This window comes from Microbacterium marinum, from assembly GCF_014204835.1.
Classification (GTDB): Bacteria; Actinomycetota; Actinomycetes; order Actinomycetales; family Microbacteriaceae; genus Microbacterium; species Microbacterium marinum.
In genome coordinates this window covers 1,245,933-1,357,414 of record NZ_JACHMD010000001.1, presented here as the reverse complement: position 1 = coordinate 1,357,414, position 111,482 = coordinate 1,245,933, and the positions used below count along the sequence as shown (strand labels likewise).

At 68.4% G+C, this 111,482-nt stretch carries 111 protein-coding genes, 1 tRNA gene and 3 pseudogenes (2 of these 115 cut by a window edge); 39 read left to right on the top strand and 76 right to left on the bottom strand.

Annotated features, from left to right (window positions below):
• From BKA24_RS06545 to BKA24_RS06530, 4 genes are all read right to left on the bottom strand, one after another.
• Positions 1 to 766: the 5' portion of an NAD(P)/FAD-dependent oxidoreductase gene (locus BKA24_RS06545; RefSeq protein ID WP_184216308.1), read on the bottom strand. 365 nt of this gene lie to the left of the window's left edge; only the first 766 of its 1,131 coding nucleotides appear in the window; it begins with the start codon at positions 764 to 766; its stop codon lies off the left edge, out of view.
• Between the two features lie 140 nt (positions 767 to 906).
• Entirely contained in the window at positions 907 to 1,209 is a 303-nt protein-coding gene (locus tag BKA24_RS06540) for a putative quinol monooxygenase (RefSeq protein ID WP_184216306.1), read from the bottom strand.
• Positions 1,206 to 1,775, bottom strand: a complete 570-nt coding sequence (locus BKA24_RS06535) for a type 1 glutamine amidotransferase domain-containing protein (protein ID WP_184216304.1) — start codon at positions 1,773 to 1,775, stop codon at positions 1,206 to 1,208. The genes BKA24_RS06540 and BKA24_RS06535 overlap by 4 nt, the downstream gene beginning before the upstream one ends.
• Before the next feature lies 1 nt (position 1,776).
• Complete coding sequence (locus BKA24_RS06530) at positions 1,777 to 2,943, bottom strand: glutathione-independent formaldehyde dehydrogenase (protein ID WP_184216302.1); 1,167 nt, start codon at positions 2,941 to 2,943, stop codon at positions 1,777 to 1,779.
• Positions 2,944 to 3,275: 332 nt separating this feature from the next.
• Here BKA24_RS06530 and BKA24_RS06525 point away from each other — a divergent pair.
• Positions 3,276 to 3,590: pseudogene (locus tag BKA24_RS06525) on the top strand (transposase); the annotation flags it as partial.
• A gap of 4 nt (positions 3,591 to 3,594) precedes the next feature.
• Here the strand turns inward: BKA24_RS06525 and hxlA are convergent.
• Together hxlA and hxlB are read right to left on the bottom strand one after the other, a co-directional pair.
• Positions 3,595 to 4,218, bottom strand: a complete 624-nt coding sequence (gene hxlA, locus BKA24_RS06520) for a 3-hexulose-6-phosphate synthase (protein ID WP_184220514.1) — start codon at positions 4,216 to 4,218, stop codon at positions 3,595 to 3,597.
• Between the two features lie 28 nt (positions 4,219 to 4,246).
• A complete protein-coding gene (gene hxlB, locus BKA24_RS06515) occupies positions 4,247 to 4,825 on the bottom strand; it encodes a 6-phospho-3-hexuloisomerase (protein WP_184216299.1) in 579 nt (192 codons plus the stop codon).
• A gap of 256 nt (positions 4,826 to 5,081) precedes the next feature.
• Between hxlB and BKA24_RS15580 the strand changes: the two genes are divergently transcribed.
• Complete coding sequence (locus BKA24_RS15580) at positions 5,082 to 5,750, top strand: helix-turn-helix transcriptional regulator (protein WP_246367046.1); 669 nt, start codon at positions 5,082 to 5,084, stop codon at positions 5,748 to 5,750.
• Between the two features lie 760 nt (positions 5,751 to 6,510).
• Here BKA24_RS15580 and BKA24_RS06505 read toward each other — a convergent pair.
• Positions 6,511 to 7,452 carry a GlxA family transcriptional regulator gene (locus BKA24_RS06505; protein ID WP_053548963.1) on the bottom strand — a complete coding sequence of 314 codons (942 nt, stop codon included), beginning with the start codon at positions 7,450 to 7,452 and terminating at the stop codon, positions 6,511 to 6,513.
• A gap of 107 nt (positions 7,453 to 7,559) precedes the next feature.
• On the opposite strand from BKA24_RS06505, the gene BKA24_RS06500 reads away from it, so the two are divergent.
• The gene (locus BKA24_RS06500; protein WP_033107114.1) at positions 7,560 to 7,871 is read left to right on the top strand and encodes a putative quinol monooxygenase; all 312 of its coding nucleotides are present in this window, start codon (positions 7,560 to 7,562) and stop codon (positions 7,869 to 7,871) included.
• 363 nt (positions 7,872 to 8,234) lie between these two features.
• Here BKA24_RS06500 and BKA24_RS06495 read toward each other — a convergent pair.
• The 4 genes and pseudogenes from BKA24_RS06495 to BKA24_RS06480 form a co-directional block, all read right to left on the bottom strand.
• A pseudogene (locus tag BKA24_RS06495) lies at positions 8,235 to 8,569 on the bottom strand (transposase); the annotation flags it as partial.
• A gap of 78 nt (positions 8,570 to 8,647) precedes the next feature.
• Positions 8,648 to 9,406 carry a glucose 1-dehydrogenase gene (locus tag BKA24_RS06490; protein WP_184216297.1) on the bottom strand — a complete coding sequence of 253 codons (759 nt, stop codon included), beginning with the start codon at positions 9,404 to 9,406 and terminating at the stop codon, positions 8,648 to 8,650.
• 554 nt (positions 9,407 to 9,960) lie between these two features.
• The gene (locus BKA24_RS06485) at positions 9,961 to 11,127 is read right to left on the bottom strand and encodes a glutathione-independent formaldehyde dehydrogenase (RefSeq protein ID WP_184216295.1); all 1,167 of its coding nucleotides are present in this window, start codon (positions 11,125 to 11,127) and stop codon (positions 9,961 to 9,963) included.
• 202 nt (positions 11,128 to 11,329) lie between these two features.
• Positions 11,330 to 12,730: a TrkH family potassium uptake protein gene (locus tag BKA24_RS06480; RefSeq protein ID WP_184220508.1), complete on the bottom strand. Its 1,401-nt coding sequence runs from the start codon at positions 12,728 to 12,730 to the stop codon at positions 11,330 to 11,332.
• Between the two features lie 192 nt (positions 12,731 to 12,922).
• Here BKA24_RS06480 and nhaA point away from each other — a divergent pair, with 192 nt between their 5' ends.
• Both nhaA and BKA24_RS06470 read left to right on the top strand, forming a co-directional pair.
• Positions 12,923 to 14,281 carry a Na+/H+ antiporter NhaA gene (nhaA, locus tag BKA24_RS06475; RefSeq protein WP_184216293.1) on the top strand — a complete coding sequence of 453 codons (1,359 nt, stop codon included), beginning with the start codon at positions 12,923 to 12,925 and terminating at the stop codon, positions 14,279 to 14,281.
• Positions 14,282 to 14,360: 79 nt separating this feature from the next.
• Positions 14,361 to 14,867 carry a hypothetical protein gene (locus BKA24_RS06470; RefSeq protein WP_221417288.1) on the top strand — a complete coding sequence of 169 codons (507 nt, stop codon included), beginning with the start codon at positions 14,361 to 14,363 and terminating at the stop codon, positions 14,865 to 14,867.
• Positions 14,868 to 15,262: 395 nt separating this feature from the next.
• Here BKA24_RS06470 and BKA24_RS06465 read toward each other — a convergent pair whose 3' ends face one another.
• Positions 15,263 to 15,631: a MerR family transcriptional regulator gene (locus tag BKA24_RS06465; protein WP_184216291.1), complete on the bottom strand. Its 369-nt coding sequence runs from the start codon at positions 15,629 to 15,631 to the stop codon at positions 15,263 to 15,265.
• Between the two features lie 191 nt (positions 15,632 to 15,822).
• Between BKA24_RS06465 and BKA24_RS06460 the strand changes: the two genes are divergently transcribed.
• Complete coding sequence (locus BKA24_RS06460) at positions 15,823 to 17,355, top strand: SulP family inorganic anion transporter (RefSeq protein ID WP_184216289.1); 1,533 nt, start codon at positions 15,823 to 15,825, stop codon at positions 17,353 to 17,355.
• A gap of 405 nt (positions 17,356 to 17,760) precedes the next feature.
• Here BKA24_RS06460 and BKA24_RS06455 read toward each other — a convergent pair whose 3' ends face one another.
• The 4 genes from BKA24_RS06455 to BKA24_RS06440 all read right to left on the bottom strand — a co-directional run bounded on the left by BKA24_RS06455 (position 17,761) and on the right by BKA24_RS06440 (position 20,805).
• Positions 17,761 to 18,999 carry a Dyp-type peroxidase gene (locus BKA24_RS06455; protein ID WP_184216287.1) on the bottom strand — a complete coding sequence of 413 codons (1,239 nt, stop codon included), beginning with the start codon at positions 18,997 to 18,999 and terminating at the stop codon, positions 17,761 to 17,763.
• On the bottom strand, positions 18,999 to 19,556 hold the full coding sequence (locus BKA24_RS06450) for a copper chaperone PCu(A)C domain-containing protein (RefSeq protein WP_184216285.1): 558 nt from the start codon (positions 19,554 to 19,556) through the stop codon (positions 18,999 to 19,001). Before BKA24_RS06450 ends, BKA24_RS06455 begins: the two co-directional genes overlap by 1 nt.
• Before the next feature lie 35 nt (positions 19,557 to 19,591).
• Positions 19,592 to 20,182: a copper resistance CopC family protein gene (locus tag BKA24_RS06445; RefSeq protein ID WP_184216283.1), complete on the bottom strand. Its 591-nt coding sequence runs from the start codon at positions 20,180 to 20,182 to the stop codon at positions 19,592 to 19,594.
• 116 nt (positions 20,183 to 20,298) lie between these two features.
• Positions 20,299 to 20,805 (bottom strand): hypothetical protein, encoded by a 507-nt coding sequence (locus BKA24_RS06440; RefSeq protein WP_184216281.1) that lies wholly within the window; start codon positions 20,803 to 20,805, stop codon positions 20,299 to 20,301.
• Between the two features lie 290 nt (positions 20,806 to 21,095).
• On the opposite strand from BKA24_RS06440, the gene BKA24_RS06435 reads away from it, so the two are divergent.
• Together BKA24_RS06435 and BKA24_RS06430 are read left to right on the top strand one after the other, a co-directional pair.
• Positions 21,096 to 21,479, top strand: a complete 384-nt coding sequence (locus BKA24_RS06435) for an ArsR/SmtB family transcription factor (protein WP_343065978.1) — start codon at positions 21,096 to 21,098, stop codon at positions 21,477 to 21,479.
• Positions 21,479 to 22,417, top strand: coding sequence for a cation diffusion facilitator family transporter (locus tag BKA24_RS06430; RefSeq protein WP_184216279.1), 939 nt, complete (start codon positions 21,479 to 21,481; stop codon positions 22,415 to 22,417). Before BKA24_RS06435 ends, BKA24_RS06430 begins: the two co-directional genes overlap by 1 nt.
• 454 nt (positions 22,418 to 22,871) lie before the next feature.
• Here the strand turns inward: BKA24_RS06430 and BKA24_RS06425 are convergent, their stop codons facing one another.
• The 11 genes from BKA24_RS06425 to BKA24_RS06375 all read right to left on the bottom strand — a co-directional run bounded on the left by BKA24_RS06425 (position 22,872) and on the right by BKA24_RS06375 (position 33,009).
• Positions 22,872 to 23,804 (bottom strand): cytochrome c oxidase assembly protein, encoded by a 933-nt coding sequence (locus tag BKA24_RS06425; protein WP_343065977.1) that lies wholly within the window; start codon positions 23,802 to 23,804, stop codon positions 22,872 to 22,874.
• Positions 23,805 to 23,865: 61 nt separating this feature from the next.
• A complete protein-coding gene (locus tag BKA24_RS06420) occupies positions 23,866 to 24,201 on the bottom strand; it encodes a DUF6804 family protein (RefSeq protein ID WP_425488708.1) in 336 nt (111 codons plus the stop codon).
• Positions 24,198 to 24,740, bottom strand: a complete 543-nt coding sequence (locus BKA24_RS06415) for a signal peptidase II (protein WP_184216273.1) — start codon at positions 24,738 to 24,740, stop codon at positions 24,198 to 24,200. The genes BKA24_RS06420 and BKA24_RS06415 overlap by 4 nt, the downstream gene beginning before the upstream one ends.
• On the bottom strand, positions 24,733 to 25,392 hold the full coding sequence (locus tag BKA24_RS06410) for a copper resistance protein CopC (protein ID WP_184216271.1): 660 nt from the start codon (positions 25,390 to 25,392) through the stop codon (positions 24,733 to 24,735). Before BKA24_RS06410 ends, BKA24_RS06415 begins: the two co-directional genes overlap by 8 nt.
• Before the next feature lie 198 nt (positions 25,393 to 25,590).
• Positions 25,591 to 26,820 carry a peptidoglycan DD-metalloendopeptidase family protein gene (locus tag BKA24_RS06405; protein WP_343065975.1) on the bottom strand — a complete coding sequence of 410 codons (1,230 nt, stop codon included), beginning with the start codon at positions 26,818 to 26,820 and terminating at the stop codon, positions 25,591 to 25,593.
• Between the two features lie 182 nt (positions 26,821 to 27,002).
• A complete protein-coding gene (locus tag BKA24_RS06400; protein WP_184216267.1) occupies positions 27,003 to 27,572 on the bottom strand; it encodes a signal peptidase II in 570 nt (189 codons plus the stop codon).
• A gap of 3 nt (positions 27,573 to 27,575) precedes the next feature.
• Entirely contained in the window at positions 27,576 to 28,622 is a 1,047-nt protein-coding gene (gene ccsB, locus BKA24_RS06395) for a c-type cytochrome biogenesis protein CcsB (RefSeq protein ID WP_184216265.1), read from the bottom strand.
• Positions 28,623 to 28,667: 45 nt separating this feature from the next.
• A complete protein-coding gene (locus BKA24_RS06390) occupies positions 28,668 to 29,366 on the bottom strand; it encodes a DsbA family protein (RefSeq protein ID WP_343065974.1) in 699 nt (232 codons plus the stop codon).
• A gap of 938 nt (positions 29,367 to 30,304) precedes the next feature.
• A complete protein-coding gene (locus BKA24_RS06385) occupies positions 30,305 to 32,224 on the bottom strand; it encodes a heavy metal translocating P-type ATPase (protein WP_184216263.1) in 1,920 nt (639 codons plus the stop codon).
• Positions 32,225 to 32,418: 194 nt separating this feature from the next.
• Complete coding sequence (gene cmtR / locus BKA24_RS06380) at positions 32,419 to 32,781, bottom strand: Cd(II)/Pb(II)-sensing metalloregulatory transcriptional regulator CmtR (RefSeq protein ID WP_064002516.1); 363 nt, start codon at positions 32,779 to 32,781, stop codon at positions 32,419 to 32,421.
• A gap of 87 nt (positions 32,782 to 32,868) precedes the next feature.
• Positions 32,869 to 33,009: a hypothetical protein gene (locus BKA24_RS06375; RefSeq protein WP_157532579.1), complete on the bottom strand. Its 141-nt coding sequence runs from the start codon at positions 33,007 to 33,009 to the stop codon at positions 32,869 to 32,871.
• Between the two features lie 294 nt (positions 33,010 to 33,303).
• Between BKA24_RS06375 and BKA24_RS06370 the strand changes: the two genes are divergently transcribed.
• Complete coding sequence (locus tag BKA24_RS06370; protein WP_046746337.1) at positions 33,304 to 34,539, top strand: IS256 family transposase; 1,236 nt, start codon at positions 33,304 to 33,306, stop codon at positions 34,537 to 34,539.
• Positions 34,540 to 35,675: 1,136 nt separating this feature from the next.
• Here BKA24_RS06370 and BKA24_RS06365 read toward each other — a convergent pair.
• From BKA24_RS06365 to BKA24_RS06340, 7 genes are all read right to left on the bottom strand, one after another.
• Entirely contained in the window at positions 35,676 to 36,662 is a 987-nt protein-coding gene (locus BKA24_RS06365) for an NAD(P)-dependent alcohol dehydrogenase (RefSeq protein WP_184216261.1), read from the bottom strand.
• A gap of 3 nt (positions 36,663 to 36,665) precedes the next feature.
• Positions 36,666 to 36,881: a helix-turn-helix transcriptional regulator gene (locus BKA24_RS06360; RefSeq protein ID WP_184216259.1), complete on the bottom strand. Its 216-nt coding sequence runs from the start codon at positions 36,879 to 36,881 to the stop codon at positions 36,666 to 36,668.
• Positions 36,881 to 37,315, bottom strand: a complete 435-nt coding sequence (locus tag BKA24_RS06355; RefSeq protein ID WP_184216257.1) for a hypothetical protein — start codon at positions 37,313 to 37,315, stop codon at positions 36,881 to 36,883. The genes BKA24_RS06360 and BKA24_RS06355 overlap by 1 nt, the downstream gene beginning before the upstream one ends.
• Before the next feature lie 73 nt (positions 37,316 to 37,388).
• On the bottom strand, positions 37,389 to 37,523 hold the full coding sequence (locus BKA24_RS15750; protein WP_281385738.1) for a hypothetical protein: 135 nt from the start codon (positions 37,521 to 37,523) through the stop codon (positions 37,389 to 37,391).
• A complete protein-coding gene (locus tag BKA24_RS15915; RefSeq protein WP_184216255.1) occupies positions 37,520 to 38,167 on the bottom strand; it encodes a VOC family protein in 648 nt (215 codons plus the stop codon). Before BKA24_RS15915 ends, BKA24_RS15750 begins: the two co-directional genes overlap by 4 nt.
• A 39-nt stretch (positions 38,168 to 38,206) precedes the next feature.
• A complete protein-coding gene (locus tag BKA24_RS06345) occupies positions 38,207 to 39,076 on the bottom strand; it encodes an aldo/keto reductase (RefSeq protein WP_184216253.1) in 870 nt (289 codons plus the stop codon).
• Positions 39,077 to 39,111: 35 nt separating this feature from the next.
• Positions 39,112 to 39,999, bottom strand: coding sequence for a hypothetical protein (locus BKA24_RS06340; protein ID WP_184216251.1), 888 nt, complete (start codon positions 39,997 to 39,999; stop codon positions 39,112 to 39,114).
• Between the two features lie 107 nt (positions 40,000 to 40,106).
• Between BKA24_RS06340 and BKA24_RS06335 the strand changes: the two genes are divergently transcribed.
• The 3 genes from BKA24_RS06335 to BKA24_RS06325 are packed head-to-tail and all read left to right on the top strand — an operon-like array spanning position 40,107 to position 42,795.
• Positions 40,107 to 41,243 (top strand): 3-oxoacyl-[acyl-carrier-protein] synthase III C-terminal domain-containing protein, encoded by a 1,137-nt coding sequence (locus tag BKA24_RS06335; RefSeq protein WP_184216249.1) that lies wholly within the window; start codon positions 40,107 to 40,109, stop codon positions 41,241 to 41,243.
• Positions 41,240 to 41,917, top strand: a complete 678-nt coding sequence (locus tag BKA24_RS06330) for an iron-containing redox enzyme family protein (protein ID WP_184216247.1) — start codon at positions 41,240 to 41,242, stop codon at positions 41,915 to 41,917. Before BKA24_RS06335 ends, BKA24_RS06330 begins: the two co-directional genes overlap by 4 nt.
• Positions 41,917 to 42,795, top strand: coding sequence for a DUF6999 family protein (locus BKA24_RS06325; protein ID WP_221417286.1), 879 nt, complete (start codon positions 41,917 to 41,919; stop codon positions 42,793 to 42,795). Before BKA24_RS06330 ends, BKA24_RS06325 begins: the two co-directional genes overlap by 1 nt.
• A 13-nt stretch (positions 42,796 to 42,808) precedes the next feature.
• Here BKA24_RS06325 and BKA24_RS06320 read toward each other — a convergent pair whose 3' ends face one another.
• Positions 42,809 to 44,197 (bottom strand): glycoside hydrolase family 30 protein, encoded by a 1,389-nt coding sequence (locus tag BKA24_RS06320; protein WP_184216246.1) that lies wholly within the window; start codon positions 44,195 to 44,197, stop codon positions 42,809 to 42,811.
• A gap of 78 nt (positions 44,198 to 44,275) precedes the next feature.
• Between BKA24_RS06320 and BKA24_RS06315 the strand changes: the two genes are divergently transcribed.
• Positions 44,276 to 44,890: a TetR/AcrR family transcriptional regulator gene (locus BKA24_RS06315; RefSeq protein ID WP_184216244.1), complete on the top strand. Its 615-nt coding sequence runs from the start codon at positions 44,276 to 44,278 to the stop codon at positions 44,888 to 44,890.
• Between the two features lie 140 nt (positions 44,891 to 45,030).
• Positions 45,031 to 45,813 carry an SDR family NAD(P)-dependent oxidoreductase gene (locus tag BKA24_RS06310; protein ID WP_184220493.1) on the top strand — a complete coding sequence of 261 codons (783 nt, stop codon included), beginning with the start codon at positions 45,031 to 45,033 and terminating at the stop codon, positions 45,811 to 45,813.
• A 12-nt stretch (positions 45,814 to 45,825) separates the two neighbouring features.
• Here BKA24_RS06310 and BKA24_RS15570 read toward each other — a convergent pair.
• The 4 genes and pseudogenes from BKA24_RS15570 to BKA24_RS06295 all read right to left on the bottom strand — a co-directional run.
• A pseudogene (locus tag BKA24_RS15570) lies at positions 45,826 to 45,987 on the bottom strand (HNH endonuclease); the annotation flags it as partial.
• 80 nt (positions 45,988 to 46,067) lie between these two features.
• Entirely contained in the window at positions 46,068 to 46,475 is a 408-nt protein-coding gene (locus BKA24_RS06305) for a hypothetical protein (RefSeq protein ID WP_184216242.1), read from the bottom strand.
• A 34-nt stretch (positions 46,476 to 46,509) separates the two neighbouring features.
• Positions 46,510 to 47,415 (bottom strand): oxygenase MpaB family protein, encoded by a 906-nt coding sequence (locus BKA24_RS06300; protein WP_184216240.1) that lies wholly within the window; start codon positions 47,413 to 47,415, stop codon positions 46,510 to 46,512.
• An 85-nt stretch (positions 47,416 to 47,500) separates the two neighbouring features.
• The gene (locus tag BKA24_RS06295) at positions 47,501 to 49,861 is read right to left on the bottom strand and encodes a glycoside hydrolase family 65 protein (protein WP_221417285.1); all 2,361 of its coding nucleotides are present in this window, start codon (positions 49,859 to 49,861) and stop codon (positions 47,501 to 47,503) included.
• Between the two features lie 126 nt (positions 49,862 to 49,987).
• Here BKA24_RS06295 and BKA24_RS06290 point away from each other — a divergent pair, with 126 nt between their 5' ends.
• The gene (locus BKA24_RS06290; protein WP_184216236.1) at positions 49,988 to 50,611 is read left to right on the top strand and encodes a cyclodeaminase/cyclohydrolase family protein; all 624 of its coding nucleotides are present in this window, start codon (positions 49,988 to 49,990) and stop codon (positions 50,609 to 50,611) included.
• A gap of 44 nt (positions 50,612 to 50,655) precedes the next feature.
• Here BKA24_RS06290 and BKA24_RS06285 read toward each other — a convergent pair whose 3' ends face one another.
• The 3 genes from BKA24_RS06285 to BKA24_RS06275 all read right to left on the bottom strand — a co-directional run bounded on the left by BKA24_RS06285 (position 50,656) and on the right by BKA24_RS06275 (position 51,916).
• Positions 50,656 to 51,369: a membrane protein insertase YidC gene (locus BKA24_RS06285; RefSeq protein WP_184216234.1), complete on the bottom strand. Its 714-nt coding sequence runs from the start codon at positions 51,367 to 51,369 to the stop codon at positions 50,656 to 50,658.
• An 84-nt stretch (positions 51,370 to 51,453) separates the two neighbouring features.
• Entirely contained in the window at positions 51,454 to 51,726 is a 273-nt protein-coding gene (locus tag BKA24_RS06280) for a DUF6412 domain-containing protein (RefSeq protein WP_184216232.1), read from the bottom strand.
• Between the two features lie 118 nt (positions 51,727 to 51,844).
• A tRNA-Arg gene (locus tag BKA24_RS06275) sits at positions 51,845 to 51,916 on the bottom strand.
• Positions 51,917 to 51,962: 46 nt separating this feature from the next.
• Here BKA24_RS06275 and BKA24_RS06270 point away from each other — a divergent pair.
• The 3 genes from BKA24_RS06270 to BKA24_RS06260 are packed head-to-tail and all read left to right on the top strand — an operon-like array spanning position 51,963 to position 54,498.
• Positions 51,963 to 52,769 (top strand): endo alpha-1,4 polygalactosaminidase, encoded by an 807-nt coding sequence (locus BKA24_RS06270; protein ID WP_184216230.1) that lies wholly within the window; start codon positions 51,963 to 51,965, stop codon positions 52,767 to 52,769.
• Positions 52,770 to 52,813: 44 nt separating this feature from the next.
• Entirely contained in the window at positions 52,814 to 53,371 is a 558-nt protein-coding gene (locus BKA24_RS15740) for a WHG domain-containing protein (RefSeq protein ID WP_184216228.1), read from the top strand.
• Positions 53,368 to 54,498, top strand: coding sequence for a GDSL-type esterase/lipase family protein (locus BKA24_RS06260; RefSeq protein WP_184216226.1), 1,131 nt, complete (start codon positions 53,368 to 53,370; stop codon positions 54,496 to 54,498). The genes BKA24_RS15740 and BKA24_RS06260 overlap by 4 nt, the downstream gene beginning before the upstream one ends.
• Before the next feature lie 15 nt (positions 54,499 to 54,513).
• Here BKA24_RS06260 and BKA24_RS06255 read toward each other — a convergent pair whose 3' ends face one another.
• A complete protein-coding gene (locus tag BKA24_RS06255) occupies positions 54,514 to 55,410 on the bottom strand; it encodes a TolB family protein (RefSeq protein ID WP_184216224.1) in 897 nt (298 codons plus the stop codon).
• Between the two features lie 31 nt (positions 55,411 to 55,441).
• Complete coding sequence (locus tag BKA24_RS06250; protein ID WP_184216222.1) at positions 55,442 to 55,870, bottom strand: hypothetical protein; 429 nt, start codon at positions 55,868 to 55,870, stop codon at positions 55,442 to 55,444.
• Between the two features lie 228 nt (positions 55,871 to 56,098).
• Here BKA24_RS06250 and BKA24_RS06245 point away from each other — a divergent pair, with 228 nt between their 5' ends.
• Positions 56,099 to 56,380: a HesB/IscA family protein gene (locus BKA24_RS06245; protein WP_184216220.1), complete on the top strand. Its 282-nt coding sequence runs from the start codon at positions 56,099 to 56,101 to the stop codon at positions 56,378 to 56,380.
• A 54-nt stretch (positions 56,381 to 56,434) separates the two neighbouring features.
• On the opposite strand, the gene BKA24_RS06240 is transcribed toward BKA24_RS06245, so the two are convergent.
• On the bottom strand, positions 56,435 to 57,031 hold the full coding sequence (locus tag BKA24_RS06240) for a TetR family transcriptional regulator (RefSeq protein WP_184216218.1): 597 nt from the start codon (positions 57,029 to 57,031) through the stop codon (positions 56,435 to 56,437).
• Between the two features lie 144 nt (positions 57,032 to 57,175).
• On the opposite strand from BKA24_RS06240, the gene BKA24_RS06235 reads away from it, so the two are divergent.
• The 3 genes from BKA24_RS06235 to BKA24_RS06225 are packed head-to-tail and all read left to right on the top strand — an operon-like array spanning position 57,176 to position 58,958.
• Entirely contained in the window at positions 57,176 to 57,769 is a 594-nt protein-coding gene (locus BKA24_RS06235) for a DUF6230 family protein (RefSeq protein WP_184216216.1), read from the top strand.
• 11 nt (positions 57,770 to 57,780) lie between these two features.
• On the top strand, positions 57,781 to 58,248 hold the full coding sequence (locus BKA24_RS06230; RefSeq protein ID WP_343065969.1) for a DUF6114 domain-containing protein: 468 nt from the start codon (positions 57,781 to 57,783) through the stop codon (positions 58,246 to 58,248).
• The gene (locus tag BKA24_RS06225) at positions 58,245 to 58,958 is read left to right on the top strand and encodes a hypothetical protein (protein WP_184216214.1); all 714 of its coding nucleotides are present in this window, start codon (positions 58,245 to 58,247) and stop codon (positions 58,956 to 58,958) included. The genes BKA24_RS06230 and BKA24_RS06225 overlap by 4 nt, the downstream gene beginning before the upstream one ends.
• A 3-nt stretch (positions 58,959 to 58,961) precedes the next feature.
• Here the strand turns inward: BKA24_RS06225 and BKA24_RS06220 are convergent, their stop codons facing one another.
• From BKA24_RS06220 to BKA24_RS06205, 4 genes are all read right to left on the bottom strand, one after another.
• Complete coding sequence (locus tag BKA24_RS06220) at positions 58,962 to 59,204, bottom strand: hypothetical protein (RefSeq protein ID WP_184216212.1); 243 nt, start codon at positions 59,202 to 59,204, stop codon at positions 58,962 to 58,964.
• A gap of 105 nt (positions 59,205 to 59,309) precedes the next feature.
• Positions 59,310 to 62,723 carry an error-prone DNA polymerase gene (locus BKA24_RS06215; RefSeq protein WP_184216210.1) on the bottom strand — a complete coding sequence of 1,138 codons (3,414 nt, stop codon included), beginning with the start codon at positions 62,721 to 62,723 and terminating at the stop codon, positions 59,310 to 59,312.
• The gene (locus BKA24_RS06210; protein WP_184216208.1) at positions 62,723 to 64,306 is read right to left on the bottom strand and encodes a DNA polymerase Y family protein; all 1,584 of its coding nucleotides are present in this window, start codon (positions 64,304 to 64,306) and stop codon (positions 62,723 to 62,725) included. The genes BKA24_RS06215 and BKA24_RS06210 overlap by 1 nt, the downstream gene beginning before the upstream one ends.
• A 49-nt stretch (positions 64,307 to 64,355) precedes the next feature.
• Positions 64,356 to 65,042 (bottom strand): hypothetical protein, encoded by a 687-nt coding sequence (locus BKA24_RS06205; protein ID WP_184220490.1) that lies wholly within the window; start codon positions 65,040 to 65,042, stop codon positions 64,356 to 64,358.
• Between the two features lie 144 nt (positions 65,043 to 65,186).
• On the opposite strand from BKA24_RS06205, the gene BKA24_RS06200 reads away from it, so the two are divergent.
• Positions 65,187 to 66,419, top strand: a complete 1,233-nt coding sequence (locus BKA24_RS06200) for an MFS transporter (RefSeq protein WP_184216205.1) — start codon at positions 65,187 to 65,189, stop codon at positions 66,417 to 66,419.
• Here BKA24_RS06200 and BKA24_RS06195 read toward each other — a convergent pair.
• The 3 genes from BKA24_RS06195 to BKA24_RS06185 all read right to left on the bottom strand — a co-directional run bounded on the left by BKA24_RS06195 (position 66,416) and on the right by BKA24_RS06185 (position 69,078).
• Complete coding sequence (locus BKA24_RS06195; protein WP_184216203.1) at positions 66,416 to 66,913, bottom strand: HNH endonuclease; 498 nt, start codon at positions 66,911 to 66,913, stop codon at positions 66,416 to 66,418. The two genes, BKA24_RS06200 and BKA24_RS06195, sit on opposite strands and share 4 nt — an antisense overlap.
• Before the next feature lie 307 nt (positions 66,914 to 67,220).
• On the bottom strand, positions 67,221 to 68,039 hold the full coding sequence (locus BKA24_RS06190; protein ID WP_246367041.1) for a M23 family metallopeptidase: 819 nt from the start codon (positions 68,037 to 68,039) through the stop codon (positions 67,221 to 67,223).
• A gap of 334 nt (positions 68,040 to 68,373) precedes the next feature.
• A complete protein-coding gene (locus tag BKA24_RS06185; protein WP_184216199.1) occupies positions 68,374 to 69,078 on the bottom strand; it encodes an iron-dependent transcriptional repressor DtxR in 705 nt (234 codons plus the stop codon).
• A gap of 130 nt (positions 69,079 to 69,208) precedes the next feature.
• Between BKA24_RS06185 and serC the strand changes: the two genes are divergently transcribed.
• Entirely contained in the window at positions 69,209 to 70,327 is a 1,119-nt protein-coding gene (serC, locus tag BKA24_RS06180; protein WP_184216197.1) for a phosphoserine transaminase, read from the top strand.
• A gap of 125 nt (positions 70,328 to 70,452) precedes the next feature.
• Here serC and BKA24_RS15910 read toward each other — a convergent pair whose 3' ends face one another.
• Both BKA24_RS15910 and BKA24_RS06170 read right to left on the bottom strand, forming a co-directional pair.
• The gene (locus tag BKA24_RS15910; protein WP_184216195.1) at positions 70,453 to 71,370 is read right to left on the bottom strand and encodes a DUF3027 domain-containing protein; all 918 of its coding nucleotides are present in this window, start codon (positions 71,368 to 71,370) and stop codon (positions 70,453 to 70,455) included.
• A complete protein-coding gene (locus BKA24_RS06170) occupies positions 71,354 to 71,737 on the bottom strand; it encodes a cold-shock protein (RefSeq protein WP_184216193.1) in 384 nt (127 codons plus the stop codon). The genes BKA24_RS15910 and BKA24_RS06170 overlap by 17 nt, the downstream gene beginning before the upstream one ends.
• A gap of 104 nt (positions 71,738 to 71,841) precedes the next feature.
• Between BKA24_RS06170 and BKA24_RS06165 the strand changes: the two genes are divergently transcribed.
• From BKA24_RS06165 to BKA24_RS06155, 3 genes are all read left to right on the top strand, one after another.
• Positions 71,842 to 72,117 (top strand): multidrug ABC transporter ATPase, encoded by a 276-nt coding sequence (locus tag BKA24_RS06165; RefSeq protein ID WP_184216191.1) that lies wholly within the window; start codon positions 71,842 to 71,844, stop codon positions 72,115 to 72,117.
• A gap of 1 nt (position 72,118) precedes the next feature.
• Positions 72,119 to 73,825 (top strand): helicase-associated domain-containing protein, encoded by a 1,707-nt coding sequence (locus BKA24_RS06160; protein WP_184216188.1) that lies wholly within the window; start codon positions 72,119 to 72,121, stop codon positions 73,823 to 73,825.
• 76 nt (positions 73,826 to 73,901) lie between these two features.
• Positions 73,902 to 75,545, top strand: coding sequence for a DNA repair helicase XPB (locus BKA24_RS06155; protein WP_184216186.1), 1,644 nt, complete (start codon positions 73,902 to 73,904; stop codon positions 75,543 to 75,545).
• 6 nt (positions 75,546 to 75,551) lie between these two features.
• Here the strand turns inward: BKA24_RS06155 and BKA24_RS06150 are convergent, their stop codons facing one another.
• Complete coding sequence (locus BKA24_RS06150) at positions 75,552 to 76,742, bottom strand: CPBP family glutamic-type intramembrane protease (protein WP_343065967.1); 1,191 nt, start codon at positions 76,740 to 76,742, stop codon at positions 75,552 to 75,554.
• 100 nt (positions 76,743 to 76,842) lie between these two features.
• On the opposite strand from BKA24_RS06150, the gene BKA24_RS06145 reads away from it, so the two are divergent.
• From BKA24_RS06145 to BKA24_RS06135, 3 genes are all read left to right on the top strand, one after another.
• Positions 76,843 to 77,535 carry a response regulator transcription factor gene (locus BKA24_RS06145; RefSeq protein WP_184216181.1) on the top strand — a complete coding sequence of 231 codons (693 nt, stop codon included), beginning with the start codon at positions 76,843 to 76,845 and terminating at the stop codon, positions 77,533 to 77,535.
• A gap of 145 nt (positions 77,536 to 77,680) precedes the next feature.
• On the top strand, positions 77,681 to 79,282 hold the full coding sequence (locus BKA24_RS06140) for a sensor histidine kinase (protein ID WP_184220487.1): 1,602 nt from the start codon (positions 77,681 to 77,683) through the stop codon (positions 79,280 to 79,282).
• 130 nt (positions 79,283 to 79,412) lie between these two features.
• Complete coding sequence (locus BKA24_RS06135; protein WP_184216179.1) at positions 79,413 to 79,700, top strand: WXG100 family type VII secretion target; 288 nt, start codon at positions 79,413 to 79,415, stop codon at positions 79,698 to 79,700.
• Positions 79,701 to 79,765: 65 nt separating this feature from the next.
• Here the strand turns inward: BKA24_RS06135 and groL are convergent, their stop codons facing one another.
• The 5 genes from groL to BKA24_RS06110 all read right to left on the bottom strand — a co-directional run bounded on the left by groL (position 79,766) and on the right by BKA24_RS06110 (position 83,951).
• Positions 79,766 to 81,385 (bottom strand): chaperonin GroEL, encoded by a 1,620-nt coding sequence (groL, locus tag BKA24_RS06130; protein ID WP_184216177.1) that lies wholly within the window; start codon positions 81,383 to 81,385, stop codon positions 79,766 to 79,768.
• A 199-nt stretch (positions 81,386 to 81,584) separates the two neighbouring features.
• Positions 81,585 to 82,649, bottom strand: coding sequence for a DUF3048 domain-containing protein (locus tag BKA24_RS06125; protein WP_184216175.1), 1,065 nt, complete (start codon positions 82,647 to 82,649; stop codon positions 81,585 to 81,587).
• 22 nt (positions 82,650 to 82,671) lie between these two features.
• Positions 82,672 to 82,875, bottom strand: a complete 204-nt coding sequence (locus BKA24_RS06120; protein ID WP_184216173.1) for a cold-shock protein — start codon at positions 82,873 to 82,875, stop codon at positions 82,672 to 82,674.
• Positions 82,876 to 83,037: 162 nt separating this feature from the next.
• Entirely contained in the window at positions 83,038 to 83,682 is a 645-nt protein-coding gene (locus BKA24_RS06115; protein WP_343065965.1) for a LytR C-terminal domain-containing protein, read from the bottom strand.
• Positions 83,683 to 83,711: 29 nt separating this feature from the next.
• Entirely contained in the window at positions 83,712 to 83,951 is a 240-nt protein-coding gene (locus tag BKA24_RS06110; RefSeq protein WP_184216171.1) for a DUF3263 domain-containing protein, read from the bottom strand.
• Positions 83,952 to 84,073: 122 nt separating this feature from the next.
• Between BKA24_RS06110 and msrB the strand changes: the two genes are divergently transcribed.
• Positions 84,074 to 84,478: a peptide-methionine (R)-S-oxide reductase MsrB gene (msrB, locus tag BKA24_RS06105; protein ID WP_184216169.1), complete on the top strand. Its 405-nt coding sequence runs from the start codon at positions 84,074 to 84,076 to the stop codon at positions 84,476 to 84,478.
• A 3-nt stretch (positions 84,479 to 84,481) separates the two neighbouring features.
• On the opposite strand, the gene BKA24_RS06100 is transcribed toward msrB, so the two are convergent.
• From BKA24_RS06100 to BKA24_RS06090, 3 genes are all read right to left on the bottom strand, one after another.
• Complete coding sequence (locus BKA24_RS06100; RefSeq protein ID WP_184216167.1) at positions 84,482 to 85,435, bottom strand: DMT family transporter; 954 nt, start codon at positions 85,433 to 85,435, stop codon at positions 84,482 to 84,484.
• Positions 85,428 to 86,456, bottom strand: a complete 1,029-nt coding sequence (locus BKA24_RS06095; RefSeq protein WP_184216165.1) for a 6-phosphofructokinase — start codon at positions 86,454 to 86,456, stop codon at positions 85,428 to 85,430. The genes BKA24_RS06100 and BKA24_RS06095 overlap by 8 nt, the downstream gene beginning before the upstream one ends.
• A 111-nt stretch (positions 86,457 to 86,567) precedes the next feature.
• Positions 86,568 to 88,724: a DEAD/DEAH box helicase gene (locus tag BKA24_RS06090; RefSeq protein ID WP_184216163.1), complete on the bottom strand. Its 2,157-nt coding sequence runs from the start codon at positions 88,722 to 88,724 to the stop codon at positions 86,568 to 86,570.
• A 235-nt stretch (positions 88,725 to 88,959) separates the two neighbouring features.
• Here BKA24_RS06090 and deoC point away from each other — a divergent pair, with 235 nt between their 5' ends.
• Positions 88,960 to 89,670: a deoxyribose-phosphate aldolase gene (gene deoC / locus BKA24_RS06085; RefSeq protein WP_184216161.1), complete on the top strand. Its 711-nt coding sequence runs from the start codon at positions 88,960 to 88,962 to the stop codon at positions 89,668 to 89,670.
• A gap of 82 nt (positions 89,671 to 89,752) precedes the next feature.
• Here the strand turns inward: deoC and BKA24_RS06080 are convergent, their stop codons facing one another.
• From BKA24_RS06080 to truB, 4 genes are read right to left on the bottom strand one after another with little or no spacing between them, the layout of a single operon-like run.
• Positions 89,753 to 90,718, bottom strand: a complete 966-nt coding sequence (locus BKA24_RS06080; RefSeq protein ID WP_184216159.1) for a bifunctional riboflavin kinase/FAD synthetase — start codon at positions 90,716 to 90,718, stop codon at positions 89,753 to 89,755.
• A complete protein-coding gene (locus tag BKA24_RS06075) occupies positions 90,715 to 91,170 on the bottom strand; it encodes a hypothetical protein (RefSeq protein ID WP_184216157.1) in 456 nt (151 codons plus the stop codon). The genes BKA24_RS06080 and BKA24_RS06075 overlap by 4 nt, the downstream gene beginning before the upstream one ends.
• Positions 91,171 to 91,194: 24 nt before the next feature.
• Positions 91,195 to 91,563, bottom strand: coding sequence for a hypothetical protein (locus BKA24_RS06070; protein ID WP_184216155.1), 369 nt, complete (start codon positions 91,561 to 91,563; stop codon positions 91,195 to 91,197).
• The gene (gene truB / locus BKA24_RS06065) at positions 91,560 to 92,453 is read right to left on the bottom strand and encodes a tRNA pseudouridine(55) synthase TruB (protein ID WP_184216153.1); all 894 of its coding nucleotides are present in this window, start codon (positions 92,451 to 92,453) and stop codon (positions 91,560 to 91,562) included. Before truB ends, BKA24_RS06070 begins: the two co-directional genes overlap by 4 nt.
• A gap of 100 nt (positions 92,454 to 92,553) precedes the next feature.
• Here truB and BKA24_RS06060 point away from each other — a divergent pair, with 100 nt between their 5' ends.
• Positions 92,554 to 93,423, top strand: a complete 870-nt coding sequence (locus tag BKA24_RS06060; RefSeq protein ID WP_184216151.1) for an A/G-specific adenine glycosylase — start codon at positions 92,554 to 92,556, stop codon at positions 93,421 to 93,423.
• Between the two features lie 5 nt (positions 93,424 to 93,428).
• Here the strand turns inward: BKA24_RS06060 and rbfA are convergent, their stop codons facing one another.
• The 4 genes from rbfA to nusA all read right to left on the bottom strand — a co-directional run bounded on the left by rbfA (position 93,429) and on the right by nusA (position 98,101).
• Complete coding sequence (gene rbfA, locus BKA24_RS06055) at positions 93,429 to 93,863, bottom strand: 30S ribosome-binding factor RbfA (protein WP_184216149.1); 435 nt, start codon at positions 93,861 to 93,863, stop codon at positions 93,429 to 93,431.
• Positions 93,864 to 93,999: 136 nt separating this feature from the next.
• Entirely contained in the window at positions 94,000 to 96,747 is a 2,748-nt protein-coding gene (infB, locus tag BKA24_RS06050; protein WP_184216147.1) for a translation initiation factor IF-2, read from the bottom strand.
• A 112-nt stretch (positions 96,748 to 96,859) separates the two neighbouring features.
• A complete protein-coding gene (locus BKA24_RS06045) occupies positions 96,860 to 97,102 on the bottom strand; it encodes a YlxR family protein (RefSeq protein ID WP_184216145.1) in 243 nt (80 codons plus the stop codon).
• Between the two features lie 9 nt (positions 97,103 to 97,111).
• Positions 97,112 to 98,101 (bottom strand): transcription termination factor NusA, encoded by a 990-nt coding sequence (gene nusA, locus BKA24_RS06040; protein WP_184216143.1) that lies wholly within the window; start codon positions 98,099 to 98,101, stop codon positions 97,112 to 97,114.
• A 119-nt stretch (positions 98,102 to 98,220) separates the two neighbouring features.
• Here nusA and BKA24_RS06035 point away from each other — a divergent pair, with 119 nt between their 5' ends.
• A complete protein-coding gene (locus BKA24_RS06035; RefSeq protein ID WP_184216141.1) occupies positions 98,221 to 99,021 on the top strand; it encodes a DUF1206 domain-containing protein in 801 nt (266 codons plus the stop codon).
• Positions 99,022 to 99,030: 9 nt separating this feature from the next.
• Here the strand turns inward: BKA24_RS06035 and BKA24_RS06030 are convergent, their stop codons facing one another.
• Together BKA24_RS06030 and BKA24_RS06025 are read right to left on the bottom strand one after the other, a co-directional pair.
• The gene (locus BKA24_RS06030; protein ID WP_184216139.1) at positions 99,031 to 100,110 is read right to left on the bottom strand and encodes an LOG family protein; all 1,080 of its coding nucleotides are present in this window, start codon (positions 100,108 to 100,110) and stop codon (positions 99,031 to 99,033) included.
• 70 nt (positions 100,111 to 100,180) lie between these two features.
• On the bottom strand, positions 100,181 to 101,977 hold the full coding sequence (locus BKA24_RS06025) for a proline--tRNA ligase (protein WP_184216137.1): 1,797 nt from the start codon (positions 101,975 to 101,977) through the stop codon (positions 100,181 to 100,183).
• Positions 101,978 to 102,039: 62 nt separating this feature from the next.
• Here BKA24_RS06025 and pcp point away from each other — a divergent pair, with 62 nt between their 5' ends.
• Positions 102,040 to 102,675 (top strand): pyroglutamyl-peptidase I, encoded by a 636-nt coding sequence (gene pcp / locus BKA24_RS06020; RefSeq protein WP_184216135.1) that lies wholly within the window; start codon positions 102,040 to 102,042, stop codon positions 102,673 to 102,675.
• Here the strand turns inward: pcp and BKA24_RS06015 are convergent.
• Positions 102,668 to 103,627 carry a hypothetical protein gene (locus tag BKA24_RS06015; protein ID WP_221417283.1) on the bottom strand — a complete coding sequence of 320 codons (960 nt, stop codon included), beginning with the start codon at positions 103,625 to 103,627 and terminating at the stop codon, positions 102,668 to 102,670. The genes pcp and BKA24_RS06015 overlap by 8 nt on opposite strands.
• Before the next feature lie 254 nt (positions 103,628 to 103,881).
• On the opposite strand from BKA24_RS06015, the gene BKA24_RS06010 reads away from it, so the two are divergent.
• Genes BKA24_RS06010 through BKA24_RS06000 form a run of 3 tightly spaced genes read left to right on the top strand, consistent with a single transcriptional unit; the run spans position 103,882 to position 107,048 of the window.
• Entirely contained in the window at positions 103,882 to 105,321 is a 1,440-nt protein-coding gene (locus tag BKA24_RS06010) for an RNB domain-containing ribonuclease (RefSeq protein WP_184216132.1), read from the top strand.
• A 45-nt stretch (positions 105,322 to 105,366) separates the two neighbouring features.
• Complete coding sequence (locus tag BKA24_RS06005) at positions 105,367 to 106,032, top strand: GntR family transcriptional regulator (RefSeq protein ID WP_184216130.1); 666 nt, start codon at positions 105,367 to 105,369, stop codon at positions 106,030 to 106,032.
• The gene (locus BKA24_RS06000; protein WP_184216128.1) at positions 106,029 to 107,048 is read left to right on the top strand and encodes a 1-aminocyclopropane-1-carboxylate deaminase; all 1,020 of its coding nucleotides are present in this window, start codon (positions 106,029 to 106,031) and stop codon (positions 107,046 to 107,048) included. The genes BKA24_RS06005 and BKA24_RS06000 overlap by 4 nt, the downstream gene beginning before the upstream one ends.
• A gap of 35 nt (positions 107,049 to 107,083) precedes the next feature.
• On the opposite strand, the gene BKA24_RS05995 is transcribed toward BKA24_RS06000, so the two are convergent.
• Both BKA24_RS05995 and ispG read right to left on the bottom strand, forming a co-directional pair.
• The gene (locus BKA24_RS05995; RefSeq protein ID WP_184216126.1) at positions 107,084 to 108,157 is read right to left on the bottom strand and encodes a DUF3558 domain-containing protein; all 1,074 of its coding nucleotides are present in this window, start codon (positions 108,155 to 108,157) and stop codon (positions 107,084 to 107,086) included.
• A gap of 205 nt (positions 108,158 to 108,362) precedes the next feature.
• Complete coding sequence (ispG, locus tag BKA24_RS05990; protein ID WP_184216124.1) at positions 108,363 to 109,514, bottom strand: flavodoxin-dependent (E)-4-hydroxy-3-methylbut-2-enyl-diphosphate synthase; 1,152 nt, start codon at positions 109,512 to 109,514, stop codon at positions 108,363 to 108,365.
• 231 nt (positions 109,515 to 109,745) lie between these two features.
• Between ispG and BKA24_RS05985 the strand changes: the two genes are divergently transcribed.
• Positions 109,746 to 111,482: the 5' portion of an anthranilate synthase family protein gene (locus BKA24_RS05985; RefSeq protein WP_184216122.1), read on the top strand. It continues 174 nt past the right edge of the window; the window shows 1,737 of its 1,911 coding nt (coding positions 1–1,737); the start codon lies at positions 109,746 to 109,748; the stop codon falls past the right edge of the window.

The following is a 111,482-nucleotide window of genomic DNA, read 5'->3' as shown; positions in this document are numbered from 1 at the left end:
GCGTCGCGTAGACGCCGACTTCGCCGAAGACGCCGCTACTGTCCTGCAGGCACGCGACTCGTGCCGGAGCGGCGGCTTTCACGTCGAAGGTCAGCCGGACGTGTGCGGCAAGGCGAACCGGCAGCGACAGGCCGACGCTGCGTGCCAGACGGGCAGTTTCGCGGCCGGCGCACACGACCACCTTGGAGTAGACAGCCCGGTCGGTGACGCTGCGCACCTCGACCGTCCCGTCGGCGCGGGGATCGATGGAGATGACCTCACCGGTGGTGACCGCATCTGCCAGGGCACCCGTGAGTGCCGTGATCGCGGCTCGGGTGCGGATCGCTCCGCCCGACTCGTCGAGCACCGCTGGCCCCGAATACCCAGCGAGCAGCGGCATCCGCTGGGCGACCTCGGCCGCGTCGATCTCGTGCGCTTCCACGCCGCCGACCTGGTCGAGCACCCGCAGCCGCGCCAGGGCGCTGTCTCCGATCGCCAGGACACCGTCCGATGAGACCAGCTCGACATCGAAATGTTCGGCCCACTCATCCCACACCCCACGGCTTTCGCGCGCGAAAGCGACGAGTCGCGGGTCATCGTGCGCATGCCGAAAGATCCGCGACTCGCCTGCGGACTGACCCATCCCAGGCAGACCAGCCTCATACAAGCGCACCGGCACGCCCTGCTCCCGCAGCGCGTACGCCGTCGACAGACCGACGATCCCACCCCCGATCACTGCTACCTCGGGTGCACGCATCGTGGCAACGCCGTCGTCAGTTCCTGTCATCGCGGTTCCCCGATCTGTTGGCGATTAGCGATAGGGCGCAAAAGAAGGGCCGCTGCCACGACGTCAGCGGGCTGTGTAAGCCCGAAGTCACCGCGCGCAGCGACCCCTCCTTTCTGGGACAGTACTCCCGGTCTGTGGTGTCAGGCGGGGAGTTTGGAGCCCAGGACGTCCAACTTCTCGATCGTCGGCTCGCTGAACAGTTTGCCGGTCTGCTCGCCGAGAGCGGTCGCAACCGCGCCAGACAGGTGCGCGTCGCGGCCGGCGCCATCGGGGAACACGTCGAAGATCCCGAAGGAGGACGGGCCGAGACGGATCGCGAACCACGCGATGGTGGCCGGCTCCTCCTCGACGAGTCCTCGCCCGATGCCGAGGAATTCCGCGACCTCGTCTTCCTTGCCGGGCAGGGCCTCCAGCCTGACAAGCAGTCCCTTCGTCACGCTCATGACGTCACCTCTCCCTGAGTTGAATTGCTCGCAAATTTCGCCACGATCGTGTCGCAGAACGCAGGCAGGTCATCGGGCGAGCGGCTGGTGATCAGGTTCCCGTCCACCACAACGTCCTGGTCGACGACGTCAGCACCGGCGTTGCGCAGGTCTGTGCGGATGCTCGGGAAGGACGTCAAGGTGCGACCTTCGACCACACCCGCCTCGATCAGCGTCCACGGTCCGTGACAGATCGCCGCAACGGGCTTGCCGCTTTCGACGAACTCGCGGACAAAGGAGACCGCGTCGGGGTCAACCCGGAGTTGATCGGGGTTAACCGTGCCGCCCGGGAGAAGCAGGGCGTCATAGTGGGCGACAGAGGCGCCCGCGACCAACCCGTCGACAGTGAACGTGCCTGCTGCATCCAGATCGTTCTCACGGGCCTGAATCTCACCGTCGTGGATCGACAGAACCTCGGTCTGTGCACCAGCCTGCTCCAGCGCCTCGCGGGGCTTCTCGAGCTCGACTCGCTCGACCCCGTCGGCGGCGAGGATGGCGACTCTCTTGCCCTGCAGCGTCTCGGCCATATCAGTTCGCCTTCTTCTCGGTCGACATCCCGGGCTTGATGAGGACCTTCGTCCAACCCTTGGACCGGGCGTCGAAGTTCTTGTAGGCATCGGCAGCCTGGTCCAGCGAGATCTCGTGGGAGACGATCCACGAAGGGGTCGCCTTGCCGGCGGCGATCAAGTCCCGCAGCTGGCGGTTGTACCGCTTGACCGGGGCCTGACCGCTCCCCATGGTCTGACCCTTGAACCAATGCGTTCCGAAGTCGATGGCCGCCTTTCCCTGCTTGGCGAGGTCATCCTTGCCTCCGGGGTCCTGGGGGACGAACACGCCGACGGTGCCGATTCCTCCGGTGAAACGCACCGCGTTGATGAGCATGTTCAGGGTAGCGGCCGTGTCCTCGTTGCCTTGAGGATCGTGGGCCTGGTAACCCACGCATTCACAACCCCGGTCAGCTCCCAGCCCCATCGTCTCGTCGAGCACGGCTTGCACGGGATCGACCTTGGAGTCATCGATGGCGATCGCGCCGATCTGCTCGGCCAACGCGAGCCGGTCGGGGTGACGATCGACCACCATCACCTTCGCGGCGCCCTTGATCATCGCGGACAGGGCGGCCATCAGCCCGACCGGACCCGCCCCGGCGATGACAACACTGTCGCCGGGTATCACGCCGGCCATCTCGGTGGCGTGATAGCCGGTGGGGAAGATGTCGGAGAGCATGACGTAGTCGTTCTCCTTCTCCTCCGCATCCTCGCCCAAGCGCAGCGCGTTGTGGTCACCGAAAGGCACACGGAGCAGTTCCGCCTGGCCACCACCGTAGGGACCCATGTCGGCGAACCCGTAGGCCGCACCGGCGAATGATGGGTCGGGCTGGGTGGTGAGGCAGTAGTTGGTCAGGCCGCGTTCGCAGTTCTTACAGAACCCGCACGAGATGTTGAACGGGAGCACAACCCGGTCTCCGACCCTGACCTTCTCCACACCACTACCGACCTCGATGACCTCCCCCATGTTCTCGTGGCCGAACGTCCGGCCTACCTCGAAGGACGTCCGCCCCTCGTACATGTGAAGATCCGAGCCGCAGATGTTCGTTGTCGTCACCCTGACCAGCACATCGGAGGGTCGCTCGATCTTCGCGTCCGGGACATCCTTCGTGCTGACCTGACGGGGTCCCTCGTACACTACTGCTTTCATGTCTACTCCGATCAAATGGTGTTGCTCGAGAACCTACTGGCCTCGATAGCCTGCTGGTAGGGCATTGACAACGCCAGCCCTTCGCGAGACATTGAACGCCCGCCGAAACCACCTTCTGATGTGCGTTTTCGGCGCGATCCGTGGCCTCTATCGCGAGTGCACCGTAAACGATCGTTTACGGCAGGGGACGCGACCTGCCCACCTGACTCGGAGCGGCCATTCCGCCGGGAGTGGGCATCGGAAAGGTCTGCTCAGGTGGAAAGTAGTTGTATACCTAGGGCGTGTCTGAGAAATAGATCGGCGGCTCGCTGAGAGACTCTGATCGTGTCTCGGCGATCCGCGGCGACAAGGCGTACTCATCCCGCGCGATCCGCGGGCACCTGCGCGCCCGCGGCATCAAGGCCGTGATCCCCGAACCATCCGACTAGTAAGGCCACCGCAAGCGCCGCCGGTCAAGCGGCGGACGACCCGTCGGGTTCGATGCCGCCGACTACAAGGGCCGCAACGTCATCGAGCGCCACTACTGCCACCTCAAGCAATGGCGTGGACTCGCCACCCACAACGACAAGCATGCGATCGTCTATCGCGCCGCAGTGATCCTCAACGCCGTCATCGCCTGGACCCGGCAATTGTCAGACACGCCCTAGGTCGTCAGACGATGGCTGCACGGAGTTCCGCGGCGGCAGCACCGACATCGGGAGCGCCGTAGATCGCGCCTCCTGCCACAGCCACCTGCGCACCAGATTCCTGCACCGAAGCGATCGTCGAGCTATTGATGCCGCCTGCGACTGAGAACGGCACGCCAGAAGCTTTGCCGTCCTCGAGCAGGGTGGCAAAGGTGAAGCCCTCTTCGGCCTGCTCGTCGAGGCCCGCGTGCATCTCGACGAACTCTGCTCCAAGTGCTACGACCTCTTTCGCACGCTTCGCCTTGTCGCTCACGCCGATGAGATCGACGACAACGCCCTTACCGTGCTTCTTCGCCGCCTTCACAGCACCGGCAATCGTGCTGTCACCGGCGCAGCCGAGGACCGTCACGAGATCGGCACCCGCAGTGAAGGCAATATCAGCCTCGAGCTCGCCGGCATCCATCGTCTTGAGGTCGGCGAAGACGACCTTGTCGGGGTGGGCCTGCTTGATCGCGGTAATCACCGAAAGGCCAGCACTCTTGATAAGCGGGGTACCGAGCTCGAGGATGTCGACGTGCGGCGCGGCAGCAGCAGCGAGTTCGAGGGCGGCCTCGGTGGAGAGGGTGTCCATGGCAAACTGCAGTTTCATTTGGATTCCTTTCGTGCAGTGGTTTGCGTCATTCGAGATTTGCGTGGCGAGGCCAGAGCTCATCAGCGGTCAAGCCGGAGCGGCGCCAGAGTGTGTGGAAAAGCGCGTCGCCGAGAACAACGACCAATTGCTCGAAGAGACTGCCGGCATACTGCTCAGATGCCGCTTCAGAGCGATCAAGCTTGCCGGCAGCCGGCACGACTACCGTGACGGCGGCCAGCGTTGCAAGCGGAGAGTCTGGGACTGTTGTAACAGCCGCCACCCGGGCGCCAGCATCGACGGCAGTCTGTGCCGCGCGCACGATCCCGCCCGTCGTTCCGGAACCGCTGGCAGCGAGGAGCAAGTCACCTGGTTCGATCGCAGGAGCGGTGACCTCCCCGACGACGTGGACGGCCAGGCCAAGATGCATGAGTCGCATCGCGGTCATTCGCAGCGCGAGCCCCGATCGGCCTGCACCCAGCACGAAGACTCGCGGAGCAGCGCCGACGATATCCGCGAGCTCCGCCAATTCCGCCCGGTCGCGAGCGATCAGTCTGTCGGTTGCGAGTTCGAGTTCGCGGGCAATGCGGCTGAGCGAGTTGCCCACACCGATTTCGAGGACATCCATCGCCCTATCCTCACGGCCGTCGGCCGCTTTGGCCCCCCCGCAAAGGAGCAGGGCCACCTACCCGTAGGCATGGGCCTACCTGAGTGGGTAGGTTGTCACCGTGGACCTCACCGAACTGGCGTCGCCCGCGTCACGTCAGCATGTCGCCGACCACGCCCGAATCGTCGCCGAGCATGCTGACCGGCACGCGATCACGCTCGAATCTATACTCGCGCTTCTGCGATCGCCCCGCCTCGATGACCGCGCAGCACGCAACATGGCGATCGAGGCGGCAACGAGCGCCTTGATCGGGCTGCGCGCTGTCACCGATCAGGAACGCAGCAGCATCCTCGAACCCGTCGTCGGTGCGTTCGCCCGACTGCAGAGCGACCTGCTCCCCCTCGTCCGGTTCGGCGATCTCGACGTGCAGTTCGTTGAGCCGCCCGCGACCGGTCGGGCACTCCCAGGGGAGGTCGCGCACGCGGCGCGGGCCATCGTCCGCAGCTCGGTGCTCGCATTCGCGGATCGCAGCGAGGCTCGGCGGGTGCGCATCCAGTGGGACTGCGACGGCCTAAATCTCCTGATCGGCATCCGAGATGACGGGGCCGGCGAACTTTCCGCACACGACGACTCGATCCGGCCAATCGTCGAACGCGTCACAGCCCTCGACGGCGCGATTGCGGTCTCCTCAACACCCGGCTGGGGGTCCTCAGTCGACATCCGGCTCCCCCTCGATCCGCCGGCGGAACCCGAGCCACTTCCGCAATTCTCACAACTCTCCATGCGCGAACGAGATGTGTTACGGCTTCTCGCATCGGGAGCGCGCAACGCCGAAATCGCGGAAGAGCTCCTCATCTCCGTCAACACGGTGAAGTTCCATGTGTCGAACCTTCTCCGGAAGGTCGGCGCGCGCAATCGGGCGCAGCTTATTGCAACGTCGAGATGATTTTCACCAGCGTCACCCGTGATCTAGGGCGTGTCTGACAATTGCCGGGTCCAGGCGATGACGGCGTTGAGGATCACTGCGGCGCGATAGACGATCGGAGCCTGACCCGCTTTTCCGGACACCTGAGTTGAGGCGATGATGGTCTCGGAAGGAGTCCGTGTAATGCCTGCTGCTCACCCGCCGGAGTTTCGGCGCCGTGTCCTTGACCTCGTTGCGCAGGGCAACCCGTCGGCCAGACGGCTCGTGATCTTGGGATCAGCGAGTCGTGTCTGCGGAACTGGATAAACCGGGACGCGATCGACTCCGGCCGCAAGGCCGGCGTCACCACTGACGAGCACAAGGAGTTGGGACTGCTGAAGGTTTAGGGGCTCTTCCCAGATGAGGGTGTAGGTCGGCCGGGCGCGTCGGTCCGCAGATAGACGTCGAGGTCTCCCGACGACGGAGGTTCCTACGCCATCCGTCCGAAAGACCTCGACGTGACCGACGCTACCCCGCCGGCCGGCTTCGGCCGCCCTGACCTGACCGCCTTCGCGTCTCATCCCAGTCGACCCTGATCGAGTCTGCTGACCCCCTCGACGAGAACGCAGCGACATCACAGCCACCCAACCCCGACCGTCCGGGAAGCCGGGACACGTCACATGACCTGTGCTGCGGGCGTGTCGAGTGGATCGTCCAGGGGCGACGCAGGAGCGTCGACGCGACGTGCTGAGAGGTGGTTCCAGTCGAGTGCTAGGACACCGGCTACAGGCATGGCGATAGGTCAGGAACGGCGTCGCTCCCTGCGCAGGAGGGAGCGCAGAGTCTCGGCGTTCGCGTAGCCGACCCGTAGCGCGATCTCGGCGGAGGTGAAGTCCGTGGTTGCTGAGAGGTGCCGAGCTCGTTCGATGCGAAGCCGTTGGACGAAGCCGAGCGGAGTGAGGTTGAGCGCCGCACGGACTCGTCGTTCGAGGGTGCGCCGGCTGGTGCCGAGCGACTGCGCGACGAAGGCGACGTTGAACGGTTCGTCCAGGCGGGCGCGCACGAAGCGTTCGAACTCGACGACGATCGGGTCCTCGTGCCGGAGATGTTCGTAGGCGACGAAGGCCGCCTGCGACGGACGCTCGTCGATGATGAGGAGCTTGGCGACATGTTGGGCCAGGTCGGGGCTGATCGATCGCACGAGTGAGAGCGCGAGGTCGATGTGGGCGAACGCGGCGCCGGCGGTGACGAGGTTCCCGTCGACCACGACCATGGTGTCGAGATCGAGGGCGACGGTCGGATAGCGCTTCAGGAACTCCGGCCCCAGGAACCAGCTGGTCGTCGCCCTCCGATGATGCATCCGGCCGGTCTCGGCGACAGCGAACACGCCGGTGCACGCCGCGGCGATCCGGGTGGTCGCCTCGTCGAGGCGCCCGAGCGAGGCGATGACCGAACGAGCATCTCGGCTCTGGAGGACGTCGTTGGTAGCGGCGGCCGTAAGGGTTCCAAGCGCAGGGACGACGACCACGTCGAACTCTCCGGACTCCGACAGCGGGTGGTCCACCGACAGGGTCATCGATGCCGTCGTGGTCACTCGCCGTTTCGGTCCGAGGATGGCGAGTTCGATCGGGTCGATCCGCGGGTCGACATCGCCGCGGGCTCCGTCGGCCACCCGCACGATGTCGATGATCGACGCGATAGCCGAACCGAAGCAGCCGTCGATCGCGATCAGTCCGATACGCATGACGTAAACAGTAGCAATACTGCCGTATACGCCACTCCCCACCGGCCCTCGCTCGTCATACGCTGAACTCGTCCCACGAAGAACCCCGACGTCAAGGAGAGTCCCTCATGTCCACACCCGCATCACTTCCGTATGCCTTCGTCGCCAAGATCGTCGCGGCCGATGGACAGCACGACGCGGTCGCCGATCTGCTCGCCGGCGCTGTCGCACTCGCCAACGAAGAAGTAGGAACGATTGTCTGGTTCGCGGTCAGGACCCACGCCGACACCTTCTGGATCTTCGATGCATTCCCCGACGAGGCCGCTCGCGACGCCCACGCCAACGGCGCCATCGTCGCAGCCCTGATGGCCAACCAGCACCTCCTCGGCGCAGCACCCGAGATCCTGGCGGCCGACGTCCTCGCGTCCAAGCTCCCGTAGTCCGCCAACGCACGAGACGATCGCGCCCCGCCGAGCCGTCGCCAGGTCGCGACGCAACGCCACGCTGCGTTGCCGAGCGGTGCGAGGCCTATCGGCACACGGACAGGATGCCGGCCGCGAGCGCTCAGCCGGCGAGGGGTCCATCGCAGAGGAGAGCGACGTCGGTGTCGGGCAGAGCCGTGAGGCCAGCGCATCGCGCGACCACCAGAACGGTTCGCCGGAGCCGCCTGTCGGAATCGAACGGACGACCTAATCACGTCGGCTTTGCGTCTATCGCTTGATGCGCCCACTGGGCGAACGAGCCGCTGACCTGAGCAAACGCCGGGGCCTTGGCCCTTGATCGTGGACACGGTGTCGGTTCGGTTATGCCGCTTCCGCGAGCGTAGCGGAGCGTGCGGCTTCGTAGGCGTTCGGGCTGATGTTGCCGATCGCGGAGTGGCGCCGGCGAGTGTTGTAGCGGTTCGCCCACCGGAACACGGCCCGGTAGGCGGTGGCCTGGTCCGGGAACGCTGACCGGCCGGCGAGGAGTTCGCGCTTGAGCGTGGCGTTGAAGCTTTCCGCGAGTGAGTTGTCGGCACTCGTGCCGACCGCGCCCGTGGACTGGGTCACGCCCAGCTGCTCGCAGAGCGCGGCGTAGCCTTCGAGGTGTAGACGCTGCCGTGGTCAGAGTGGAAGATCGCGCCGACCAGCGACCCGCGGTCGCGGTGCGACCGGTGACGGACGGGAGGCACGGTGCCAGCTGACACCGTGCCTCCCGTCCGTCGTGGCCACCTCGTCTAAATCGCGAGGTACCCGCCGTCGACGGCGAACTGCGAGCCGGTCGCGAAGGCGGCCGCGTCGGAACCGAGCCACGCGACCATCTCGGCGATGTCGTGCGGCGTGCCGAGTCGGCCGATCGGGTGCTTCGTCAGCAGCGCGTCCTTGAAGCCGGGGTAGGTCTCCTCCAGCGCGTCTATCATTGGCGTCTGGATCACCCCGGGCAGCACTGCGTTCACGCGGATGCCTTTGTCGGAATACTCCACCGCGGCGGCTCGGGTGAGGCCGATGACGCCGTGCTTCGACGTGACGTAGGCGGACTGGTGGGCGATGGCGGCCTGCCCGAGGGACGAGGCGGTGTTGATGATGGATCCGCCGCCCTGCGCCAGCATCTGCGGGATCTCGGCCTTCATGCTGATGAACACTCCGGTGAGGTTGACGGCGATCACCTTGTCGAACTGCTCCACCGTGACGTCGGCGAGGTCGGGGCCGGTGAGCTCGATGCCGGCGTTGTTGTGCGCGATGTCGAGTCGGCCGTAGCGGTCCACCGCGGCCTGGACCACGTGCTGCATCGACGCGAGGTCGGTCACGTCCGCCCGGACGAACGCCACGGCGTCTCCGCCGTCGATGTACTCGAGCGTCCCGTTGCCGGCATCCTCGGACAGGTCGGCGACGACGACCCGTGCGCCGTGGTCCACGAGGACCTTCGCGGTCTCGCGCCCGATCCCTCCGCCACCACCGGTGACCAGTGCGACCTTGCCATCGAGCGAGTTTGACATTGTGTGCTTCTTTCTCTCAGGGAGCGGCGTCGGTCGGCGCCGCTCGTTCAGTGCGGGAGCTGCGACGCGGTGTCGGCTGTGGGGCCTTGGCCCTTGATCGTGGACACGGTGTCGGTTCGGTTATGCCGCTTCCGCGAGCGTGGCGGAGCGTGCGGCTTCGTAGGCGTTCGGGCTGAGGCGCTTGACCCCTCCAAGATCAGGGGTCAAGCGTCGGCCATTCTGCCCAGACTGCCGGCCAAGTCATGGCGCCTACCACTAGCACGTGCAACATGGCCAACCGGCTGCACGCGGCCGCGGTGACCAGGAAGGGCTGCGGACGATCTACGGCAATTGATCGAGGATCCGGCTGGCGCCTATCCGCGTCAGCCGGATATTCGTCGGCTCAAGCGGCAGGCTGATCGATCTTCCTCGAGCTTGCGCTTCCAAGTCGACTCGCGGACAGCGCCGCCAGCGCGACAACGACTAGCTGTACTTCCCCAGGAGGTTGTGAACGGGTGACATAGGAGAGACCTCCGAGGATGGCGACTCTCTTGCCCTGCAGCGTCTCGGCCATATCAGTTCGTCTTCTTCTCGGTCGACATCCCGGGCTTGATGAGGACCTTCGTCCAACCCTTGGACCGGGCGTCGAAGTTCTTGTAGGCATCGGCAGCCTGGTCCAGCGAGATCTCGTGGGAGACGATCCACGAAGGGGTCGCCTTGCCGGCGGCGATCAAGTCCCGCAGCTGGCGGTTGTACCGCTTGACCGGGGCCTGACCGCTCCCCATGGTCTGACCCTTGAACCAATGCGTTCCGAAGTCGATGGCCGCCTTTCCCTGCTTGGCGAGGTCATCCTTGCCTCCGGGGTCCTGGGGGACGAACACGCCGACGGTGCCGATTCCTCCGGTGAAACGCACCGCGTTGATGAGCATGTTCAGGGTAGCGGCCGTGTCCTCGTTGCCTTGAGGATCGTGGGCCTGGTAACCCACGCATTCACAACCCCGGTCAGCTCCCAGCCCCATCGTCTCGTCGAGCACGGCTTGCACGGGATCGACCTTGGAGTCATCGATGGCGATCGCGCCGATCTGCTCGGCCAACGCGAGCCGGTCGGGGTGACGATCGACCACCATCACCTTCGCGGCGCCCTTGATCATCGCGGACAGGGCGGCCATCAGCCCGACCGGACCCGCCCCGGCGATGACAACACTGTCGCCGGGTATCACGCCGGCCATCTCGGTGGCGTGATAGCCGGTGGGGAAGATGTCGGAGAGCATGACGTAGTCGTTCTCCTTCTCCTCCGCATCCTCGCCCAAGCGCAGCGCGTTGTGGTCACCGAAAGGCACACGGAGCAGTTCCGCCTGGCCACCACCGTAGGGACCCATGTCGGCGAACCCGTAGGCCGCACCGGCGAATGATGGGTCGGGCTGGGTGGTGAGGCAGTAGTTGGTCAGGCCGCGTTCGCAGTTCTTACAGAACCCGCACGAGATGTTGAACGGGAGCACAACCCGGTCTCCGACCCTGACCTTCTCCACACCACTACCGACCTCGATGACCTCCCCCATGTTCTCGTGGCCGAACGTCCGGCCTACCTCGAAGGAGGTCCGCCCCTCGTACATGTGAAGATCCGAGCCGCAGATGTTCGTTGTCGTCACCCTGACCAGCACATCGGAGGGTCGCTCGATCTTCGCGTCCGGGACATCCTTCGTGCTGACCTGACGGGGTCCCTCGTACACTACTGCTTTCATGTCTACTCCGATCAAATGGTGTTGCTCGAGAACCTACTGGCCTCGATAGCCTGCTGGTAGGGCATTGACAACGCCAGCCCTTCGCGAGACATTGAACGCCCGCCGAAACCACGTTCTGATGTGCGTTTTTCGCGCGATCCGTGGCCTCTATCGCGAGTGCACCGTAAACGATCGTTATCGGCAGGAGAACGCTTCAGTCCGACTATCCGATGATGGGGCGTTCGTTTGCGTAGGTGTACAGGACGTTCCGGTGCCGGATGGCGAGAGCCGCTGCGAGCCCGATGGGGCCGATGCGTCCGGCGAGCATCAGGACGGAAAGGATGATCTTGCCGAACGCGTCCAGCTCGGCTGAGAGACCGACGGAGAGCCCGCAGGTTGCGAAGGCGGAAATGACTTCGAACAGGACCCGGTCCAGTGAGGCGTCGTTGGTCAGAGTGAGCAGGGTTGTCGCGGTGAGAACCAGTGAAGCGCCCAAGAAAGTGACACTGATGGCGACTCGCAGGATGCTGTCGGGAATGGTGCGTTGAGCGACGCGGACGTCTTTGGTGCCGCGAGCCTCAGCGACGATCGCGAGAAACAGCACGGCAAGGGTGGTCACTTTGATGCCACCGGCGGTGGATGCGGAACCCCCGCCAACGAACATCAGTGCGTCGCTGAGAAGCAGGGTTGTGGTGGTGGAGGCGGCGGTGTCGGTGATGGCGAACCCGCCCGATCGCATCATCGTCGAGGCGAACACGCCGTGGAAGATTTTGGCGGCAGGGTCCATGTCGCCGATGGTCGCGGGGTTTGACCATTCGAATAGCGTCCATGCACCGGTCCCGAGGAGCAGGAGGATCAGCGTTGTTGCCAGGGTGAGCTTGGTGTGGAGAGTCCAACGGGTGCGATCCCACTTGTTCTTGATGATGTTGAGGAACACGGGAAATCCGAGCGAACCGACAAAGACCCCCACGACGATCGGGCCGAGGATGAACAGGTTCCCGTCAAAAACCGTCAGCCCTCCGGTGTGTGTGGTGAAGCCGGCGTTATTGAACGCTGACACGGCGTAGAACACGGCATGCCAGGTCCCCGTCGCCCACCCTTCCGCAGCGATGAAGGGTGGGGCGAGTAGCACCGCGAGGGCGCCTTGGATGCTGAGGGTGGTGACGATGACGATCGTGAGGAGCCGGCGGACCTCACCGAGTTCGGGGGAACCGATGCTTTGTTGTGCGAATACTCGACCGCCGAGACCGAGACGGCGCGTGACAGCACGCGCGAGTAGTAACGCGATCGTGATCACGCCCAGCCCTCCGACCTGGATCGCGACGAGAATCACCCCGAGCCCGAAGGGGGACCAGGCAACGGCGGTATCCACTGTGGTGAGTCCGGTGACGGTGATGGCTGACACCGCGGTGAAGATCGCGTCCTGCAGGGGCATCCCCTGTCCGTCTGCTGTTGCGATGGGAAGAGCGAGAAGGGCGGAGAACAGTGCTGCTGCGAGGACGAAGATGGCGACCGCGGCTTGCGCCTGAGACTTTCGCAGGACTGTCTCTAGTGCGCGAAAGGAGAAATGAGGGCCCCTCCGGGCCAGCCGGGCACGCTTGCTCGTCTGGGACCCGATCGGCATCCGTGCTCCGTTGTTCATCGTCCCGGCGCGCTCCGCACCGGCGCCGACCAGACTTCCCGGCACACCAGGGATTCACCGTAATGCAGTGACCGCCACGTGCATAGCCTTCTCAGGGGTACCCGATAGGCTGGGAGTGGTGCGTCGGGAAGCCTGGTCGACATTCTGTCTATCGACCCTCCCGGAGGCCTCCCTGTGACCGTGCCGACCAGCGACCGTACGGAAACCCGCGCCCCACGTTGGCAGGGCTACGCCGAAGCCGCGCGAGTATCCGAAATCCTCCGCAAGGAGGCTGTGGGCGGCGCCCTGCTCGTGATCGCTGCGGTCGCTGCCATCATCTGGGCAAACTCTCCCGCCACGGACAGCTACTTCGCGCTCCGCGACTTCCGCTTCGGGTACGAGCCGTGGCACCTGGAACTCTCATTAGGAGCATGGGCGGCCGATGGGTTGCTCGCAATCTTCTTCTTCCTGGTAGGCCTCGAGCTCAAACGGGAGATCGTCGCCGGCGACCTTCGACGTTTCAGTACCGCAGTCGTCCCCGTCACTGCTGCGATCGGCGGAGTGGCCGTCCCAGCGCTTATCTACGTCGCTGTGGTGCGCGGGCAGGACGGGCTGGCCCAAGGGTGGGCAATCCCCACGGCCACCGACATCGCGTTCGCCGTCGCAGTCCTCGCTCTCGTCGGCTCACACCTTCCCAGCCCACTGCGGATCTTCCTGCTGACTCTCGCTGTCGTGGATGACCTAATCGCCATCGGCATCATCGCCATCTTCTACACCGAAGACATCGCGGTGCTCCCGCTACTCATCGCGGCCGGAGTCATCGCGGGCTACGGGTTTATCGCCCAGCGATACCGTGCACTCTTCGCGAACCGCCCATCGATGGCCTGGCTGGTGTTGCTCCCGATCGGCTTCATCGCATGGGCGTTCCTCCACGCATCCGGCATACACGCCACCATCGCAGGCGTCGCTCTCGCCTTCACGATCCCCGTCAAGCCTGCACGCGGCGTCACAGAAGGACCGCGCGCAAAGGACCTCGCGCACGAGTTTGAGCATCGCTTCCGGCCCGTGTCCGCAGGGTTCGCTGTACCCGTGTTCGCCTTCTTCGCTGCCGGAGTCGCCGTGGGCGGCGCGGACGGGATTCTCCGCGCCGCGACCGACCCGGTCGCTCTCGGTATCGTCGCAGGCCTCGTCCTCGGCAAACCGATCGGCATCCTTCTTGCCGTCCGCACTCTCACCCTTGTGACGAAAATCCGCCTCCACCCCGCGCTGCGGTGGGTCGACATGCTCGGTGTCTCGCTCCTGGCGGGGATCGGGTTCACCGTGTCGCTCCTGATCGCGGAACTCAGCTTCCCCTCCGGCTCGACGGAGGGCGACGACGCGAAGATCGCGATCATGATCGCATCACTCCTCGCCTCCCTCGGCGCAGCAGGAATCCTCCTGGCTCGTAACCGCCGGTACCGCCAAATCTCAGCGGCCGAGGCCGTAGATAAGGACGCGGACGGAACCCCCGACATTTACCAGGAAGAGAGAGGCGCAAGAGCAGACAAGGAGTAGGGTCGCAGGCAAGTCATGGTGAGCCGGGAAGTCTGGTCGGCAACGGTCGTCGACCGTTCCCTCCAACGGAAGGCAAACCATGAGTCACAGCACTGTGCTGCTCGGTGACGTCGACACCCCCTTGGCGCGGGGAATGTCTGCCCTCGACCACGCGTCGCGCGCATCGGCTCCGAACTCTGCACCCCGAGCCGTGCTCGCATTCGCCGACCTTCGCACCGATGACCGCCACACCGGACCGGAGCGACTCCGTGCACTGGGGACTCTTGCGCTTGCCACAGCGGCTCGAACAACATCCGTCCGCCACATCCTGTTCGCGGTCATGCTCGCTCCCCGCCACGCGGGGAGGTTTGATCGCATCGCCTCAGGGCTCGGCGCTCGGCTTCACTCGAACCTCGAACGCGAGAAGGCGCGAGACGTCGAAGTCACTTTCCTCAACGTCAGCGGCTGCACCGATGTGTCAGCTCTCACAGAACGACTTCTCGACCGATGCGACGACCCCACCGGCCTCCACGGCGTCGTGGTTCTCGACTGGGACGACATCCGCGATCATTCGATCGCCCACGCAGCACGATCTGAGTACCTCTAGACGCGCGTCCCCCAGCGCGCTGCGGCACTATCAGTGCCGCAGCCGGCAAGTTACTTCGCAGACTGCGCCGGAGGTTCGGGTGGGCCATTCCCCCCTGGCCCACCCGAACCACTTCATTCGTCAGCGCTGCGCGCGAGATACGTCCTGCGAGACGAGACTGGCCACGAGCTCTTCCACACGGTCCTTGATGTCATCACGAACCTCTCGGACGACGTCGATCGGCTGCCCGGCGGGGCCGGTGAGCTCCCCTCCAACCCGAGGGGCGAGGTGTTCGAGTGGTCATTCCCCAACCTGGAGTCGTGGGACGCGGACGCTGTTCGCCCGCTCCGCGAAGCGGTAGCGCAGCGAACTCGAGTGGAACTCCTCGAGGACTGAGGCAACCCGCCGCCCTGGACTCAGACTTGTGAGAGTTGCTCCATGAACTCGTCGGCCATGGCGACTTGTCGGCTGAGCTTCTCTCGCCGCTCTGCGGTTTCGTCGCGGATCGCGTCGAGCCGCTTCCGCAGGTCGACGTCGTCCGGTGATGCCGCGAGGGCGTCGACAACGTCCAGCAGTTCCCTCATCTCGTCGAGAGTGAACCCGAGCGGCTTCATCCGACGGATCAGGAGGATGCGCGCGATATCGGCCTCGGTGTAGAGCCGGAACCCGCCCTCGGTGCGCGCGGAGGGAGTGACCAGCCCGATTTCGTCATAGTGACGCAGGGTCCGGGAGGACAGCTCTGTGCGCTCGGTGACCTCGCCTATACGGGCGGTCTCTTCCTCCATCGCGACCGTATCCCTTCCGATTCGACAGCAAACCTCACGTTACGTTACATTTGAACTCTCACGTTACGTGATGTTTGTTCCAGGGTGCGATCAGCACCCTCCCCCATTCTCCTGCGTCGGGCATCCGGCGCCGCGCTCACGGGCGCACCCTCAACGACCGCTCTCCTAGGGAGAGCTCTACCCATGGAGGCATGTTGACCGCTGTCAGCCCTGCGCGCGACACCAAAGCGCGATACCGAATCGAACCCACCGTGCTGCAAGCGCTGCGCAGCCCAAAGCTCCTCACCCGCGAAGTCCTCGCCGGCCTCGTTGTGGCCCTTGCCCTGATCCCGGAGGCGATCGCATTCTCGATCATCGCGGGCGTGGACCCCCGCGTCGGGTTGTTCTCCTCGTTCGTGATGGCCGTCGCGATCGCGTTCCTCGGCGGCCGACCCGCGATGATCACCGCCGCGACCGGCGCCATCGCGCTCGTCATCGCACCCGTCGCCCGTGAGCACGGGATGGACTACTTCATCGCGACAGTCCTCCTCGGTGGGCTCATCCAGATCGTGTTCGCCGTCCTCGGCGTCGCCAAGCTGATGCGCTTCATCCCTCGGTCGGTGATGGTCGGGTTCGTGAACGCCTTGGCGATCCTCATCTTCACCTCTCAGTTCCCCCAGCTGTTCGGGGCGAACATTCCGTGGCTGGTGTACCCGCTGGTCGCTGTGGGCCTGGTGATCATGTTCGTGATGCCCCGGTTCACCAAGATCATCCCGGCACCGCTGGTCGCGATCGTGCTGCTCACCGTCGTCGTCGTCACGACAGGCTGGCTTGTCCCGAACGTGGGCGACCAGGGAGAACTCCCCGAGAGCCTGCCGGCACTGTTCATTCCGAATGTGCCGCTCACCTTCGAGACACTGCAGATCATCGCCCCCTACGCCCTCGCGATGGCGGTGGTCGGCCTGCTCGAGTCCCTCATGACCGCGAAGCTCGTCGACGACATCACCGACACCCACTCCCGCAAGACCCGCGAAGCATGGGGTCAGGGCGTCGCGAACGTCCTCTCCGGAGCGTTCGGCGGCATGGGCGGTTGCGCCATGATCGGCCAGACCATGATCAACGTGAAGGCCTCCGGCGCCCGCACGCGCATCTCCACCTTCCTCGCCGGCGTCTTCCTCCTCGTCCTGGTCCTCGCCCTCGGCGACGTCGTCGCCATCATCCCCATGGCCGCCCTCGTCGCGGTCATGATCGTCGTCGCGATCGCGACGTTCGACTGGCACAGCATCCGAATGAACACCCTCAAGCGGATGCCCAAGAGCGAGACCGCCGTGATGCTCATCACCGTGATCGCGACCGTCTGGACCCACAACCTCGCCATCGGCGTGATCCTCGGCGTCATCGCCGCGATGATCATGTTCGCCCGCCGCGTCGCGCACTTCGTCACCGTCACCCGCACCGTCGACGACACCGCTGCCGTCCCGACCGCGTACTACGCCGTCGACGGGGAGCTGTTCTTCGCTTCCAGCAACGACCTGACCACGCAGTTCGAATACAACGATGACCCCGAACGAGTCATCATCGACATGACCCGCTCACACGTCTGGGACGCCTCCACCGTCGCCGCCCTCGACGCCATCGTCACCAAGTACGAACACCACGGCAAAACCGTCCACATCGAAGGCCTCAACGACACCGCCACCGCCTTCCACGGACGCCTCACCGGCAACCTCGGCGGCAGCCACTAACCCAACCGAAAACGCCCGCCGAAACAAGGTTACGAACCGCGTTTCCGGCGGGCGTTCTCGCGCGTTCGACACGGCACAGCCGTAAACGATCGTTTTCGGCAAAGAAGGTGCGCCTTCGCTTTTGGACGAGGTTCGGGCAGGTCGCACCGAAACGACCTGCCCGAACTGGTGATCAGTTGGCACCACCCGTGTGATCACCGTGAGGCACCGGAGGGAGTTGGTGCCCCACCTACCGTCACCCTTACGGGGCGGCAGCTTTCTCGCTACTCCACCAAGGCCGGGGAGAGCGCAGGCTGAGAAGTAAGAGCACAGGGAAGGGGGCGTGGGAGGAGTATGCCAAACCGAGTGGGTTTACGAGGTGAGGCGGCAGACTCTCCACGGTGGCTATGGCGGTCAAAGGTGATTTCAGGTGAGGAGGGTTTCGCCGATGTAGCCGCCTTCGGCGCACCCGGGCGGGGCGGCGAAGACGGCCGAGCCGATCGGGGCGGTCCACTCGTTGAGGAGGTCGAGCTCGTCTAGGCGGCGCTGGATCGGGGTGAACTGTTTTTCGATGTCGGCTTGGAAGGACACGAAGATGAGTCCCGCGTTGGAGATCTGCCCGGGCGTGGGGGTGTCGTCGTAGTTGAACGCGCGGCGGAAGATTCGCTCGGCAGTGTTCTCGCTGCGGGAGCGGCGCAGATGGGAGAACTCGGGGATCACGGGGAACCCGATTGGGGTTTTCGCGGTGAAGTCGGGTTCGTCGAACTCGTCGGTTCCCGTCAGCGGTGCCCCGTTGGACTGGTAGCGGCCCACGGACTGGTCGCGGCCTGGCCGGTCGAGCCGGTCCCACTTGTCGAGGTCCATCGCGATACGCCGCACGACTATGCCGGTGCCGTCGGCTGCCCACCCGTCGGTGGTGTTCCACACGACCGTGTCGAAGTCGGCGGTGCCCGGTTCGGGGTTGCTGGTCCCGTCCACCTGACCAAACAGGTTCCGCATCGTGGTGCCCGGCTTCACCGACCCGTGGGCACGGCGGAACCCTTGCTGCGACCACCGCAAGGTGGCAAAGCTCCGGGTGTCTTTCAGCATCATCCGGGAGGTGTGGGCGACGGTGAGAGGGTCGTCGGCGGCGATCTGGATCAGCAGGTCACCGTCGCTGTACTCCTTCTGCAGCCGGTCGATCGAAAACGCCGGTAACGGGGCGAGCCACCCGGGGCGGGCGCCGCCAGCTCGTTCGACCAGCCCGGGCCCGAACCCGAACGTGACGGTGAGGCGGGAGGGGGTGACGGCGAGTTCCGGTTCCGAGTCGGCCAGGGCCGACTTCCCCTGCGTCATGCGAGCAGCGTCATCGGTGAGGATCCGCATCATGCGGCGCAGCGCGTCTCGGTCCGTGGTGGGCAGCAGGTCGAACGCGAGGAACAGTCCGTGCGCTTGGGCAGCCGTGTCGATCCCGGCCTGATGTGCGCCGTAGAACGGGACCGTGACGTCACCGTTGAGCGGTTCTGAGACCGACGTACGAACGGCGGTGTTGTCCGCGGCGTTCAGGCCCGCGTCGATCGCGATCGCGGCAGCAGCGCCGACACCGGCGACAGCTCCTCCAAGGAGAAACTGCCGCCGGGTCGCGCCGGCACGACCGGGTCGTTCGTTCCGATCGCGGGGGCTCATCAGCCGTCCGAGTCCATGTCGCCGCCCATGTCCATGTCGCCGCCCTCATAGTTCTCGTTCGCGCCGGAGTAGTCCTTCACCGGCGCGGTGAATTCGTACGTGCTGTCGTCGGAGAAGGTGAGGATGAAGGTGGCTTCCTCGCCCGCGGCAAGCGGAGCAGGGAGATCCATCATCATGATGTGGTTTCCGCCAGGTTCGAGGGAGAGCGTGTCACCGGCGGGGATGGTGAACCCACCCTCGATCTGACGCATCACCATCTCGCCGTTCTCGTTCTCGACCGTCTCATGCAGCTCGAGCATCGAGGACACCTCGGTAGTGGCGGATACGACGGTCACGTCGGTGTTGCTGTCGTTGGTGAGCTCACCGAACGCGGCGGACATGCCCGAGTCGGCAGCTTTCACCCACGAATCGGTCATTGACACCGAGTCGCCAGCGACCACCGTATCGGCGTCCGTGCTTGCAGCCGGTCCGGGGGTGGTCGATGCGCAGCCGGTGAGGGTCAGCGCGGCCGCGGCCAGGATCAGGCCGAGACGGGTGGAAGTGGTGCGAGGGATCACAGAAAGTGCCTTTCAAGAGTGTTCCAGCGCCGGGCTTACTGCTCCGGGCTGCTGGTGCCGGCCGCATGCCGGCGGCGAAGGAGAAGTATGGGGGCAAACACCGCTACAGCTACCGCCGCGCCGATGCCACCGATGACGACAACCCGTGGGATGCCGCCCATGTCCTGTGCGTTCTGACTTGCCTGCGCGTCGTTTCCTGCGCCCGCGTCCACCTCAGCGCCGTCGGCTGCAGCGGGTTCCCGTACTAGCGGTTCCCCATCGCCAACAGTGAACGGGATCACTCCGGAGATGGGGTGACCATCTGCGGATACCACCCGCCACCGCACTTCATACCCACCCGAAGGCATGCCTTCCGTGACGGGAATGGTGACCGAAGTTCTGTCAACCGTCGGGGTGCCGTCAGCCCAATCCCCTCCCGCCCCGTCCGCGACCATAATCAGAGCGCCCAGCTCCATCACGTCAGCCGAAAACTCCAATGACAGCCCCGTAGGTGCCGTCTCTAAACGGTCGTCAACGGCGGGAGTGCTGGACACTAACTCGTCGTGGGCCGATGCGGGGACAGCTGTCGTCAACACAACAACGACCGCTGCCGCCACCCCGACCGCGAATTTGCGGAACGGTGACATTCGAGAAACCTCTCGCAGGCACCCGACTGCCGGGCGCAAAAGACATAGGAGCGCTCAACCAGAAGCGCGAAGAGAACGCCGAAGCATGCCCACCACTTGGGAACGGTCGGCGGGAGTCAGAACGCAGCAATCAGCGGCGGCCCACGGCGAGCAGCAGACCATACCAACGGAGAACGCTTGCGCCGAACCGGCACAGCCGCCGCCGGTACCAACTGACTGCATCCCTCGACGGGCAGCACGACCAGGGCGGGCAGCAGAACACGAACCCACGCAACGAGGATCATCGCGATCTCGCGCAGCCGGTTGAACATGCGCTCACCGCGGTACAGCGCAGCGACCGTCACCAGCACTGCAATCGCATGCATCATCGGCATCCACACGTCCTGCGGGACCACCGACGCCGGTGCAGTCATCCCCATGTCAGGCATCACGACGCTGCCGTGCATGTGACGGTCCGCACGCATCGGCATCGGGGACGCAGAGACCGTGCCGAGGATGAACAGGTTGTGGAACAGGAATTGACTGGCCATTACCGCGAGCGTCAGCCGCCACGCCGACAGGCGCCGCCCCGCAAGAACAGTGCACACAACCACAGACAGCACCAGGGGAACGAGGATGCCCACCCAACCCGGCACCTCACCTCCGCCTGAGACGTGCGACACCAACGCCGCGAATGTCGCGACACACGCCGCGAGCAGACCTCGCATAACGCGGGTCACTCGGGACTGAGGCATTCCCCTATTGTGTCAGGCCGTCACCCACGCCGGGGCAGCCCGGGCGGAGGCAAGCATGACGCTCGTTCCGCCCTTCACTTAACAGTGACGCATATGACCCCGCCTGTTGGGGGTGACTCTAGAGTCGTCCCGCCCGCGGTAATGTTGCTCATACCGCATTACAGCGATATCATCGCTCTGTGACGATCAATCAGGTATCTCCCGACACGTTCCGCGATGACGCCAACCGGATCTACGCGCACCTGTTCCAGGCGCTCAGCGAGCCTTCCCGTCTCGCCGTCCTGCAGCACCTTTCCCTCGGTGAGCACAAGGTCAGGGACCTTGTTGCGCATCTCGGCTTGGCGCAGTCCACGGTGAGCCGACACCTCGCATTCCTATTGGAGTGCGGCCTCGTGACAACACGGCCAGTCGGGCGTGCGTCCTGGTATGCGATAGCTGAGCCGACTCAATTGGCGGGGCTGTTCGACGCAGCCGGGTCACTTCTTCGAGCCACAGGCGACAGCGCTGTTCTCCAGGGGCACCTTCACGGAAAGCAGACGCTCGGTTCACAGGAGGTGTCCTGATGGGTGCTGGACACGATCACGCAGTCCCGAGTGCGGGTGCGGCACCACGCGATTTTCGACGGAGACTGTGGGTTGCTTTTGCGATAACCGCCACGCTGGTCATCGTTCAAGCGGTTGGCGCTTTCGTCACGGGAAGCCTCGCCCTGCTCACAGACACCGCGCACGCCGTCACCGACGCGTCGGGGTTGCTGGTTGCGTTGATTGCCGCGAGCTTGATGCTGCGTCCCGCGACGGCGAAGCGCACATGGGGTTTCCGTCGCATCGAGGTAATCGCCGCCCTGGCGCAGGCATCGCTGCTACTGGTTGTAGGGACGTACACCGCAGTTGAGGGTGTGCGGAGGTTGTTTGAGCCGCCCGAGGTTCCTGCCGGTGAGCTGCTGGTATTTGGAGTCGTTGGTCTGGCGGCTAACATCGTCGCGATCGTCATCCTGTCCTCCAGCAGGGCAGCGAACTTCAACATGCGCGCAGCGTTCTTGGAAGTCCTTAACGACGCTCTCGGTTCACTAGGCGTGATCGTCGCAGCCATCGTCATCGCAACCACAGGGTTTCTGCAGGCGGACGCAATCGCTGGCTTGTTCATCGCTGCGCTAATCGTGCCGCGCGCTTTCAAGCTGATGCGCGAGACCGGCAGTGTGCTGATGGAGTTCACTCCTCAAGGCCTGGACCTCGACGCGGTGCGTGCACATATCCTCGAGCTGGATCACGTGAAGGATGTGCACGACCTGCACGCATCGACGGTCGCCACCGGCCTACCGACGATCACTGCTCACGTCGTCGTCGAGGACGAATGCTTCACCGATGGCCACGCCGCCGAAGTTCTCACGAGCGTCAAGGAATGTGTCGCTGACCACTTCCCCGTGTCGATCCTGCATTCGACGTTCCAGATCGAGACCGCACATATCCAGGACTCCGAACCGTCGTCGACTCGACACGCCTAGGCGAGTTCCGTCGTGATCACATCACTGCGAGAAGCGCCGCGCATGCCTCCTCACAGTCGCGGCTGGCCACCAAACGGTCGCGGCATCGAGCTGTGACTGCTGCTCTGCCCTCGCACTCTTGGGCGTACGCGGCGCACGTAACACGGCAGACCGTGAGAGCTGCCCGGATCCGCTCTCGGTCGGATGTCGATGGGCACCCGAGGGCGACCGCCACCTGCCCACATGCCTCAGCCCACTCGATACCTCTGACGTCGCAGGGGTCAACATCGTCCGCGTTCTCTGCTTGAAGCTGAGTGCCCTCGGATGCTTCCGCCGCGCGCGCGAGCCGGACGAATACTTCGATACACGCCGCTCGCTCAGCGACGGTCAACCGACCTTCGATGGGGCGCAGCTGCAGGACGTCACCGATCCAAGTCATGGGGCGGCCCACCGGGTGCGGTTCTGCACAGGCGACCTACGCATTCCCATCACCCTTACGCCGGAGGGATGTGAGGTAGGTGTTGTATGCGTCGAGCTCAGGGTCACCGTGAACGTCGGCATACCGTGCGTCAGCGGCGTCGCGTGCGGTGCTGACGCGGAACCACCGGTGCATTGCGAACATCAGCATCAAGAGGGTGGGAGCTTCCCCGTAGGACCAGGCCAGCCCACCCGCCACCTGCTGATCTGCGAGCGGATCGATCCCGAGCGTCAGTGAGGACGCCTCGAACGAACTGATGAGAAGGCTGGGCGCCACCATCAGGAAGACGCCGAAAAACGCGTGCAGTGCTGTTTCGACGAACACGTCTAACGCCCGGGCGCCCTCACTCATCCGTATGGGAAGAGGGTCGTCGGAGAGCACCGGGATGGTGAACACTATCCCCGCGATGAGGAAGCTGATCTCCAGGGCGATGTGCCCGAAAGGGTTCGCGAGGACGGGGTCGGCAAGGTTGACGAGATAGAGGCCGTAAAACGCAGACAGGTAGACCGGCAGCGCGACCCACGGGCTGAGCACCCATCGTGCGGCGCGGCTGCGGAGGCCACCATGCGCTGCACGTAGCACCGCGCGTCCTACCCCGCGGTGAGGGGTTGCACGGAGTAGCAGTGTTCCCGGCGATCCGAGGACCAGGAGTGGCGGGATGGCCATCATGAGGGTGAGCTGCTGAAACATAAACACTGAGAACAGTGCGTAGCCGTACGCCTCGACGCCCAACCCGGTGATAGCCGCGAGGGCGATGCACCCGAGCAGGAAGCTCAACGATCGCCATACAGGCCAGCGTCGTCCCGCCTTCCACAGCCGTATCGCACCGGCAAGGTACACCGCCGCGAGAAGTACTCCTACGGCGGGAAGTACCGGGAGCTCGAGGGGGATGTAACTGACGAAATCGCTTAACGTCGGCGGGTCGCTCAACGCCGTCCCTCTCATGCGTGTCGCAGCTGAGCCCTGCGACCCACGCTGGCGGCATCGACAGTCATGGGCGGCGCACCTTGATGAGCGCCCCGGCGATCAAGAAGAGGACGGCGGCGGCTGGCTGCGCCGCCGACCAGATCTGCCCCGAGAAGGGGAGGGGGTAGGCCGGGTTCCAGATGATGGCGACAGCAGCAAAGGCCGGTATCCACCACCATTGCTTGGCTTGGAACGCGAACCACGCCACGATGAGCGCGAGGATCGCAACGATGAAGAGCACGAGCAGAAACCACGGTCCGCCAAGCAGCACGGGCGCCAGGAAGAGGATCGCGGCCGCTATGAGACTGGGAGCGAGCGCGTTGCGCTGATAGACGGACGGGGCGCGTTTCTTCGCCATCACTGGGCGGGTCCCACTGTTGACACTGCACTGCCCGAGCTTGATCGTCTCGCCCCGTTTGCTTGGCGCACTCGGTTCTGAGACCACAGCGTGGCAATGAGGATGACCGCGCCCACGGCAAGGGCGAGGTCAGCGAGGTTGCCGATGAACAGGGTGCCGTAGGCCAGGAAGTCGGTGACGTGCCCCACCCCAAACCCAGGCGGCGAGAAGAGCCGGTCAACCGTATTGCCGATCGCTCCTCCGAGAATGATCCCGAGCCCCACCGCCCACCGTGTTGTGCGGGCACGGATCATGGCTGTCGCGATGAGAGCGATCGAGACGATTCCCAAGGCGGTGAGCAGCCATGGAGCCTGAGCCCCGAAGGACAACACGCCGCCCGGGTTGAAGGCCAGCTGTAGCGTCAGGAAATCTCCGAGCAGTGGGAGACCTTCAGCTGTACTCAACCCGGCGACCGCCGCTGCTTTGGTTGCTTGATCAGCCACCACCACGAGGCCAGCGGCGACGCACGCCAGCGCAAACCGCTTTTCCGGGCTGTCAGCCATTGCGTTCGCTCCCTCCCACCGTCTTGGTCGCCGCGTTTGCGTCGGCGCGGTCGCGGCGTCGGCGCGCGCGGGCAACCATCATCACAGACACCAATGCGCCACCGACCACGCCCACACCCGCGATCACCGTCATGATCGGCAGGAACTCGGTTCCCTCGCGAGGTCCGGAGTGAACGTCTGCGGGCTGTGTCGCTGCTGCCGTAGAGGACGGGGCGGGGTCCTGGTCAGCCTCGGAGCTCGACGGCGACGATGGGGTCGATTCCTCGGTACCGGTGTTCTGCGCGAGAGTGTAGGTGTATTCGTCGCTGATGGGGTGGCCGTCGCTAGAGACGACCCGCCACTGCACAGTGAAGGTGCCGGGCGTCGCGGTCTCGGTGATCGGCTGGCTGACGGTGTTGCCGTTGATCGCGGGAGACCCGGCGACGATCTCCTCACCGTCTGGTGCGATCACTGCGATCTGGACCGCACTTCCTGCCGTGAAGACTTCATCGCTAAATGTCAGAGTGACTTCGGCGGGAATCTCAGTCGTTGTGGAGTCCGCCTCAGGACTTGCGGAGAGGAGACTGTCGTGTGCGGTCGCAGAGGTCGCGCCGGCAGTCATTCCCCAGGTGAGAGCGGCTGCGCTGGTGACAAGCAGCATCGCCAGGCGCACCCATCGTGGTTTCCGGCTGAGTCGGCGAATAGGCATATGGGTCATGTTGTGCGGTTCCTTCAGGTGCAGTTGATGATCGGGGGCGAAAAGGGTTACTTCTCGTCAGCGGGATCGGGCGAGGCTGTCGACGTAGGTGCCGGGTCGTCGATGGCGGCGTCAGCGGCGCGGCTGGGCTCGCCGGCTTTTCAGCCGAGCGCGTCACACACGTACTCCTCGGTTTCGGAGGTGCGCTGCGGGATCCACTCGAACGCCGTCGCGATATACCTCGAAATGCAGATGACATCCTGTGGAGGCTCCGGTAGTACCGGCGTAGGCGATGAGCTGACCTGCGCGTACCCGTTGGCCATACCTGACGTTGTAGCCCCCGTTGAGGATGTGCGCGTACGCCGTGGTAGATCCGTCGCTGTGGAGAATCTTGATGTAGTTCCCCCACGAGCCGCTCCACCCGGCGAAGGTGACTGTTCCTGATGCTGCCGCGTAGATAGGTGCACCGCAGCTCGCTGCGAAATCGAGTCCACGGTGCCCGCTAGCGGTGCAGTAGCCATTGCTGCAGATGGTGCCGCGTGATCCGAAGTAGGAGGTCACGCCGCCGTGCGCTGGACGGACCCAACCGGACGGTTGTACTTGTCCGCCACCGCTGGCAGCGCCGCCGCCAGAGGTGTTCCCGCCAGTACCACCACCTCCTGCGTTTGCTGCCTGTTCACGCTCCTCCTCTTGCCGTCGGCGCTCTTCTTCTCTTGCGCGCGCTGCGGCGGCTGCGCGTTCGCGGCGAATCCGCTCCGCTCGTTCCCTGCGTCGAACCTCAACACCCGTCTGGTAATCGGCCACCGTGATCGCGGTCGTATCTCGAAGGGCGGCGAGTTGTGCTTCGAGAACATCTCGGTGCTCGGATTGGGTTTCCAGCGCGACGAGGGCTGCTTGGGCTGCGTTTTGAGCCGCTTGCATCTTCTTCTCGGCGTCGTTCTTCCGCCGGTCACGCTCGGCGCGGGCGACTTCGGCCTGGGCGCTCAGGCTCTGGGCGTTGTCTCTGGCGCCGGTGGCATCGGCATACACCTCACGGTTCGCCTCGACGAGTCTGTCCATCGTGCCCAGGCGCGATAAGAGATCATCAGCACTACCGGGTTCTCCCGAGAAGAAGAGTTCCAGGGCGGGGTCACGCTTCCCGGAACGGTATTGCTCCGTGATGAGGATGCCCAGTTTTTGCGCGGCGGCTTCTGCCCGGGCGGACTCCGCATCAGCTTGCGCCTGGAGCGTTTCTGCCCGATCGACAGCGTCCTCGTATGCTTCGACGGCGAGCACGTGCTCCTGGCCGAGTCGCTCGGCTTCAGCTTGTTTGGCCTCCACATCGGATTGCAGCGACCGGATGAGCGTCTCGATGCGGGCGATCTCCGAGTTCTTCGACGCCTCGTTACGTCGTGCCTTTTCCACGTCGTCCCACGTTGGGTACTTGGCGGCAAAAGCCGGGTCGCCCGGTCCTGACGCGAACCCCGCGATAAGGGCCCCGAGCGCCCCAGCGGCAACGACGGCGCGGCGGGTGACACCTCGGCGAAGGTCGCGAAGTTCGGACGGGGTGGGCCCGCATCCGCAGTCTGACTCAGTTGGACCGCTTCTCATCTCGGCTCCCCCACTGCAGCGCTGGCAGGCTCAGGGCGTACGCGAACCCGACGGTCGCGGCCTGCGGAATGCTTCCGCACGTACAGGAGGACCCCGAGGCCGAACCCCACGCCGATGAAGATGTCGGCCAGGTTGCCGATGAAGAGGTTGCCGTAGGCGAGGAAGTCGATGACGTGCCCGTTGCCTCCGCCCGGGGGCGCTAGGAACCGATCGAGGAGGTTGCCTGACGCGCCTCCGAGCACGAAGCCGATCGCGGTCGACCACCCCTTTGAGCGGGCGCGGGTCGCGCCGATGAGGAGCGCTGCGCACGCGATCGCGGAGATCGTCGTCAAGACCCAGGTGGAGTCGGCGCCGAGCGACATGACAGTGCCCGGATTGAACGCCAGCTGCAGCCCGAAAAGGTCTCCTAGGAGAGGGACACGTCCGCGGGGGGCGAGCTCCATGATCGCGGTCGCTTTCGTTGCTTGATCGACTAACGCGGTGAGCGCGGCAACGGTGACGGTCAAAGAGAACAGCGCGACCCTCTGCGCTCCGGTGAGCGCCGTGGATGTGGATTTGGTGATCATCGGTCAGCTCAGTCCTGAGTACGAGTGGAGACCTTTGAAGAACATGTTCACGACTGTGAAGTTGAACAAGACTGCGGCGAAGCCCACGATCGACAGCCATGCTGACCGCACTCCTCGCCACCCTTTGGTGGCGCGAGCGTGAATGTAGCCCGCGTACAGAACCCAAATCACGAAGGTCCATACCTCCTTCGTGTCGAAGCCCCAGTAGCGCCCCCATGAATCGTTTGCCCAGATCGCGCCGGCGATGAGGGTGAATGTCCACGCAACGAATCCGACGATCGCGAAGCGGTACGCCAACGCTTCGAGAGTGTCCGCAGGAGGAAGGGTGTCGAGGTAGCTTCGCTTTCTCGCAGTCACGGGGGGTTCGGGCGGCGCGATTTGCCGGCGGGTTGGTGCCGTGTGTCGTTCTCGTCTGGACTGCAGGAGCTGCGTGACCGATAGTCCGCAGGCGATGGCGAAAAGTGCCGTCGCGAGGGAAGCGACGAAGACGTGGATCACCAGCCAGACGCTCTTCAGCGGGTCCATCAAGGGAGTCACTTCGACGTAGAACGACAGCGCCGCGCCCCCGAGGAGCAGGACCACCATTCCGATCAAGAAAGCACCGAGGAATCGGAGATCGTACCGTCGCAGCACGGTGAGGTAGACGGCAACGATGAGAAGCGTGCCCGTCAGAGCGAACTCATACATATTCGCCCACGGCACACGGTCCGCGGCGACTCCTCGCGCGAGGGTACCGCCCAGATGGAGGACAAACCCGAGGGTGGTCAGCGTGGTGCCGATACGTGCCCACACATAGCGGGATGCTTTGTCACTCGCGAGGCGACCACGGGCGGCCGCAGTACTGTGCGGATCGTCTTCTGGTGAGGGACCCGTCGCAGGCCCGGTTCGCGAACCTGCCAAGACCGGCGTCTGATGAGGCGTCACCGTGGACGATGAGCGGCGGGAAAGGTCGGTCGCGTACGCCAAGAACCCGAGCGCGTAGATCGCGATAGCCGTCCACACCAGGAGCAGCGAGATGTCATCGAGCGTCAGAGTCGTCGGGTCAGCCATGAGGGACTCGATCCAAGCCGTTGTGCGGTGTCGGTGTGTCGGCCATCAGTCGGAGATCGCCTCATCAAGCGCATCGGTGAGATCGCTCAGCTGGGTGAGTTCGAGCACCTCGCCGTCCAGGAAGAACGTGGGTGTTCCTCGAACGTCCCATGCGATGCCTTCGTTGTAGTCGAGCTCCACGCGCGCTCGTGTTTCCGGGTCTGCGACCGCCGCGTCGAACGCGGTCATGTCGAGCCCGAGTTCTTCAGCGAAGGTGCGGAACCGGGGCGCCTCTGAGCTTTGGCGCTCCCCCCACTCCGCTTGCGTTTCGAACATGCGGTGGTACATGTCCTCGACCTTTCCCTGCTGGGCGGCGGCTTCGACGGCGAGGGCAGCGTTCATCGAGTTGGCGTGAGAAGGGATGGGGAAGTACCGGATGGCGTAGTTGATATCGCCGCGGTACTGCTCGCGGACCTGCTCGATCACGGGGTAGAGACCGCCACAGGCCTCGCACTCAAAATCGAGGAACTCGACAAGCGTGGGAGCGTCGGGGCCGGCCTCATCCAGGATGTGTGTGTTGGTCCGGGTGCCTGGAAGGGCACTTCCGCTGGGTTCAGGTTCGGGGGCTGCAGGCCGGTTCATCACCGCGATGAGGATCGCTCCGATGACCACCGCGATGAGACCGGCGAGGACGAGGATCGTCACTTTCGCGGGTGTTTTCATGATTCGTGTCCTTCTTCCGTCTGCGCAGATCGCGCGCGCCAATGAGAGCCATGGACGGCTCAGATGCGGTGACCTGTGAGCAGCGCGTGCCGCAGAGACCGCGTCGGCTAGTTATCGCGGACGGGACTTGGATGCCGCGATCGAAGAGGTAGCAGGACGGGTCAGAGCGAGGCGTACGGGAGGCGCGGTCAGGGTCTACGCGAGTGCCGTCAGCTACCAGTCACGTCCGCGAGATGCTCAACAGAGAAGGCGTCGGGGCTCGGGGCGGCGCCTGAACCCAAGGAATCAGCGACAGGGGCAGGGGGCGCAACCGAGCGTAAACGTGCACTCGTCGTCGCTGTACTCCGCCTTGGGGTGTCAAGAGGATGAGCAGTCCGCAGAACAGGCCGATCGCGCACAGGACAAGACCGAAGCCTTCTGCCTGCGTCGCGGTAGGAACGGTGACAGCGTTGTCGGACCGTGGTTCTTCCTGATCGGTCTGCACCGTACCCGAATACGGGGCACTCACGTCCGCGGCCTCCGCATGACCGATACCGGCGCCGGTGAGGAGGAGCAGTAACGACAGCGCGACACACGTCACGATTCTCGTTATCAACAAACGGTCACGGGTCGCATCCGGTGCGGACGTCGAGATGCGAAACATGTAGTTCAAAGTTATCTCAGGTACTCGGCGACCTCGGTGATTCAGTGGCTGTGAGGATACGGAGGTGACAGCCCCAGCGGGGACCGTCACAGCGGAGTTCGCGGCGGTGATCCTTGCCCAGTAGCTTCCGATCCACCGACCTGATCCTGGGATGCGTCGTTGTCGCACGAAGCGTCATGAGAGTGCCCGGGCGCCTGACGCTGGGTAGCAGCCAACCTCACGATGAGGACGACGCCGACAATGAGGACGAGCGCAAGAAGTGCGGTCGAGGCCAGAGCGAAGATGAGGCTCGCGGAAGTCCAGCCTGACTGCACCGTACTCACGACCTGCGCAACATTCATTTCGCAGCCAGTTCAGGTGGAGTCGGCGCTGACAACGTTGGCGTTCTGGATGAGATCGGTGCTGACAGTCCCCGGAGGGCGACGGGGCGGCGTGCTGCTCGGATGCCGTTGACGATCACGACCAGCTCCGCGATCTCGTGGACGAGGACGACCCCGGCGAGCCCGAGTACCCCGAACAGGGCCAGGGGGAACAAGACCACGATGATCGCTAGTGCGAGGCCGATGTTGGTGGTCATGATGCGTCGGCCGCGGCGTGCGTGGGCGAGCGCGCCCGGGATGAGGCGCAGGTCGTGCCCGGTGAATGCGACGTCGGCGGATTCGATCGCCGCAGCGGATCCCTTCACGCCCATCGCGATCCCGACTGTCGCGGTCGCGAGGGCGGGGGCGTCGTTGATGCCGTCGCCCACCATCGCGGTCGGACGGGAGCCGACGAGTTCGGTGATCGCGGCGGCTTTGTCGGCGGGAAGCTGCTCGGCGCGGATGTCGGTGATCCCGGCGTCGTGGGCGATCGCGTGTGCGGTGCGGGCGTTGTCGCCGGTGAGCATGACGGTCGAGATGCCCTGCGCGTTCAGGAGCCGGATCGTCTCGGCCGATTCGGGTCGCAGCTCGTCACGCACACCGATCAGGCCCGCGGTCGTTCCGTCCGCTTCGACGACGACGACGGTCATTCCCTGCGCGGCCATATCGTCGGCCGCGTGCGAGAGGTTGCCGGGGGTGAGCCATCGGACGTTCCCCACGCGCACACGCCGTCCGTCGACGTGCCCGGTGATGCCATGCCCGGCGTCTTCCGCCACGTCCACCGCCCGCGGCGCCGTCGGGGCGGCAGCGGTGATCGCCGCGGCGAACGGGTGCGTGCTCGACGCTTCCACCGACGCAGCCCACGCCAGCACGTCCTCCCGGGTCACCCCGGACGCGGGGCGCACATCGACCACGGCAGGTTCGTTGCGCGTGAGCGTGCCCGTCTTATCCATTGCAACGGTGCGGATCGTGCCGAGCTGCTCGAACGCTTCTCCGGATTTGATCACCACACCGAACTTCGATGCCGACCCGATCGCGCTGATCACCGTCACCGGCACCGCGATCGCCAGCGCACACGGCGACGCAGCTACCAGCACGACCAGCGCCCGCTCGATCCACGTACCGGGGTCGCCGATCACGACACCGAACAGCGCCACCAGCGCGGCGGCGATGAGGACGGTGGGGACCAGGGGTCGAGCGATCCGATCCGCCAGCCGCGCCCGCTCCCCTTTCCGAGCGTGTGCCTGCTCGACGAGCGCCACGATCTGCGTCAGAGAGTTGTCTCGCCCGTCCGCGGTCGCCTCGATTCGAAGCGTGGCCGACCCGTTCACGGACCCCGCAGCTACCGCGGTGCCGGGACCGACCTCGACCGGGATCGACTCGCCCGTGATCGCGGAGGTGTCCAGGCTCGAATGCCCTTCGACGACAACCCCGTCGGTTGCGACGCGTTCGCCGGCACCGATCACGAGGACATCGAGCTCACGGACCTCGGATGCGGGAATCGTCTCGTCGCCGGACAGGCGGGAGACCCGCACGGTCTCGGGAATCAGAGACAGCAGGGCGCGGAGTCCTTCTTTCGCGCGATCCATCGCGCGGTCCTCGAGCGCTTCCGCAAGGGAGAACAGGAACGCCAGTGTCGCGGCTTCACCGACATGCCCGAGGGCGACGGCGCCGACGGCGGCGATCGTCATCAGCAACCCCACACCCAACCGGCCACGGATCAGGCGACGGACCGCGCCGGGAACGAACGTCGACGCCCCTGCCAGGAGCGAGAGCCCCAACAGGATGAGGGCCGGGAGTTCGCCGCCTGACCATTCGAAGACGTACCCCACGAGCAGCAGCACCCCGGCTACCGCGGAGGGAAGCAGGGCCGCATCTCGCCACCATGCAGGGCGCACCTCCAACTCCTCTCTATGAGGAGCCGTGTCATCGGGACCGCAGCACGCGTCGCCTTCCGCGCCGGCGGGCGAGACGCCGTGAGTCGCACCGGGCGCGCAGCAGGAGTCATCCGAACGGTGCGTGGGCGGGGCGGTCAGTTCGATCCGCCGGACTATCGACTTCTGAGGCTCAGCGGGGCCGCAGCACTCTTCGCTCACTGCGCGACTTCCGCCGAGCCGGTGGGCGCGCAGCACTCGCACCCATCCGCCGTACAAGCCACGCCCTTGTCCACCGCGACGACCGCCTCGAGCAACTGCCGCAAGCCCAACGCGAGATGCGGGTCCGCGACCTCATATCGCGTGCGTCTTCCCTCCGGGGAAGCGACAATCAGCCCACACCCCCGCAAGCACGCCAGGTGGTTCGACACATTCGTACGCGACAGGTCGAGCTCGCGCGCCAACTCCGCCGGATACCCAGGCGCATCCAGGAGTGACAGCAGGATCCGGGAACGCGTCGGATCAGCCATCGCCCGACCGAGACGGTTCATGACGTCCACACGCGAAGCAAGAGTCAGCATGCAATGACTATACATCCGGCGCTGACCTATTTTTGGGCAGAGTTCTCCCCTGGAAGTGGCGTATGAGCGATTTTCTGGTGTCTGCAGTTACTTCCGCTTGGCGCGCTGCAGCTGTCGGGCGCGCTTGTTCACGCGGTCCGACAGCAAGGGCAGGGCCTTGCAGATGAATACGGTCATCGACGTGATGACCGTCGCAGGCACCGAGATGATGTAGACCATGTGGTCCATCTCGCCACCTCCTTTTCGGAGTGTCCGGCCGTGGCCGAAGCGTGCCTAACCGTCGATGCGGGAAGGCATAGAAAAAGCCGGTCCCAGAGGGGGCCGGCTTGCTACGCCAAAAACGAAATCCCGGTGGGCTCACCGGGATTTTGGGCGCACTTCTCTAACACGTGACACATTACCTGGAGTCCCGCGGGGTGGTGGTCTTTCGGGCCCGCGGCGTCGTGACCGCGACGGGGTGAGCCATCGTGCGATGGTCAGTGAGAACGACCAAGAACTCACACAGAAAGACGACACCGCACGATGGCTCTTGACCAGTCTGCCCTCCTCGAGCTGCTCGGGGAACTGAAGCTCACCGGCACCACCGACCGCATCCGAGCCGCGACCGAGCGGCTCTACCAGGAGCTGATCGACGCGGAGACAGCCGCATTCATCGGCGCCGCCCCCTACGAGCGCACGAGCGAGCGCACGACTACCCGCAACGGTTCCCGGCCGCGGGTGCTGTCGACCACGGCTGGGGATCTGGAGTTGCGGATCCCGAAGTTGCGGCAGGGGTCGTTCTTCCCGTCGCTGCTGGAGCGGCGCCGCCGGGTCGACCAAGCCTTGTTCGCGGTCGTGATGGAGGCCTACCTCCACGGCGTCTCAACCCGGAAGGTCGATGACCTCGTCAAAGCGCTCGGCGCTGACACTGGCATCTCGAAGTCCGAGGTGTCCCGCATCTGCCAAGGGCTCGACGCCGAGGTCGCATCGTTCCGCGACCGCTCGCTGTCTGACATCGCCTACCCCTACGTGTTCCTCGACGCGACCTACTGCAAGGTCCGCATCGACCACCGTGTCGTGTCCCAGGCGGTCGTCGTCGCGATCGGCGTCGCCGCTGACGGGCGGCGGGTCGTGCTGGGCTTCGATGTCGGAGACAGCGAGACCGAGGAGTTCTGGAAGCAGTTCCTGCGCTCGTTGAAGACACGAGGTCTGGGCGGGGTGAAGCTGGTGATCTCCGACGCCCACGCCGGACTGAAGAAGGCCGCAGCGACCGTGTTGCAGGGCGCCGCCTGGCAGCGCTGCCGCGTCCACTTCATGCGCAACGTCCTGACCGCCCTCCCGAAGGGCCGGCAGGAGATGGTCGCCAGCGTGATCCGCACGATCTTCGCCCAACCCGACGCCGAGCACATCGATGCCCAGTTCGACGAAGTCGTGCGCATGATCGAGCGCGTCCACCCCAAGACCGCCGTGATGCTCACCGACGCCCGTGACGACATCCTCGCGTTCAAAGCGTTCCCCGCCCGGCATTGGCGACAGATCTGGTCCACGAACCCGCTGGAACGCCTCAATCGGGAGATCAAGCGCCGCACCGACGTCGTTGGCGTGTTCCCGAACAACGCCGCCCTGCTCCGCCTGGCCGGCTCCGTCCTCGTCGAGCAACACGACGAATGGGAAGCCGCCGACCGCCGCTACTTCTCCGAAGCCTCCATGACCGAGCTCACCGCGACCACCCCCACCATCGACGAGGCGGTGATACTCCCCGAGATCACCGCCGCCTAAACTAACGACAGCTGATCATCGCAACGAAGCGAAAGACCACCACTCAAACGGACGCGGCCGACACATTACGCGACTCCACGTCCGCGAGCGGCGTTGGAGACCGGCGTGTCGAGACCTCGGCGCTTGCCGCTGGGCGCCGAAAACCCTTACCGAAACCAAGTTCTGGACCACGTTTACGGCGGGCGTTTCAGCGTCTTCCACGCGATGCGGCCGAAAACGATCGTTTTTGGCGGGGAGGCCGAGTCTCGGTGTGCGCCTTTGAAGGTCAGCCCCTCAAGATCCGACCACCGTTCTCATCGAGGTCACCAAATGCTCCCGGTGGTCGTCTGCGTTCGACCCGGACATCGATCGCGATCCCCCCTCGGGCGGCTGGTTCGAGCTATAGGCTGACGCCGACGGAGCCCGATCAGAGACGACTGAGCACGTCTTTATCATGCGACTCGGGGGGCAGGAACCAATGCCGACCAGAACGATAAGCGCACTACTTGTTGCATGCTCGATCATCGTGTTGAGCTGCGCGGGATGCAGCACCGCAGCGCCCAACGACGTTGTTATGCCAACAGCAAGTCAATCTGAAGCCGAGGTGGCATCGCCGCAAGAGACCGTCGCCCCGGACAGTTGCAAGACTTCGACGGCAGAATCGATCGAGCTTCTAAATGCAGCGATGGATCGAATGGACAGGGCCTCCTCAGCCGCTGAGATCGACGAGGCCTCAGCTCCCATGAATGATCTGTTCACCCAAACGGGCGAGAACATGGGTCAGCATTGCGGGCCGGCCCGAGCGGGTGCGGCGGTTTCAGAAATGATCGTTTGGGCGTCTTCGTCCGCGAGCAGTCGGCCACCACTGAGTGCGAGTTTCGCGGAAGGCTTCCTCGGGTCCGTTTGCGACCTCGATGTAGAGCTTGGTATCGAGTTCACCCCACCCGCTCAGATCGCGTGCGCCGGCTGACACGCGTCCGCGTGCAGACGATAGCTGAGCTGTTGCCTGCTTCACCCAGTCGAGCTAGCGCCAATCATCTTCCTTGAAATCGGAGCAGGCGGGCCGATCGGTGTTGTCGAAGCAGAATCCGACAACGAAGCCCTCTCGTGCCTCGTCACGGCTGACATACTCGGATTCCTGCAAAGCCCAGTCGGCTTCATCCTTGTGGGCGAAGGCCGTCGCGGACGACCACGACCTTGCCCACGGTGCGGCCCGCCTCGACGTAGGCGAGGGCGGCGCCGGCCTGCGAGAGCGGGAAGGTGCGCTCGAGGTGCGGGGTGAGACGACCGGATGCCGCGAGCTCGACCAGCTGCGCCGTCGTCTCGGTGCGGGTGACCGCGGTGATCGGGCGGAACCGCCCGCGGGTGACGGCGGAGCGGAGGATGCGTCCGAAGGGTCCGAAGAAGGGATGCCCGTCGCCGCCGACCAGGGCAGCGGTGCCGCCGGGGGCGAGCAGGTCGCGGAGGACCGAGAGGGGCGGCTCGCCGGCGATGTCGACCACGGCGTCGAACCTGCCGCGGGGCAGGTCGCTGAGTTCGAGCGCGCGGTAGTCGAACGTCCGCGCGGCGCCGAGACGCTCGAGCACGGGTCGCGCGCGCTCTCCGCACGTCGCCCACACCTCGGCGCCGCGGTCGGCGGCGAGCTGCACGAGGAAGGTGCCGACGCCGCCGCCCGCTCCCGCGATGAGGACGCGCGCGCCCGAGCCGACGCGGCAGGCGTCGAGGGTCTGCACGGCGGTGTTGCCGGCGATGGGCAGGGTCGCCGCGATCGCGGGCGCGACCGTCTCGGGCAGGCGGGTGAGTCGCTTCGCGGGGACGACGACGCGGTCGGCGAGGGTCTCGCGCCCCGACCCCACGACGGCGTCGCCGACGGCGAACTCGGTGACGCCGTCGCCGACGGCGAGGACGGTGCCGGCGACATCCATGCCGCGGCCGCGGATGCGCGGTCCGCGGAGGCCGAGCGCGACGCGGACGAGTCCCGGCTCACCGCGCATGAGGTGGATGTCGCCGGAGTTGAGAGCGACGGCATCCGTCTGCAGCAGGACCTCGCTGGCGCGCGGTGCGGGGACGGGGACGGTCTCGGGGCGGACGGCGTCGGCGGAACCGTAGCAGCGCTGGCGCCAGACGGTCATCGTGTCGGTCATGGGTCAGTCCTCCGGGTACTGGAAGGCCGCGTCGAAGGGGACGTCGAGGACGCGGACGATCTGGAAGGCCATCTCGAGCGAGGGCGAGTACTTGCCCTGTTCGATGGCGATCAGGGTCTGGCGGGTGACGCCGACGGCGCCGGCGAGGTCGGCCTGGGTGAGCCCGCGGTCGGTGCGCAGCTCGCGGATGGCGTTCGTGACGCGTGTCGGCTTGACCATCAGACGAGCCCGCGGCGGTAGGCGACGACGCGGGCGATGCCGCCGACGACGGACGAGAGGGCGAAGCCCGCATAGAGCGTGTTCGCGATCCAGAACGGGGCGGCGTCGATCGCGCAGAGGGCGATGCCGACGACGCCGCCGATGACGAGGAACGCGACACCGACGCGGTCGCCCATCTGCGTGATCGCTCGGTCGCGTTCGTCGGCGGCGTTCTCGCCGCGGAGGGACCCGCCCTCGGCGACGACACCCCAGATGATCGTGACGACGATCGAGACGACGATGCCGCCGATGATCGTCCAGAGCATGGGTCCGAGCCAGTCGACCTCCGCGAGGGGGGTGGATGCCGCCCTCCCCGCGACGACCGCGGCGTACACCGCGATGGCGATGAGCGAGACGACGAGTCCGACCCACGCGGCGCGTTCCTCACGAGCCATGCTGCACCTCCGATGTCAGGAATGTTTGACATGAGGAGGATGACACGACGACCCGCAACGTGTCAAGAATTCTTTACTCGGGGAGGCCTATCGCGTCGAGCGCCTGCTGCAGGGCCGGCGCGATGTGCTCAGCGTAGGCGACGGTGAGGTGGGTCTGGCCGTACTTCGTCGGGATCGTTCCGGCGAAGGGCGGACAGACGATGCTCATTCGTACGTGTCCGTCCAACTCGCGATGTCGACGCCGTGATTGTCGGGTGAGGCGAGCGTCCACCAGGCCGGTGCGTTCGCGTCGTCGACGAGACGTCCGCCGGCCGCGATCGCGGCATCCACCCTCGCCTGCGCCTGATCGGCGGGGACGAAGACATCGAGGTGCGTGCGCCCCCGGCCAGGCGCATCCCCGGTAAGCGGATTGAAGGCGAGAACCGGCCCTGATCGCAGCGGATCCGCCGCGTCGGTGTCGCCGACGGCGTCGTACCCGAGGGCGGCGAGGAAGAACGGGCGCACGTCGGCGCCGGAGTGCTCGGCCACGTAGACGCCGACGCTCTGGACCCGCGCGGGATCCGCCCGCAGCCCGAGGGATGCCGCGCCCTCCGACACCGCTCGGGCGAAGTCGGTCGCGGCAGCCGGGATGCCGTCCTCCCCGCTCGGCACGCGGACGACCACTGCCTCGGGCCGCAGGTCGACATCGGGACGCACCCCGTGTCGCTCGGCCGCGGCTACGACCACCGGAACGAGACGCGATCCCTCGATGAGCGACGGCGCGACGAAGACGGCTTGAGGCCCGATCGCCGTGACGCGCCAGTCGGCGACGCCGGTCGCGCTATGGAACTGGGCGGGAGAGATACTCGTCACCCGCCCAGCCTGACAGAGGCGGGCGGGTGACGCGAGGGGTCAGCTGCCGAGCTTCGACAGCTCCGCGAACTCCTCGTCGGTCAGCTCGATGACGGCCCCCTGCACGTTGTCCTCGAGGTGCGCGACGCTCGATGTGCCCGGGATCGGCAGCATCACCGGCGAGCGCTTGAGCAGCCAGGCGAGCGCGATCTGCGCGGGCGTCGCGTTCTTGCGCTCGGCGATGTCGGTCAGCGGCGAATCCGGGCCGGTGAGACCGCCGGTCGCGAGTGGGAACCACGGGATGAACCCGATGCCTTGTTCCTCGGACCAGTCGAGCAGCTCTTCCGCGTCGCGGTGCTGGAGGTTGTAGAGGTTCTGGACGCTGACGATCTCGACGATCTTCTGCGCGGCCTTCACCTCGTCGATGGTCACCTCGGAAAGACCGATGTGTCGGATCTTCCCCTCGTCCTGGAGCTTCTTGAGCTCGCCCACCTGGTCCTCGAGGGGCACCTTCGGATCGATGCGGTGAAGCTGGAACAGGTCGATGCGCTCGAGGCCGAGGCGGCGGAGGCTCATCTCGGCCCCCTGACGCAGGAACTCGGGCCGACCGAGCGGCGGCCACTGGTTCGGACCGGTGCGGGTCAGGCCCGACTTGGTCGCGATGACGACGTCGTCGGCGTACGGGTGGAGGGCTTCCTTCAGGAGCTCCTCGGCCACGTACGGGCCGTACGACTCGGCGGTGTCGAAGAAGTTGACGCCGAGTTCGACGGAGCGACGGAGCACCCGGATCGCTTCGTCGTGGTCTTCCGGTGGGCCCCAGACCCCGGGGCCGGTGAGCTGCATCGTGCCGTATCCGAGGCGGGTGACCTCGAGGTCGCCTCCGAGGCGGAACGTTCCGGACGACTGTGCAGGCTGCGTGGTGTTCGTCATACGGGGCCCAGCGTTCACCGGTGCCGGAACATTCCCTACACGCCGATCGGGCGGAGACCTTCCCGCGTTTCGACGAGCAGCGCGAGGTCGCCGGGAACAGGCCAGTTGCCGAGCTCGCCGAGGTGGCGGCCGGATTCGTACCAGGCGTCGCGCTGCTCTGCCGCCCAGTCGGCACCCTCTTCGACCACGATGCTCGCGAGCACGCCGTCCGTCACCATCAGGCGCACATCGAAGGTCAGGTCGTCGAACGCGCGGAAGCGGCCGACAACGGGGAACGTCGCGTTCGACGGCACGGCCTTCGGCAGATCGTCCGAGACGGCGAGCTGCGCGTCAGGCCAGAATTCGTCGTCGCTGTCGTCGCTGTCGTCGAAGACGAGGCGGCGGGCATCGGCGAGCTGGGCGCGGAGCTCCGGCGCACCGAAGTCGTCCGTGGCGGAGAGCAGGTGGGCGGCAAGCGTGCGGATGTCCTCTGGCAGGTCGACGACCACTTCTTCTGGTTCCGGGGTGTCCTCGGGGGTGTCGAGCGCGCGGCCGAGTCCCCATGAACCGAGGGCGAGGATCGCACCGCCGGCGGCCAGCCAGCGACGGGGATGTGCGGCACCGGCACGCGCGATCGCTTCGTGCACACGGGCGTCGACCGCTTCACCCGCTTCAGCGAAACCCAGGGTTGCTCCGCCAGTTCCGGCGACGAGCGCGGCCCGTCCCATCGGCGGGATGGAACCGCTCGGGTCGGCGCTGCGGAAGCTGATGCCGACGATCCAGGCGGCGAGCCCCGCGTTCGCGAGCCGGTAGATCGCGCGCTGACCGACCGTCAGACGGCGGGGATCGATGAGGGCGAGGGCGGCGACGACGCCCGTCGACACCACACCGTGCGCGACGGAGTTGGGGTCGTTCAGGGCACGGAGGGCGGAGCGGAAAGGCATACGGCGAGCGTAACGAACGCGCGTTCCCCACGGAGGCGCGACGTCGAGCGCGGGCACGCTGGGGACAGCGCGGGCATCGTGCACGCTGACCCCCTAGGGTCGAGGCCATGGGGACGACGGCGGCTGCATACATCACGGGCTTCGGCCGCTACCTCCCGGGCGAGCCGGTCGACAACGACGGCATCGTGCAGCGGCTCGGCGGCGACGATCCCGTCACCACGCGGATCCGCCGGCGCGTGCTCGACGCCAACGGCATCCGGCAGCGGCACTATGCGCTCGACGAGCACGGCGAGCCGACCGAGCTGAACGAGGAGCTCGCGGTCAAGGCGCTGCGGGCGGCGCTCGACGATCGCGGCATCCGTGCGGAGGATCTGCGCATGCTGGCGACGGCGACGACGATCGGCGATGTGCTTGTGCCGGGCTTCGCCTCGATGGTCCACGGCCGTCTGGGCGGCGGACCGATGCAGCTGCTCTCAGCGTCGGGCGTGTGCGCATCGAGTCTTGCCGCGCTGGATGCCGCGGTGTCGAAGATCAAACTGGGCGACCATCCGCGGGCTGCCGTGGTGGGTTCGGAGCTGGCCAGCCGCAGTCTGCGGCAGCGCCGGTACGACGGCATCCGAGCCGGGATGGATTCGCACTTCCTCCGGTGGATGCTCTCGGATGGGGCGGGGGCGGTGGTCGTGGAGTTCCAGCCGCACCCGTCGCGCATCTCGTTGCGGGTCGACTGGGTGCGGCACATGTCGCTCGCGCACCAGCACGACGTCTGCATGCGCGCGGGAATGGACGGGCCGTCCGCCGAGGTCGGGACCACCTGGCAGGACGTGCCGGTCGACGAGGCTGCTGCCGCGGGTATGTTCCTGCTGCGCCAGGACGTGAGCATGCTCGACGATCTCGCGGGCGCGGGGCTCGCGCAGTTCGAAGAGCTCGTCGACATCGGACTCGTCGACGTGGGACACCTCGACCACGTCGTATGCCACTACAGCACGAACGCGTTCCGCGATCTGGCGTTCGACGGTCTGCGCCGTCGCGTGCCCACGCTCGACACGGACCGGTGGTTCTCGAACCTCGAGACGTGCGGCAACACGGGGTCGGCCAGCATCTTCATCGCACTCGAGGAGGCGTTCCGCACCGGCCGCTTCTCCCCCGGGGAGACCATCCTGCTCGCCGTTCCCGAATCGGGTCGGTTCTCGTTCGCTTTCGCTCACCTGACCGTCGTCGCCCCACCGCAAGGAGCCCCGTCATGACTATTGAATCCACCGCCGACGTGGCGACCCTCGCGGACCGGCTCGCCGACGTGTGGGTCGAGCTGGAGGACCACCTCGCCCGCGTGCCCGTCCTGCAGCGCCTCGAGGAGGGCACGGTCACCCTGCACGACTACGAGCGGCTGCTGTTCAACCTCCGCCAGCAGGTGGTGGACGGGTCGCCCTGGATCTCGCGGGCCGCGTCGAACTTCGACATCGCGCACTTCGAGCTGAGGGCGGCGGCGATCAAGCACGCCGAGGAGGAGCACCGCGACTATCTGATGCTCGAGCGGGACTACGTCGCGATCGGCGGGTCGCTGGACGAGCTGCGCGCCGGTCGGAAGAACCTCGGATCCGAAGCGCTGTCGGGCTACATGTTCACGTATGCCGACCGCCCGAACCCGGTGGGGCTCCTGGGCGCGATGTTCATCATCGAGGGCTTGGGCGCTCAGCGCGCGGCAGGGTGGGCGAAGCGGTTCCAGGAGGTGCTGGGGCTCGCCGATTCGCAGGTGCACTTCATGCGGTATCACGAGGTCGCCGACGGCGGCCACACCGGCGACCTGGAGGCGATCCTGACGTCGGGGATCATCGGCGAGGACGACGCAGACGAGATCGTGCGGTGTGCGCAGGTGGTGGCGCGGCTGTACGCGCTGCAGCTGGAAGAGCTGGATCGCTGATGGCGAAGCGGCCGCCGCTGCCGGTGGTGCCGGAGTTCGTCCGGTCGGATCCGAGCATGTGGGAGGCGATCCACGCCGACCCGTCGGTACCGCTCGATCGAGCGGTGGTGCGCCAGATCATCAACGATCAGCGGCGGCTATCGCGTCGGTGGCTGTATCCGGTGGCTCGGGTCCTGTCGCGGGTGGTCGTGGCGGTCGTGTCTGTGATCAAGCGAGTGCTGCCGTTCCGGTGGATGCCGCTGCGAGTAATGGACGCGCTGTGCGTATGGTTCCTGCGGCACTTCGTGTCGCCGAGTGCGGTGGATCTGCTGATCCGGCATTTCGTCGTGGAGACGAATCTCGTGAACTTCATCATCCGGAACACGCCGGTGGACATGGCGCCGGTGACGTTGCGGCCGACGGCACTGTCGGGGCTCGGCGATCAGGCGGTGGTCGAGCACGACATCAACGTGTACGACGTGCTGATCGCGCTGGACAAGGTGCGGGTGGAGCGGCGGGAGGCGCTGGACTTCACGCACTTGGACATCCCCCGGCTGGATGCCGAACGCCACGTGCGCCGGGTGATCCGCTTGGACATCCAGACGGCGCTGTGCTTCATGAACATCCCGTTCTCGATGGCACTGACGGTGGAGGAGTACCGCCGTGCGGTGCACTCGATGCGGTTCGACGATTCGTTCCTCGAGATCCTGACCTCTGTCACGGGCGACGACACGTTCCGCGCGTGGAAGGTCGGCGCGCTGAGTCTGTGGATGGACTCGAATGTCGACGTGCCGCAGATGGTCTACCGGCACGCGCTGGTCTGCGAGTACGCGCACGCGCATCTGGTGAAGCTCGCGGGCGGCGAGTATCCGCGGGACACCGCGGCGACGTTCGACTGACGGTCTGTGCGACCTACTTCCCCGGCACGACGAGTGTGCTCAGCGAGTCCGCCGGCAGGGTGACGCTGAGCGCCTGACCCTCGATGAGGAAGCTCACGTCGGTGTCCTCCGCGAGGTCATTCTGCACGACGATGACGAGACTCCCGTCGGGGTTCTGGAACACGAGCTGGTTGTCGTGGCCGGTGTAGCTGAGGGTGGGGATGCGTCGGGCGCCGGGTGCCACGAAGTGCGACACGTGTTTGAGCATGTAGTGCTCGTGGTTGAAGGTGTACGTGCGCGTATCGGCGTCGACGGTGACGAGCGAGTTCTGCGCCCAGCCCCACCGGCTGACGCCGCCGCGGAGGAGGGACATGTTCCAGTACATGTAGGCGGTGGCACCGTGACTGAAGAAGTGGCGCATGAGGTGCCAGGCGTAGCGGGCGAGGCGCCAGTCGTTGCGGCCGTCGCCGCATTCCTGCTCGGTCTGGTAGATCGTGAGGTCGGGGTGGTGACGGTGCAGGTACGGCACGGCGCCCTTGCCCGCCCACTGTGCGCCGATGCCGCTGATGTAGCCGGCGGCGGTCTCGTCGGCGAGCACCCGTTCGACGAGCCCGTCATCGGCGCGCTCGAGCGTGCCGATGTAGACATCGACGTCGCGGCGACGCATCTCGGGGCCGAGGTGGCGCACGAAGGCGGCGAGTCCCTCCGGCGTCCAGGTGCAGCTGGGGAAGATCTGCGCCGAGTTGAACTCGTTCTGCGGCATGACCATCGTGATGGGGATGCCGCGTTCGGCATAGGCGTCGACGAAGCGCCCGAAGTAGGCGGCGTAGGCGGCGAGGGTTTCGTCGTCGAGGCGCATCATGTCGGTGCCTTCGGCGCCGAGCTGGTCGTCGCGGATGCCGTTGTCGACGTCGGACACGAGTGGGTTCGCCTTCGCGCCGGCGTAGTGGCCGTTGGTCTTCATCCACGTGGGCGGGCTCCAGGGCGATGCCCAGAGCGTGAGGCGCGGCTGGTGGCGCTGCGCGGCCTGGATGAACGGGATGAGCGCGGCGTGGTCGTGATCGATCGAGAAGTCCTCGAGGGCGAGATCGCCGGGGGTTTCGTCGTAGCTGTACCAGTCGGTGGAGAAGTCGTTGGCACCGACGGGCATGCGGCAGCGGGTGAGACCGAGGCCGGCGCCGGGTTCGAAGAACTCGCGGAGCACGGTGTCGCGGTCTTCGGCTGACAGGTGAGCGAGAGACGTCCAACCGAGCTCGTTGAACGAGGCGCCGAAGCCCTCGATCTCCTGCTGGGGCCGGTCGAGCTCGACGAAGACGGAAGGCATCGCGGTGACGTCGCCGATCAGGGGCGCGGATTGTTCGCGCCACGGATCTTGCTGCGTGGTGGTGATCCAGCGGATGGGTGCGGATGCCGTCGTCGCCATGTGCTCTCCCGAGGTCGTGTGCGTCCACGGTAGCGTAAAATCCAACGCTCGTTGAGCTTTCGTCGGTAGGCTGGGGTCATGGCATCCCCCACCAAGCGCGGACCGTACGCGAAGACGGCGGCGCGGCAGCGCGAGATCCTCGACGCGGCGGGCGAGGTGTTCGCGACGCACGGGTACCGCTCGGGGTCACTCAAGGAGATCGCCGATCGGGTCGGCATCGATGCGTCGACGATCCTGCATCACTTCGCGAACAAGAGTGTGCTGCTGCAGCGGGTGCTGGAGGATCGTGATGCGCTCAGTCCGCGGGATGCCGCGCCGCAGCCGGCCGCTGGGCCTGCGGACACGCCCGCCGCGTTTCTGCGGCTGGCGCGGGCGAATGAGCGGATCCCCGGGATCGTGGAGCTGTACACGCTGCTTGCGGCGGAGTCGGCGACGCCCGGACATCCGAGCCACCAGTACTTCCACGACCGCTACGCACGGGTGCGCTCCGAGTTCACGGCGGCGTTCGCCGAGATGGCGGATGCCGGGCTGCTGCGCCCCGGCGTCGATCCCGAGTTCGCTGCGGTGTCGACGCTGTCGGTGTGGGACGGCGCGCAGGTGCAGTGGATGCACGACCCGGGGGCCGTCGACGTGACGGAGACTCTCCGCCGCCAGTTGGAGCTGCTGACGACAGTCGATCTTGACGACGCGTGAATCCGGCGGCGCGGCGCGCTCACGCGATACGCCCGTGGCCCTTTCGGCGTCGACCCCCAGTGCGCGTGGCTCTGCCACCATCGAAGGAGGACGACGCGACGGAGAAGGGGCGCCCCATGAGCGAGGAAGCGACACGGAAGCTGACGTTGGACCTGGCGGGGAAGACCGCGGTGGTGACGGGTTCGACGCAGGGCATCGGGCTGGCCATCGCACGGCGACTCGCCGAGGCGGGCGCCGACGTCGTCGTCAACGGACGCGACCCGGAACGTGTGGCGCGGACGGTCGATTCCCTCGCCGGGCTCGCGGTGCGAGGCGCCGCCGCCGATGTCACGTCTGCCGAGGGCGCCCAGGCGTTGGTGGATGCCGCAGGCACCGTCGACGTGCTGGTGAACAACCTCGGCATCTTCGGTTCGACGCCGGCTCTCGAGATCGATGACGACGAGTGGCGCCGGTTCTTCGACGTGAACGTGCTGAGCGCGGCACGGTTGACACGCCTGGTACTGCCGGGGATGACGGATCGCGGGTGGGGCCGGGTGCTGAACATCGCGAGCGACTCGGCGATCGTGATCCCCGAGGAGATGATCCACTACGGCGCATCGAAGAGCGCGCTGCTCGCGATGTCGCGTGGGTTCGCGAAGGCCGCCGCAGGCTCCGGCGTGACGGTGAACTCAGTGATCGCCGGGCCGACGCACACCGAAGGCGTGGAGGACTTCGTCTACGAGATGGTCGACCGGTTGCTCGACTGGGAGGCGGCGCAGCGCGAGTTCATGCGCACTGCGCGGCCGCAGTCGCTGATCGGCCGGCTCATCGAACCCGAGGAGATCGCGAACATGGTCGTCTATCTCTCGTCGCCGCTGGCGTCGGCGACGACCGGTGGCGCGCTGCGGGTCGACGGCGGCTACGTGGACAGCATCTTGCCCTAGCGCGGGAGCCGGTCAGAAGGGCGCCGGGGCCGCGGAGGCGGAGGCAACGGCAGGCGCGAAGGCGACGGCCGGGGTGGGTGCGTCTTCGCGGTAGGTTCTGCCGAGGGGTGAGGTCCATTCGAGGACGCCACCCCCGAGTTGTCGGACCCTCCACGCGGTGAACTGCTTCATCGAGGGCAGGGGGCGACTCTTCTCCTGACCGTCTCACGCCGGTCGATGAGAATGCGGGGGGTTGCAATGACCGTCCAGGGACCTCAGTTCGGGTCGCCGGCAGCCGTCGCCAGTTCGCCGAATCCCATCGCGATGAGGAACGAGAGCACCGAGAGCACGAGCGTGACCGGGACCATCGTGAACCGCTCGGGTGTGCTGCGCGAGATGGCGTTCATGAAGATGCCGAGCACGAAGTACGCGAAGACGACCCACATCCCGACCTCAGGGACACCGTTCGGAAGCAGGTCGATGGCGCGGACGCGGTCCCATGCCAGGAGGGCGATGAGCGCATAGATAAGGATCGACACGAGGCTGCCGATGCGGAGGCGCGCGGGCAGGACGCGGTGCTGACCGCCCCACGCGAAGTGTCCGAGCGGAGCGCCCAGGGCGAGGGCGACTTGAAAGACCGCGATCAGAGCGAGCACGACGGTGAGCGCGAAGGCGAAGGGCACGCGCTCAGGCTAGCGGGACGGTCGTACGCCGGCGCTACAACCCGAGGCGTCGCAGGCGCAACCGCGCCATATCCTGCGTCCGCGGCCCTGACCCCAGCGCACGCTCGGTCACGCGCAGGATCAGCCGGGTCGCCGTCTTCACCGGCAGCCACGAGCGGCGCAGGCCCAGCACGCGTCGGATGCGCGGCGGGAAGGTCGCGACCGCCGCGGCGAAGAGGACGCGGTAGGCGACGCCCATCATCCCGGTGAACGGGGGCTTCTTGAGGAACCGCACGACGTCGTCGACGCGCTCGTCCCGGCGCAGCTCGCCGCGGTCGAGGAAGCCATCTATCTCCGCGCGGAGGTCCGCCTCGGTGAGCGGCGGATCGGGCACGCGCATGAGCCGCCCGGCGGTGCCCCAGTCGGCGACATACGCGTCCGGCCCGCCGGGGATGGCGCGGCCGTAAGCCTGGTGGCTCCGCAGGAACGCGTCTGTGAAAGCGAGGTGCACCCAGCGCACGAGGTCGGCTGCCTCGGCGGTGTATGTGCGCCCGGAGCCGTCTCCCGCGACGTACTCCCCCTGCACGCGACGGTGGAATCGGCTGACGCGGGCGGTCTCAGCGTCCGCCTGCGTCGTCGAACCGTAGGTGAGCGTGATGACCCAGCGGACGGTGCCGGTGAGGCGCCCGATCGGGTCGTCGCGATATCGGGACCAGTCGTGCACGCCGGCGAGGGCCCCGGGATGGAGCGCTTGCAGGAGAAGGGCACGGATGCCGGCGACCAGGGTGCCCATGCCGCCGTGCACCGTCCACGCGGGGCCGTCCTCCGCGAAATATCCGGCGTCATCACCGTCGGCGAGCGCACGGACGTACGGCGCCATACCGGTCGGGTCACCGGCGAGCGCGGTGAGCAGGCGGCCCCGCAACCGAGTCACGGGCGGAGAGGGTGGTCCGGACGTCACACTTCCAGCGTGCCACCGCCGCGGCGCCGCGGGGCCGGCTCGCGTGTGGGACCGCCGAGCGGATGCGGGATGGGTCAGGCGAGCATCACTCCGCAAGCGCCTCCGCGAAGGGCCGCGGCTCGCGGCCCTTCGGCTGGGTCGGGTGCTCCCCCGGGTCCGGCAGCGGCGGTGTCGGCATCGTTACGTCCGCACCTGACGTCAGCTCCACGGGCTCGCCGAAGTGCCGGATCGTCAGCGGCGCGCCGGCGCTGATGCGGTAGGTCGTGGCATCCGGCGCGATCTCGAGATGCAGGGTGCGCCCCTGCCAGCGGATGCCGAACGCGAGCCCTGTCAGCTGTTCCGGCAGACGAGGGGCGAACCGCAGGCCGTCGTCTGTGTCGCGCATGCCGCCGAAGCCGGCAACGAGCGCCGTCCAGATACCGCCGAGGGAAGCGATGTGCAGGCCGTCCTCGGCGTTGCCGTGCAGGTCGTCGAGGTCGATGGTCGCGGCTTCGGCGAGGTAGTCGGCCGCGAGCCCGAGGTGCCCGACCTCGGCGGCGACCACCGCCTGGATCGCCGCCGACAGCGACGAGTCGCGCACGGTCAGCGCCTCGTAGTAGCGGAACGCCCGCGCCTTCTCGTCTGCCGTGAACGCGTCGGTGCAGAAGAACAGTGCGAGCACGAGGTCCGCCTGCTTGAGCACCTGTTTGCGGTAGAGCTGCACGTACGGGTAGCGCTCCTGCAGCAGCTCGTCGCCGGGGGTTTCGGCCTCGAAGTCCCACCGTTCCAGCTCGGTGAACCGGGCTGCCTGCGGGTGAACGCCGCGTTCCTCGTCGTACGGCACGTGCATCGCGCCGGCCGTACGCACCCACACGCCGATCTCGGCGTCGTCGACCCCGAGAGCACGGGCGAGATCCGGATGCCGACGCGCGGAATCCGCGGCGGCTTCGAGGTTCGCCCGGGCCATCAAGTTGGTGAAGACGTTGTCGTCGTAAAGGGCGGTGTACTCGTCGGGGCCGGTGACGCCGTCGATGTGGAAGTGACCGTCGGCGTCGGTGCGGCCGAGGGACTGCCAGAGGCGGGCGGTCTCGACGAGGATCTCGAAGCCGGCGTCGCGTTCGAAGTCGACGTCCCCGGTCGCGCGGACGTAGTGGACGACGGCGGCGGCAATGTCGGCATTGATGTGGAAGGCGGCGGTGCTGGCGGGCCAGTATCCCGACGACTCGCGTCCGTCGATGGTGCGCCAGGCGAACGCCGCTCCGCGCAGGTGCAGCTGGCGCGCGCGATCGCGGGCGTGGTCGAGGGTGGCGTGGCGCCAGCGGAGGGCTTCCCTCGCGGCATCCGGTGCGGTCGCCGTGAGGACGGGCAGGACGTAGGCCTCGACGTCCCAGAAGACGTGGCCCGCGTAGCCGGCGCCGGTCAGCCCCTTGCCGGGGACGGAGCGCTGCTCGGCGCGCGCGGCGGCCTGGAACACCGAGAACAGCGCGAATCGCACTGCCTGCTGCAGGCGGGGCTGCCCGTCGACGCGGACGTCGGCGCAGGTCCAGAAGTCGTCGAGGCGTTCGCGCTGGGCGGCGACGAGGCCGCTCCAGCCGTCCCGCATCGCGTCGGCGACGGCGGCTTCGGCGCGGTCGCGCAGCGCGGGCGCCGAGAGTCCGGTAGCCCATGCGTGCCCGACGATCTTGACGACCTCGAGACGTTCGCCGGGTGCGAGGCGTGCGCGGATGGTGGTGCGGGCGAGGTCGTCGGATGCCGCGGTGCGCACCTCGGCGGCCGCGCCCGACACCAGGTGGTCCATGCTGACGGCGACGCCGATCCCGCTGTTGCGAGTCTCGTGGACGAGGGTCGCAGCGCTGTCGAAGACGAAGCTGCCTGCGCTGCGAAGCGGGGTCTCGAGGATGTCCTGCACGCGCGGGTCGGGGTGCGGCTCGGGCAGGGGTTCGTTGGCGACGAGCTCGGACTGAAGGGTGATCGTGACCGGGTCGTAGAGGGCTTCGACCTCGTACCGGACGGCGGCGACGGAGCGGTGAGCGAGCGAGACGAGGCGGGTCGAACGGATGCGGACGGTGCCGCCGGCGGGCGGGGTCCAGGTGAGCGTGCGTTCCAGGGCGCCGGCTCGGAAGTCGAGGTGCTGTTCGTGGTCGTGGAAAGTGCCTTCGCGGATGTCGAGGGGTTCGTCGTCAACGGTGAGGCGGATGACCTGGCCGTTGGGCACGTTGATGACGCTCTGCCCGGACTCGGGGTAGCCGTAGCCGTCCTCGGCGTAGGGCATCGGGTGCTCCTCGAAGACGCCGTTGAGGTAGCTGCCCGGAACGCCGTGGGGCTCCCCCTCGTCGAGCAGCCCCCGCCAGCCGATGTGCCCGTTGGAGAGGGCGAAGACGGATTCGCGGTGCGACAGGCGGTCGACGTCGACGCCGCTGAGGCCGATGCTCCAGGGCGCGACGTCGAAGGGCAGGGAGCGGGTCATGGTGTCACGGTAAAGCACGGTGTCTCTTCACCTGCAAGGGTTGCAGCGGGCGACCGTGGCCGTATCCTCGCGGGCCGTCATCCCGCCCGCTTCGTCGCCGGGAGTCGCTGCGGGTAGCGTCGTCGCATGCCCAGCGATGACATCGACCCTGCAGAGACGCCGCTCGCCGAATGGGTGGACCGTCTCGCCCAGGCGAAGGGCGCGCCGGGCGGAGGCGCCGCCTGTGGCGTGATGACGGGCATCGCCGCGGGACTGCTCGGAATGGTGGCGGCCTACACCGCACACGACCTCGAGGCTCGACAGGCTGAGCAGCGACTCAGTGACAAGCGGGGCCTGGCGATGAGGGCCGCCGAGGAGGACGGCGTCCGGTCCGCGACTTTCGGTGCGGCTCTCGCGATGGACCAGGGAATCGACCGCGAGCGGGCGGTCCGCGAGGCGACGGTCGATGCCGTCGCGTCGGCCCTGGACGTCGGCCGGATCGCGACATCCCTTCTTGAGGAGGTCCGCTTGCTGGCCGACATCGGCAACCCGCACGTCGAGCCGGATCTGCGCGTCGCGGTGGAGGCTCTGCGGGCGGCACTGGAGGGCACGAACCACACGGCGCGAGCCAATCTCGACCTCTTGGCCAGGCATCGGACCGCGGACGACCACCTCGACCCGCAGGTCGCGAACTTCGAACGAGACCTCGTCGACCTCGCCGAGAAGCGGGCGGAGTGCAACATCATCGTCACGGGCTGGGCCTCTGAGTAGCCGGTGCGTCTGCGCTGGTTCGGTCGTGACGGCCCGAGCTCGGCTCATCCGTAGACCCGCCGCAACACCACCCGCTGCCCCAGGGTCCACGTCACGGTCGTCAGCAGGTACACCCCCGCCGCGAGCGGCACGAACACCGCGACGACCGCGGTGGCGAACTGCAGGGCTCCCAGCACGCCCACCGGCATCCCCTCCGCCGACTCGATCCGGAACGCCCGGCGCGTGATCTCCCCCACCGCCGCGATCACCAGCACCAGGCATCCGATCACCAGCCAGGTCACCACGTCCGCCGTCCCTGTCGAGACGGCGTGCAGCAGGCTCGTCCCGAGCGGAACGCCGAGCAGCGTCTGCGACAGCAGCTCGTTGGCGTGCCCGGCGATGCTCGCGTGGAGGAACACGGAGTACAGCAGGCCGACGATCGGCGCCTGGATGAGAATCGGCAGGCAGCCGGCGAACGGCGACACCTTCTCGGAGCGGTAAAGCTCCATGGTCTCGCGCTGCAGGCGTTCCCGGTCACCGCGATAGCGGGTTTGGAGTTCCCGCAAGCGCGACGCGAGCCGGCTGCGCGCCAGGCCGGCCTTGGCTTGCGCGATGCCGGCGGGGATGAGCGCCGCCCGCACCACGAGGGTCACGAGCACGATGGCGAGCGCGCCGGCGAGCGCTCCCGTCCACGGGGTGAGCAGCGAGGTCAGGGCGAGCAGGCCGCGCGAGGTGAGGTCGATCAGGGTGGAGATGACAGGCAGGGTGGTGATGTCCACGGGGTTCCGTTCGTCGGAGCGATCAGGGTCGGCTGATCGGCCGCGAACGGATGCCGGGGCACGGAGTGCCCGGACGGTTCGACGCTACGCGGCCGCAGTCACCTGACTGGGCCCGCGACGGCGGATGTGTCCCGGCGCATCGGGATCGCTTTGGGCGAGCGGCGCCGCGAGTTCGATGCGGCGGGTGGGATGCGGCGCCGCTCCGCGCGTGCTCGCGTGCGCGGCGGTCGCGAGTAGCGCGACCGTGAGAGCAGCCAGCGCCAGCACCGCGACGGCAAAGGCGGAGCCGCCCATCGACGGGTCGACGGCGACGACGAGTCCCAAGACCTCGAGGACGAGGCGCAATACGTCGACCATGCTCGCCTCCTCCGTTCGGCATCCGTGTGGCCTCAGGTTAAACGGATGCCGCCTCGCCGTCGAGGGTGAGCGGTCGACTCCGGGCGACGACATGCAACCAGAGCCCCGAACGCAACGGTGCCCCTGGAGGGACTCGAACCCCCAACCGTTTCCTTAGGACGGAACTGCTCTTCCATTGAGCTACAGAGGCTGGCCCGTCGAGTCTACCGACCCGTCGTGTCGGGTAGGTTCGCGACATGACCGTCCGACGCGCACTGCCCTTCCTCGGCGTCGTCGCACTCCTCCTCACGGGCTGCACACAGACCATCTACGACCCGCCCGCCGGACCCCAGCGTCCGCCCGCCGGAGCCCAGCTCGACTACCAACTCGGCGGCGCCTACGACCCGCCCGCGGGCGTCGAGATCGTCGCTCGCGACCGGGCCGCGGCATCCGTCGACGACGTGTACTCCGTTTGTTATGTCAACGGATTCCAGACGCAGCCGGGCGAACTCGACGCCTGGCCGGACGACCTCCTGCTCCGCGACGACGACGGCGAGCCGGTCATCGACCCGGACTGGCCGGACGAGGTCATCCTCGACACCCGCAAGGCGGACGAGATCGCGGCTATCGTCGGGCCCTGGATCCGCGACTGCGCATCCGACGGGTTCGACGCCGTCGAGTTCGACAACCTCGACACCTACACGCGCACCGACGGCACCCTCACCCGAGACGATGCGCTCGACCTCGCGACGTTGCTCGTCGACACGGCGCACGATGTCGGGCTCGCGGCCGGACAGAAGAATGCCGCTGAGGATGCCGCTTTCCTCCACTCCCGAGCCGGCTTCGATTTCGCGGTCGTCGAGGAGTGCGCCGCCTACGAGGAGTGCTCCGCCTACACCGAGGTCTACGGCGACCACGTCCTCGCCATCGAGTACACCGACAACCTCCCCCGCACGTGGGACGAGGTGTGCGCCGACCCCGAGACCCCGGCATCCATCGTTCTGCGCGATCGGGATCTCGTCCCGCCGGAGGGTGCGGCCTACGTGTTCGAGACCTGCGATTAGCCACATTCGCGAACTCAAACCTAAAGGGTGTAGGTTGACGGAACGTGCCCCGCGCGAACCTCTCTCCTGATGCCCTCACCCGGGCGGCGCTCGACCTCATCGACACTGACGGACCCGGCGCGCTCTCGATGTCGGCGCTCGCCCGCCGCGTCGGCGTGCAGACCGCCAGCTTGTACGCCCACGTCCGCGACCTCGCTGCGCTACGAAGTGCCGTCCAGGCCGCCGTCTTCGCCGAGCTCGCCGACGCCATCGGCGACGCCCCCACCCTCCGCGACCTCGCGAACGCGCAGCGCGCCTACGCCGTCGCCCACCCGGCGCGCTGGGCGATGATCTCGCAGCCGGTCGAGCGCAACGAGATCACCGAGCCGATGGCATCCCGCGTCTCGGCTCTCGTCGTCGGATCGCTCGGCGCCTACGCGCTGCCCGAGGGCGAGACCGTCCACGCGGTCCGCTTCGCGAGCGCCACCATCGCCGGCTACCTCGCCCTCGAATCCGCCACGTCGTTCGCCCACCGCGACGAGGCCACCGACGCCTCCTGGAACCGCGCGCTCGACGCCCTCGACCGCGCCCTCCGCACCTGGACTCCGGAGGACCCCGCATGATCGACATCACCCTCGACACCACGACCGTCCGCGGACTCGCCGAGCTCGAACCCACGAGTCGCGGCTTGCGTCCGCACCGCCTCCCGGCGTGGGTCCGCACCCAGTTCCCCGACCCGCAGCTGCTCGGCGTTGAGGCGCAGCCCGCCGGCGCACGCATCGCCCTACGAACCGCAGCATCCCGCCTCGAACTCGACCTGCACTCGACGCGCGCCACCCTCCGCGGCCTCTCCCGCCCGCGCGGACCCGTCGACGTCCGCATCGACGGTGCCCTGCACGACAGCGTCGAGCTCGAGGGCGGCGACACCCTCGACACCGACCCGGCCACCGGCATCCGTCAGCTCGTCGACGGACCCGCGCAGCGCATCACCGTCGACGGGCTCGACCCGCGCGACAAGCTCGTCGAGCTCTGGCTGCCGCACAACGAGATGATCGAGCTCATCGCGCTGCGCGCCGACGCGCCCGCCTCCCCAGACGCCACCGAGCGCCCGCGCTGGGTGCACCACGGCAGCTCGATCAGCCAGGGCTCCAACGCGACGCAGCCGAGCGCCACCTGGGTCTCGCTCGCTGCCCGCCGCGCCGGACTCGACCTGCGCAACCTCGGCGTCGGCGGCAGCGCCCAGATCGACCCGTTCATGGCGCGCGTCATCCGCGACACCCCCGCCGACGTCATCAGCGTCGCGCTCGGCATCAACGTCGTGAACGCAGACGCCATGCGGCTGCGCGCGTTCGTCCCCGCGGTCCACGGCTTCCTCGACACGATCCGCGACGGCCACCCCGATACGCCCCTGCACCTCATCACGCCGATCTGGTGCGGCATCCACGGGAACACTCCCGGCCCCGGCATCATCGAACCCGAGTCGTTCGCTAGCGGAACCCTGCTCTTCGGTGCTGCGGGGACGCCCGGCGACACCGCCGGCGGACGCCTCACCCTCGAGGTCATCCGCAACGCCCTTGCCGACGTATACGCGCACCGCGACGACCCGAATCTGCACCTCGTCGACGGGCTCGGCCTGTATGGCGAAGCGGATGCCGCGGTTCACCCGCTCCCCGACCGGCTCCACCCGAGTCCCGAGGCGCACCGCCTCATCGGCGAGCGCTTCGCGCGTCAGGTGTTGGGAGTCGCTTGAGGCGCAGGCGCGACCTCAGCCGACCGGGTAGTCAACGTAGGCGAATCGCGACCCGTCGGGCGCCCAGCTGTTCACGTTGATCGTGCCCTGCCCGCCCGGCAGGGTGGCGACGGTCTCGGGATGCCGCCACTGGCCGCCCCGCACCAGGCGCAGCTCCACCTCGAGGTCGGCCGGATGCCCCTCGGTCCCCGGCGGGTAGCTGAGGTACACGGCCGTCTCGCCGTGCGGCGCGAAGTGCGGGAACCAGTTCACCCGCTCATCGAACGTCAGCTGGTCGAGTTCGGTGCCGTCGACGCGCATGCGCGCGATCTGGGCGTGCCCGGGCGCCTCGGAGAAGTGCTCCGTGTTCAGGTAGATCCACTGCCCGTCGGGCGACCATTCGCTGCCGTCGGCCACCTGCCCCGGCGTGATCGGACGATCCATCGAACCGTCGATGTTCGCGATACGGATGCCGCCGTGCTGCGCCGCCCCGTCTACGAAAGCCAGCGCCGTGTACGCGATGAGTGTCGCATCCGGGTCGACCCCGTGCAGGAAGTGCATGAAAGGGCCTGCCGGGTCGGTGAGACGTATCGCTTCGCCCCCACCCCGCGGCGCCCGGTAGATCTGACCGTCGTTCGCCGACAGCAGGATGTCATTGCTCCCCGGCACCAGAACGTGATCGTTGTTCAAGGTCGGAACGGTCGGGAACGGAACCTCGGCGAGCGCCGGATCTGCGGCGTCCGGGTCCAACGCCCACAGCAGCCCGCCGCCGTTCAGCAGCAGCCCCTCCGGAGCCCAGTTCGGCGCCTCGAGCAGAATCTCATCGGTCTCGAACACGATGCGGTCGGCGCTGGTGGTCACGTCGATGACGTGCACGCGACAGTGTTGGCCCTCGAGGGCGAAACCGCGGGCGGGGAAGATGTCGGAGGCCATGCTCCACCGTAACCGGACAGCGCCGCGCGGGTCAGAGATCGCCGGGTGTCTGCCCCTCTTCCGTGGCGCTGAACCAGCCGAGCCAGCCGCCCCCGGTCTCTACCAGCTCGTAAGGCCCGCATGCCAGGACCGTCGTCGGCAGCTTCTCGCCGAGGCTCCCGAACCGGCTGTCGAAGGGCAGCCCGCGGCGCTCTGCCTCCTCGCAGCCCTGCGGCTGCCCGCCTCCGTCGACGGCGATGACGGCGTTCGTCTCGTTCGTCGTTGCGACATTGCGAATCCGCTCGGCGTCTTCTGGGATCCACGCCGGCATCGTCACCCCAACCCAGCCGTCCTCGGCGGCGGCGCGGTCGGCGAACTCCTCGGTGTGGACTTTGGCGGCGACATCGAGCGGGTTCGCGCACGCGGCGAGCGTGAGAATCAGGGCAGGGGCGAGCAAGCCCGCCGCGGCGAGCGCGGTCATGCGGCGGGAAGAGACAGGCGTATTCGACATGACTCGAGTCAACCGAGTGCGGCCGATGAGCGAATCGGTCCACATGATGATCCGGGTACGCCGCGCGGATGATCCCGCGCGACTGGCGCGAACCTCCGTAAACCGTGTGAGTGCCGACCCAGGGTGTGTCAGCGGTTGCAGGTCGCCGGGATTCTCGGCATCGTGGCCGACTCATGCAATCCACGGAAGGAGAGCGCCATGCTCACACTCACCGAGAACGCCAGCAGTGCCGTCAAGAACCTCGCGTCGCAGATCCCGACCACCACCGGCGGACTGCGCATCAGTGAGGCCACCGCCCCTGACAGCGGGTACGCGCTGTCCCTCGCCCAGGCCCCCGAGGCCGGCGACACCGTCGTCGAAAGCGACGGCGCCCGAGTCTTCGTCGATGAGGCGGCGAACGTCGCACTCGACGACCGCGTCCTCGACGCTCGCGTCGCCGAGGACGGATCCGTGGGGTTCGCCCTCGCACAGGCGGTCTGATCCGCCCACGTATTGAAGTGCCCCGAGCCGATTCGGTTCGGGGCACTCGTGCGTTCAGGCGGGCTCGGCCAGCGCGGCCACGACCCCCTGCGCGCTCCGCGCGAGAAAGCGAGTGACCTCGTCGGCATCCGCAGTGTCGTCTTCGGTGGTCTCGATCAGCACCTCTTCGACGAACGACACCCACGATCGCAACGCGACCCGCAGCATCGGGGTGTCGGCCGCACCGAGATCCAGGAACGCGGCGATCACCCGCTCGGCGTGCGCGTCACGCGACTCGTCGACCACCCGGCGCACCACGGGATCACCGCTGGCCACCCCGCGCACCAGAGAGAAGAAGGTGCCGCGATAGTCGCGGACGAACGTGACGATGCGCGCGAGCGTGTCGTGCAGCCGGTCCAGCGGGTCGAGCTCTGCCCGAGGGGCGGATGCCGCGAGCATGCTCTCCGCGGCCGTCGTCACGACCGCGCGGTGCAGTCCCTGCTTCGATCCGAAGTAGTGGAAGACCAGCCCGCGGGACACACCAGCACGCGCGGAAAGCTCCTCGATCGTCAGGTCGTCGAGCGGCCGATCTGCGAGGAACGCCACCCCCAGCGCGAGCAGCTGAGAGCGCCGCTCGTCGGGGGTGAGGCGCCGGCGCCGGTCGGTGTCCACGCGTCGAGCCTACGTCTCGGCCGCGCGTCCGGCTCGGCATGAGAGTCCTCTCACACTGCCCGGCGCGCTGTTGACTGTCTGTCAATGAGGTCTAACGTGGTCCCCCGTACGGCACCGCCGCCGTCCGTCTCACCCGGAGGATCGATGAAGTTCCGCACCCTCACCCGTTCGCGCCTCGGGCGCGCCACCCTCGCCGCCGTCCCCGTCGCCGCGGCATCCGCTCTGCTCCTGGGCGGCGTCGCCCAAGGCGCCGTGCCCGTCTCGTTCGCCGTCTCGGGCAGCCAGTTCCAGATCAGCGCGAGCAAGCTCGACGGAACCGGATTCTCGCAGTACGCCGGCGTCACGAAAGACACCGAAGGCGGTGAGCACGCCGTCGCGATCGCGAACATCAAGCAGGCGACGCTTTCCGACCTCTGCCAGTCGGTCGTCACCGACACCCCGCTCGGCAAGGTCGGCGTGCTCATCACCGCCGGCGGCGGAAAGAACCCCGCCTCGGCGAGCGACCTGCAGATCGGCATGACGGGGCTCAAGGGCGATTCGTCGTTCACCAACATCCGCATCGGCGTCGACGCCTCGACCGTGAACACCGAGGCGAAGGGCTCGGCGGGCGATTTCGCGCAGGATGCCGACGGCATCACCATCGACGGCCTGCAGCAGACCGCCTGGTCGACCCAGGCCTCCGTCTTCACGCTCACCGGCATGAAGCTGGAGCTGACGGACGGCGAGACGTGCTTCTGACGAGCACCGTCGTGACCGAGCGCACCCGCGGACGACAGACCGAGGCGCGACACGTCGAGCGGCGGCGTGCGACGACCGGCCGCTTCCGCGCGTGGCGCCGCGCTCGACCGTTCGCCGGAGGCATCCTCGTCGCTCTCGGTGGACTCGAGATGTTCGGGTCGAGCCAGCTCGACCTCGGCAACCTCCACATCCAGATGGGCATCGAGGGCCTGCAGGCCACGATCATCCCGTTCGCGCTCGTCCTTCTCGGCATCCTCGCCATCGCCATGCCCGCCCACCGCATCTTCTACGGGGTGCTCGCCCTCGCCGTCGCCGTGTACTCGCTGATCGGTGTCAACCTCGGCGGGTTCCTCATCGGAATGCTGCTCAGCGCGGTCGGCGGTGTGCTCGTCGTCTCGTGGGCACCGAAGCGCACGGATGCCGCGTCGCGCGACACCACGGAGGAGGCGACCGCCGACACCGCCGAGGTCGCACCGTGACGCGTCGCGGCACGCGCGCGGCGATCGTGCTCGCCGCCGGCATGGTCGCGGCATCCGCTCTGTCAGGGGCCGCCGCCGCCCCGGTCGCTGCCGCGTTCTGTCTGCCGATCCCGGGCATCTGGGACTGCGATGAGGAGCCCTCCCCGACGCCGACGTCGGCACCGAGCCCGTCGGAGTCCGGCGGCATCGTTCCCGACCTCCCCCTCCCCGGAGAGTCGGCGGCTCCGCGGCCGGATGATCCCGAGACGCCAAGCCCGACGCCGACCCCGGCCGAGCCGGTCGCCGATGACGAGGCGCCGGTCTTCACGCAGCCCCCCGCACAGCTCGGGTCGGACTCCCTGTCGATCCGAGGGCTGAAGGGCATCAGCCTCGTCACCGTTCCGCTCGCAGACGGATCGGAAACCGAGGCGCTGAAGATCTCGGCCGACCACATCACGATCACCGGCTTCTCCCTCACCGTCACCCCCGGCCAGAGCCACCCGGCACTGGTCACCACGGCAGACACGATGGACCTCGACGGCGACGTGCAGGTCTATCTGAACTCGCTGACCGCGACGACCCAGAACGGCAAGGCGCTCACGCTCGGCGCCGACACGCCCCCGCCCGAGGACGGCATCGAGCCGAAGCTGCTGCGCGTCACGTTCGGCCTGGTCGGCACGGTCGCCGACTCCATCACCTACTCGAACACGGACCAGCGCATCGTCGAGTGACCGCTATGACTGCGGCCGCGGGTGCACCAGGTTGCGGATCGTGTAGACGATGCCCGCGATCCCGGCGATGCCGACGATCGCGGCGCCGATGAGCATGCCCACTCCCAGCACCGCATTCGGATTCTCGATCGAGAGCGACAGCGTTCCGAGAATGGCGAAAGCGATCGCGACGATGATGAAGACGACACTGAGCGCCAGCACCGTGATGTTCCCCGTGGTCCAACGTCGACGTTCGATCTCACCCATGCGCGTGCTCCTCTGCGTCCCGTGAGGGCCCACGGTACGGAGCGGGTCGCACCTCGCGCGTGGGCTGGCGCACCGCAGATCGCACGGCTATCGTGTCGGGTCCGCTCACCGGAAATCGCGCGAGCGGTGCTGCACCCCGACGCGCAGGTCGTCGAACGCGTCGGCGACGAGGTTGGTGACCCCTTCCGGCGAGCGCTCGAGCATGCCGCGTGCGATGAGGGCAGGACTGTCGCGCAGGATGCGCCGATACCTGTTCCACACCCCGACCGAGCAGATGACGTTCATCACACCGTGCTCGTCCTCGAGGTTCAGGAACGTGATGCCGGATGCCGTCGCCGGCCGCTGCCGGTGCGTGACCAGGCCCGCGACCTCGATGCGCCGACCCACCTCATGCACGCGCATGCCGCGGGAGGTGATCACCCCGCGTGCATGGAGCTGCGACCGGTAGTGCGTGAGCGGATGGTCATCCGACGACAGACCGGTCGCCCACAGATCGGCGGCGAGGACGTCGTAGCTGGACTGGTCGGGGAACAGCGGCGGCTGCACCGACACCAGCGACCCTTCGAGGAACTCCTGCCGGTCCTGCGCGGCATCCCCGGCCAGCCAGATGCCCTCGCGCCGGCTGATGCCGAGGCCCTCGAAGGCTCCGGCCGTGGCGAGGGCCTCCAGCTGCGCCGCCGTCGCACCGGTCCGACGTACGAGGTCGCGCAGGTCTCGATACGGACCGGACGCGTCACGCTCCGCCACGATTTTCGTCGCCAGCGGTACCCCGATGCCCGTCACCGACGCGAGCCCCAGCCGCACGGCGAACTCCCCGTCGCGCCGGTGGGCGGCCGACTCATCCGGCAGCGACCGGTCGAACTCCGGCACGGGTGGCTGAAGACGATCGGCGCAGGCGTCCCGGCCCGTCGGCGGGCGGCGAAGCTCCGCAGCGGACTCCGACACCGGCTCGAGCCCCGCGTCCACCCCCGACGCGAGCAGGTCGGGGCGACGCACCTCCACCCCGTGCCGGCGGGCGTCGGCGGTCAGGGTCGCGGGCGAGTAGAAGCCCATCGGCTGCGCGCGCAGCAGCGCCGCGAGGAACGCCGCCGGATAGTGCAGCTTCAGCCACGACGACGCGTAGACGAGCAGACCGAACGACAGTGAGTGGCTCTCGGCGAAACCGAAGTTCGCGAACGCCTGGATCTTCACGTAGATGTCGTCGGCAGCCTTGCCGGTCAGGCCGTTGCGCGCCATCCCCTCGTACAGCTTCTTCTTCAGCGAGTCGATCCGCTCGATCCCGCGCTTCGATCCCATCGCACGGCGCAGCAGGTCGGCATCCTCCCCCGAGAGGTCACCGATCGCCATGCCCATCTGCATGAGCTGCTCCTGGAACACTGGGATGCCGAGCGTCCGCTCCAGCACCGGCTTGAGCTTCGGGTGCGCGTAGGTGATCGGCTCGTCGCCGAGCTTGCGCCGCACGAACGGGTGCACCGCGCCGCCCTGGATCGGCCCCGGACGGATGAGCGCGATCTCGACGACGAGGTCGTAGAACTTCCGCGGCTGCAGGCGGGGCAACAGGCCCATCTGCGCGCGGGACTCGACCTGGAACACGCCGATCGAATCGGCGCGGCACAGCATGTCGTAGACCGCCGCCTCCTCCTTCGGCATGGTGTCGAGCGACCACTGCTCCCCCGTCGCCGCCGCGATCATGTCGAAGCAGTACTGGAGCGCGGCGAGCATCCCGAGCCCCAGCAGGTCGAACTTCACGAGCCCCATCCACGCGGCATCGTCCTTGTCCCACTGGATGACGGTGCGGTTCTTCATGCGCGCATGCTCGATCGGCACCACCTCCCCCACCGGCCGATCGGTGAGCACCATCCCTCCCGAATGGATGCCGAGATGCCGAGGCGCCTTCAGCAGCTCCCCCGCGTACGCGACCACCCGCTCGGGGATGTCATGGTCGGGCGGGGTGTCGAGCACCGCACCCCAGCGCTCAACCTGCTTAGACCAGGCATCCTGCTGCCCCGGCGAGTGCCCGAGCGCCTTCGCCATGTCGCGGACCGCGTTCTTCGGCCGGTACTGGATGACGTTCGCGACCTGCGCCGCCCGCTCACGCCCGTACGTCTCGTAGACCCACTGGATGATCTCCTCGCGCCGGTCCGAGTCGAAGTCGACGTCGATGTCGGGCTCCTCGTCGCGCAGCGCTGACAGGAACCGCTCGAACGGCAGATTGTAGAAGATCGAGTCGATCGCCGTGATATCGAGCAGATAGCAGACGGCACTGTTCGCAGCCGACCCCCGCCCCTGGCACAGGATGCCGCGGCGCCGCGCCTCCTGCACGATGCCGTGCACGATGAGGAAGTACCCGGGGAAGTCCTTCTGCTCGATGACGCCGAGCTCCTTCTCGATGCGCGCACGGTTCGCGTCGGTGGCATCCGGGTATTTGCGGGGCACCGCCTCCCACACGAGGTGACGCAGCCACGTCATCGGCGTGTGCCCCTCGGGCACCTGCATCTTCGGCAGCGCGGGCTTCGCGCGGCGCAGCGGGAACGCGAGCTCGTCGGCGAGCTCGACCGTGCGCTCCACCGCCCCCGGATACCGCCGGAACCGCCGCGCCATCTCGGCGCCCGAGCGCAGATGCGCGCTCGCGTGCGAGGGCAGCCACCCGTCGAGCTCGTCGAGGCCGCGGTTGGCCCGCACCGCCGCGACCGCCGCCGCGAGGTGCACTTTCTCGGGCACGGCGTAGTGCACGTTGTTCGTCGCGACGATCGGCAGCCCGCGCTCCGCGGCGAGCGCGGCCAGCACGTCGTTGTCACGCGAGTCGGTCGGCGCGCCCTGATCGATGAGCTCGACATCGACCCGCTCGGGCCCGAACAGGTCGACGAGCCGGTCGAGCTCGTAGGCCGCGGCAGCCGGCCCGTCCTCGGCGAGCGTCCGCCGGACGGCGCCCTTGCGGCATCCCGTCAAGATCTGCCAGTGACCTCCAGCGCGGTCCGCCAGATCGTGGAGATCATAGACCGGGCGCCCCTTCTCGCCCCCCGACAGCTGCGCGTGCGTGATCGCGGCGGCAAGCCGGTGGTAGCCCTCTTCACCCCGGGCGAGCACCAGCAGATGGCTGCCGTGCGGGTCTGGCTCACCGTTCTGCGGACCGGGCAGACCGAGCGACAGCTCGGCACCGAAGACGGTCTGCAGCTGCAGGTGCTCCGCCGCCTCGGCGAAGCGGACGATGCCGTAGAACCCATCGTGGTCGGTCACCGCGAGGGCGTGCAGGCCCAGCCGTTCCGCCTCCTCGACGAGCTCCTCCGGCGACGAGGCGCCGTCGAGGAACGAGAACGACGAGTGCGCGTGCAGTTCGGCGTACGGCACGGTCTCGGTCGGACGCTCGATCTCGGGCGCACGGTACTTTCCGCGCTTGTGCGACCAGGCCGGACTGTCACCGCCGTCCGCACCCGACGGCGCTCCCTCGGGCCGGCGCCGGTCGCTGAGGATCCGCTCCATCTCCGACCACGAGACCGACGGGTTGTTGCCCCACCCCATCAGTCGTACCGTCCCTCGGCGTGCCAGACGCCCTCCTCGCATACCAGCAGCCAGGCCGTCTGCGCCTCGTCGACGACCTGGAACCGGTGCGCGCGGCGCGCGCGCGCGGCATCCCACCCCCGCTCCATGACGGGCCACGGACCCGCCCACGATTCCAGACGACGCGGATGCCGCGGGCGGCGCGCCCCCGACGCGTCCGGCGCTCCTGGGAGGATCAGCGCGACCGGCTCGGCCGTCAGCTCGCCGCGCCCGTCGACCGCGACCATGTCGTCGTCGCGGTCGATCACGGCGACCGGGACCGGTTCGGGGAACACGGTCGCCGGCAGCGGGTCCGGCAGACTCCCCGGCCACGGCCGTGCCCGCTCGGCGATGACCGCGCGGTCGCCCCACGGCACGAGCACCTGCCGCTCGGCGAGCCACCGGCCGCCACCGACCTGCGGGGTGACGACGCCCGTGTGTCCGAGCATCGCCTGTACGCGCGAGAGCGCCGAGTGCACGCGTTCCTCGGGACCCGAGCCGAACAGCCCCTTCACGTGATGGGATGCCGCGTCCACCTTCTCGGGTGCGATCCGCACCTTTCCAACGGCACTCTTGAGCCCACGCTCGGCGAGCTGCCAGCGCACCCGGTCGACGACGGCGGCCGCATCGAATGCTCCGGGGTGCAGCCACACCCGCTCGCTGTGGTCGCCACGGTCGCCCGTCAGCGCGACTCGGAGTTCGGTGCAGACGAGGTCGACCGCACCGAGCCCCGAGATGAACTGCTCCGCCGCGAGACGGATGCCGAACGCCACCTGATCGGCGATCTCGAGCGGCGGCTCGAAGCTCACCTCGCGCTCGAGCTCGGGCGGTGGCGTGCGCGGCTGCACCGGCTGCGAGTCGAGCCCCGACGCGAGCGCATGCAATCGCGCCCCGCGGGGACCGAGGCGTTCGACGAGCCGCGCAGGCGGCAGTGCAGCGAGCTGACCGAGGGTGTGGATGCCGAGGCGTGCGAACAGGCTCGCGACCGCCTCGTCTTCGAGCGCCGTCACCGGCAGGGGCGACAGGAACGCGGCCGCCGCTCCCGGCGGCACGATCCGCAGCGGAGCATCCGGACCGGTGGTGCGGGCGGCCTGCTCCGCCGTGAACGGGCCATCGCCCACCCCCGCACGCACATCGAGCAGACCGAGCTCGGCGAGCGCACCGGTGAGCGCCGTCGCCGCGCCCGCCTCACCGCCGTAGAACCGGGCGGGTCCCTTCACCCGCAGCGCGCACAGTCCCGGCTCGCGCAGCTGCACACCGGGGGCGATCTCCTCGAGCCGGGCGATGAGCGGTGCGAACGTGCGGTGGTCGCGCGACTCGTCGGCGTCGACCACCTGCAGCTGCGGGCATCGCGCCTGCGCGTCGCGTCGCCGCATTCCCCGTCGCACGCCGTCGGCGCGCGCGGCCGGGGAGGTCGCGGCGACCATCCCCTTCGCGAAGACGGCGATCGGCTGCTCGGCCTCGGCGAGCCCCTCGCGGGCGAGCGCGACGACCGGCCAGTCCGGCACCCACACGACGAGGCTGCGGACCGGCTCGGTGCCGGTGTCGACGAGCGCGGGATCCATCAGCTCGCCTCTTCGCGACGCGCTGCGCGCGCGGCATCCATTCGACGCATCAGCTCACCGCCCGCATCGGCAGCTCCACGACCGGAGCCATCGGCTGCTCACGCACCGCGAGCGCGCCGTCGGGAGCGGGCAACAGCATCCGCGACGACCGCGGCACCGGAAAGCGCCGGCTCGTCACCGTGACGGTCAGCTCGCGGTCTGACAGCACGCCGTACCCGTCGCCGAGACCCGACCACCGGGCATCCGTCACGTCGATCATCGCCTCGGTCTGCGGCCACGGACCCTGCACCAGCAGCACCACCCCACGCTCGCGCATCCGTGCCGCGAGCCGCGAGACCTCGGCATCCTTCGCCCGCGACGGCGGCCGCACCGCCACCACCGGCAGCACATCGGCGATCGTCGCCGTCACCGCGAGCCAGCGCGGACCCGGCTCGGGGATCAGCACGAGATGGGAGAGGTCGACGCCCGCCTTCTCGGCCGCCTCGGCGCCGAACCCCGGCATCCCCACCACCCCACACCAGCTGCCCGTCTGCGACGGTTGCGCCAGCAGACCGAACAGCAGCGACATCGAGCCGCCGATCGCGTACGACGAGCCCGGGCGCAGCCCCCCGCCCGGAAGCAGCTCAGCCAGGGCAGGATGGGTGGGAAGGGGCGGCGCATCGAGCTTGCGCCCTTGAATCTGCGCCATCTGCGCACGCAGACGCTGCACTTCTTGTGCAGTCGCAGTGTCGCGCACGATGGATCTCACCTCGACATGGTAGAAGCTTTGTTCGAGTGACTCAAGCGGTCGAGTTCGAAGATACGCACGGGTTCCGACATCGCCGCGAACGATCGGCACCGGATCACGACCGCAGGAGGCCCCGCGCGGCAGGATGGACGGATGCCCTCCGCAATCCCTCTCGAGGTCCGCCGCGCCCGCATCGCGGTCTCCGCCCTGTTCCTCACGAACGGCGCCCTCTTCGCGAACATCGTGCCGCGCCTGCCCGAGATCAAAGAGACGCTCGGCGTCGACACCGCCGTCTACGGGCTGCTCCTGGCCGCCTGGCCGCTCGGCTCCTTCCTCCTGGGCCTGCTCGCCGCGCCCCTCATGCGCCGGTTCGGCTCCGCACCCGTCGCCGCCGTCGGCACTGTCCTCATCGCGATCGCCCTGCTGTGCGCGGGCTTCGCGCCCACCGCAATCCTGTTCGCCGTCCCGATGTTCCTCGGCGGCGCACTCGACGCCATCGTCGACGTCGGACAGAACACCCACGGCCTCGAGGTGCAGCGCCGATTCGGCCGCTCGATCATCAACTCCCTGCACGCGATCTGGTCCGTCGGCGCCGTCCTCGGCGGCGCGATGGCCGCCGGCGCCATCGCCCTGAGCGTTCCGGTGCCCGTGCACCTCGCGATCGCGGGGGCGGTGTTCTCGGCATCCGCCCTCACCGCGTGGCGCTTCTGCCTGCCGCGCACCGGCGAGCAGTCGCTCGACGACACCGCCGGGGCAGCCCCCGTCGTCCCCGCCGTGCGGCCCGGCATCCGCACCATCGCGCTGCTCGCGGCGCTGGTCGTCATCGCGATCGCGGGCGCGATGGTCGAGGACCTCGGCAGCTCCTGGTCGACGCTGTACCTCTCCGACTCCCTCGGTGCGATCGGCGCGATCGCCGCGACGGGCTACATCGCGCTCATCGGCGCGCAGTTCGTCGGGCGGATGCTCGGCGACCGCTTCACCGACCGCTTCGGCGCCGTCGCCGTCGCTCGTGCCGGCGGCATCCTGATCGCCCTCGGCCTCGGGCTCGCGCTCGCCTTCCCGACCGTCCCCGGCACGATCATCGGGCTCGCCGCGGCCGGCTTCGGGTCAGCGACCATCGTGCCCGCCGCGATGCACGCCGCCGACGAGATGCCGGGTCTGCGCGCAGGGTCGGGACTCACATTCCTCGCCTGGCTCATGCGCCTCGGCTTCCTCTTCGCGCCGCCCGCCGTCGGCCTGCTCGCCGAGCAGACCGACCTTCGCACCGCGCTGATCGTCTACCCGATCGCCGGCGCCATCGTCGTGCTGCTCGCGTTCACCTTGCGCCCACGCCGCACCGCGGCGAGCGGCACCGCGCACGGAGACGAGGAGCGGTCCCGCGGCTAGGCGGCGAGCGCCAGGTACGGCTCCCATGCCGGCTCGGTGCGCTCGGTGCCGCGCACCCGCCATTGCGCGCCGCTGGGTGGCATCGGCAGCCACCGCAGCTCCCACCGCATCTCCTGCGGCGTCCGGTCGCCCTTCATGTTGTTGCAGCGCAGACATGCCGCAACGAGGTTCTCCCATGAATCCGCTCCACCCCGGGAGCGCGGCAGCACGTGGTCGATCGTCGACGCGCTCTTCCCGCAGTACGCGCAACGGTGCCCGTCGCGCCGCAGCACACCGCGCCGGGTCACCGGCACGCGGCGCCCGTTCGGGACGCGCACGTAGCGGGTGAGCAGGATGACGGCGGGTCGATCGAACACGTCGTGCGCAGCCCAGACCGGATCCCCCTCCACCCGTTCGATGACGGTCGCCTTGTCGGTCATCACGAGCACGAGCGCTCGCTTGAACGACACGACGGCCAAGGGTTCGTATCCGGCATTCAGCACCAGGGTGCGCATAGGGGTTTCCTCTCGAACGGCCGTGACGGCTTCAGCGGTTGTCCGGTTATCCGACGCGAGAGCGAACAGAGGAGGTGCGGGCACGAAAAAAGGCGCTGTCAAAAGACAGCGCCTTCAATCGCACGACCGAAGTCGCGGCAATCGTGCACACGATGCCGAAGCACATAACGACCTAGCGCATTCCGGTTGCGAATGCGGGGTTGAATGTCCATCGGCTTCCCCTCGGCTCGAACGAGCGTCGGGGTCAGGCTATTACACCCAGGGATGCCGCGGGGCGAACAGCAGGAGAACGGTTCTTCGCGTGTCGTCAGCCGGCGTTGGCCTGCAGCCACGACTCCGCGTTGGTGTATCCGTTGTTCACGCGGATCTCCAGGTGCAGGTGGGTGCCGTTGGCGCGACCGGTGTCGCCGACCTGACCGATGAGCTGACCGGCCGAGACCGTCTGCCCGACCTGGACGCGGCGAGTGCCCCAATCCATGTGGGCGTAGAGCGAGGTGACGTTCGTGCCGTTGATGTTGTGCGCGATCTTCACGTACACACCCCAGCCCGGTCCCGACTCCGACGAAGCGACAACCGTGCCGTCGGCGACGGCGTAGATGCCTTCGCCGCGTCCGTCCATGTAGTCGGTGCCCTTGTGGCCGGCGTAGGGGGTGCCGAAGTTGTCGAAGCGGGCCAGCGGGCGACGCACGAGCCCCGAGCCCGGAGCGACGAGCGGCACGGCACTGGAGAAGCTCGAGCTGGAGCTGGAGCTGGAACTCGAGCTCGAGCTGGTCGCGCTCGCGGCTGCCGCGAGGCGCGCGGCGAGGGCTGCCTTGGCGGCGGCTTCGGCGGCTTCCTTGTCCTTCTTCGCCTGGATCTCCTCGGGCGTGGTGGCCGAGTAGCCTCCGCGCTCGAGAGCCTCGGGGGTAGCCTCCGACGCCACGACGAGCGACTGGGCGTCGTCGGCGGAGACCTGCTGCAGCGTGCGCGCCTCGGCGACGTCGCCGCGGTCGGCTGCCACGAAGGCGGGGATCGCCACCGTCGCGACCATGCCTGCGACGGCGGCAAGGGTCACGAAGCTGCGGACGGGGTGGGGACGGCTCGCGCTCGAACGGGTCGCAGGCGCCTTGGCGGCGGTGCGGCGCAAGAGACGGCCTTTACGGGGGGACGTCGACGCCTCAGAAACTTCAGTCGACGGGTGGAACTCTTCAGCCAAGCTATCCTCCGGCGCCTCTGCATCCAGGGGGGTGGATGCTGGCTCGTCGGCACTCAGTGTCGGGCACAGATGTACGGGTGTCACTGCGCGAATGACGAGCCGGAGAGGCAACTCGCGAAGCGGTCCGTGGCGGGCTTCTCGCCGTTGGACTTTCCGAGGCTACCGGAAGGTAACGAATAAGTCACGCTTCATCCACATGGTGGCGCGGCCTCCCGGGCGATGCCCGGCGGACGTTCAGGTCCGCCGGCACGGGCGATCGCGCGAGTCAGGCGGCGCGGGCGTCGACGATGAAGATGTGCGAAGCCACCTCGACGGGCAGCTCCAGCGCCTCCGATGAGCCGTCCATCTCCACTAGGACGTAGCCCTCGCTGAAGCGGAACGCACCGCTCGCCCCGGGCATCACACCGGCGTCGCGCAGCTGCGTCAGCAGCTCCGGGTCGACCTGAACCGGCTCCGCCAGGCGACGCACGCTGCCCGTGATGGGCCCGTCCGACTCGTTCAGGCGGCGCACGAGACCCACCACCCCGTTGTCGAAGGTGTTGGCCGGCACGTCGCCGAGCTGGTCGAGGCCCGGGATCGGGTTGCCGTACGGCGACTCGGTCGGGTGGTCGAGCAGCTCGATGAGACGACGCTCCACGAGCTCGCTCATCACGTGCTCCCACCGGCAGGCCTCGTCGTGGACGTAGGCCCAATCCAGACCGATCACGTCGCTGAGCAGGCGCTCCGCAAGACGGTGCTTGCGCATGACGTCGACAGCCTTCTGCCGACCGGCATCCGTGAGCTCCAGCTTGCGCACCTCGGAGACGATCACGAGGCCGTCGCGCTCCATGCGGCCGATCGTCTGCGACACCGTCGGACCGGAGTGGCCGAGACGCTCGGAGATGCGCGCGCGCAGGGGCGTGATGCCCTCCTCCTCGAGCTCGAGGATGGTGCGCAGATACATCTCGGTGGTGTCGATGAGGTCGGTCATCACATGCCTTCTCGCCGGCGGACAGTCGCCTCCCAGCCTATCCGCTCCGCCGCCGCGCGAGTCCGCGCGAGCCGCGTCGCGGGGCGTCACGCGACCGGGCGGGAGGTAGGCCTCCCCATAGAATCTGAGAATGGCTCCTGTGACGCTCCCCCGCGAGATCCTGCCCGTCGACGGACGATTCGGCTGCGGCCCGTCCAAGATCCGCGCCGAGCAGCTCGAGCAACTCGTCTCCCGCGGGGCGTCGCTGTTCGGCACCTCGCACCGCCAGGCTCCCGTGAAGGACCTCGTCGGTCGCACGCGCCAGGGTCTCGCCGACCTGCTGCGGATCCCCGACGGCTACGAGATCATCCTCGGCAACGGCGGCTCCACCGCCTTCTGGGACGCTGCCGCCTTCGGCCTCATCGAGAAGCGCGCCCAGAACCTCGTCTCGGGCGAGTTCGGCGGCAAGTTCGCCAAGGCCGCCGGCGCCCCGTGGCTTGAAGCACCTGACGTCCGCTCGGTCGAGCCGGGCACCAGCACCGTGGCCGAGGCGGTCGAGGGTGTCGACGTGTACGCGTGGGCGCACAACGAGACCTCGACCGGCGTGGCCAGCGCGATCACGCGCGTGTCCGGCGACGAGGGCGCCCTGACCGTCATCGACGCCACGAGCGCCGCCGGCGGCATCGACTTCGACGTCACGCAGACCGATGTCTACTACTTCGCGCCCCAGAAGAACCTCGGGTCCGACGGAGGCCTCTGGTATGCCGCCGTCTCGCCCGCCGCGATCGAGCGGATCGAGCGGGTCGCGGCATCCGGCCGGTACATCCCCGAGTTCCTCAGCCTGAAGAACGCGCTCGACAACTCCCGCCTCAATCAGACGCTGAACACCCCGGCGGTGGCGACCCTGCAGCTGCTCGATTCGCAGCTGGAGTGGATCAACGGCAACGGCGGACTCGCGTGGGCGGGCGCCCGCACCGCGGAGTCTTCGGGCGCGCTGTACGAGTGGGCGGATGCCGCGTCGTTCGCGACCCCGTTCGTCGCGAATCCGGCCGACCGCTCCCCCGTCGTCGTGACGATCGACTTCGACGAGAAGGTGGATGCCGCGGCGATTGCGAAGAGCCTGCGCGCCAACGGCATCGTCGACACCGAGCCGTACCGCAAGCTCGGGCGCAACCAGCTGCGCGTGGCGACCTTCGTCTCGATCGAGCCCGACGACGTCCGCCAGCTCATCAAGGCGATCGACTACACCGTCGCGCACCTCGCGGACTGACCCGCGCGCCGCGCCGCGGCATCCGCCCGCCGCCCGAGAGCCACAGAAAACGTGAGGGCCACACGATCCCCTCGGAATCCTGTGGCCCTCGCGGTGATCTGTGCGTCTCGCGGATGCCTCCGGGCTCAGTACTCGCGGAGTTCTTCCGCGTCCTCGTCGTCCGAGTCGTCCTCGTCGCCCGAGTCGTCCTCTTCCGAGTCCTCGTCGTCGGAGTCGTCCTCCGAGTCATCGTCGTCCGCGTCGTCGTCGAGCTCGTCGATGTCGACACCGTCGACGTCGCCGGCGTGCAGGATCGGGGATCCGTCCGTGTCGAAGTCCGCGGCATCCACATCGTCGACGTCCTCGTCGAGGTCGTCGTCGGAATCCTCGTCGTCTTCGTCGTCACCGTCCGCGTCGTCCGACTCGTCGTCGGCCGCGGCGGCCTGAGCCGCCTGGTACTCCGCGAGCCGCTCGGCCCACGGCAGCCACTCCGGCGCGAGCAGCGCGCCGTCGCCCGGCAGCAGCTCCACCTCGAGGACGGTCGGCTCCGCACCGTCGACGACGGCGACGCTGACAGTCCAGAACCACCCGGGGTACCCGGGGAGCAGGTTGGCGAAGCGCAGCGAGACGACACCGTCGTTCTCCACCGCATAACCCGCGGCTGCACCGATGGTGGACGCAGGGGTCACCTCGGCGAGCGCCGAACGGGCCAGATCGTGCGCCTCGAACAGACGCGGATCCGGCTCGCCCGGTTCCGACGGAGCGACCGCAGCCGCCTCGCCGGAGTCGGCCGCCGATTCCACGGCATCGACGGCAGCTGCGTCCTCGGCGTCCGCTGCACCCTCACCGTCGGCTTCCGCCGACTCCTCAGCGATCTCGAGCAGTCCGTCGCCGTCGCCCGCGTCCGCCGCGGAGGCCTCAGCCGCCTCGGCGTCCGCGATCACGTCCTCGTCTCGGTCCGCGACCACGGCATCGACCTGCGGGGCGGCTTCATCGACCACGGCCGCGTCGGGACCGTCCGATGCCGCCTCGACGGGCGCGTCCGAGTCAGGCGTCGAGGTCATCGGCTACCTTGCGCAGGATCGCCGCGACCTTCTTGCCGTGCGACGCACTCGGGTACCGGCCGTGACGCAGGTCGCCGCCGATCCCGTCGAGCAGCTTCACGACGTCCTCGACGATGACGGCCATGTCATCAGCCTTCGGGCGGTTGCGCTTGCTGAGGCTGACGGGCGCGTCGAGCACCCGGACCGCGAGAGCCTGCAGTCCGCGACGTCCGTCGGCGACGCCGAACTCAAGGCGCGTTCCGGGCTTCATCGTCTCGGTTCCGGCGGGAAGCGCCGTCGCGTGCAGGAAGACATCCTGGCCGTCATCGGTGGTGATGAAGCCGAAGCCTTTCGCCTCGTCGTAGAACCTGACCTTGCCGGTGGGCATGTCGCAACCTCACAGTTCGAGCCCGCGTGCGGGCATGGAAAAATCGGACCGTCTCAGCCCGGCCTCCAGCCTACGGCACCCGGGCGAGCCGCTACTCTGATCGGATGAGCACATCTCCCTCGCCCGGTGACCTTCCCGTCCGCCGGATCGACCGGATCCTCGCCTTCATGTCACTGGGTCTGCTGGTGCTCTCGATCGTCTGCTTCTTCGCGATCATCATCGGGACCTCGACCGGCATGCGGCAGGCCGACTTCGGTACAGGCGCGTGGCCGGTGGTCTCCCTCATCGTCTACATCGCGCCGCCCATCGCCTTCGCTCTGCTGATCGCCCTGCTGATCGCGACCTTCGTCAGAAGGGCACGGGCGAACAAGGGCCGGTGACGTGACCGCCTCGGATGCACGATCGCTCGCGAATCACCTCGCGACGCTCGACGCCGACGCCCTCGCCGCGCTCCTCGACGCCCGGCAGATTCCGCCGGCGGCCACCTGGGCCGACTACTTCGACGCCGCCGAGGCGCTCCTCGACCCGGCCCACCTGACTCGAGCGATCGCGACGTTGACCGACGTCGAGGCGCACGCGATCCGCACCGCGATCACGTCCGACTCTCTCGTGTCAGAGTCCTCTCGGTCCACCCTCTCTTCCCGCGCGCTCGTCGACACCGATGGGCGACTCTTCGGTGCCGTCGCCGACGCGTTCAGATCCGCCGAGCCCGTCCCGCGCGCGTCGATCTTCACCGGCTCATCCGAGACGGATGCCGCAAGCGCGGAGCGCGCCTTCGAGGCAGCGGCATCCCTCGCCGACGTCCTCCACAGCGCCGCACGGACACCGCTCGCACGCATCGGCACCGGCGCCCTGAGCGCCACCGACCGCCGCCGACTGGTCGACGGCGGCGCTGTCGCGACGGGCGAGGACGCCGATCGCCTCGTCGCCATCGCGGACGCGGCGGGACTGCTCGTGGGAGGCGAACGAACGTGGCTCGTGACCGCCGAGGGTTTCGAGTGGCTCCGCGTCCGCACCGTCGAGCGGTGGCGGCGCGTCGCGGGGCGTCTGCGCGTCGCGCTGCCGGCAGCCCTCCGGAGCGCCGACGGCGGGTGGCGGTCTCCCCAGGAGTGGAGCGGGGCGTATCCGTTCGACCCTGCGTGGCCCGAGCGGGTGGCGAGCCTCGCATCGCTGTGGGGCCAGTGGGCGATCCTCCGCCCCGATGGCACGCCGCCCGGATGGGCCGCCGCTCTCGCGGACGGCGGCGAGGCCGACACTCAGGCGCTGCAGGCGCTCCTCCCCCACGAGGTCGACCGCGTCTACCTTCAGAACGACCTCACCGCGATCGCGCCCGGGCCCCTCGAGCCGCATCTCGACCTGCGCCTTCGCACGATGGCGCGGCGCGAATCGCGCGCGCAGGCGTCGACGTACCGCTTCACCGCCGACACGATCGGCGCCGCCTTCGCGGCCGGTGAGACGGCGGCATCCCTTACCGAATTCCTCACCGGCTTGTCGTTGACAGGAGTGCCCCAGCCGCTCGCCTACGAGATCGAACGCTCGGCGGCCCGGCACGGTCTCCTGCGCGTCGGGCCAGATCGATCCGGCCACACCCGGATCACCGGCGACCCTGAGCTGCTCGAGGCTCTCGCCGTCGACCAGGCGCTTCGGCCGCTCGGCCTGCTCTTCGATGGAACACACCTGCTCAGTCGGAGTGGCGCCGACACGACGTTCTGGATGCTCTCCGACGCCCGCTATCCGGTCCTGGCGGTGGACGCCGACGGATCACCGCGGGCTCTCGACCGCCACCACGTCGGGGAGGAGGCCGCCGCCCCGCACGCCGCGTCGGACAGGTACCGCCCGCTCGTGGAACGTCTGCGCGCGACCCTGTCCGACGATGCGGATGCCGCGTGGCTGGAGCGCGAGCTCGAGCAGGCGGTCCGCACCCGCGCCATCGTGGTCATCGTCGTGCGGATGCCGGACGGGTCGGACCGGGAGGTGACGGTCGAGGCCGCAGGCCTCGGCGGCGGGCGTCTGCGTGGTCGCGACCGGGCGGCCGACGTGGAGCGCACCCTGCCGCTCTCGAGCATCGTCAGCGTTCGTCCCGCCTGACCGCGCCGACCGTCGCGGCACCTGCGTCGCGGCATCCGGCGCCGGGGTTCATGCGAGCCGACTAAAATGACCCGTTATGGCTGACGGCCCCCTCATCGTCCAGAGCGACCGCACGGTGCTCCTCGAAGTAGCGCACCCCGACGCGGAGAACGCGCGCCATGAGCTCGCGATCTTCGCCGAGCTGGAGCGCGCCCCCGAGCACATCCACACCTACCGGATCACCCGGCTGGGCCTGTGGAACGCCCGAGCAGCGGGGCATGACGCCGAGGACATGCTTGCCACACTCGAGACGTGGGCGAAGTTCCCCGTGCCTCCCTCGGTGTCGATCGACATCCGCGAGACCGTCGGCCGATACGGCCGGCTGGTGATCGAGCGCGACGACGAGGGCACGCTCATCCTCCGATCGACGGATGCCGCCGTGCTCGCCGAGATCGCGCGCAATCGTCGTATCCAGCCGCTGCTCATCGCGCACCCGTCTCAGGGCACCTACGTGATCGACGCGTGGGCGCGCGGGCAGATCAAGCAGGAACTCCTGAAGATCGGCTGGCCCGCGGAGGACCACGCCGGCTTCACCCCGGGCACGCCTCACGAGATCGAGCTTCACGAAGACGGCTGGAGCCTCCGCCCCTACCAGCGCAAAGCCGTCGACATCTTCAGCGAGGGCGGCTCGGGCGTCGTGGTGCTCCCCTGCGGCGCGGGCAAGACCCTCGTCGGCGCGGCTGCGATGGCGGACACGAAGACGACGACCCTCATCCTCGTGACGAACACGGTGAGCGCGCGGCAGTGGCGCGACGAGCTGCTCAAGCGCACGTCGCTCACCCCCGAGGAGATCGGCGAGTACTCCGGGCAGTCGAAGGAGGTAAAGCCGGTCACGATCGCGACCTACCAGATCCTCACGGCGAAGCGGAAGGGCGAGTACGCCCACCTCGCGCTGCTCGACGCGCTCGATTGGGGCCTCATCGTCTACGACGAGGTGCACCTCCTGCCAGCGCCGGTCTTCAAGCTGACCGCCGATCTGCAGGCGCGTCGCCGTCTCGGTCTCACCGCCACGCTGGTGCGTGAGGACGGCCGCGAGGGAGACGTCTTCAGCCTCATCGGCCCCAAGCGCTTCGACGCACCGTGGAAGGAGATCGAGGCGCAGGGCTTCATCTCGCCCGCCGTCTGCTACGAGGTGCGCATCGACCTGCCCGCGTCGGACCGCCTCGAATACGCAGCATCCGCCGACGACGAGCGGTACCGGCTCGCGGCGACCGCGCACGCGAAGATCGACGTCGTCCGCGACCTCGTGGCGAAGCACGAGGGCGAGCAGATCCTCGTCATCGGGCAATACCTCGACCAGATCGACGTGCTCTCCGACGCGCTCGGCGCGCCGAAGATCACCGGGTCGACGCCCGTTGACGAGCGCGAGGAGTTGTTCGACGCGTTCCGGCACGCCCGCATTCCGGTGCTCGTCGTGTCGAAGGTCGCCAACTTCTCGATCGACCTGCCGGACGCGTCCGTCGCGATTCAGGTGTCGGGCTCGTTCGGATCGCGGCAGGAGGAGGCGCAGCGCCTCGGACGACTGCTTCGCCCCAAGTCCAACGGGCACAAGGCGAGCTTCTACACGCTCATCGCCCGCGACACCGTCGACCAGGATTTCGCGCAGAACCGCCAGCGGTTCCTCGCCGAGCAGGGCTACAGCTACACGATCCTCGACGCCGACCGGCTGACCGCCGCCTGAGCCCGCTCAGTCCCGCCGTTCGTCGGGACCGGCGGGGTCGGCGGTCGGCTCCTGCCCGGGAGCGTATTCACCCCACCGAGGTGCGGGCGTACCGGCTTGCGCGGGCGCGCTCGGCACCGGCGGCGCAGAGTTCACGGGCGGCTGCCCGTAGACCGGCGGCTGGCCGTACACCGGCGGCTGCCCGTACCCGGGCACCGGACCCCCGTACCCCGCGTACACCGGCGGCGCGTACACGGGCTCGGGTGCGGGCGTCAGGCGAAGGGTTCGGCGCCCGTCACCACGTCGCCACAGGAGCTCGACCACGGCGCTGTAGACCCCGATCATCACGATCGACGAGACGAGACTCATGATGCTCGTCTCGGTCGCATTAGCGTCGCTCAGCCCGAACGCCGAGAACCCGAAGGCGACGATGTTGTTGACCACGTGCAGCGAGATCGCCGCCTCCAGTCCGCCCGTGCGCCACGTGAGCCAGCCCGCGGCGATGGCGAAGACGGCCACGCTTGCCTGACCGATCCAGTCGTAGAGGTGGCCGATCACGAACAGCGGCACGGGAAGCAGGATCGCCCACGCGGGGTGCTTCAGCCACCGACCCACGCTCTGCATGAGGTATCCGCGGAAGACGTACTCCTCTGCCGCCGCCTGGAACGGCACCAGGAGCAGGATGACGAGCAGGGTCCCGACGAAGGCGGGGTTGTCCTCCGGGGCGACGAGGTTCGCCCCCGACGATTCCTCGGCCGGCAACAGGTAGGTGAGGGCCGTGATCACGAGGTAGACGGCGATGGCGGCCGCCGCACACAGCAGCATCCATCGCCACCGGAGCCGTCCGGCCACCGACGACATGAGGCCGACGCGCTTGCCGTTCACGACGAACGAGGCGAGCAGGTAGCAGGGCCACATCACGATGATCGAGCCGAGGATGAGGGCGAGCATGGTGGGGTTGCGCATGTCGAACGACGTGAGCTGATCGATGATCACGTACGGATCGCCGTTCGGGTCGGACGCGAACGACACGATCGCCATCACCACGCCGATGAGCGTCGTGAGGATGAGGAAGAGCACGACCCCGAAGACACCGGTGACGAGCGGGGTCCACCAGCCTCGACGCTGCCGTGCGAACACCAGCCGGTGGAAGGCCAGGCCGGGGCCGGTGGCGTCGGCGGGCAGCGGGCGGGGTGCGGGCGGCGGCGCGTAGGTCACCCCTCCATCCTGTCCTACCCAGGGGTCGCGATCGTACCCCGAACCGATCACGCCGCGGAATGTCCAGCAAACCGATGGATTCCGGTGCCAGGATGAGGCTATGACTGCAGCGCGCATCCTCGTCGTGGACGACGAGCCGAACATCCGGGACCTGCTGGTCACCAGCCTCCGGTTCGCCGGTTACCAGGTCCGCGCCGTCGCGAACGGCGCCCAGACCATCTCGGCGGTCCTCGAGGAGGAGCCCGACCTGATCATCCTCGACGTGATGCTCCCCGACATGAACGGGTTCAGCGTCACCAAGCGCCTCCGCGGCGCGGGGTACACCGCGCCGATCCTTTTCCTCACCGCGAAGGACGAAACCGAGGACAAGATCGAGGGTCTCAACGCCGGCGGCGACGACTACGTCACGAAGCCGTTCAGCCTCGACGAGATCGTCGCCCGCATCCAGGCCATCCTGCGCCGCACGATGCAGGCCGACGAGGAGTCGGTCATCAAGGCGGGCGAGCTCACGATGGACCAGGACACCCACGACGTGCAGATCGGCGACACCTCGATCGACCTGTCCCCGACGGAGTTCAAGCTCCTGCGCTACCTGATGCTCAACCCCAACCGGGTCCTCAGCAAGGCGCAGATCCTCGACCACGTCTGGGAGTACGACTTCAACGGGGATGCCGGCATCGTGGAGAGCTACATCTCCTACCTGCGCCGCAAGATCGACCCGCACTCCTCCGAGCCGCTCATCCAGACCAAGCGCGGCTTCGGATACATGCTGAAGGCCGACCGCACCTCCTGACGGGAGCGTCCCCCTGAAGACGGCGACGGCGGAACCGCACGATCGCGTCACCCGATGGTGGCGCGGCATCAGCCTGCGCGCGAAGGTCACGGGCGTCACGGTGAGCGTGCTCGCCTTCGGACTGATCGGTGCCGGCGTCGGGACGATGATCTTCCTCCGGAACGCGCAGCTCGGCGCCGTGGACCAGTCGCTCACGCAGACCGTCACCACCGACCTCGCCAGCTCGCTGTTCGACGTCGAGGTGTCGGGAGGTGAAGCGTCGTTCACGCCCGCGTCGGCTGCGCCGACCGACTTCCTCGTGGCGGTGTACGAGGCCGACGGCGACCTGGTCGCCGTCGCCGGCGGCGACGACGCGATGCCCGCGCCCGACTTCCCCGAGACCTTCACCATCGATCGCACCTACATCTACGGCACCGCGCCGTTCGATCTCGGGTCGGCCGACGGCTCGGCGAAGTTCCGGGTCAGCGTCGACGTGCTCGAGATCCCCGGCGCGCGCGAGTACTACTCGCAGATGATCGCGCTGCCGCTGAACGAGGTGAACCGCACGGTCACCAACTACATCGGCATCTACACGGTCCTCGCCCTGTTCGTGATCCTCTGCAGTGCCGTTCTCACCCGCGGCCTGGTGACCCTCGCCTTCCGAGGTCTGGGGCAGGTCGAGGACACCGCCATGACCATCGCGAAGGGCGACTTCAGCCAGCGCATGGGCGACATCAGTCCGGGCACCGAGGTGGGCAGGCTGAAGACCGCCATCAATGTGATGCTCGACCGGATCGACAACGCCCTCGGACAGCGGGATGCCACGGTGCAGCAGATGCGCCGGTTCATCGGCGACGCGAGTCACGAGCTCCGCACCCCGCTCGTCACGGTCCGCGGCTACGCCGAGCTGTACCGCATGGGCGCGATCGACGGACACGAGCAGACCGCGCAGGCCATGGAGCGCATCGAGAAAGAGGCGATCCGGATGGGCGCCCTCGTCGAGGACCTGCTCGCACTCGCGCGACTCGATGAGCAGCGCGACATCGCGGTCTCCGCGGTCGACCTCCGGCCGATCGCCCGGGACGCGGCACTCGATGCCCGCGCCGCCGCACCCGACCGCGCCGTGACCTTCGCCGGCCAGTCGCCGACCGCCGCCATCCAGATCGCGACGATCAGCGCCGACGATCCGACACCACGCCGACGGGGAACGGGCATAGCCGGCGCGACGCGATCGCTCCTGCGACGCCGTCCCAAACCTACCGACAAGCCGTCGGACACCGCTCCTCCCCTCTTCACCGAGCCGATCCCGCTCCAGCTTCCGCCCGAGCCCGTGCCCGTCGTCCTCGCGGACGAGAACCGCGTGCGTCAGGTGGTCGCGAACCTGCTCGGCAACGCTCGGCGCTACACCCCCGAAGGGTCTCCGATCGAGCTCTCGGTCGGCGTCGACGTGACGAACGAGCGGGGGTGGATCGCGGTCTCCGATCACGGCGAGGGCGTCCCCGAGCAGATCCGCGGCAAGATCTTCCAGCGCTTCTGGCGCGCCGACTCCTCCCGCACCCGGGAGACGGGCGGGTCGGGACTGGGGCTGTCCATCGTGGCATCCGTCGTCAGCGCCCTGCAGGGGTCGATCGAGGTGACCGACACCCCCGGCGGGGGCGCGACCTTCACGGTGTCGTTCCCGTTGGCCGTCGACCGGGCGTTCGCCGGCCCGTACCTCGACCTGGCGACGCAGCCGCTGCCGCGGACGCCGCGGCCCTCCGAGGACTGATCCAGCGCAGGCGGCCGCCTCCTCCTCCCCAGGGTCGGCCCTCGCATCTCGGTCCACCTCGGCACGCGTCATGCGTCGCGGCCCCCGAGCGCTCCATAGCGTGGTGCCACCACCTGCCGAAAGGATCCTCATGACCGTGTTCACCGTCGACAGCGACGCCGTCCTCACCGCCACCTCCACGATCCGGGCCACCGGTGACCGCCTCCAGAGCGAGACGGCCGCCATGCTCGGCCAGCTCACCCAGCTCCAGGGATCGTGGACGGGCTCGGCCTCCGTCGCCTTCCAGTCCGTCGTCGAACGCTGGCGTGGCGCTCAGCGCGAACTCGACGCCGCCCTCGCCGACATCAGCACCGCCCTCGGCGTCGCCGGCCAGCAGTACGCCCAGACCGAACTGTCGGCCGCGGGCCTGTTCCGCTGACCTGCCCGAAACCACGAACGGCCCCTCCCGCGCGGGAGGGGCCGTTCGTGTCGATCAGGACGGGATCAGAAGTCCATGCCACCGGTCGGGTCGCCGGCCGGAGCCGCGACCTTCTCGGGCTTGTCCGCCACGACCGCTTCGGTCGTCAGGAACAGGCCGGCGATGGATGCCGCGTTCTGCAGTGCCGAACGCGTGACCTTCGCGGGGTCGATGATGCCGGCGGCGAACATGTCGACGTACTCACCGGTCGCCGCGTTCAGGCCCTGGCCCGCGGGGAGCTCGGCGACCTTGTTCGAGACGACGCCGGGCTCGAGACCGGCGTTCAGCGCGATCTGCTTCAGCGGCGCCTGGATGGCAACCTTGACGATGTTCGCACCCGTGGCCTCGTCGCCCACGAGCTCGAGGCTCGCGAACGCCTTCTCGCCGGCCTGGATCAGCGCGACGCCACCACCGGGGACGATGCCCTCTTCGACGGCTGCCTTCGCGTTGCGGACGGCGTCCTCGATGCGGTGCTTGCGCTCCTTGAGCTCGACCTCGGTCGCGGCACCGGCCTTGATGACGGCGACGCCACCGGCGAGCTTGGCCAGACGCTCCTGGAGCTTCTCGCGGTCGTAGTCGCTGTCGGTGTTGTCGATCTCGCGACGGATCTGAGTGACGCGACCCTCGATCTGAGCGGCCTCACCGGCACCCTCGACGATGGTGGTCTCGTCCTTGGTGATGATGACCTTGCGGGCACGGCCGAGCAGGTCGGTCGTCGCGTTCTCGAGCTTGAGGCCCACCTCTTCGGTGATGACCTGGCCGCCGGTGAGGATCGCGATGTCCTGGAGCTGAGCCTTGCGGCGGTCGCCGAAACCGGGGGCCTTGACGGCCGCCGACTTGAAGATGCCGCGGATCTTGTTCAGCACGAGCGTCGCGAGAGCCTCACCCTCGACGTCCTCAGCGATGATCAGGAGCTCCTTGCCCTCCTGGATCACCTTGTCGACGATGGGCAGAAGGTCCTTGATGTTGGAGATCTTCTGGTTCGCGATCAGGATGTAGGGGTCCTCGAAGACCGCTTCCTGGCGCTCGGCGTCGGTGACGAAGTAGGGGTTGATGTAACCCTTGTCGAAGCGCATGCCCTCGGTGAGCTCGAGCTCGGTGCCGAAGGTGTTCGACTCCTCGACGGTGACGACGCCTTCCTTGCCCACCTTGTCGATGGCCTCGGCGATCAGGGCGCCGATCTCGGGGTCGGCAGCCGAGATGGATGCCGTCGCCGCGATCTGGTCCTTGGTCTCGATCTCCTTCGCGCCGGCGAGCAGCTCGTCGGAGAGAGCCTTGACGGCCTTCTCGATGCCCTTCTTCAGCGAGATGGGGTCGGCGCCGGCCGCGACGTTGCGCAGGCCCTCGCGGACGAGCGCCTGAGCCAGGACCGTGGCGGTCGTGGTGCCGTCACCGGCGACGTCGTCGGTCTTCTTGGCGACCTCCTTGACGAGCTCCGCACCGATCTTCTCGTACGGGTCGTCGAGCTCGATCTCCTTGGCGATGGACACACCGTCGTTCGTGATCGTGGGCGCGCCCCACTTCTTCTCGAGCACGACGTTGCGACCACGCGGGCCGAGCGTCACCTTGACGGCGTCGGCCAGGGTGTTCAGGCCGCGCTCGAGGCCGCGGCGGGCCTCCTCGTCGAAAGCGATGATCTTTGCCATAACTGTGTCGTCCCTCCCGGACGTAGGCGATGTCTTTAGCACTCAGGATGAGTGAGTGCTAAATCATTCTGGCACTCGACCATGGGGAGTGCAAGCCGCCGGGAGCGGCGCGTCACAGACGCGTCGGCCCCGGCGGCGGGGTGACGGTAGGCCGCCGGGAGCGGCGCGTCACAGACGCGCCCGGTCACGCGGCATCCGGTCAGAGGACCGTGACCGAGCCTGCCTTCGGGACGAGTTCGACCCAGGTGTTGCCGGGCGCGAGACGCACTTCGGTGCCGGCGTCGTTGCGCAGGACGATGCGGGAGTCACGGCTCTTCTTCGACCAGGTGACGCCCATCGCCGACCCTCCCGTCGAGACCCAGCCGCGCCCCTTGCCGACCATGACGGTCTTCGGGATGTCGCCGTAACGCCAGTCGATGTCGACCTCCAGCACGACGACGTTCTTCGCCGAGATGCGCCCTGCCCCGGCCACCCGGTCGGGCTTGCCGGCCTGCGAGCGGAGGTAGGCCTTCTTTTCGCCGTTCCATCGCCAGTTGCGCTCCGACGCCGGCGAGAACCGGACGTCGACTCCCTTCGACGCCCGTCCGAACAGGGGCGCCCACCCGGAGGGCGAGTAGCGGAACTGGGCCGCGGGCGCGTCGAGAGCGTCGTAGTGGTCGACGATGGCGTCGGCGCGCAGGATCACGTTGTGCGGAGCCTGTCGCGCGTCGGTCCGGTACATGAACCGGTCGTCTTTGCCGCCGTGGACGGCGTTGTGAAGCTCGGTCTTCTTCATCATCGAGACGAAGCGCTCTTGCCCTCCGGAGTACGCGATGATCCCGCCGAGGGGGCCCGCGATATCCGGATCCATCGGACGGATGCTGCGCACCGGTCCGATCTTCGCCGGCACCTCGGAGTGCCACACCGCGACGTAACGTGTGAGTCCGCCCTCGACCAGCTCTTCGAAGACGATGTCGGTGCGGTCGAGGCCCCACTGTGGCCGCGCATCGATCTGGTTGTCGATCTTCGCCGACAGCGCGGGTCGCGACGCCTCGCCGATCGGCATCTCCGTGCCGCGCAACGGCGCTGCGGCGGTGGTGGGCGGCGGAGACGGGGCGGGCGTGAACGTCGACGTCGCGCGTGGCGTTTCGGACGGCGTCGCACTCGGCGTCGGCTCGGCCTGCGGTGAGCATGCGGCCAGGAGCGCCACCGTCAGCAGCATCGGCACGACGATGCGCCGACCGCGGAGGCGGGAGGCGCGGGAGGTGGCGGTGATTCGGGTCACTCGGGAAGGATACGCGCCGAGGTCAGGCGACGACGCGAACCGACTCGGCCTGCGGGCCCTTCTGCCCGGTACCCACGGTGAACTCGACGGTCTGGCCCTCTTCGAGCACCCGGAAGCCGGACATCTCGATGCTGGAGTAGTGGACGAACACGTCCTGACCATCGACCTGGGTGATGAAGCCGAAGCCCTTCTCGGCGTTGAACCACTTGACGGTTCCCTGTGTCATGCGAATCTCCTGAAGCGGTGGGACGTCGCCAGATTAGCCACGCCGCACGAGCTCCGATCACCGATCCGGGGTTTGTTGACCGGCACGCATCGAAGTGTTTACGACACGGAAACACGGCCTGGCCGCAGGAGGGATGCCGCGGCTCCGAGCCGCGGCCGTGCGTCACTCGGTGCGCATGTCCAGTCCGACGACGACCACCAGCTGCGCGCCGGATTCGCCGTCGACGCCGGGCGTGCTGGGGTCGCTGACCACCTGATACGTGTCGTCGAGCGACACCTCGGCTCCCCCGATCACGTCGGCGAGGCCCCGCGCGGCAGCCTCGTCCGCCGCCCCCTGGTAGTACACGGTGGTGGTCGAGAAATCGGTGGAGCTGGCGTTGTTGTCCTGGACGTCTTCCTCGGCCCACCCGGCCGCGACGATCGTCTCGCGGATCTGCGCGCCCAGACCGGCCTGGTCGGTGGCGTTCAGCACCATCACCGGGTAGGACGTGTCGACCTCGGGCGCGACGGGACCGGCCGCCTGGGTCTGCTCAGCGGCCGGCGCGAAGCTCAGGCGGCCGGTCGCCAGCATCGTGCCGAAGATCCCCACCAGGATGATCGCGATGGTCGCGACAGCCGACCACAGGAGCACGCCGCCCAGACGCAGCCGCGGATTCTCCGCGCGGTGCGCGCCTCGCCGACCGGGCTCATCCGGCAGATCGTCGAAACGATCGGCAGGGAACGACCCGCGCGAGGGTGCGAGAGCGGCCGGGGTGTCGGCGGCATCCCGCGGAGCGGACGAGTCGATCTCGGAAGACGGGGATGGCACTCCGGGATTCTACCGGGATGCCGCAGGCACTACCTGAGCGGGGCGAGCGAAGCCGCGCCCTGACCGCCGTGCAGACGCCGCAGACGGTGCACCAGGACGGGGTCGTAAGCGACCGCGTCGGCGGTCTCCACGATCCGACCGAGAAGCTGGTAGTACCGCGCGGGGGTCAGGGCGAGCTCGGCCCGCACCGCTTCCTCCTTCGCTCCGGAGTGTCCGTTCCAGGCTCCCTCGAAGTCGAGGAGCGCACGGTCGCGGTCGGAGAGGGGCACCTCCTCACGGTAACTCCGGGCCGGCCGTGCGGACGGCAGCGCGGCCCGGGTGTCGACATCGCCGTGGACGGAACACCGCGACCCGCCGTCGGGTTGAATAGAACGAGCGGAAGGAATCAGACATGAGCTATCGCGTGAAGAAGACCGACGAGCAGTGGCGTGAGGAACTCTCACCCGACCAGTACGCCGTGCTGCGTCAGGCGGGGACGGAGCGCGCCTGGACGGGCGAGCTGCTCGACGAGAGCCGAGCGGGCCTGTACGCCTGCGCCGCCTGCGGCGCGGAACTGTTCCAGAGCGGCACGAAGTTCGACTCGCACTGCGGGTGGCCGAGCTTCTACGAGTCGGTGCGTCCCGAGGCGGTCGAGCTGATCGAGGACAACAGCCACGGCATGGTGCGCACCGAGGTGCGCTGCGCCAACTGCGGCTCGCACCTGGGGCACGTGTTCCCCGACGGTTTCGGCACCCCCACGGGCGACCGGTACTGCATGAACTCGCTGTCGCTGTCGTTCACGCCCGAAGGCGCCTGAGGGTCACCGGCGAGTCCGCCAGAACCCCGCCACGAAGACCGAGCACAGCGCGATCGCGACCGTGACGATTTCGACGGCGAGGCCGGGGCTCGCCGGTGCAGGCCACGCGGCATCCAAGACGAGGGATGCCACGAGTTGCCCCGACACGGCACCGAGGCCGAACAGCAGCACCCCGGTGTGGGCCACCAGCGCGGCCGACATCACGATGTAGACCACCCCGAGCGCCCCGCCGAGATAGAGCCACGGTTCCGCGGGGAGCGGGCGCGGCGGGCCGGTGAGGATCGTGACGACGAGTGCGCCGACGACGAGGAGCGTCGAGCCCACCAGGAAGTTGACGAACGTCGCGGTGAGCGGGCTGCCGACGCGCTGGCGGAGCCGGCCGTTGGTGGCCTGCTGCCAGGAGAGACCGACGCCCACGATGAGCGGGAGCGCGAGGATCCACACCGGAACGTCCGCCACGCCTTCGCCGGCCAGCAGCATGACGGCGACGGCGACGAGCGCCAGCGCACCCCCCACGAGGCGAGGAACCGTGACCGGGACCACGCCGCCGGGGCCGTAGCCGATCCTGTCGATCGCGAGGCCGCCGACGGTCTGACCGGCGACGAGTCCCACCGTGAACAGCGACACCCCCACGATGCCCACCGTGAGACTCTGCGTCGCGACGGTGAGAGCTCCGGCGGCGCCACCGATCAGCATCCACCAGGGAATCGTCCGCTCGCGCAGCCCTCGACCCAGTGCGGCGAAACCGCGCCGACCCGACGGCACGAGCAGCGCCACCGCGGTGACGAGGAGCAGACCGCTGCCGAAGGAGATGACGGCGGCCGCCATCGGATGGTCCAGACGCACGCCCAGCTGCCCGTTGATGCGTGCTTGCACGGCGGTGAGGACACCGACGAAGACCGATCCCGCCAGCGCGAGCCAGAGCGAGGGTGCCGGCGGGGCCTGCGTCTCAGCCAAAGAGCGCGGCGGCTTCTTCGTACCGGTACAGCGGAACGGTGTTCAGCTCGCCGAGCGCCTCCGCGAACGGCACCCGCACGATGTCGGTGCCCTTCATGGCGACCATCTGACCCCACGCGCCGTCGACGACGGCGTCGGCCGCGTGAAGGCCCAGCCGGGTGGCGAGGACGCGGTCGAAGCCCGACGGCGAACCGCCGCGCTGAATGTGGCCGAGGACGGTGGCACGCGTCTCGATGCCTGTGATCCGCTCGATCTCGGGGGCGAGGATCTCGCTGATGCCGCCCAGGCGCGGGCGGTTGAACGCGTCGAGGCCCTTGTCGCTGAACGCCTCATCCATGCCGGTGAGCTTGAAGCCCTCCGAGACGACGACGAGGGGCGCGCGCCCGCGGTCGTGGGCCTTGGTGACCTGCTCGGCGACCTCGTCGATCGACATCGGCACCTCGGGGATGCAGATGACGTGGGCGCCGGCGGCGATCCCGGAGTGCAGCGCGATCCAGCCCACGTGGCGCCCCATGACCTCGGCCACCATGCAGCGCTGGTGCGAGTCGCCCGTGGTGCGGAGGCGGTCCATCGCCTCGCTCGCGATGTTCACCGCGGTGTCGAAGCCGAACGAGTAGTCGGTCGCGTGCAGGTCGTTGTCGATCGTCTTCGGCACACCGAGGACGTTGATGCCGTCCTTGTGCAGACGGTCGGCCGCGGCCAGCGTGCCCTCACCGCCAATCGCGATGATGCCGTCCAGGCGGTGGCCGTACATCGTCTTGGAGATGTTCTCGGCGCCGCCGCGCGGGCCCTCGTACGGGTTGGTCCGGCTCGTGCCGAGGATCGTGCCGCCCACCTTGGAGAGACCCTTGACCTCGTGGCGGGTGAGCGGGAAGAAGTCGCCGTCCACGACGCCTCGCCAGCCGTCGCGGATGCCGACGAACTCGATGTCGTACGTCGTCGTGCCCTTGAGGACGACGCCGCGGATGACCGCGTTCAGGCCCGGGCAGTCGCCGCCGCTCGTGAGGATGCCGATCTTCATGAGAGATCCTTCGTGATTTCGGGATGGTGCTGACGGCGACGCTGCCTGCTCCGACACTATCGCCGGATCAGGCAGCCTGCCAGCCGACGCGGCCGGGGCGGATGCCGCGCCTCAGGCGGCGCCGAGCGCCTGGCGGAGCAGGTGCATGAGCGCCGACAGCTGCACCGAGTCGCTCGACGTCGGATCGACGGCGTCGCCGTCCAGCGCCCGCTGCGCGAGCCCCTGCTTGCTGTCGATGAGCTCGGCGATCTTCGTGTCGATCGTGTGTGCCGCGATGATCCGCCACGCGGTGACGGGCTCTTCCTGACCGATGCGGTGCACGCGGTCGATCGCCTGCGTCTGCTCCGCGGCGGTCCAGCTGAGCTCGGCGAGGACGACGTTGGATGCCGCCTGCATGTTCAGCCCGACGCCGGCCGCCGTGAGCGAGCAGACCGCGATCGCGACCTCCGGATCGCCGTTGAAGGCGTCGATGGCCTCCTGGCGCGCCGGCGTGGACTGGTCGCCTCGGATCGAGACGGTGCGGAGCCCAGCGGAAGCGAAATGCGCCTCCGCGGCATCCATCACGTCGATGTGCTTCGCGAAGAACACGACCTTGCCGACCGAACGCTGCAGCTGCACGGCGTAGTCCGCGGCGAGCTGCGCCTTGGCCTGACCGATGCGTCGCACCATCGTGAAGACGTTCTCGGAGCCGGAGCCTGCGGCCTTGGACTCCTCGAGCTCACCGTGCGCGACGAGCCGGACGATGTCGTCGTCGGCTTCGCCGGGAACGACGCGGTCGCCGCGCGCCTCGATGATGCGGCGGTACTTCGCCGCCAGTCGCTCGCCCAGCTCGCGCTCGGCGGCGCGAATGGAGCGACCGAATTCGTCGTCCAGCTCGACGGGGAGGTCGGCGATGAGCTTGTCGGGCAGGTCGGCGGCGACGTCCTTCTTCTTGCGCCGGACGATGCCCATCGAGATCACCGCGTCGCGCGCGGCCGGATAGAAGGCCTTGTCGGCGGGCGTCAGGCCCGTGGTATCCAGCTTCTCCATCAGCTCGGGACCGGGCTTCTCGCCGTTGGTCCATCCCAGGAATCGCCAGATCGCGTCGAAGTCCTCGACGTCGTTGATGAGCGGCGTGCCCGTGAGGGCGAGCAGGAGCGGGTCGCGGACCTGCTCGCGGATGCGCGAGGCGAGGGCGAGCACGTTCTGGGAGCGCTGCGAGGTGAGGTTCTTGATGAAGTGCGCCTCGTCGACGACCATGCCCTTCAGGCCGATCGAGCTGAGCCACGACAGGTGCCGGTCGAGCACCTCGTAGTTGACGATGAAGACGTCGGCGAATGCGTCCATCGCCTCGCCGTCGCCGTGGATGACCGTCGCACGCCGCTGCGGCGTCCAGCGCTCGACCTCACGGGCCCAGTTCATCTTCACGACGTTGGGGACGACGACCAGCAGCGGGTACGCATCGGCGACGGATGCCGCGAGCACCGACTGCGCGGTCTTGCCGAGGCCCGGCTCGTCGGCGAGGAGGAAACTGCGGTGACCGGTGCGGACCGCTTCGAGGAACCGGGACTGGTGGGGCATGACCTCCAGTCCCTTGGGCGACAGGCGGTCGAACTCGGGGACCTCCGGGAGGTCCATGGAGGCGGCTCCCCCGCCGGCACCCGTCTCGAACGCCTTGTACAGAGGGCCCATGAGCTCCCAGCCATCCAAGCGGCGACGAGGCGAGGACGCCGGTGCGCGGAGCGCGACGTCGGGCGCGAGGAACGGGTTCGACTCGCGGCGGGCGTCGATCTGGGGCGGGACGACCTGACGCTCGGCGAGAGCGGCGGGCACGACGGGCGCCTGCACCGGCTTCACGTCGGTGATGATCAGTTCGTCCTCGGGCAGTTCGGCGCCCGACTCGAGCAGCCAGTCCCGGCGCATGCGGCGGGCCACGGGCGACGTCGCCTGATCCACCTCGAGCAGCTGGATGAGCGAGGTGTCCCGGGCGGCCGTCTTGGCGAGGATCGTCGCGACCCCGTCGAGACGCTTCAGCAGCTCGGCACGGGCGCCGTCGGCGATCTCGCCGTCGGCCTTGACCCGCGCGCGCTCCTCGCGAACGAGGAAGGCGATGACCTGGAACTTCACCCGGTTGGTGGGGCCGAGCTTTCCGCGCTGGGACTTGGCCTCGACCTCGCGCACCTTGCGGGCGAGGATCGGGATCAGTGGTGCGTCGTCGTCGCGGCGCGACGAAGAGCCCTTGCGACGCCGTGACGACGTCTTCTGGGCGGTGGATGCCGTGGTCGGCATGCTCCTCCTGAGCGTGACACCGGTCGGAACCGGTGGGCCCGGCCGCGCGCGGCGGGCGGATGGACCACGGCGATACGCCGCGGCGAGGGGATGTACCCGGGTCGTCTCGGCTGCGGGCACTCGCTTCTGCGAGCAGCGGCGACGGGACGGACCCTTGCGGCCATTCTAGCGCGTTCCCGCGGTCCGCACCGTCGCCTGCCGGAAGGAGGGGGCCTCGGACGCGTACCCTGGAGTCATGCCCACCGAACGCGAACTCGCCGCCACCATCGACCACGCGATCCTGAAGCCGGAGCTCACGCGCGCCGACGTCGACGCCGAGCTCGACATCGCCGCCGAATGGGGCGTCTTCAGCGTCTGCGTCCGCCCGAGCGACATCGCGTACGCCGTCTCGCGCCTCGCGGGCACCGGCGTGGCCGTCGGCACCGTCATCGGCTTCCCGCACGGCACCACGTCGACCGCCGCGAAGGTCGCGGAGACCCGCCAGGCCCTCGCCGACGGCGCCGCAGAGGTCGACATGGTCGTCAACATCGGCGCCCTCCGTTCGGGCTTCGACGACGTCGTCGCAGACGACATCCGCGCCGTGGTCGAGGCGGCATCCGGCCACATCGTCAAGGTCATCCTCGAGACCGCGTTGCTCGACGACGAGCAGATCGAACGCGGCAGCCGACTCACCGAGCAGGGCGGCGCCGATTTCGTCAAGACCTCGACGGGCTTCGCCGGGGGCGGCGCGACGATCCCCCACGTGAGCCTGATGCGCGCCACCGTCGGCGAGGGCGTACAGGTCAAGGCTTCGGGCGGCGTCCGCAGCTACGCCGACGCGCTCGCGATGCTCGAGGCCGGCGCGACGCGTCTGGGCACGAGCGGCAGCGCGGTCATCCTCGGAGAGGCGCGCCGGGTCGACGCCGGCGAGGAGAGCACCGGCGCCGTCGACAGCGGCTCGTACTGAACCTGCCCGCCTGAACCGGCGACTCCGGGTCGCAGGTCACTGGTGCGTCCCCGCGGTCAGCGGGCCGCCCGTCGACTGCCCGTCAGCGGCCCGGCAGCAGCGCGGCCCGCACGGCGGCGACATCACCGCGCATCGTCTCGATGAGCACGTCGATGCCCTCGAACTTCACCATGCCGCGGATCCGGTGCGTGATCTGCACCTGCACGGTGTGGTCGTAGAGATCGAGATCGGTCTCGTCGAGCACGTACGCCTCGATCTGACGCTCCGGCACGTCGTCGAAGGTGGGGTTGGTTCCGATCGAGATGGCCGCCGGATAGCGCGTCGCCGCGCTCAGCGCGCCGGCATCCTTCCCCTCGTCGATCAGCCAGCCCGCGTAGACGCCGTCGGCGGGGACGAACCCCTCGAGCTCGGACGACAGGTTCGCCGTCGGATACCCCAGTTCGCGACCGCGCTTGAGTCCGTGGACGATCTCACCGCGCACGGCGTGCGGGCGGCCGAGCAGCCGAGCCGCGTCCTCCACCTGCCCGGCGGCGAGGAGTTCGCGCACCCAGGTCGATGACACCCGGCGGCCGCCGCCCTGGACGTCCGAGACTACGTCGACGGTGAAGCCCAAGTCGGCGCCGAGGTCGCCGAGCACCGCGGGCGTCCCCGCACCGCCGCGGCCGAAGCGGAAGTCGTCCCCCACCATCACGCAGACCGCGCCGAGTGCGTCGACCAGGACGTGCTCGACGAACTCCCGCGGAGACAGGGCGGCGAGCGCCTCATCGAAGCGGAGCACGAGCGTCGCGTCGACACCGGCATCGGCGAGGAGTGCGATCTTCTGGTCGACGCTCACCAGCGCCTCGGGGCAGCGGTCGGGTCGGAGGATGCTGAGCGGGTTGCGGTCGAAGGTGACCGCGACGACCCGCGCCGCGGCATCTGTCGCCGTCACGCGCGCACGATCGATGACCGCACGGTGGCCGGAGTGGACGCCGTCGAACTTCCCGATCGCGACGACGCTCGGACCGAACCCCGCGGGGATCTCGGTCGGGTCGAAGAAGACCTTCATGCCGCAGTGCCCTCCGCGACCCGCGCCGTCCGGTGGGTCTGCAGCCACCAGATGCCGAGGAACGGCAGCACGAGCGGGATCAGGACGTATCCGATGCCGTAGCCCGACCACACCGTCGGGTGATCGAACCACGCCGGCAAGACGAGCGAGAGCGTGCCCACCACGAGCACGCCGATCAGCTCGAAGACGATCGCGACCCACGCGACCCGGTACCACGCGTCGGAGGCGCTGAAGATGAGCGCCAGGGTCGCGAGGATGTAGACGACCGCCGCGAGCGCGGACAGCGAGTAGGCCAGCGGGGCCTCGTCGAACTCGCGGACGATCTGCACGAACGAGCGTCCCGTCGCACCGATGGCCATGATGGCGTACACGACGACGAGGACGCGGCCGATCCCGGTCATTCGGCGAGAGGGAGGCGCCGTCGGCGCGGTGATCGAGGCGGTGTCAGGCATGGCACCTCAATCCTACGTTCGCGCTCACGCCACCTGGATCGTCCAGATGACGTGCATGCGCCACACCATGACCGCGATCGCGAACGACGCCACGCCCATGACGACCGTGCTCCACCGCCCGCGCTCGATGAGCGCCCACAGCACCGCGGCCGGCGGGATCAGGACGGCGGAGACGAGATACACCCAGTACTCGAGCAGATCGCCCGTAGGCGGGTTGCCTGCCAGCGGAGCGACGATCGCCATCACGACCTGCGCGATGAGGAGGAGGAGGATGACGGCCTGCGTCCCGACGCTGAGATCGCTGGGCCGCCGCCCGGCGAGCCCGAGCACCGTGCACAGTAGACCGGCGGCGCACGCCGCGGCGATCTGGACGATGGTGAACCACAGGATCATCCCTGAGCCTCCGGCATGTTCATGAAGCTCTTCACGTCGTCTCCGCGCCGGCCGACGATGCCCACGAGCACCCCGTCGGGATCGATCGCCGCCGGGTTCTCGCCTTGGAGGCGGGATGCCGCGCCGTGCAGCCGCTTGCCGTGTCGCAGATCGCGCGCCTCGTCCGCCGTGACCGAGAAGGCGCCGAGCACACGACGCGCGGTGTCCGCCGCGCCGAGCAGCGTCGCCTCGGGCGTGATCTCGGTCACGGCGTCCGCGACGTCGAAGTCGCCGATACGGGTGCGCCGGAGGGCGGTGAGATGCCCGCCCACCCCGAGCGCAGCGCCGAGGTCGCGGGCCAGCGCACGGATGTACGTGCCGCTCGAGCAGTCGACGATCACGTCGAGGTCGATGGCATCCCCCTCCCGGCGGGTCGCGAGCACGTCGAAGCGCGAGACCGTCACGGCACGCGCCTTCAACTCCACCTGCTCCCCCGCACGTGCGAGATCGTAGGCCCGTCGACCGCCGACCTTGATCGCCGAGACCGTGCTGGGCACCTGTGAGATCTCCCCGGTCAGGTCGGCGATCGCGGCGGTGATGGACGCATCGCTGACGGCCGCGGCATCCGTTCGTCCCGTCTCCTGCCCGTCGGCGTCGTCGGAGTCGGTGGACACCCCGAGCCGAATGGTGGCCTCGTACGTCTTGCCGAGCCCGACGATGTAGGTCAGCAGGCGGGTGGCGGGCCCGACGCCGAGGATGAGGAGGCCCGTCGCCATCGGGTCGAGGGTTCCGGCGTGACCGATCTTGCGGGTGTTCAGCGCGCGGCGCGCACGCGCGACCACGTCGTGACTGGTCACCGCGCCGGGCTTGTCGACGAGCAGGATCCCGCTCGGGCTCGGGGGCTGGTGCATGACTTCCAGCCTAGTTCGGCGGACCTGACCGGCCAGAGTCCGCGGCATCCCCGTCGGACGCGAAATCGATGCGACCACGCGCGGAACGTACGCTTGAGTGATGTCCGCCGACCTCGCTCCGCCGCTTATCGCGTGGTACCGGGACAATGCGCGCGACCTCCCGTGGCGGGCCGAGGGTTTCGGTGCATGGGGCATCCTCGTGAGCGAGTTCATGCTGCAGCAGACGCCCGTGGCCCGGGTGATCCCGCGCCTGACCGAGTGGCTCCAGCGATGGCCGACGCCCGCCGCTCTCGCGGCATCCCCTCCCGCAGACGCGGTACGGCTGTGGGCGAATCTCGGCTACCCGCGCCGGGCCCTCTGGCTGCACCGGGCCGCGACGGAGATCCGCGACCGTCACGATGGTGTCGTGCCGCGCGACGTCGACGCGCTGCTTGCTCTGACCGGCATCGGCGACTACACCGCGCGTGCCGTCGCCGTGTTCGCCTACGGAGACCGGCATCCGGTCGTCGACACGAACACGCGCCGGGTGCTCGCCCGCGCCGTCGACGGGCGTTCGCAGCCGGGGCAGCCCGCCACAGCTGATCTGGCGGCGATGACGAGAGTCCTCCCGGCGGACGACACGGATGCCGCCGTCGTCAACGCGGCCGCGATGGAACTCGGCGCGGTCGTGTGCACCGCGCGCTCCCCGCGCTGCGAGGCGTGCCCGCTCGCGGCCGTCTGCGCGTGGCGTGCTGCCGGCTACCCCGACACGGGTGATGCCCGGCGCAGACAGGCCCGGTACGAGGGCAGCGACCGGCAGGCGCGCGGCGCCGTGCTGAAAGTGCTCCGCGCCGCGCCGGACCATTCCGCCGCGGCGGAGGAGGTCATCGCCGAGTGGCCCGATCCGCTGCAGCGCACGCGCGCGATCGATTCGCTCATCACCGACGGTCTCGTGGAAGCCACCGGCGGGGCGCTCCACCTTCCGCGCTGAGGCGGTCAGTCCTCGTCGTCGTCTTCGCGCGGCTTCACGTACGGGTCGGACTCGCCCGCGTACGTGCCGGATGCCGCGATCCCCGCGACGGCCGCATCGCGCTCGCGCGCTTCGCGCAGGAGGTCTTCGATGTGCCCGGCGTTCTCGGGGAGACCGTCGAGGATGAACTCCAGCGACGGGGTGAGACGGATGCCGAGCTGGCGGCCGACCTCGCGGCGCAGCATGCCGGTGGCCGCCGCCAGTGCCGCGGAGCTGTCGCTGCGCGCCTGGTCGTCGCCGTAGACGGTGTAGAACACCGACGCGTGCTGGAGGTCGCCCGTCACACGGACGTCGGTGATCGTGACGAAACCGAGCCGCGGGTCGCGCAGCCCCTTCTCGAGACGCTCCGCGATGAGCACGCGGATGCGATCCGCGAGCCGTGCCTGTCGTTCTCCAGCCATGTCCTTCTCCTCTTCCCACCTCTGCCCGCGATCGGCGGACGGAGGAATTGCGGAGGCGATGGATGCTTCGCGCGAAGTCGGGGTAGGGGCCCTGTTTCGCGCGAGGCATCCATCGCCGTAGCAACAGACGAACGGATCAGCCGCGCGGCTTCTCCACCATCTCGGTCGTCTCGATCTCGTCGCCGACCTGGATGTCGTTGTACTTGCCGAGGCCGATACCGGCTTCGAAGTCCGTACGCACCTCGGTGACGTCGTCCTTGAAGCGGCGCAGCGACTCGATGGCCAGGCCGTCGGCGAGCACGACGCCGTCACGGATGACGCGCGCCTTGGCGTTGCGCGTGATCGTGCCCGAGCGGACGATGACACCGGCGATGTTGCCGAACTTCGAGGACCGGAAGACCTCGCGGATCTCCGCGACGCCCGACTGGACCTCTTCGTACTCCGGCTTGAGCATGCCCGTGAGCGACTGCTCCACGTCATCGATCGCGTTGTAGATGACCGAGTAGAACCGGACGTCCACGCCCTCGCGAGCGGCGCGCTCGCGCGCCTTCGTGTCGGGGCGGACGTTGAAGCCGATGACGATCGCGTTGTCGATCGTCGCCAGGTTGATATCCGACTCGGTGATCGCACCGACGCCGCGGTGGATGATCCGCAGCTGCACGCTGTCGTCGACCTCGATCTTGAGGAGCGATTCCTCGAGCGCCTCGACGGCACCCGAGACGTCACCCTTGATGATGAGGTTGAGCGACTCGACCTTGCCCTCTTCGAGAGCGCGGGTGAAGTCCTCGAGCGAGATGCGCTTGCGGGCCTTGGCCAGCTGGGCGTTGCGCTCGACGGCTTCACGCTTCTCAGCGATCTGACGCGCCATGCGGTCTTCCTCGGTGACGATGAACACGTCACCGGCGCGGGGCACGGAGTTGAGCCCCTGCACCTGGACCGGACGCGACGGGTAAGCCTCGTCGACCGCGTCGCCGTTCTCGTCGATCATGGCGCGGACGCGGCCGTAGGCCGTTCCCGCGACGATCGCGTCGCCGACCCGGAGGGTTCCGGACTGGATCAGTACCGTGGCGACCGAACCGCGACCCTTGTCGAGCTTCGCCTCGATGGCGACACCGCGCGCCGCCTTGTTCGGGTTGGCCGTGAGGTCCAGACCCGCGTCGGCGGTGAGGAGGACGGCATCCAGCAGTTCCTGGATGTTCGTGCCCTGGCGGGCCGAGACGTCGACGAACATGACGTCGCCGCCGTACTCCTCGGCGACCAGACCGTACTCGGTGAGCTGCTGGCGCACCTTGCCGGGGTTGGCGTCGGGCTTGTCGACCTTGTTGACCGCCACCACGATGGGCACGTTCGCGGCCTGAGCGTGGTTCAACGCCTCGACCGTCTGCGGCATGATGCCGTCGTCGGCCGCGACCACGAGGATGGCGAGGTCGGTCACCTGCGCACCGCGAGCACGCATGGCGGTGAACGCCTCGTGACCCGGGGTGTCGATGAAGGTGATCGCGCGCTCGATGCCCTCGTGCTCGGTCCACACCTGGTAGGCACCGATGTGCTGGGTGATGCCACCCGCCTCACCGGCGACCACATTGGTCTGGCGGATCGCGTCGAGAAGGCGCGTCTTACCGTGGTCGACGTGACCCATGACGGTGACCACGGGAGGACGGATCTCGAGGTCGTCCTCGCTTTCCGCCTCCAGCTCGGCCTCGAGGTCGAGACCGAAGCCCTCGAGGAGCTCTTTGTCCTCGTCCTCGGGCGACACCATCTGGATCTTGTAGCCGAGCTCTTCACCGAGGATCTCGAACGTCGCCTCATCCAGGGACTCGGTGGCCGTGGCCATCTCGCCGAGGTTGAAGAGGATCGTCACCAGGGTTCCGGGCTGCACGTTGTAGCCGCGCAGCGCCTCGAGCTTGTCGGCGAAGTCCGAGATCGACGCGCCGCGACGCAGGCGGATGATCTCGCCGTTGCCCTTCGAGACGTTGACGCCGCCGACGACGGGCGCCGACCGCATCTCGAATTCCTGCCGCTTCGCCCGACGCGACTTACGCTGCTTGGACTTGCCGCCTCCCTTACCGAAGGCACCCGCGGTGCCACCGCCGGGACCACGGCCGCGGCCACCGCCGCCACCGGGACGACCGGCGAAACCGCCGCCGGGAGCGCCGCCGGGACGTGCGGCACCGAAGCCGCCGCCACCGGGACGGCCGGGGCCGCCGGGACGCTGCTGGAAGGGCGCGCCGGGACGACCGCCGCCACCGGGACGACCGGCGCCACCGGGACGCGGAGCACCCGGACGCGGAGCGCCGGGACGCGGCGCCTGCGGGCGCGGGATGTTGCCGGGAGTGGGTCGCTGACCCATGCCCTGCGCCGAGGCGAAGGGGTTGTTGCCGGGACGCGGGCCGGCGGGTCGCTGACCCATGCCCTGCGAGCTGGCGAACGGGTTGTTACCGGGGCGCGGTGCGCCGCCTGCCCCACCGGGACGGGGAGCCTGCGGGGATGCCGGCTTGCCGGGGGTGGGCGCACCGCCGGGCTTGGGGGCCGCCGACGGAGTCGCGGTCTCTGCTGCCGGGGCCGCCGGCGCTGCCGGAGCTTCGGACGCGGCCGGAGCGGCAGCCGCCGGCGTGGGGGCAGCGGGTGCCGGGGCAGCCGGTGCCGGAGCTGCCGGCTTCGGGGCTCCCGGACGGGGGCCGGATGCCGCGGGCTTCGCGGGCGCGGCGGCCGGAGCCTTCACGCCTTCCGCCTCGAGGGCGGCGCGGAGCTTGCGAGCCACGGGGGGCTCGATGGTGGATGAGGGGCTCTTGACGAATTCGCCGAGCTCCTTCAGCTTTGCGAGGGCGACTTTACTGTCGACGCCGAGCTCGGAAGCGATCTCGTGTACGCGTGGTTTTGCCACAATTCTCCTGTCTGGGGCCCGCCCCGGACAGGGCGGACCATCACTGGCGGACGGGTCTCATTTCGAGCCGTTCACTTTGTGTCCATTGCCGTTCAGCCTTTGCGCTGGGTGGTCAGTCGGTCCGCGCATCGATGTCCGCCGTCTCCAGCGGGCTCGACACCCGTAGTGCTCGTCCGAACGCCCGCCTCCGCAGAGCGGCGGTCAGACAGCTGTCCGTGTCATGCACCCACGCGCCCCTCCCCGGCAGGACGGCTTTCTCGTCGGGGACGAGGACGCCGTCCCGGGCGACGACGCGGAGCATCGAGGACCGGGGGGCACGCGCGCGGCATCCCACGCACGTTCGAACAGGTTCCATCCTACCGCGTCAGGACTCGTCGAGAATGCTGTCGGGCTGGATGTCGATCTTCGCACCGGTCAATTTCGCCGCCAGCCGCGCGTTCTGACCCTCTTTGCCGATCGCGAGCGACAGCTGGTAGTCGGGGACAAGGGCGCGCACGGCCTTGCTGGCCTGGTCGAGGACGAAGCTCGAGGTCACCTTCGCGGGCGACAGTGCGTTCGCGACGAAGGTCGCGAGGGTCTCGTCGTAGTCGACGATGTCGATCTTCTCCCCGCCGAGCTCCTCGGTGACGGCGCGCACGCGGCGGCCGAGCTCGCCGATGCACGCACCCTTCGCGTTGATGGAGGGGTCGTTGGCCTTCACGGCGATCTTGGTGCGGTGACCCGCTTCGCGCGCCAGCGACACGATCTCGACGAGACCGGCCGCGATCTCGGGCACCTCGAGCGCGAACAGCTTGCGGACGAGACCCGGGTGCGTGCGCGACACGGTGATCTGGGGCCCCTTGAGACCCTTGGACACCGAGGTGACGTAGACGCGCACTCGCGAACCGTGCGCGTAGTCCTCGCCCGGCACCTGCTCCTCGGGCGGGAGGATCGCCTCGACCGTGCCGAGGTCGACGTGGACCATGCGGGGGTTGGGTCCCTGCTGGATGACGCCGGCAACGATGTCGCCTTCCTTGCCCTTGAACTCTCCGAGCACCGCGTCGTCGGCGATGTCGCGGAGGCGCTGGCTGATGACCTGCTTGGCGGCGAAAGCCGCGATCCGACCGAAGTCGTCGGGTGTCGACTCCTCCTCGCCGATGACCGCGCCTTCCTCGTCGCGCAGCGGCACGAACACGGCGACGTGACCGGTCTTGCGGTCGAGGTGGGCGCGGGCGCCGTCGGGCAGTTCGCCGTCGAGTGAGGTGTGCTTCGCGTATGCGGTGAGGATGGCCTGCTCGATGATCCGGATCAGTTCGTCGAACGGAATCTCCCGCTCGCGCTCGACAGTCCGCAGCAGTCCCAGGTCGATGTCCATAGGAGCCTCCCTCTTCAGTTTGATGTCCGCATGGCCGCGTGCCCGCCGATTCGACGAGCCTCGCGGCATCCCATCAACGTTACCCGATGACCCGGCCTGAGACCTGAGAAGATCGTCGGATGACCGATGCCGCCAGGGACGCCGCGAGGGCCGCCGAACGCTCGCCGGTCATGCGCGGTCTGGCTCGGGGCGGGTATGCCGCCAACGGCGTGGTGCACGGCGTTCTGGGTGCGATCATCATCGCGATCTCCCTGGGCGGAAGCGGCGAGCCAGATCAGGCGGGCGCGTTCGACGCACTCAGCACCGTCCCCCTGGGCTTGGCGGGTGTGTGGCTGCTGGCAGGACTGCTCGGCGCGCTCGCGCTGTGGCACGCGGCGCAGGCGGTGCTGGTGCGCGGCCGCGACCTGCGCGCCTGGGGGCGCCGGGTCTCCCCCAGCGCCCAGTCCCTCGTCTACGTCGTCTTGTCGGGCATCGCTGTGACCGTGGCTCTCGGCGCGCGTCTCGACGGCGACCGCAGTGCGCGTGAGGCCAGCGAAGGACTTCTCGCGACGCCCGGAGGCGTGTTCGTCCTCGGCGCCGCCGGGCTCGGCATCGCGATCGCGGGGATCGCCTTCGCCTCGATCGGAGTGCGGCGCTCGTACGACAAGGTCGTGCGGATCCCGGACGGCGGGCGCGGCGTGACCCTGAACGTGGTCGCCGTGATCGGCTACATCGGCAAGGGTGTGGCGATCGGGATCGTCGGCATCCTCCTGCTCGTCGCAGCCTTCCGTCAGGAGGCGCGGGCAGCAGGCGGAATGGATGCCGCGGTGCACGCGCTGCTCGAGCAGACGCTCGGTCCCCTGCTCGTCTTCCTGGTGGGGCTCGGACTGCTGTCCTACACGGTCTTCAGCTTCTTCCGCGTCCGGTACGCGAAGCTCTGACGCATGCGCTCAGCGTACGGCGCGCGGCTCCTCGGGAGGAGAGGCCGCAGGCGCCGACGCGAACGTGTTCACGGCACGGATCAGCTGGTGCAGCTCGCCCACCCGGTGCCGGTCGAACTCCATGGTCAGGCGAGGCTGATCCACTCGGTCGTCGTCGCGCCGCTCCTGTTCGGTGACGGCCGCCCGCTCGATGCGTCCGCCGGTCAGGAGGGTGCTGAATCGATCGTTCAGCGCGGCCACTTCGTCGTCGCTGGGCTCGGCGCACAGGCGCAGGACCAGCCGGGACCCGAACCAGCGGAGCGAGTCGTAGTTGCGCCAGAATCCGGTGATCTCGGATGCCGCAGCGTCGACCGAATCCGTCACGAGCACGCGGTCGAGGTCGTCCGGCGAGATCACCCCGGTGGGGATGAGCTCCTCCGCGGCGAACCGCTGGAGGCCCTGCCAGAACGAGCCTCCCGGCGCATCGAGGAGGACGATCGGGGTCGGCTCGGCCTTGCCCGTCTGCTGCAACGTGAGGAGCTCGAACAATTCGTCCAGGGTGCCGAAGCCGCCGGGGACGCAGACGAATCCGCGCGACTCCTTCACGAGCATGAGCTTGCGGGTGAAGAAGTACTTCATCGCGACGACTCGATCGGCTTCGGCGATCACCGCGTTCGGCTTCTCCTCGAACGGCAGACGGATCGACACACCCAGGGAGCGCTTGGGGCCTGCGCCCTCCGCGGCCGCTTGCATGATCCCTGGTCCCGCCCCGGTGACCACCATCCATCCCTGCTCCGCGAGAGCAGCGGCGACCGCGGCCGCCGCTCGGTAGAGCGGGTCATCGGCTCGAGTGCGCGCCGATCCGAAGATCGTCACCTTGGGAACGTCGGCGTACGGTGCGAACAGACGGAACGCCGAACGCATCTCGGTGAGGGCCGCCGAGGCGATCTTCAGGTCGAGGCGATCTGTGGCATCCAACCCCAGACCGACACCCGTAGCGAGGATTCGCGCGACGAGGTCGGCGTTCGCCGCGACACCGGCTTCCTCGATGACGGCACGGATGTGGTCGGTGACGTCGCCGCCTACCGGGTTCGTGGAGCTCGTCGACATGACTCCAGGCTGTCACGAAGCGGCATCCGCCGGGTGAACTCCCGGCCTCGCGGAGGAGGCGATGCGGGAGTCAGCGTGCGGCGAGCGCCGCGACGGCCTCGTCGACCGTCACGTTCTGCCGGTCGCCCGTGCGCCGATCCCAGAGTTCGACCTGGCCCTCGGCGGCGCCGCGCCCGACGATCACGATCTGCGGCACGCCGATGAGCTCGGCGTCGCCGAATTTCACACCGGGCGAGACCTTGGGACGGTCGTCGAACAGCACGTCCTTGCCTGCGGCCTCGAGCTCGGCGACGAGCTTCTCGGCGACCTCGAACGCGACAGCGTCCCGGCCGGTCGCCACGACGTGGACATCGAAGGGCGCGATCGATGCCGGCCAGATCAGCCCCTTCTCGTCGTTGTTGAGCTCCGCGAGGATCGCGAGGATGCGCGTGACGCCGATGCCGTAGGAGCCCATGGTCACGGTGACGAGCTTGCCGTTCTCATCGAGCACCTTCAGCCCGAGCTTCTCAGCGAAGAAGCGGCCCAGCTGGAAGACGTGCCCGATCTCCATGCCGCGGGCGAGCTCGACCGGGCCCGATCCGTCCGGAGCGGGGTCCCCGGCGCGCACCGTCGCGACGTCGATCACGCCGTCGGCGCCGAAGTCGCGACCGTAGACGAGCGAGTGGACGTGCTTCTCGTGCTCATTCGCGCCCGTGATCCACGCCGTGCCGGCGACGACGCGGGGATCGACGAGGAAGCGGATGCCGGTGTGCGACTCCTCGCCGAGCACCGCCCCGCGTGCCGACCAGGGTCCGATGTACCCCTTGACCAGGCCGGGGTGCTTCGCGAAGTCCGCCTCGGTGGCGGGCTCGACCGCGGCCGGGGCGAACGCCACTTCGACGCGCTTGTCGTCGACGTCGCGGTCGCCGGGCAGACCCACGACCACGAGCTCGCGCTGACCGTCGAGGTGCGTGAGGGCGAGCACGACGTTCTTGAGCGTGTGCGCCGCCGTCCACTGCACGGCACCGTCCGTGGCAGGTCCGGCGATTCCGGATGCCGGTGCATCCAGGTGCGCGTTGCTGTGGGCAACGAGCGTCTCGATCGTGGGTGTGCCCGGCGAATCGAAGACGACGGGCGCGCCGGCGGGGATCTCGAGCGCCGCGGGTGGGAGGGTCACGAACGCCTCGACGTTCGCCGCGTATCCACCGGAGGATCGGACGAAGGTGTCTTCGCCGACGGCGATGGGGTGGAGGAACTCCTCGCTGCGGGCGCCGCCCATCAGGCCGTTGTCGGCGGCGACGATGACGTATTCCATGTTCAGGCGCTGGAAAATCCGCTCGTACGCGTCGCGCTGCGACTGGTACGACGCGTCCTGGCCCTCGTCGGTGTAGTCGAACGAGTAGGCGTCCTTCATGGTGAACTCACGACCGCGCAGGAGTCCGGCGCGGGGCCGAGCCTCGTCGCGGTACTTGTCCTGGATCTGATAGATCGACAGCGGTAGGTCCTTGTAGGAGGAGTACAGGTCCTTCACGAGGAGGGTGAACATCTCCTCGTGCGTGGGCGCCAGCAGGTAGTCGGCACCCTTCCGGTCCTGCAGGCGGAAGATCCCGTCGCCGTACGACGTCCACCGCCCCGACTCCTCGTACGGGTCGCGCGGCAGCAGGGCCGGGAAGTGCACCTCAAACGCGCCCGCAGCGGCCATCTCGTCGCGGATGATCTGCTCCAGCTTGGCCTTCACCCGAAGACCGAGCGGCAGCCAGGTGAAGATGCCCGGGGCGGCGCGGCGGATGTAGCCGGCGCGCACCAGCAGGCGGTGGCTGGTGACCTCGGCGTCGGCCGGGTCTTCGCGGAGCGTGCGGAGGAAGTATGTCGAGAGACGGGTGACCACGAGGCACAAGTCTAGGCGCGCACGCTCGACGCTCGTGGCGGCGGCCCGCCTAGCCTGGAGTGATGCGTACTGTGCTCCTGACCGGATTCGAGCCCTTCGCGGGCGATGCCGCCAACCCCTCGGGAGACGCGGTCCGCCTCGTCGAGGGCCGGTGGAAGGGACCGGAACGCCTCGTCGTGGAGGTGCTGCCCGTTGCCTTCGAGGCAACGACCGCGCGTCTGGCCGAACTCCTCGCCGCGCATCGCCCCGACGTCGTGATCGCGACGGGGCTGGCCGGCGGACGCGACGCCGTCACCCCGGAGCGCGTCGCGATCAACCTCGCCGACGCCCGTATCCCCGATAACGCAGGGCATCGGCCGCAGGACGCTCCGGTGATCGCCGGCGGCCCCGCCGCCTACTTCGCCACTCTCCCCGTGAAGGCGATCAGCACCGCCTTGGCGACGAGCGGCATCCCTTCGACCGTCTCGCACACGGCGGGAACCTTCGTGTGCAACGCCACGATGTACGCCGCACTGCACGCCAGCGCGCAGTCGACCGTGCGAGCGGGGTTCATCCACGTGCCCTGGGCCGACGGCGCCGCCCCGGTCGGCGCCCCCTCCCTCCCGATCGAGCGGATCGCCGGCGCCCTCGAGATCGCCGTGCGCGTGTCGCTCGATGTCCCCGGCGACATCAGCGCGGCCGGCGGCGAGATCAGCTGAGCGCGAGGAGCTGCCGCGCCACCGTGCGGATGTCGTCCATGCTTTCGGCGTCCCCCGGCTCGCCGAAACGGCCTTCGACCAGCAGGAGGTCTTCGCTCCCGCGCACGAGGATCCTGAGCCCGTGGTCGCCCTGGCTCTCGGTGGCATCGGCGCCGTCGATCGGCGAGACGGTGCCGCCGAACCGGTCGGTCACTTTGTCCCATCTGTCCGCGCCACCTGGCACGATGACGACCTGCAGCTCCCGGAAGTCGGTGAGCTCGGACCAGTCACAGGCCCGCACGAGGTCCGTTCCCTCGACGACCCGCCGATCGAAGGGGAAGTCGCCCTCCATGATCGGTACCGGGAATATCTCGTCGGCTCGCAACACCGCGGATGGGTCGATGAGGTCGGCGAGGTCGTTGCAGGACGGGGGCACGGCCGGCGGCTCGGCCAGCGGCGTCCGGGCGGCAACGCGGACAGCGTCGACAGCGGCATCGCGAAGTCGCGCGACGGTGTCCACCTCCGCCTGCGTCTGCGTCACCGTGAGGAACGACACGGCCACCGTGAACTCGTCCGAGGATCCGGTTCCGATGCACTCGACGGCGTCGTAGAACGGCGCACACTCGGCTTCCGTCACGGCCAGCGATTCCGCCCGATCAGCAGGAAGTGCGACGATCGTTCCCGAGAGTTCGTCGGTCTCGAACCCGCACAGGAGCCCGCCCGCTACCTCTGCCGCCGTCGACCACAGCGTTTCCGGTTCCGTCGCGACGGCTGAGCCGGTCACCGCGCTCAGCGATGGGTTCGCAAGCAGCTCATCGCACGTGGACGCGATCCCCTGAGCGACATCCGGCGCCTCCGGCGAAGGCGTCTGTCCGACGGATGGCGTGGGCGATGACGTCGGGGTGGGCGACGGACTGGCCTCCGTCGGACCCCCGCATCCGGCGAGGAGTATCGCCGTGAGCACGGTAGCCATGCTCGGCAGGATGAACCTCAGGCACGTGTCGTTCCCCCGTTGCCGCACGAGACGACCCTAGCGGTTGACTCTCGCACGCGAGGAGACCCGCGCCGCGGCTCGACACGGGAGTCCGCGCACCCGTCGCGGTCCGCCCATCCCCCGTGAGGGCGTCCGCGGGAGAGCGAACCGAACCCCGCCCGTACTCCATACCGGCACTCCCGCCCCGATCATGAGGTCGCTGAAGGGCTGATCACCCGGCTTACACTGGCGGCGTGCCCCGACGTCGTGCTCGACTCGTCTCCCCCGCCCAGACCGAACTCCGCGCCTCGCTTGCGGCGCTTCGCGACGAGCTCGGCCTGCCGAGCGCATTCCTGCCGGAGGTGGAGGCGGAGGCGGCGAGCGCCGCGGTCGGCGTGGCCACTGACCCGACTGCCGCAGGCCTCGCCGATCTCCGCGGCATCCCGTTCCTGACGATCGATCCGGAGGGGTCCACCGACCTCGACCAGGCGATGCACATCGACCGCGCCGACGACGGCGGCGCCGTGCTCCACTACGCGATCGCCGATGTGCCGGCGTACGTAGCGTTCGGCGGCGCCGTCGACGCCGAAGCCCGCCGGCGTGGCCAGACGCTTTACGCGCCCGACGGCCGCATCCCTTTGCACCCCACCGTGCTCAGCGAGGACGCCGCCTCACTCCTGCCGGATCGTGATCGCCGCGCGTTCGTCTGGCGCTTCGTGATGGATGCCGCCGCCCGACCGACCGAGACGACGCTCACTCGCGCCGTCATCCGATCCCGCGCGCAGTGGTCTTATGTCGAGGCGCAGCGGGCGGTCGATGCGGGCACCGCACCCGACACCCTGCGTCACCTCGTCTGGTTCGGCGAGGAGCGCTCGCGGCGGGAGAGCGAGCGGGGCGGTGCGAGTCTGAACCTGCCCGAGACCCGCGTCGTGGCCACGGACGAGGGATATGCACTCGAGGTCGATGAGGGCGTACTCCTTGAGGACGCCAATGCACAGGTCTCCCTCCTGACCGGGATGGCCGCGGCCGAGCTGATGGTCTCGGGACGGGTCGGGATCCTCCGGACGATGCCTCCCGCCTCCGCCGAGGACATCGCCGCGTTCCGCGCGCAGACCGTCGGTTTCGGGCTCCCCTGGGCGACCGGGGTGGCATACGGCGATTATCTTCGCGACCTGCCGCGGACGCCGCTCGGGCGGGTCGTCCGCGAGCACGCCGCCGGTCTGTTTCGCGGTGCAGGCTACGCCGTCTTCGACGGAGAGGTGCCCGAGGCCACGATGCAGTCGGCCATCGCTGCGCCGTACGCGCACGTGACCGCGCCTCTGCGCCGGCTCGTCGATCGATGGGCGCTCCTGATCTGCGAGGCTCTCGCGAACGGGCGCGAGGTACCCGCTGACGTGAGGTCCTCTCTCGACGAGCTGCCCTCGATCATGGGCCGTTCCTCTCAGATCGCGGCACGGCTCGACGGGGGCACAGTGGACCGTGTGGCCGCCGCCCTCCTCCACGGGCGAGCGGGGCAGGTCTTCGATGCCGTCGTCCTGCGCCGTCGCGAGGAAGACGCTGAGGTCGCGCTGACCGAGCCACCGGTAGAGGTGCGTGTGCCGGACGTGGCCGGTGAGCCCGGGACGACCGTTCGCGTTCGGCTCGTGCGAGCCGACATCCGTGCCGGCTCGACGGAGTTCGTCTCCCACGTGTGACGGACGAGGTTGCGGGGATGTCCCCTCTCGTGTGCAATATATTGCATGCCGGTTCCGTCGTCTCCCCTGCCGCCCCGCCCGTTGCTCCGCGACGAGGTGCGCCACCGGCTGCGCGACGCGATCGTCGACGGGACGCTCGCCCCGGGTGAGCAGCTCCGCGATGGCGAGCTGGCGACGTGGCTGGGCGTGTCACGGACGCCCGTGCGCGAAGCCCTGCTCGATCTGGCTCGTTCCGGGCTCGTTCAGACTCTGCCCGGGCGCTCCACCGTGGTCGCGCCGGTCGACGGCGCCGAGCTGAGCGACGCGCGGGCCGTCGTCGCCGCCATGCACCGCCTCGCGGTGAGTGAGGCGATCCCCCTCCTCACCGATGAGGACCTGGGCCGGATGCGACAGGCGAACGATGCCTTTATCGCGGCACACGAGGCCGGTGACACGGATGCCGCTGCGGCCGCGGATCACGCCTTCCACGCCGTCACGGTCGAGCGCGCGGGCAACGTCGCCGTCCGCACCGTGCTCGCCCTCTACAGCCCCGTCCTGGAGCGCGCGGAACGGCTTCGGTTCGCCTCGCACGACGCCGCCCTCTCGGCCTCGCGGCATGCCGACCTCATCCGCCTGTGCGAAGAGCGGGACGTGCACGCCGCGGCATCCGTGGCCGAACGCATCTGGCTCGACCTGCCCACCGACCCGAACCCGACACAGGAGACCGCATGATCCTCGACCAGTTCCCTCGCCACCCGCTGACCTTCGGGCCGAGCCCGCTGCAGCACCTCAAGCGACTGACGCAGCACCTCGGCGGCGCGCAGGTGTGGGCGAAGCGGGAGGACGTCTCCAGCGGTCTCGCCTTCGGCGGCAACAAGACCCGCAAGCTCGAGTACATCGTCCCCGACGTGCTCGCCAGCGGCGCCGACACCCTCGTCTCGATCGGCGGCTACCAGTCGAACCACACCCGCCAGGTCGCCGCCGTCGCGGCGCACCTCGGGCTGAAGGTTCGGCTGGTGCAGGAGAAGTGGGTTCCCTGGGACGAGCCGGTCAACGACAAGGTCGGGAACATCCTCCTCTCCCGGATGATGGGCGCCGACTCCCGCCTCGACGACGCGGGATTCGACATCGGGATCCGCGACTCCTGGAAGCAGGCGCTTCAAGAGGTGGAAGATGCCGGCGGCACCCCGTATGCGATCCCCGCGGGAGCCTCGGAGCACCGCCTGGGCGGACTCGGCTTCGCCAACTGGGCCTTCGAAGTGGCCGAGCAGGAGAAACAGCTCGGCGTCTTCTTCGACACGATCGTGGTGTGCACGGTGACCGGATCCACGCACGCCGGCATGATCGCCGGGTTCGCCGCACTCGAAGACCTGACCGGTGTGAAGCGCCGCGTCATCGGCATCGACGCCTCCGCGACGCTGCGCAAGACCCGCGACCAGGTCGCGCGCATCGCTCGGAACACCGCAGAGCTCATCGAGCTCGGGCGCGACCTCCGCGACGACGAGATCCAGGTGCTCGAAGGCTGGGCGGGCGACCTCTACGGCATCCCTGTCGAATCGACCATGGACGCGATGGCCCTCGGCGCGCAGCTGGAGGCGATGATCACCGACCCCGTGTACGAAGGCAAGTCCCTCGCCGGGCTCATCGACCTCGTGAAGACCGGCGACATCCCGAAGGACTCCACCGTCCTCTACGCGCACCTGGGAGGACAACCGGCGATCAACGCCTACCACTCCCTCTGGAGCTGATCGGGGTGAGTGGGATGCCGCGCACCGGCATCCCCTCAGCCCGATGCGAGTGCTGCCAGCGCCCGCTCGGCGACGTCGGCCGCGAACTCGACCCCTTCCGCACCGCCCGCCACGACCACGTTGACGCCGTCCGTTGCGTAGACGTTGACGAGATGCTCGTCGTACGACACCGCGACGGCGGCCCGTGCGCCTGTCAGTTCGACGTCGACTCCTCCGTCGAGAATCACGTCCCACATCCAGTGGCCGCCCGGATAGACGGAGACGGAGAAGATGCGGTGCTCCTCGTCAGGCGCGAGCCGGTCACTCGACGAGTAGTACGGGCAGTCCTTCGAGACGTCGGCAGCGGCCATCAGCGATTGCTCCGCTTGCTCGGAACCTTCCCAGTAGCCCGATTCGAAGCCGCCCTCTGTCAACTCGTCGAAGCGCATGTGAGACGCGAACTCCTCGCAGGATGGCAGCGTCCACCATTGCGCCGTGCGGGTGGCAGGCACGGGGGCTCCGCCACGCGACGCGACACCGGCCGCGGCGGCGGCAATCGTGCGGTCCAGAAACGCTTCGGAAGGCTCTCCCATCGATCCCTCGCCGTAATACGGGGGGGATGCCATGATCCAGACGCCGTCGACCGATCGCGACAGCCGACAGATGCTGGTGTCGTAACTCGGATCGCATCGCTTCGCGTCGAAGGTGTCGAGGAACTCGGCGGGCACCTGATCGACCGGGAGCAACAGAAGGCTGAGGTTGTGCACCTCCGAGGAGGAGACCTCATTCGCCACCCACCGGCATGTCAACCCACCGAGCGTGCCCTCGGGTAGCGGGTCCGGGAGCGCGATCCCGTCCACTGCCGCGAGGTAGTCGTCGAATGTCGTCCATCCTTCACCGAGGAGGTCGTCGAGCTCGGCCCCCGTCAGAACGGCCGCGCAGTCACCGTCGAAGAACCTGGTGGGCACCGTGACGGTCGGTGGCTCCGAAGGAGTGGGCGTGGCTGACGACGACATCTCGGGCGTCGGCGCGGCCGTGCCGACCGTCTGAGGCAATGTCGGCGACGCCGCGCACCCGACGAGGACGAGAGCAGAGACGAACGCGATGAGGATGCCGACACGGAGGCGCATAGGTCGATGCTCTCAGCTCCGTCCAGGATCGGCGCACCGACCTCCGCAACGATCCGATCACGCTCATGCCCCAGCAGGAATGTGCCTCGCCACGCGTCGGAATTCGCACTTCGACGTCACCGCCCCTCGCGATGAGGAGGGGAATCCGCTCCTGGAGCAGGAGCGCGACCCTGAGGGCAACGAGTTCTGCCTGCAGTGAGGCCGATCAGGACGTGACGACCTGCGCCGTTCCGATGGGCGCATCGGGTCCCATCTCGTCCGCGATGCGGTTCGCCTCCTCGATGAGCGTGGCGACGATGTCAGCCTCGGGAACGGTCTTGATGACCTCGCCCTTGACGAAAATCTGGCCCTTGCCGTTACCGGAGGCGACGCCGAGGTCGGCCTCACGCGCCTCGCCCGGCCCGTTCACGACGCAGCCCATGACAGCCACGCGGAGCGGCACCGTCATGTCCTTGAGGCCCTCGGTCACGTTGTCGGCCAGCGTGTAGACGTCGACCTGCGCGCGGCCGCACGAGGGGCACGAGACGATCTCGAGCTTGCGCTCGCGGAGGTTCAGCGACTGCAGGATCTGATGCCCGACCTTGACCTCCTCGGCCGGCGGCGCCGACAGGGAGACGCGGATCGTGTCGCCGATACCCTCGGAGAGCAGGATGCCGAACGCGGTCGCGGACTTGATCGTACCCTGGAACGCCGGGCCGGCCTCGGTCACGCCGAGGTGCAGCGGCCAGTCGCCCCGCTCGGCGAGCATGCGGTAGGCCTTCACCATGACGACCGGGTCGTTGTGCTTCACCGAGATCTTGAAGTCGTGGAAGTCGTGCTCTTCGAACAGCGACGCTTCCCACACCGCGCTCTCTACGAGGGCTTCGGCGGTCGCCTTGCCGTGCTTCTCGAGCAGACGCTTATCGAGCGAACCGGCGTTCACACCGATACGCAGCGAGACGCCGGCCGCCTTCGCAGCCGCGGCGATCTGGCCGACATTGCCGTCGAACTCACGGATGTTGCCGGGGTTCACACGCACCGCGCCGCATCCCGCGTCGATGGCACTGTAGATGTAGCGGGGCTGGAAGTGGATGTCGGCGATGACCGGGATCTGGCTCTTGGCCGCGATGATGTGCAGCACGTCGGCATCCGCCTGGTGCGGCACCGCCACGCGGACGATCTCGCAACCGGACGCGGTGAGCTCGGCGATCTGCTGCAGCGTCGCGTTGATGTTCGTCGTCGGCGTCGTCGTCATGGACTGCACGGTGACCGGGGCATCGCCGCCGACGAGCACCTTGCCGACCTTGATCTGACGGCTCTTACGACGGGGGGCGAGGACCTCCGGCACGCGGGGCATCCCGATGTTCACAGCTGGCACGACTCCAGCCTAGGCCGCGCGGGCTGGAGTCGGGCTGAACACCCGGCGTCGAGCCAGCCACCCATCGCCGGGCGGACGCGGTCGCTGTGGTAGGTTCGCCCCATGTTCGCGAACCGTTCCTGGTGGCGCTCCGCCTGAGGCGGACGCTGCGTGCATCCCGACGACCGCCTGAGCCTCCAGCCCGGCGGTCTTTTCGTTGAGACGGCGACCGCCCCGAACGAAAGAACCCCGATGTCCGGCACCGCCCTCGTCGACCTCGCCGAACTCGCCGCCTCCGGCGCGCCGTTCGCCCTCCTCGCCCGCGACGGCTCCACCGTCGAGGTCCTGACCGGCGATGTCGTCGACGTCGAGCTTCTCGCCGACATCCCCCTGACGGATGCCGCGGGCACCCCGCGCGAGGTGCTCGCCCTCGTCCCGTTCCGCCAGGTGGTCGAGCGCGGATTCGAGTGCCACGACGACGGCGCACCGCTCCGGTGCCTCGTCGTCTCGGGTCGCGACACGCTCGGCCTCGCCGATGCCCTGTCGCAGCTGCCCGGCGCGCCGGTTCCCCTGCGGGACGCAGGCTTCGACATCGCGGATGAGGATTACGCCGACATCGTCCGGCGGGTCATCGCCGAGGAGATCGGCCGGGGCGAAGGCGCCAACTTCGTCATCCGGCGCGACTACACGGCCGCGGTCGACACCGACCCGGTGATCGCGGGACTCACCTGGTTCCGGGCCCTGCTCGAACACGAACGCGGGGCGTACTGGACTTTCCTCGTCTCCACGCCCGGCCACCTCGCCGTCGGCGCGAGCCCGGAAGCGCACGTCAGTGCGCAGGCAGGCGAGTCCGGCGTCAGCACCGTGACCATGAATCCGATCTCGGGCACCTTCCGGCATCCCGCCGGGGGCCCCGCCCGAGAGACGCTCGCCGACTTCCTCGCCTCGACCAAGGAGACCGAAGAGCTCTTCATGGTCGTCGACGAGGAGCTGAAGATGATGTCGGCCGTGTGCAGCGACGGTGGACGGATCACCGGGCCGCACCTGAAGGAGATGTCCCGGCTCACCCACACCGAGTACATGCTCCGGGGCACAAGCACGATGGATCCGCGCGACATCCTGCGCGAGACCATGTTCGCCCCCACGGTCACCGGCTCCCCCATGCAGAACGCCTGCACGGTCATCACGCGTCACGAGCGCTCTCCGCGCGGCTACTACTCGGGCGTCGCCGCACTCTTCACACCGCGCGGCGACGGAGGTCACGACCTCGATGCCCCGATCCTCATCCGCACCGCCTACCTCGTGGACGGTCGCCTGCGCGTCCCCGTCGGTGCCACCCTCGTCCGCCACTCCGACCCATACGGCGAGGTCGGCGAGACGCACGGCAAAGCGGCCGGCGTCCTCGGCGCGATCGGCGCGATCGACCGGGCCGTCGCCCCGGTGGACGAGGACGCCCCCGCGGGCGCACCCCGGCCGCTCGCGGACGATCCCGGAATCGCCGAGCTGCTCGCCTCACGCAACGCACGACTCGCGCCTTTCTGGCTCGACCCTCAGGCCGCGCCCGGTGGGGGTCCCTTCGCCGGTCGCGACGCCGTCGTCGTGGATGCCGAAGATCGCTTCACCACGATGCTCGCCCACCAGCTGCGCCACCTCGGCTTCGCGGTGTCGATCCTCCCCTGGCGCGAGGCGGACCCGGAACGGATCGCCGCCGCAGCGCTCGTCGTGGCCGGACCCGGCCCGGGCGACCCCCGCGACGACACCAGCGAGCGCATCCGGCGGATGCGCGAGATCGTCGGCTCCCGCCTGGCCGCCGGCTCGCCCCTGCTCGCCGTGTGCCTCAGCCATCAGGTGCTCGCCGATCGACTCGGCATCGATCTCGCGCCCCTGACGAGTCCGCACCAGGGCCTGCAGAAGACGGTCGACGTCTTCGGCAGCCCCGCCTCGATCGGGTTCTACAACACCTTCACCGCCCGCGTCGCGCCCGGGACA

What these genes read in the sequence shown, in the direction of transcription:
- BKA24_RS06445 (WP_184216283.1), bottom strand. Translation starts at nt 20,182, where the DNA reads ATGTCACCGTTCCGCAAATTCGCGGTCGGGGTGGCGGCAGCGGTCGTT.
- BKA24_RS06000 (WP_184216128.1), top strand. Translation starts at nt 106,029, where the DNA reads ATGATCCTCGACCAGTTCCCTCGCCACCCGCTGACCTTCGGGCCGAGC.
- BKA24_RS06080 (WP_184216159.1), bottom strand. Translation starts at nt 90,718, where the DNA reads ATGAAGGTCTTCTTCGACCCGACCGAGATCCCCGCGGGGTTCGGTCCG.
- BKA24_RS06005 (WP_184216130.1), top strand. Translation starts at nt 105,367, where the DNA reads ATGCCGGTTCCGTCGTCTCCCCTGCCGCCCCGCCCGTTGCTCCGCGAC.
- BKA24_RS06170 (WP_184216193.1), bottom strand. Translation starts at nt 71,737, where the DNA reads ATGCCCACCGGCAAGGTCAGGTTCTACGACGAGGCGAAAGGCTTCGGC.
- BKA24_RS15750 (WP_281385738.1), bottom strand. Translation starts at nt 37,523, where the DNA reads ATGAGCATCGTCTGTCCGCCCTTCGCCGGAACGATCCCGACGAAGTAC.
- BKA24_RS06255 (WP_184216224.1), bottom strand. Translation starts at nt 55,410, where the DNA reads ATGGCCTCCGACATCTTCCCCGCCCGCGGTTTCGCCCTCGAGGGCCAA.
- BKA24_RS06035 (WP_184216141.1), top strand. Translation starts at nt 98,221, where the DNA reads ATGACCGATGCCGCCAGGGACGCCGCGAGGGCCGCCGAACGCTCGCCG.
- msrB (WP_184216169.1), top strand. Translation starts at nt 84,074, where the DNA reads ATGAGCTATCGCGTGAAGAAGACCGACGAGCAGTGGCGTGAGGAACTC.
- BKA24_RS15910 (WP_184216195.1), bottom strand. Translation starts at nt 71,370, where the DNA reads ATGACCTCGACGCCTGACTCGGACGCGCCCGTCGAGGCGGCATCGGAC.
- BKA24_RS06485 (WP_184216295.1), bottom strand. Translation starts at nt 11,127, where the DNA reads ATGAAAGCAGTAGTGTACGAGGGACCCCGTCAGGTCAGCACGAAGGAT.
- hxlA (WP_184220514.1), bottom strand. Translation starts at nt 4,218, where the DNA reads ATGAAACTGCAGTTTGCCATGGACACCCTCTCCACCGAGGCCGCCCTC.
- deoC (WP_184216161.1), top strand. Translation starts at nt 88,960, where the DNA reads ATGCCCACCGAACGCGAACTCGCCGCCACCATCGACCACGCGATCCTG.
- BKA24_RS06455 (WP_184216287.1), bottom strand. Translation starts at nt 18,999, where the DNA reads ATGAGCCCCCGCGATCGGAACGAACGACCCGGTCGTGCCGGCGCGACC.
- BKA24_RS06120 (WP_184216173.1), bottom strand. Translation starts at nt 82,875, where the DNA reads ATGACACAGGGAACCGTCAAGTGGTTCAACGCCGAGAAGGGCTTCGGC.
- BKA24_RS06400 (WP_184216267.1), bottom strand. Translation starts at nt 27,572, where the DNA reads ATGATCACCAAATCCACATCCACGGCGCTCACCGGAGCGCAGAGGGTC.
- BKA24_RS06145 (WP_184216181.1), top strand. Translation starts at nt 76,843, where the DNA reads ATGACTGCAGCGCGCATCCTCGTCGTGGACGACGAGCCGAACATCCGG.
- BKA24_RS06090 (WP_184216163.1), bottom strand. Translation starts at nt 88,724, where the DNA reads ATGCCGACCACGGCATCCACCGCCCAGAAGACGTCGTCACGGCGTCGC.
- BKA24_RS06045 (WP_184216145.1), bottom strand. Translation starts at nt 97,102, where the DNA reads ATGGAACCTGTTCGAACGTGCGTGGGATGCCGCGCGCGTGCCCCCCGG.
- serC (WP_184216197.1), top strand. Translation starts at nt 69,209, where the DNA reads ATGGCTCCTGTGACGCTCCCCCGCGAGATCCTGCCCGTCGACGGACGA.
- groL (WP_184216177.1), bottom strand. Translation starts at nt 81,385, where the DNA reads ATGGCAAAGATCATCGCTTTCGACGAGGAGGCCCGCCGCGGCCTCGAG.
- BKA24_RS06535 (WP_184216304.1), bottom strand. Translation starts at nt 1,775, where the DNA reads ATGGCCGAGACGCTGCAGGGCAAGAGAGTCGCCATCCTCGCCGCCGAC.
- BKA24_RS06210 (WP_184216208.1), bottom strand. Translation starts at nt 64,306, where the DNA reads ATGGATCCCGCGCTCGTCGACACCGGCACCGAGCCGGTCCGCAGCCTC.
- BKA24_RS06015 (WP_221417283.1), bottom strand. Translation starts at nt 103,627, where the DNA reads ATGGCTACCGTGCTCACGGCGATACTCCTCGCCGGATGCGGGGGTCCG.
- BKA24_RS06260 (WP_184216226.1), top strand. Translation starts at nt 53,368, where the DNA reads ATGATCGACATCACCCTCGACACCACGACCGTCCGCGGACTCGCCGAG.
- BKA24_RS06355 (WP_184216257.1), bottom strand. Translation starts at nt 37,315, where the DNA reads ATGGCTCGTGAGGAACGCGCCGCGTGGGTCGGACTCGTCGTCTCGCTC.
- ccsB (WP_184216265.1), bottom strand. Translation starts at nt 28,622, where the DNA reads ATGGCTGACCCGACGACTCTGACGCTCGATGACATCTCGCTGCTCCTG.
- BKA24_RS15580 (WP_246367046.1), top strand. Translation starts at nt 5,082, where the DNA reads ATGGCGATCGAGGCGGCAACGAGCGCCTTGATCGGGCTGCGCGCTGTC.
- BKA24_RS06235 (WP_184216216.1), top strand. Translation starts at nt 57,176, where the DNA reads ATGAAGTTCCGCACCCTCACCCGTTCGCGCCTCGGGCGCGCCACCCTC.
- BKA24_RS06245 (WP_184216220.1), top strand. Translation starts at nt 56,099, where the DNA reads ATGCTCACACTCACCGAGAACGCCAGCAGTGCCGTCAAGAACCTCGCG.
- BKA24_RS06375 (WP_157532579.1), bottom strand. Translation starts at nt 33,009, where the DNA reads ATGGACCACATGGTCTACATCATCTCGGTGCCTGCGACGGTCATCACG.
- BKA24_RS06480 (WP_184220508.1), bottom strand. Translation starts at nt 12,730, where the DNA reads ATGCCGATCGGGTCCCAGACGAGCAAGCGTGCCCGGCTGGCCCGGAGG.
- BKA24_RS06500 (WP_033107114.1), top strand. Translation starts at nt 7,560, where the DNA reads ATGTCCACACCCGCATCACTTCCGTATGCCTTCGTCGCCAAGATCGTC.
- BKA24_RS06270 (WP_184216230.1), top strand. Translation starts at nt 51,963, where the DNA reads ATGACCGTCCGACGCGCACTGCCCTTCCTCGGCGTCGTCGCACTCCTC.
- truB (WP_184216153.1), bottom strand. Translation starts at nt 92,453, where the DNA reads ATGCACCAGCCCCCGAGCCCGAGCGGGATCCTGCTCGTCGACAAGCCC.
- BKA24_RS06370 (WP_046746337.1), top strand. Translation starts at nt 33,304, where the DNA reads ATGGCTCTTGACCAGTCTGCCCTCCTCGAGCTGCTCGGGGAACTGAAG.
- BKA24_RS06165 (WP_184216191.1), top strand. Translation starts at nt 71,842, where the DNA reads ATGAGCACATCTCCCTCGCCCGGTGACCTTCCCGTCCGCCGGATCGAC.
- BKA24_RS06075 (WP_184216157.1), bottom strand. Translation starts at nt 91,170, where the DNA reads ATGCCTGACACCGCCTCGATCACCGCGCCGACGGCGCCTCCCTCTCGC.
- BKA24_RS06430 (WP_184216279.1), top strand. Translation starts at nt 21,479, where the DNA reads ATGGGTGCTGGACACGATCACGCAGTCCCGAGTGCGGGTGCGGCACCA.
- BKA24_RS06060 (WP_184216151.1), top strand. Translation starts at nt 92,554, where the DNA reads ATGTCCGCCGACCTCGCTCCGCCGCTTATCGCGTGGTACCGGGACAAT.
- BKA24_RS06185 (WP_184216199.1), bottom strand. Translation starts at nt 69,078, where the DNA reads ATGACCGACCTCATCGACACCACCGAGATGTATCTGCGCACCATCCTC.
- BKA24_RS06295 (WP_221417285.1), bottom strand. Translation starts at nt 49,861, where the DNA reads ATGACCCGCTCCCTGCCCTTCGACGTCGCGCCCTGGAGCATCGGCCTC.
- BKA24_RS06290 (WP_184216236.1), top strand. Translation starts at nt 49,988, where the DNA reads ATGCCCAGCGATGACATCGACCCTGCAGAGACGCCGCTCGCCGAATGG.
- BKA24_RS06335 (WP_184216249.1), top strand. Translation starts at nt 40,107, where the DNA reads ATGGGGACGACGGCGGCTGCATACATCACGGGCTTCGGCCGCTACCTC.
- BKA24_RS06490 (WP_184216297.1), bottom strand. Translation starts at nt 9,406, where the DNA reads ATGTCAAACTCGCTCGATGGCAAGGTCGCACTGGTCACCGGTGGTGGC.
- BKA24_RS06215 (WP_184216210.1), bottom strand. Translation starts at nt 62,723, where the DNA reads ATGGGGTGGGGCAACAACCCGTCGGTCTCGTGGTCGGAGATGGAGCGG.
- BKA24_RS06530 (WP_184216302.1), bottom strand. Translation starts at nt 2,943, where the DNA reads ATGAAAGCAGTAGTGTACGAGGGACCCCGTCAGGTCAGCACGAAGGAT.
- BKA24_RS06460 (WP_184216289.1), top strand. Translation starts at nt 15,823, where the DNA reads ATGTTGACCGCTGTCAGCCCTGCGCGCGACACCAAAGCGCGATACCGA.
- BKA24_RS06070 (WP_184216155.1), bottom strand. Translation starts at nt 91,563, where the DNA reads ATGATCCTGTGGTTCACCATCGTCCAGATCGCCGCGGCGTGCGCCGCC.
- BKA24_RS06540 (WP_184216306.1), bottom strand. Translation starts at nt 1,209, where the DNA reads ATGAGCGTGACGAAGGGACTGCTTGTCAGGCTGGAGGCCCTGCCCGGC.
- BKA24_RS06315 (WP_184216244.1), top strand. Translation starts at nt 44,276, where the DNA reads ATGGCATCCCCCACCAAGCGCGGACCGTACGCGAAGACGGCGGCGCGG.
- BKA24_RS06330 (WP_184216247.1), top strand. Translation starts at nt 41,240, where the DNA reads ATGACTATTGAATCCACCGCCGACGTGGCGACCCTCGCGGACCGGCTC.
- BKA24_RS06140 (WP_184220487.1), top strand. Translation starts at nt 77,681, where the DNA reads ATGATCTTCCTCCGGAACGCGCAGCTCGGCGCCGTGGACCAGTCGCTC.
- pcp (WP_184216135.1), top strand. Translation starts at nt 102,040, where the DNA reads ATGCGTACTGTGCTCCTGACCGGATTCGAGCCCTTCGCGGGCGATGCC.
- nusA (WP_184216143.1), bottom strand. Translation starts at nt 98,101, where the DNA reads ATGGACATCGACCTGGGACTGCTGCGGACTGTCGAGCGCGAGCGGGAG.
- BKA24_RS06340 (WP_184216251.1), bottom strand. Translation starts at nt 39,999, where the DNA reads ATGCCTTTCCGCTCCGCCCTCCGTGCCCTGAACGACCCCAACTCCGTC.
- BKA24_RS05995 (WP_184216126.1), bottom strand. Translation starts at nt 108,157, where the DNA reads ATGCGCCTCCGTGTCGGCATCCTCATCGCGTTCGTCTCTGCTCTCGTC.
- BKA24_RS06280 (WP_184216232.1), bottom strand. Translation starts at nt 51,726, where the DNA reads ATGGTCGACGTATTGCGCCTCGTCCTCGAGGTCTTGGGACTCGTCGTC.
- BKA24_RS06465 (WP_184216291.1), bottom strand. Translation starts at nt 15,631, where the DNA reads ATGGAGGAAGAGACCGCCCGTATAGGCGAGGTCACCGAGCGCACAGAG.
- BKA24_RS06470 (WP_221417288.1), top strand. Translation starts at nt 14,361, where the DNA reads ATGAGTCACAGCACTGTGCTGCTCGGTGACGTCGACACCCCCTTGGCG.
- cmtR (WP_064002516.1), bottom strand. Translation starts at nt 32,781, where the DNA reads ATGCTGACTCTTGCTTCGCGTGTGGACGTCATGAACCGTCTCGGTCGG.
- BKA24_RS06505 (WP_053548963.1), bottom strand. Translation starts at nt 7,452, where the DNA reads ATGCGTATCGGACTGATCGCGATCGACGGCTGCTTCGGTTCGGCTATC.
- BKA24_RS06135 (WP_184216179.1), top strand. Translation starts at nt 79,413, where the DNA reads ATGACCGTGTTCACCGTCGACAGCGACGCCGTCCTCACCGCCACCTCC.
- rbfA (WP_184216149.1), bottom strand. Translation starts at nt 93,863, where the DNA reads ATGGCTGGAGAACGACAGGCACGGCTCGCGGATCGCATCCGCGTGCTC.
- BKA24_RS06095 (WP_184216165.1), bottom strand. Translation starts at nt 86,456, where the DNA reads ATGAAGATCGGCATCCTCACGAGCGGCGGCGACTGCCCGGGCCTGAAC.
- BKA24_RS06030 (WP_184216139.1), bottom strand. Translation starts at nt 100,110, where the DNA reads ATGTCGACGAGCTCCACGAACCCGGTAGGCGGCGACGTCACCGACCAC.
- BKA24_RS06155 (WP_184216186.1), top strand. Translation starts at nt 73,902, where the DNA reads ATGGCTGACGGCCCCCTCATCGTCCAGAGCGACCGCACGGTGCTCCTC.
- BKA24_RS06220 (WP_184216212.1), bottom strand. Translation starts at nt 59,204, where the DNA reads ATGGGTGAGATCGAACGTCGACGTTGGACCACGGGGAACATCACGGTG.
- BKA24_RS06345 (WP_184216253.1), bottom strand. Translation starts at nt 39,076, where the DNA reads ATGACGAACACCACGCAGCCTGCACAGTCGTCCGGAACGTTCCGCCTC.
- BKA24_RS06250 (WP_184216222.1), bottom strand. Translation starts at nt 55,870, where the DNA reads ATGACCGCGCTCGCCGCGGCGGGCTTGCTCGCCCCTGCCCTGATTCTC.
- BKA24_RS06365 (WP_184216261.1), bottom strand. Translation starts at nt 36,662, where the DNA reads ATGACCGACACGATGACCGTCTGGCGCCAGCGCTGCTACGGTTCCGCC.
- BKA24_RS06415 (WP_184216273.1), bottom strand. Translation starts at nt 24,740, where the DNA reads ATGGCTGACAGCCCGGAAAAGCGGTTTGCGCTGGCGTGCGTCGCCGCT.
- hxlB (WP_184216299.1), bottom strand. Translation starts at nt 4,825, where the DNA reads ATGGATGTCCTCGAAATCGGTGTGGGCAACTCGCTCAGCCGCATTGCC.
- BKA24_RS06200 (WP_184216205.1), top strand. Translation starts at nt 65,187, where the DNA reads ATGCCCTCCGCAATCCCTCTCGAGGTCCGCCGCGCCCGCATCGCGGTC.
- BKA24_RS06195 (WP_184216203.1), bottom strand. Translation starts at nt 66,913, where the DNA reads ATGCGCACCCTGGTGCTGAATGCCGGATACGAACCCTTGGCCGTCGTG.
- BKA24_RS06325 (WP_221417286.1), top strand. Translation starts at nt 41,917, where the DNA reads ATGGCGAAGCGGCCGCCGCTGCCGGTGGTGCCGGAGTTCGTCCGGTCG.
- BKA24_RS06360 (WP_184216259.1), bottom strand. Translation starts at nt 36,881, where the DNA reads ATGGTCAAGCCGACACGCGTCACGAACGCCATCCGCGAGCTGCGCACC.
- BKA24_RS06320 (WP_184216246.1), bottom strand. Translation starts at nt 44,197, where the DNA reads ATGGCGACGACGGCATCCGCACCCATCCGCTGGATCACCACCACGCAG.